The organism is Streptomyces sp. NPDC006365 (assembly GCF_042870755.1).
Classification (GTDB): domain Bacteria; phylum Actinomycetota; class Actinomycetes; order Streptomycetales; family Streptomycetaceae; genus Streptomyces; species Streptomyces xiangluensis.
The window spans coordinates 364,574-478,944 of sequence record NZ_JBIAHS010000005.1 but is presented as its reverse complement, the minus strand read 5'-3'; the positions used below and the strand labels follow the sequence as shown (position 1 = coordinate 478,944).

The following is a 114,371-nucleotide window of genomic DNA, read 5'->3' as shown; positions in this document are numbered from 1 at the left end:
AGCGCCTCGGGGCGCGGTGCGGTGAGCGCGTGCAGCGTGCCGTCGCCGCGGCCCCTCTGGAGCAGGCCGAGCAACGTACCGCTGGGCGCTATGACCGGATCGAACATGGGAAACAGCCTCACATCAAGCGTCGGCGCAACCGGGGATCGTGCTTTACCTGGTCGCGTGACAACACGTCGGGACGCCCGTCGTTTCTTGCTTGCTGTAGACCATCTTCCTCTGCCTCTCGTCGGTGCCCGTAAGGGCCGCATCACGGCCCGCGCGGTGCGGCAACACCTGCCCAGCCATCGCGTCCGTGAATCACGACGTCATGATGACCCAGCGGTTCTCGCTACCGCGACCGCATTTCCGGCGGCTGGTTACCGCCTCCCCCAAAATCGTTGTTGCGCCTGGTCAGGGCGGTGCTTCAGTTCACTCCGAAAAGGCCGAGCAACTCGGTCTTGCCGAACATCCGGGCCGTGTCCACAGCGGACGGCGTGCCCGCGGAGGGGTCTGCGCCGGCGTCCAGGAGGACCCGGACCACTGCGTCCTCGCCTTTGAAAACCGCTCCGGCCAGCGGCGTCTGACCCCGGTCGTTGACGCGGTCGGCCTCGGCGCCGCGCTCCAGGAGGGCGCGCACCGCTTCCGCGTGGCCGTGATAGGCGGCGAGCATCACGAGCGAGTCGCCGCGGTCGTTGGTGAGGTTGGCCGGCACGCCCGCGTCGACATACGCGACGAGCGCCTCGGTCTCACCCCGGCGCGCCAGATCGAAGATCCTGGTCGCCAGCTCCACGACCTCGGGGTCGGGGGCTTCGCTCATCGGCCGGACCGCCTCTCGCTGCGCGAACTGGGGGACGTCAGGTCCGTACGACCACGAGTGGTGCGGCCGTACGAGTGAATCGCCAGCGTACTGGCTTGAGCGGGCACATGACCGGACCCGACCGAGGCAAAGATCACCTCGAAGCAGGCAGGCGACCGCTGATGCCGGAGTGGCCAGTGAGCAGGACCATCGGGGCGAAACGAGGGGAAATTCACCTAGTTGCGCCTTTTGTCCTACAGATACATGCTGTGAGCCTGGAAGTACTCATGGTGACTGTCCCCATCGACGTCCCAATCGACCAGGAGAACCATCATGATCCTGTCCATCTCAGGTGTCGTCCTGCTCGGCATCATCGTCTTCCTCTTCTTCCGCAAGGACGGCCTCAAGGCCTCGCACATGCTGGTGTGCGCGCTGTTCGGGTTCTACCTGGCGAGCACGGCCGTCGCCCCGAGCATCAAGGCGGGCGGCGAGAGCCTGGCCAGCCTCCTCGGCGGAATCAAGTTCTGACGCCCCTCCCCTCCGCGCGCATCGTCAGGAGACAGCAGTGGCCCGGCGCCCTCTCCCCCGCATCACCAACAACGGCAACGACCGGATCGTCCGCGGCCGGGAGCTGGCCCGGTCGGCCGCCGAGAATGCCACCGACGTTCTCCACCCGCTGATCACGATCACCCGTGGACTGCGCCGACTGGCGGCGGCAGGGCGGCACAAATGGTCCGGCACCCCCAAGGACCGGCGCGGGCCACTGCTGTTCCTGCTGGCCTCGATCGTGCTGGTCGTCGCCTTCCTGCCCTTCGGGCCGCTACTCGCCACCATCACCCTCATGGCGGCTGCCGCCTGGCACGGCCGGGATCGCACCGCGTCCCAGCCGACGGGCCCCGACGAGGCGCAGACCAAGCGCCTGGAGTCGCTCTACGAGGCGCTCGTCCCGTACTTCTCGGTCCCCGAGGACCCCGCTCCCCTGTTCACTCACGGCGGGGACTGGACCAAAGCCCTCGTCTCCTTCGCGTTCGACGGCACCGGCCGCGTCTCGCAGCTGACGATCCGCTACCCGGCGTACTTCACGGACGGCGAGGCGGCCTCCCGCGCGCGTATCGAGCAGTTGCTGCACACCAAGTCGGGCCGTGGCCGGGAGTACCGCTTCGAGTGGGACGAGGAGGGCAATCAGCTCGCCGTCACGGCCCTGTCGCCGCTCCCCGTCGACATCGCCGCCCAGCACTTCGTCACGGCTCCGGGCGAAACCGTGCTCGGCTTCACCGACCCGGCGGGCGTCCAGCGCACGCTTCCCGTCACCTCCGGTACGGACAGGCGCGACGTTCCGCCGGTCGTATGGCGTACGGGCGTGCGCTCGACCGAGCCGCATCTTCTCGCGGTCGGCGGTCCCGGGAGCGGCACGACGACCCTCCTGAGGTCGATCGCTCTGCAGACCCTCCGGCACAGTGACGTGCTGATCGTCGAGGGCGGCGGCACGGGCGAGTACGCGTGCCTCGCGGGCCGCGCCGGCGTACTGGCCGTCGAGTGCGATCTGACGGGCGCCCTGGCCGGTCTGGAGTGGGCGGCGCACGAGACGGAGCGACGCCTCATCGCCATGAACCGGGCCCGTCAGGCGGGCCAGCCCCCACCGGACGACACGCGGCGTCCGCTCTGGCTCCTTCTGGACCGCCCGACGGCGCTCGGGCAGCTGGCGGCGGCCGACGGGCGCCGGGACCCGCAGTCCCTTCTCCAGGTGCCGTTGCGGCACGGGCGCGCGGCCGGTGTGACGGTGGTGGTGGCCGAGCAGTTCGACGGCATGGAGTGCCTCAGCGACCCGGTACGTCAGCACACACGCGCGCGTGTCGCACTCGGCACGGCTTCTGCCGCACAGCTCGAAGCGGTGCTCGGGACGCGTCCGCACACCACAGCGACCGCGGACATGCCCGCCGGCCGCGGTTACGCCCGGCTGGGCACGGGTCCGGTGCACCGTCTCCAGGTTCCGGCGACCCCGGACCCGTACGACGAGGCGACGAGCGAGGCCCACCGCCAGGCGGTCCTGAGCCTTCTGCCGGAGCGCATCGCCCCGGCAGACGGGGAGCCCGCCGACGTCACGGACGTCACAGCGGAAGACCGAACGGGCCCCGGCGCGGTCGCGAAGGTCGCGGCGGAAGGCTGACCGGCCGCAGCGGAGGTCCGGATGTCCGATCGCACCGGTCCGCGCCACCAGAGACCTGAACGCACTGGGCCACGCCACGAAAGGACTGGACGCCCGGGGTCACACAATGAGACGTCCAACGCGCAGCGTCACGCCACGAAGGTGCGCGGTGTCTCCGTCGCCCCGTTCGCTCCCGTCTCCACCAGCCGGGCCGCCGCGGCCAGGCGCGCCGCGGCCTCGTCGGCCACCGCGCCGCCGACGGTGAACGGCAGCCGCACATAGCCCTCGAAGGCCCCGTCCACACCGAAGCGCGGCCCCGACGGCACCCGTACACCCACCCGCTCGCCGGCCTCGGCCACACGCGATCCCGACAGCCCTCCGGTGCGCACCCACAACGTGAGCCCGCCGTGCGGCACCTCGAACTCCCAGCTGGGCAGCTCACGGCGTACGGCGGCCACGAGCGCGTCGCGGTTCTCGCGGGCCTGGCCGCGGCGCACGTCCACGGCCTGCTCCCAGCCCGCGGTGCTCAGCAGCCAGTTCACGGCCAGCTGTTCCAGGACGGGGGTACCCAGATCGGCGTACGCGCGTGCCACGACCAGGCTGCGGATCACCTCGGGCGCCGCCCGCACCCAGCCGATCCGCATACCGGCCCAGAACGCCTTGCTGGCCGAGCCGACCGTGATGACCGTCGACCCGGCCGGGTCGAAACCGCAGACGGGGCGCGGCAGTTCGAGCCCCTCGTCCAGATGCAGCTCGCTCATGGTCTCGTCCACGACCAGCACCGTGCCGGCCGACCGCGCGGCGTCGACAAGCCGCCGCCGCTGGTCCTCGTCTGCAAGCGCGCCCGTCGGGTTGTGGAAGTCCGCGACGACGTACGCGAGCCGGGGCGCCGCGTCGCGCAGTACCTGCCGCCAGCGGTCCGTGTCCCAGCCCGTGAGCCCCTCGGCCATGGCGACCGGCACGAGACGGGCTCCCGCCTCCCGCATCAGCTGGAGGATGTTGGCGTAACTGGGCGACTCGACGGCGATGCGTTCACCGCGCCCGGCGAAGAGGTGGCAGATGGCGTCGATGGCTCCCATGGCGCCGGTGGTCACCATGATCTGCTCAGGCATCGTGGGAATGCCGCGTGCGGTGTACCGCTCGGCGAGCGTTGTGCGCAGCGCGGGCAGCCCCGCCGGATAGTCGCCGTGTGTGTGGGCGTACGGCGGCAGCTCCTCCAGGGCGCCCTGGACGGCACGGGTGAGCCAGGGCTCGGGTGCGGGCAGGGACGCGGTACCGAGGTCGATCATGGAGCCGAGGGCATCGGGCGGCAGTGGTTCGAGGCCCCGTGCGGGAAGCGGATTGCCGGCCGGTACGGCGGTCCAACTCCCCGCTCCCCGGCGGGACTCCAGGAACCCCTCGCTGCGCAGCGCCTCATAGGCGGCGGCCACAGTGGTGCGGCTGACGGACAAGGACAGGGCCAGCTCGCGCTCGGCGGGCAGCCGTGCGGCAACGGGGACGCGCCCTTCGAGCACGAGCAGCCGGATGCCGTCGGCAAGGGCGCGATAGGCGGGCGGGCGCCGCGTACCGGGACCGGCAGGGCGCTCCTGCTGGGAGTTGAGCAACCGAGCCAGCTGCGCGGCACCAACCGCCGAAGTCCACTGCGCCATGATCCTCAGTCCACCTTCCCCGAATTGGCCATGGATGGCCTGTTCTGCCAAGCCACAGGGTGTCATGGATCAGGCCACTGTCGCCATCTCCCCGCTCTTCCTGCGGTTGTTCGCCGTTTCCTCGGCAGGCGGCAGCACCGCCGTTGCCGCGGGTCAACCAAAGCGGGAGATACTGCGCGGGTGACCACGCGGATACGTCATCCCTACCTTGACCATCCCGGCCCGATCGCCTTCGCCCACCGGGGCGGGGCGGCGGACGGACTGGAGAACACCGTGGTCCAGTTCCGGCGCGCGGTCGAGGCGGGCTACCGGTACATCGAGACCGATGTACACGCCACTGCCGACGGCCGGCTCGTCGCCTTCCACGACGCGACGCTGGACCGGGTGACCGACGGAGCCGGCCGGATAGCGGACCTCCCCTGGGATCAAGTACGGCACGCGCGCGTGGCCGGTGCCGAACCGGTGCCCCTCTTCGAGGAGCTTCTGGAGACGTTCCCCGACGTCCGCTGGAACGTCGACATCAAGGCGGAGCCCGCCCTGCACCCGCTGCTCGACCTGATCGCCCGCACCAACACCTGGGACCGCGTCTGCGTCGGCTCCTTCTCCGAGGCGCGTGTGTCCCGCGCCCAGCGCCTGGCCGGGCCGCGACTGGCGACCTCGTACGGCACCCGGGGTGTCCTGGGGCTGCGCTTGCGGTCGTGGGGCGTCCCCGCGGCGCTGCGCCGCTCGGCGGTCTGCGTGCAGGTGCCCGAGTCCCAGTCGGGGGTCCAGGTGGTCGACCACCGCTTCGTACGTGCCGCACACGCGCGCGGGCTGCATGTCCACGTGTGGACCGTCAACGAGCCCGAGCGGATGCACCGTCTCCTGGACCTCGGCGTCGATGGCATCATGACCGATCACATCGAGACGCTGCGCGGAGTCCTCAAGGACCGCGGCACCTGGCTCTGACAGGCCCGGCACACCCCGCCGCGTCCGCGTACGGGGACTGTGATGGGGAAGCGAGGGCACGGGTGGGCACCGACACCGTGCGGACGGAGGCGGCCGACGACGCGGCCGGGCGGCGCCGCGAGCAACACGGCTGGTACTTCTACGACTGGGCCTGCTCCGTCTATTCGACGAGCGTCCTGACCGTGTTCCTCGGTCCCTACCTGACGTCGGTCGCCGAGTCGGCGGCGGACACGGACGGCTTTGTGCACCCCCTGGGGATTCCGGTCCGCGCGGGTTCCTTCTTCGCCTACTCCGTGTCCGCGTCCGTGATCCTGTCGATCTTCGTGATGCCGCTGGCGGGCGCGGCGGCCGACCGTACCGGGCGCAAGAAGCCGCTGCTCGCGACTGCCGCCTATGTGGGCGCAGCGGCCACCGCCGGCATGTTCTTCCTGGACGGCGACCGCTATCTCCTGGGCGGCTTCCTGCTGATCGTGGCCAATGCCTCGGTGGCCGTCTCGATGGTGCTCTACAACTCCTATCTGCCGCAGATCGCCCCGCCCGAGGAGCGCGACGCCGTCTCATCCAGGGGCTGGGCCTTCGGTTACGCCGCGGGCGCGCTGGTCCTGGTGGCGAACCTGGTGCTGTTCACCGCTCACGACAGCTTCGGACTCTCGGAGGCGACGGCGGTACGCATCTGTCTGGCCTCCGCGGGCATCTGGTGGGGCGCCTTCACGCTCGTACCCCTCAAGCGGCTGCGCGACCGCCCTGCGACGACCCCGAAGGGGACGTCCGCGCACGGCTGGCGTCAACTGGCCGCCACGGTGCGGGAAATGCGGCGCAAGCCCCGGACGCTCGCCTTTCTGCTGGCCTATCTCGTCTACAACGACGGCATCCAGACGGTCATCTCACAGGCATCCGTGTACGGCTCCGAAGAGCTGAGACTCGGCCAGTCGACCCTCATCGTGGCGGTGCTGCTCGTCCAGCTGCTGGCCGTGGCCGGCGCCCTCGGCATGGGCCGGCTCGCACGCACGTACGGCGCGAAGCGCACGATTCTCGGCTCGCTCGTGGCGTGGACAGTGACCATCGGGGCGGGTTACTTCCTGCCCGCGGGCTCGTCCGCGTGGTTCTTCGTGCTCGCCGCCGGGATCGGCCTCGTGCTCGGCGGGAGCCAGGCCCTGTCCCGCTCGCTGTTCTCGCATCTGGTGCCGCCGGGCAAGGAGGCCGAGTACTTCTCGGCGTACGAGATGAGCGACCGCGGAATGAGCTGGCTGGGACCGCTTGTGTTCGGTCTCACATACCAGCTGACCGGAAGCTATCGGGACGCGATCATCTCGCTCGTGGCCTTTTTCGTCATCGGATTTCTGCTGCTCGCGCGGGTCTCGGTACGGGAAGCGGTGCGGGATGCGGGCAACCCGGTTCCGGACCGGATCTAGAGTCTGCCCCTGGCGCCGATTTAGCACCTGGGGCCAAAGGCCGGTAGTGTACGCGTTTGGCCTGCCAGGCGTACCGTTACTGCGCGTCAAAGATGCCGAAACGGTGGGTGACATCTGCTCTCAGATGTGACAAACCGGGCAATGGTGGGTACAACAAGGGGCGGCTACGACGGCGACGCATGACCCGCAACGGGAATCTTTACCGCCGACCGGACGTTGACCGGATGACGACGACAGCGACACCTGTCCTGTGGGCGACAAGCCCGGGAGGCACGATTCATGAGTGAGCGAGCTCTTCGCGGCACGCGCCTCGTGGTGACCAGCTACGAGACGGACCGCGGCATCGACCTGGCCCCGCGCCAGGCCGTGGAGTACGCATGCGAGAAGGGTCATCGCTTTGAGATGCCCTTCTCGGTGGAGGCGGAGATCCCGCCGGAGTGGGAGTGCAAGGTCTGTGGGGCCCAGGCACTCCTGGTGGATGGCGACGGCCCCGAAGAGAAGAAGGCCAAGCCCGCGCGCACGCATTGGGACATGCTGATGGAGCGGCGCACACGCGAGGAACTCGAAGAGGTCCTCGAGGAGCGCTTGGCCGTTCTCCGATCCGGCGCCATGAACATCGCGGTACATCCGCGGGACAGCCGCAAGTCCGCGTAACCCCTCCGGGGGTTGAGCGGCATAGAGAGCGCACCCAGGACCGCGGGTGCCGTGCTTTGGTGCACGGCGCCCGCGGTTCTGTTGTGCGTTGACGGTGCCGCTGAGTGGTGGTTGCTGTCCTGGGGCTGCGCCCCGACCCCCGCATCGCCCTGGTGGACTCGTCCTCAGTCGCGCCCACTCTCGGCTTCGCTCGAGCGGGGGATCCTCACGGCGGGCTGATGGGTGTCGGCCGCGCCGCAAAGTTCAGCCAGTGAGTGGCGGGCGCGGGCCCGGCTCCCCCTCGGGTCCCCCGGCCTGGTCGTCGTGGATGACCTCGCCCGGTACGACCTTGCCGTCGGGGCGGTGCATGCGGGCCTGTTGGAAGGCGTCGCCCAGGGTGCCGGGGGTGGCTTCGCGCATCTTGCGTTCGAAGGTGCGCTCTGCGTAGCGGCTCAGGGACTTCTGGACCGGTGGGATCAGCAGGACCAGGCCGAACGCGTCGGATAGCAGGCCCGGCAGCATCAGGAGCAGGCCGCCCAGCATCATCAGACCGTTGCCCTCGCTGACCCGCTCGCCCTGCGGCAGCACCCCGCTCTGCTGCTGTTGAAGGGCCTCGCTCAGAGCCCGGAAGGCCCGGCGTCCGGCTCGCTTGATGACCACGGAACCCAGCACGAAGCCGGCCACGAGCAGCAGAAAAACGGCCCAGCCGCCCGCCGCGCCCGCCACCACGGTCAGCAGCCAGATCTCCAGGACCAGCCATGCGGCGATGCCGAGCGGCAGGTACGTACGCAGCCGAGAGCGCCGCGGCCGCGCGGGGAAGGTCGGAGTCGGAGCGCCAGTCGTCATGCGTCCAGTGTGCCTGGCCCGTGCTCAGTACGGGATAAGGGGGCGATCAACTCCGCCTGACGCCCCGAGGATCAGGGCGACTTACGTCCCAGGATCCGCCCTGCCCGCTCCCCCACACCCCACGTCGTGACCCGCCACAGTGCCTCCACGAGGATGTCGCGGCTCATCTTCGAGTCGCCGAGTTCACGCTCGACGAAGGTGATGGGAACCTCGACGACGTGGTAGCCGGCTTTGACGGCACGGCGTGCCAGGTCGACCTGGAAGCAGTAGCCCTGCGAGGCGACGTCGTCGAGACCGAGTCCTTCGAGGGTCTCCCGGCGGAACGCGCGGTAGCCGCCGGTGACATCGCGGAGCGGGACGTCGAGCAGGACGCGCGAGTACAGGCTGCCGCCGCGCGAGATGAACTCCCGGGACTTGGGCCAGTTCACGACCCGCCCGCCCGGCACCCACCGGGAGCCGAGGACCAGGTTGGCGCCCTTCAGCGCGGTGAGCAGCCGGGGCAGCTCCTCGGGCTGGTGCGAACCGTCGGCGTCCATCTCGACCAGTACGCCGTAACCGTGCTCGAGGCCCCAACGGAAGCCCGCGAGGTAGGCGGCGCCGAGGCCCTCCTTGCCCTTGCGGTGCAGCACATGGACGTGGTCGTCCTCGACGGACAGCTCGTCGGCGTGCTTGCCGGTGCCGTCGGGACTGTTGTCGTCGGCCACCAGCACGTGCGCCGCGGGCACAGCCGCCCGCACCCGGCGGACGATCGCCCTGATGTTCTCCACCTCGTTGTAGGTGGGGATGATCACCAAGGTGGTGCCGAGCGGACCGAACTGTCGCCCACCGCCGTCGTTCACAGCTTCCCCTTAAGACATCCGTGCGAGGGGCACCACCCTAGCGAGCGCCCCCTCCGGCGGAGGTGGGGGTGGCGGCCCGGGAGACCTGAGAAGGGCAAGGTACTGCGGATCGGGACCCGGCGCCCTTCGGGCCGACCTGGGACCCGCTGGCTGCGGGTCGACCTAGAGCCGTTGTCTACTGAGCGCCGGGCCCCACCCGGGTCACACCTGCCGACCGGCGGAACCTTCCCCCGCCCCCGTGGCGCGAGCGCTGGGCCTGGCTCCCAGTGGTGGTGCGCCGGTGCGGCACACCACCCCTGACACAGCGGCGCTTCGAGGGCTGCTCGGAACCTCCGCGGTCGGACGTCCGGTGGTGGACCCGGCCGAACCTACCGGCCACCCGCCGCTTGCTGTCAACAGCCGTTCGAGCTGCGGACTTTCGCTCAACCGCCTGGTCAGCGCGGAGGATACGCAGGTGGCAGGACAGAGTGCCTGGTGAGGACCGGTGCCGGGCCGCCCCGGCACATCACCCCTCCGGCCGTACAAACACGGTGCGCCCGCCCACGACGGTCCGCAGACAGACGGGAAGGGGTGTCCCGGGCGTCAGGTCGGGCAGCCCGGGCGTGCCGGAGCGGGGGTCGGTCGACCAGCGGGCGACCCGGTCGTCCGGGGCCTGGACGACCAGTTCATCGGCCTGCCACACGGCGTAGTCGGCGGGTGCGCCCGGCACCAGGACGCCCGCCTCGTCCCGGCCGATCGCCCGCCAGCCGCCCCGCGTATGGGCCGTGAAGGCGGCGCGTACGGAGATCCGGTGTTCAGGTGTGCGATGGAAGGCAGCGGCACGGACGGTGCCCCACGGGTCGAGCGGGGTGACGGGACTGTCGGAGCCGAAGGCGAGCGGCACGCCGACACGCAGCAGGGCCGCGAACGGATTGAGCGTACGGGCCCGTTCGGCGCCCAGGCGCTCGGCGTACATGCCGTCCTCGCCGCCCCACAGCGCGTCGAAGGCGGGCTGGACGGAGGCGGTGAGGCCGAGTTCGGCGAAACCCGCGATGGTCTCCGGAGTGAGCATCTCAGCGTGCTCGACGCGATGCCGCGCCGCCCGGACACGGGCCAGGCCGACCTTTTCGGCGGCGGCTCGCGCTCCCTCGACCACGGCGGTCACAGCGGCGTCCCCGATGGCGTGGAAGCCGGCCTGGAGCCCCGCCTCCGTACAGGCCACTACATGGGCGGCGACATCGGCGGCGTCCAGGTAGGAGGTACCGGTGTGGCCGACGTCCGCGTACGGCAGGTGCAGGCAGGCCGTGTGCGAGCCGAGCGCACCGTCCACGAAGAGGTCGCCCGCGGCTCCGATCGCGCCCAGCGAGCGGGCCTTCGTGACGTCCTGCTCGGCCCAGTAACCGACGACCCTCGGCCCGGCCTGCTCCGCGGCAAGCCGCAGCAGCCCGGCGAAGTCGTCCTCGGAGGAGATCTCCGGTCCCGCGCACTCGTGGACGGAGCCGATGCCGAGCGAGGCCGCGTGCGAGAGCGCGGCACGCTGGGCCTCGGTGCGCTGGGCCGGGGTGACGGCCCCCAGAGCCGCGGCGCGGACGGCGTGGTGTGCGTCCCGGGTGAGCGGCTGCCCGGCCTCGAAGCCCGCCTTCTCCCACGCCCCTGGCGTCAGATCCAGCAGGGCCGTGGTCACCACGGCGGAGTGCACGTCGATACGGCTGAGGTAGAGAGGCCGACCACCGGCGGCCTCGTCGAGTTCGTCCCGCCGGGGTGGCCGCCGCTCGGGCCAGCGGGCGGCGTCCCAACCGTGGCCGAGAAGGACCCGGTCGCCGGGGCGGGCCGCCGCGAAGTCCCGTACGCGATCGAGGGCCGCTGCCAGGGAGGGCGCGTCGGACAGATCGAGGCCGGTGAGAGCCAGCCCGGTGGCCGTGCTGTGCACATGGGCGTCGGTGAACGCCGGGGTGACCAGGGTGCCTTCGAGGTCCACCACTTCGTCGACCCCGTCCGCGAACGCGTCGGCCGCGCCCTCGGAGCCGACCCAGGCGACCTGCCCGCGTTCCACGACCATCGCGGTGGCGAACGGGTCGGCGGGGCTGTGGACTTCCCCGCCGCGCAGCAGCACGGTACGTGGGGTGGCGGTGCTCTCACTCATGGAGAACAGTTTCGCCCCTCGACGCCCGCACCCCTCGTCCGGGGCTCAGATCTTGGGCGGCCGGGCCTCGTACGGCGTGGACAGGACGACCGTCGTACGCGTCGACACGCCGGCAAGCGAGCGGAGGCGCGCGAGCAATTCCTCCAGCTCGTGGGGGGTCGATACGCGGACCTTGAGGATGTAGTTCTCGTCGCCCGCGACGCTGTGGCAGGCCTCGATCTCGGGCACGCCGGCCAGGCGTTCCGCGATGTCGTCCGGGGCGCTGGGGTCGAACGGTTTCACCGAGATGAAGGCCGTCAGCGGCAGCCCCACGGCCTCCGGGTCGACGACCGCCGCATAGCCGCGGATCACGCCGCGCTGCTCAAGGCGGCGCACCCGCTGGTGCACGGCCGACGTGGACAGACCGGTGGCCTTGCCCAGGTCGGTGTAGCTCATCCGCCCGTCCTCGACGAGCAGCTGCACGATCTGTCGGTCGAGCTCCTCCATGGCAGGAACCTACAGGGCCCTTGATCCTCACCGGTACCTCAGCGGCGCAGGTCATACCCGGTTTGTGATCTGATGGGGACGACCCGGCAAGCCGTGCGGGGACAAATGCACCGCGTCCGGCACCTGCAGGCGACATGTGACGAACGCCACAGTGTGGTCACAGGTTCCGTGATGTTCTCGTGATTACCGCCGAGACCGGACGGGAAGTGCTTGCTGTGGTCGAGGCCGCAGCGCCTTGTCGGCCCACCCGAGGGGGAGAAAATCTATGCAGAGTTTGAAGCGCCCCGGTCGTACCGCACCCAAGCGGCAGCAGCCGGTCGTCGAGCCCGCGCCGGAGGGTGTTGAACCGGGTGAGGACGAGTTCGACGCGTACGACACCTTCGAGATGTACCGGGTGATCTGCCCGGACTGCGCGCAGCCCATCGCACTCCTCGCGGACGAGGAGGTCCTGCCGGAGCACGCGCTGTGCGCCACCCCGTGGAACCCGTTCGGGCTCACGGTCTGCGCCGGAACGGGCCGCACGGCGGCCGAGGCCCGGCCCGCCGACGAGTCGATGGAGGCTCAGGAGCAGGACACCGCCCTGCTGTTGACGCTCCCTCAGGGACTCGACTGGCGCACCCAGCCCTTCTCGCACGTCGGCGGCCCCGGCTCGCGGCCCATCCGGGTGCCGGTGATGCGCCGCCGCCAGGCCGCGTAGGCGCTCCGCCGGGTTGGGCAGTTGCTGAGCTGCGGGTTCGTTGTGGCTGGTCGTTCCCCCGCTCTCGGCTTCTCCCTCACTCTCGGCTCCGCTCGAGCCGGGGGGACCCCCTGAGCGGGGGGAACTCCATCGCAGCGGAGCCGCGTCGATACAGCCCGGCGCCCCTGACGGGGCGTGGGGGACCCCCGTTCGGGCTCCGTCGTGAACTCACGGGCGAATCCCCGGTCGGTGACTTGTCCGGCCTCGACGCGTTGGCCCCGGTATGACCTCCACCTATGCAGAGACGAGCCGTCGCCGAAGGATTATCGTTCCGGCACCCGCGGAATCGACACCCCAGAGCACACAGCAGCAGCCTGAAAAGCCACAGGCCAAGACACCACAGACAAAGGCGCCACAGGCAAAGGCACCGCAGGCACAGGAACCACAAGTGGTGCGGCAGCCCCAGGATCCGCCCATCTACCGCGCCCTGATGCGCACTTGGGCCAACCGGGGCCGGACCCTGCCGGGGCGTCACGACCCCGAGTGGGTCCGGCTCGTCGCGCCCTCGGCCATGTACGGATATGGCTACGGGCGGTTGTTCACCGCGACTCGGGACCAGCGAGGTGACGGGCGATGACCATCCGCTGGATCTGATTGGTGCCCTCGACGATCTGCAGCACCTTGGCCTCGCGCATGTAGCGCTCGACGGGGAAGTCCGCTGTGTAGCCGTACCCGCCGAGCACCTGGACGGCGTCCGTGGTGACCTTCATCGCGGCGTCCGTGCACAGCAGCTTCGCCATGGCCGCCTGCTTGGAGAACGGCCGCCCCGCGTCGCGCAGCCGGGCGGCCGCGAGGTAGAGCGCCCGGCCCGCCTCGATCTGTGTCGCCATGTCCGCGAGCATGAAGCGCAGGCCCTGGAAGTCCGCGATCCGCCGCCCGAACTGCTCGCGTCCGGTGGCGTACGCGACCGCCTCGTCCAGCGCCGCCTGGGCCACACCGATCGCACAGGCCGCGATGCCGAGCCGTCCGGAGTCGAGCGCGGACAGGGCGATCGCGAAGCCCTGGCCCTCGTCGCCCAGGCGCCGGTCGTCGGAGATCCGCACCCCGTCGAAGTGCACCTGGGCGGTCGGCGAGCCCTTCATGCCCATCTTCTTCTCGGGCGCCGCCGCACTCAGCCCCTCGGCGTCACCGGGAACCAGGAACGCCGTGATGCCACGCGTCCCCTCGCCGCCGCTGCGCGCGAACACGGTGTAGAAGTCGGCGATCCCACCGTGAGTGATCCAGGCCTTGGTGCCGGTGAGAACCCAGTCCTCCCCGTCCCGTACGGCCTTCGTACGCATGCTGGCGGCATCGGATCCCGACGCCGGCTCGGAGAGGCAGTACGCCCCGAGGAGGCCGCCGCCGAGCATGGCCGGCAGATGCTCGACCTGCTGCTCCTTGGCGCCGTAATGGGCGAGGGCGTGGCAGGACAGCGAGTGCACGCTGACGCCGAGCCCGACGGTCAGCCGCGCCGCGGCGAGCTCTTCGAGGACCTGGAGGTAGACCTCGTACGGCTGGTCACCGCCGCCGTACTCGGAGTCGTACGGAAGGCCGAGCAGCCCCGACTCGGAGAGCAGTGTGAAGACGTCGCGCGGGAAGTGCCCGGCGTCCTCCTCCCCGGCCGCCTTCGGGGCGATCTCGCGCTGTGCGATGTCGCGGACGAGCGAGATCAGATCCCGGGCCTCGTCCGTGGGCAGTTGCCGGTCCACCGGCTGCGGGGCGCGGTCAGGCATGGCGACGCTCTCCTCCCTGTCGGGCACTTCGGCGGACGCCGACCTTGGTTGCGGTGGGTCCACCGGGTCTCACAGTGCCCAGCCGATGCCGTCCCTCCGGGTCGCGGAAAGAGCTGACCAGCGGCTGCGCGCTGTGAGTATGCCCGATCCGCGTCAGCGCGTCACCGGTTAACGGTCGTTAATTAGAACACATCCGGATTGGTCCGAACCATTGACTCACTGGTCTAGTCCTCCTACTGTTCCCCCAGCGTCGAACGCGTTCATGCCAAGCGGTACGTCCTGCCCGAGCACCACCCGGCAGGGCCGGCACCACTCCCCCACGCTCCCCTCCCCACGAGGAGTCCCGATGCTCAGACCGCAACGTCCCCCCGCCCGCTTCCGGATCTTCGTCTCCGCCGTGTGCTGCGCCGTCCTCGGTGCCGGACTGCTCGCCGGCGCGGGCCCCGCAACGGCATCGCAAGAGGCCAAGGCGTCAGACTCGGCAGGGAAACCGGCAACGAGAGCCGCCGCCGGCTCGAAGGTCGTCGGCTACTTCACCGAGTGGGGCACCTACCAGCGCCAGTACCTCGTCAAGAACATCGAGACGTCCGGCTCGGCGGCCAGGCTCACCCACATCAACTACGCCTTCGGCAACGTCACCGGCGGCAAGTGCGCCATGGGCGACTCCTATGCGGCAACAGAACGGACGTACACCGCCGCCGAATCCGTCGACGGCGTCGCCGACACCTGGGACCAGCCCTTGCGCGGCACCTTCAACCAGCTGCGAGAGCTCAAGAAGAAGCACCCGAACCTCAAGGTCCTCTGGTCCTTCGGGGGGTGGACCTGGTCCGGCGGCTTCACCGAGGCCGCCAGGAACCCGGCCGCCTTCGCCCAGTCCTGCTACGACCTGGTCGAGAACTCCAAGTGGGCGGACGTCTTCGACGGGATCGACATCGACTGGGAGTACCCGAACGCGTGCGGTCTGACCTGCGACACCAGCGGCAGGGATGCGTACGGGAAGCTCATGTCGGCGGTGCGCGCCAAGTTCGGCGGTTCCTCGCTGGTCACGGCGGCGATCCCGGCCGACGCCACCAGCGGAGGCAAGATCGACGCGGCGGACTACGCGGGCGCCGCGCAGTACGTCGACTGGTACAACCCGATGACGTACGACTTCTTCGGCGCCTGGGACGCGACCGGTCCGACGGCTCCGCACTCGTCACTGACCTCGTACTCCGGGATTCCGAAGGCGGAGTTCCACACCTCCGCGACCATCAACAAGCTCAAGGGGCTCGGCATCCCGGCCTCGAAGCTGCTGCTCGGCATCGGCTTCTACGGGCGCGGCTGGACCGGTGTCACCCAGGCGGCGCCCGGCGGCTCCGCCACCGGTCCGGCGGCGGGGACGTACGAGCAGGGCATCGACGACTACAAGGTGCTCAAGTCGAAGTGCCCGGCGACGGGCACGGTCGGCGGCACGGCGTATGCCAAGTGCGGCGGCGACTGGTGGAGTTACGACACCCCGTCGACCATCGCCGGGAAGATGGCCTACAAGAACCAGCAGGGCCTGGGAGGCACCTTCTTCTGGGAACTGAGCGGTGACACCTCGAACGGCGAGCTGATCAAAGCGATCAACTAGCTTGTTCCGTAGGTCACTTGGAGCGGGGGTCGGCGGACCCCCGCTCTTCGCTCATGCCTGGCGGGCGGCCTGGGGGGGCCGGGTACGAGGGGTCGAGGTCCTCGATCGCCCGCAGGGCACCGCCGAGCATCTTCACCAGCAGTTCGCGCATCACGTCGCGCGGGAGCGCCTGGTGGTCGATCCAGTCGAGGGTGGCACCCTCGACGCTGCACAGCCAGCCGAGCAGCGCCATGCGGGGCAGCGGAGCGACCTTCCGCCGGCCGTACACCCCCTCGGCGATGGTCTCGAGGATGGCTTCGCGCACACCGTCGCGGATGGCGAGGACCTCGGCGTCGAAGCCGACGCCGCCGGTGATGATCGCGCGGTACGCGGCCTGGTGCTGCTCGGCGTAGCACAGATAACTGTCGATCGTGCGGTGCACCCGTTCCTCGGGCGGCAGTTCGAGGCCGCCGGCCGCGCGGGAGATCAGGTCGGCGACCGAGTCCTCGATGATGGCCAGGTAGTAGCCGCGCTTGGACTTGAAGTAGTAATAGATCAAGCCCTTGGCGACGCGTGCCTGCTTGGCGATGTCGTCCATCGACAGGGTGTCGTAGGACGTGTCGGCGAATAACTTCCGCCCGATGGCGATGAGTTCGGCACGGCGCGCCAAGGAGCGGTCGGTGCCGCGTGCCTGTGGGCGGCCGACGTGCTGTTGACTATGGTTCAATTCCAGCCCTGGTCTTCAACTGCCTCCGAAACTTTCGGTGGCAGTATGTCAGACCCCTGCCACCGGCCCGTTCGACTCTATTCGGCAGCTGTCGTAGTCCCGCAGGCCGGCCGTCAGATCATTCCGAGCTGTGTGACGAGCATCGCGAGCACTACCACGAGGGTCCACCCGGCAAGGTGCTCAAGGATCTTCGGGCCGTCGTCCTCGGGGCCGCCGGTACGGGTCTGAAGGCGTCCGGAGGTGGCAGAGGTCGCGGTCATGGCAGCTCGCTCGCATTGGCTTCGGTCGGTGGGCTCCCCCGCATTCCGGGGTCCCGGGGGCTGTCCACCTTGCCACCCGGATCGGCTTTTGCGGGGGAGACCTTGCTCACGTCCGGAATGCCCAGGTCATCTGGCCCTCGGTCAGCGGATACCGACCGCAGCCAGGGCCTTGCGCTGGTGCGCCGTGGGATGCGCCGGGAAGTAGAGGTAACAGACCCCGCCGGTGCCGGAGGTCACGTTCCCGGAGGCGTTGTACCTCTTGGTACGGAGCCAGATGTTCTCCCAGGCGCGCCGCTGGTAGACCCGCCGCACGGCCTCGTTGCTCGGCGAGTTCGGGTCGTTGGCGATCACGTCACCGTCGGCCGTGAATCCGATGACGGTCATCAGATGGCCCGCGGTGCCGTAACCCGCTCCGGGCAGCTCGGACTCGAGGAACGACTGGGACGTGATGGCCGGGATGCCTGCCGCGATCAGCGTCTCCAGATCGGTGAGCGAACCGAGCCGCGTCACCACACCCTGGAGGTCCTTGTACGTGGCGGCGTACGCGGCGTTGAAGGGCCAGTTGCCGCAGCCCTCGTACTGGTAGTCGTAGGTGAACCGGGCGGCATGGCAGACCTGCGGATCCGCGAAGTCTGGATTGACCCAGGCCAGGTCCTCGGCCGTGGGCTTCCGCCCCCAGTACTCGATGATCATCTGCGAGGAGGTGGGGCTGCACCAGGCCTCGCCGCCGTTGTCGTACTCCGGGTACTGGCCGATGTGGGTCTCCTGCGAGTACCGCGGGACCGTCAGCTCCTTGGCGAGGCGGGGCTTCGAGGCCGGGACGGTGAATCGGTCCGGGATGTCGGAGCCCATCGCGCCCAGCCGCCACACGGTGGGCGTGATCTTCGCGCCGGGCTTGCGGTACAGGGTCAGCCGCAGCCGGTACGAGACGAGGCGCAGACCGGAGGCCGCGTCGTCGATGGCGAAGGTGTCCGTCCAGACGCTGCTCTTGCCGTCGCTCTGGTCGTCCACCGAGGTGCGCCTGATGTCCTGGTCGCCGGCCGCCCAGCGGCCCATCACGTACCAGGGGGTGTGCGTGCCGTCGGAGTACGTGCCCGTCAGCTCCACCTGGAGCCAGGTCCCCGCCGGAGTGTGCGCGTTCCAGGAGGCGATGACCTCGGTCGAGGGCACGTCGAGGCGGTGGACGGGCGAGGTCCAGCGCGCGTACTCCCAGGTGGTCGCCTTGCCGGTGTGCGGGTCCGCGTAGTCGGTGCGCCCCTCGGGGGTCCCGATCACCAGGCCCGGACGTTTCCCGGAGACGGCTCGGGTGCCCTTCGCGGTGCCGTCGCGCCAGTCGGTGTACGAGGTCCAGGCGCGGTTGTCGACCGGGCCGGACGGCGCTTTCGACGGGGCGGGCGCGGTGCGGGCTGAGGACCCGGCGGCGGCTGCCGGGCTCGCGGCCCCCACCGCTGCCGCGGCCACCGCCACGGCCAAGAGGCTTCTGCGGGAGGGCTGTTCGGCTCTGGTCATGTGCGAGTGACCCCCAGGTTTCCGGAACGGGCGAGTCCAAAGTGCGGGTGTGCGGCCCACTATGGATGGCCGTGCTGTCTGCTGCCAGCACTTCAAGGGTCGTGGCACCGATCAATATTGGTCACAACCAATGGCACAACGTTCGGGAAATACCCTGGCAATGTGCACACCTCGACAGACGTCCTCGCCTCCCGCCTCCGTCGGCTGCCGCCCTCCTGCGGCCCCGTCCGCCTTGTCGGCGTCGACGGGCACGCGGGCTCCGGAAAGACGACGTTCGCGGGACAGCTGGCCGAGGCGCTGGGCGGCGCACCCGTACTGCACCTGGACGACATCGCCACACACGAGGAGCTGTTCGCGTGGACGGGCCGGCTGCTCCGGGACGTCGTCGAGCCGCTTAGCCGCGGCGATCAGGCGCACTACCGGGCGTACGACTGGCAGGCGCGCCGCTTCGGGCCGGTCCGCGCCCTGCCGCCCGCGCCCGTGGTGCTCGTCGAGGGTGTGGGCGTGGGACGCCGCGCGTTGCGGCCGTTTCTGACGTGCCTGCTGTGGATGGAGTTGGCATCTGAGGACTCCTGGGCGCGAGGCCGGCAGCGGGACGGTTCGGAGCAGAGGGACTTCTGGGAAGGCTGGGTCGTCGCCGAGCGCCGCCACTTCGCCGATGACCCTTCTCGGCCCTTCGCCGATCTCTTGGTGCGGGGGTTTTCAGAGGGATTTGAGGTGATTCCGGGGCCTGCTGTGACCGCTGGACCGGACCAGGTTGTCACGCACCGTGACGGGCCATCTCCTGTGTGCTGAACCTGTGAAGAGGCGTGTCCGAGAACTGCCCCAAGTGCTTCAACTCGGCTTGACCGAGGGGTCGTACAGGTCTTACGTTTCCAATGTGCGGCTCTTCGGAGTCGCCGACAGACGCGAAGCCCCCGGTTGTTCCCCCGTGATCGGGGGCTTCGTTCTGTCCTCATTCCGGATTCCGGACGCCCCGCGAAATGTTTCGCTCACCCTCGGTCACCGAGCTGAGTGCGCCCCATGTGCTCCCACCTCGAAGAACCCGTCGTGCGGGCACTCTTCGGCCGGGTACCACCCCGCGGGTACGATGCCTCTCGGTGCGACTTTCGGACGGCTGCTCTCCGCACCGAACGCGCAACTCCCGTCCACAGCACAGCGGTTCGACGAAGGCTGCCGACGGGCACCTGCCCGCCCGGCACTCAACGGGGGCACGGTATGTGGGGGACGTGATGGACTTCGGCACGCAGGGCCCCGAGGCCCCGGCCGACCTCGCCTGGCTGCGAGGTGTGGACGCCTACACGATGGGGGCCTATCCGCAGGCGGAGGAGGAGTTCCGCGCGGCGGTCCGGATGGATCCGGGAATGGCCGACGGCTGGCTCGGGCTGCACGCGCTGCGCATCGACACCACCACGGCGCTGCTGCGGATGTTTCGCCACCGGGAGCGCTTCGGGGAACAGCGGGCCCGCCACCGGCGCACCCTCAACTCCTGGTACTGGCTGGGCTGGTGGGTGCAGCCCGTCCTTGAGAGCCCGCGCGATCTGCTGCTCGCGCACGCCTCGCACTGGCTCGACGGACGCCATGTCCCGGAGCTGGACCGGGCGCTCGCGGGACTGCCGCCGGTGGACGCCGACCGGCAGGTGCGGTTTCTGCACGCCTGCCGGGCTTACCTCGTCAAGGACTGGGAGCAGCTGGTCCGGCACACCGATCCACTGATCGACGATCCGATGCTGGGCATCGAGGCCGGGCTCTTCGGCGGCATGGCGCGCGTGCGCCTGGACATGTACGGGCAGGCCGAGCCACTGCTGTCGGCCGCGCTGATGCGCTGTCGCAGCGAGCAGCCGCAGCGCAAGGAGCTGCGGTACTGGCTGGCGCGGGCGCACGAGGGAACGGGACGGTCCGCGGCGGCTCTGCCCCTGTACCGGGCGGTGCACCGGGTCGACCCCGCCTTCATGGACACCTCGGCCCGGCTCGCGGCGATCGCCGAGGGCGACGGGTACGACGACGTGACGGATCTCGCGGCGATCACACTCACCGGCGTCCAGGACATGATCGACGGACCGGACGGCGTGGACGCGCTGTTCGGCCCGGAGGGCCGGGATCTCAAGCTCTCGGAGCCCGATCTGCCGCCGTCGGGCGGGCTGCCGCCGGATGCCGACACGGTTCGCGAGAAGGCCATAGTGCCGATCCGGCCTCCTCAGCTTCCGACCGGCCCCACCGACCCCGCGCTCCTCGAGGAGGCGCTCGCCGAGCTGGAGCGGATGGTCGGCCTGGAGCCGGTGAAGCGGCAGGTGAAGGCACTGTCCGCGCAGTTGAACATGGCCCGGCTGCGCGCCTGCCAGGGCCTGCCCGTGCAGCCGCCGAAGCGGCACTTCGTCTTTTCCGGGCCCTCCGGCACCGGCAAGACGACAGTGGCCCGCATTCTGGGCCGGGTCTTCTACGCGCTCGGGCTGCTCGGTGGCGATCACCTCGTGGAGGCCCAGCGCGCCGATCTGGTGGGCGAGTATCTCGGCCAGACCGCCGTGAAGGCCAACGAACTGATCGACTCCGCGATCGGCGGCGTCCTCTTCGTCGACGAGGCCTACTCGCTTTCCAACTCCGGCTATGGCAAGGGCGACGCATACGGCGACGAGGCGCTTCAGGTGCTGCTCAAGCGCGCCGAGGACAATCGGGACCATCTCGTGGTGATCCTCGCCGGCTACCCCGAGGGCATGGACCGCCTGCTCGCCGCCAACCCAGGACTTTCGTCCCGCTTCACGACCCGCGTCGACTTCCCCTCGTACCGTCCCCTCGAACTCACCTCGATCGGCGAGGTGCTGGCCGCCGAGAACGGCGACGCATGGGACGAGGAGGCGCTCGACGAGCTGCGCTCCATCAGCGGGCATGTCGTCGACCAGGGCTGGATCGACGAGCTCGGCAACGGCCGCTTCCTGCGCACTCTGTACGAGAAGAGCTGCGCCTACCGCGACCTGCGGCTCTCCGGCTACACCGGGGAGCTGACCCGCGACGACCTGTCCACGCTGCGCCTGCCGGACCTGATGCAGGCGTACGGCGAGGTCCTGTCGGGCCGGGGGCCCCAGGATCCGTCGGCGCTGTGACCTGGCGGCCTCGGGGGCAGGCCTGGGGCGCGAAATCGTGACGCTCGCACGTGCCAGTGTCACATTTCGCACCCCACCCCTTGCCGCTCAGCCGGCCAGGGCCTCCTCCGGGGCACCGCTCGGGACGGGCTCCGCCGGCGTCGTCACCTGCTGAACCTGCTGGGTCCCGGGAACGGCACGGTGTGCCGGATCGCGTACCTCGCCGACCAGGAGTTCCAGTACGTCCTCCAGAGCGACCAGGCCGAGTACGCGGCCCGAGGCGTCGGCGACCTGGGCGAGGTGCGTCGCGGCGCGGCGCATCACGGTCAGGGCGTCGTCCAGCGGGAGCTCGGAACGCAGGGTCGTCATGGGGCGCCAGATCTGCTGCGGTACGGCCCGCTCGGACTCCTCCAGGTCGAGTACGTCCTTCACGTGCAGATAGCCCATGAAGGCGCCGCTCTCCGCGCACACCGGGAAACGGGAGTAGCCGGTGCGGGCGGTGAGCGCGACGACCTGGCCCGGGGTGACCGAGGGGCCAACCGTCACCAGTGACTCACGGTCCAGGAGTACATCCGTGACCGGGCGGGAGCCCAGCTCCAGGGCATCCTCCAGTCGCTCCTGCTGCTCGGGGTCGAGGAACCCGGCCTGGCCTGCGTCCTCCACCAGGCGGTTGAGCTGCTCGCTGGTGAAGACCGCCTCGACCTCGTCCTTCGGCTCGACACGGAAGAGCTTGAGGATCACGCGGGAGCAGACGCCGAGGCCCACGGTGACCGGCTTGCACAGCCGGGCGAAGGTTACCAGGCCGGGGCTGAGCCACAGCGCGGTCTTCTCCGGCGCGGCCATCGCCAGGTTCTTGGGCAGCATCTCGCCGACGACGAGGTGGAGGAACACCACCGCGGCGAGGGCGATGACGTACCCGAGGGGGTGGATCATGCCCTCGGGCAGGTGCACCGCGTGGAAGACGGGCTCCAGGAGGCGGGCCACGGTGGGCTCGGCGACGGCGCCCAGCGTCAACGAGCAGACGGTGATGCCGAACTGGGCGGCGGCCATCATCTGCGGAAGGTTCTCCAGGCCGTACATGACCTGCCGGGCGCGTGCGGTGCCGAGCGGTTCGATCTGGCTGCGGCGTACGGACACGAGCGCGAACTCGGCACCGACGAAGAATCCGTTGGCGAGTACGAGCAGGGCGGCGAACAGGAGTTGGAGCAGACTCATCGGACGGCCTCCACCATGGCGTCCGCGGCCTTGACCAGACGTACCCGCTCGGCCCGGTAGTGCCCGACCTGCCGCACCGACAGGCGCCAGCCGGGGAGCTCGGCCTTGTCACCGGGTGCCGGAATCCGGCCGAGCAGATCGGCGACGAGGCCGGCGACGGTCTCGTACGGGCCCTCGGGCACCTGGAGGCCGATGCGCTGGAGGACATCGACGCGGCAGCTGCCGTCGGCGTCCCAGGCGGGGCGGCCGTCCTCGGACGGGGCCACGGCGAGTTCGGGCAAGTCGTGTCCGTCGTGCTCGTCGCGGACCTCGCCGACGAGTTCCTCGACGATGTCCTCCAGGGTGACGACACCGGCCGTGCCGCCGTATTCGTCGACGACGACCGCGATGGGCTGCTCGCTGCGCAGCCGCTCCAGCAGGGGCTTGACCGGCAGCGTCTCCGGGACGAGCAGCGGAACCTGCGCGATCCGGCCGACGGGCGTGCGCAGCCGTTCGTGCGCGGGCACCGCGAGGGCGTCCTTGAGGTGCACCATGCCGACGATTTCGTCGATGCGCTCCCGGTAGACGGGGAAGCGGGACAGGCCGGTGGCCCGGGTGAGGTTGACGACGTCCTCTGCGGTCGCGGAGGACTGCAGGGTGCTGACCTTCACGCGCGGTGTCATGACGTGCTGCGCGGTGAGGTCCGCCAGCGAGAGGGTACGGACGAAAAGGTCGGCGGTGTCCTGTTCCAGGGTGCCGGCCCGGGCGGAGTGCCGGGCCAGGGAGACGAGTTCGCCGGGCGTGCGGGCGGAGGCCAGCTCCGCGGCCGGCTCGACGCCGAAGACACGGACGAGCCGGTTGGCGACGGAGTTCAGGCCGGCGATCACCGGCCTGAACAAGCGGGCGAACAGGTGCTGAGGTCCCGCGACGAAGCGCGCGACCTGCATCGGCCTGGACACCGCCCAGTTCTTGGGCACGAGCTCGCCGATCACCATCTGCACGGCCGAGGCCAGCAGCATGCCGACGATCACGGAGACACCGGGTACGGCGCCCTCAGGGATGCCGATCGAGGTGAACGGGCCCCGCAGCAGCTCGGCGAGCGCCGGCTCGGCGAGCATGCCGACGACGAGGGAGGTGATGGTGATGCCGAGCTGGGTGCCGGAGAGCTGGAAGGACAGCTCCTTGAGCGACTCGACGACCCGGTGGGCCCTTCGGTCGCCCTCGGCCGCGGCCTTCTCGGCGTCGGGGCGCTCCACCGTGACGAGGCCGAACTCGGCCGCCACGAAGAAGCCGTTGGCGAGAATCAGGAGGAACGCCGCCCCGAGGAGCAGCAGGGGGATGGTCATGCCGCCGCCTCGATATGCCGGGAGGGGGCGGCGCAGGTACTACAGGACGATCCGTCCATCGCTGGAGGGAGTCACTCCTCGAGTAGCAGGAGCCCCTGACTTCCGGGGCGGAACATCAGGGGCGGAGGCGCAACGAAAACGCCTCCGGCACCAGATTAATCAAGACACCGGCGAAAGCGGCAGGGTGAATTCCTTCGATCAGCCGTGATGTTCGCCGGACCGGCCGTCGCCCGGTCCTTCGTCATGTCCGTCGGCGTCGCCGATCGCGCGGGCCTCGGCCAGCGCCCGCAGGGTACGGGCGTCCTTGATCGCCTGCTGCTTCGCGATCCCCGGCTGGATGCCGAGCGCGGGCAGGCTGGTGCCGTCGCTGAGGTTCAGGAACACCCACGGGTCGCCGGGACGCAGGTTGACCTGCAGAATCTCCGCCCAGGCAAGGTGCCGTCGGCTGGCGATGTTGACGACGGTGACGCCGGACTCGTCGGCGACGACTTTCGGCCGCGAGAGCAGGACGAGCACCCCGAAGAGCAGTGCCCCGGTGAAGACGAAGCTGAGACGCTCCCCCGGGCCGAGCTTCTCCAGCAGCATCGCCACCGTCGTGATGACCACGAAGATCGCGGAACCGGCGGTCAGCAGGACGGCACGGGTGCGTCCCGGCCTGAAGGTGACGGGCAGAGCGGGCAGATCCGACATGAGCGTGCTCCGGATCCCGGTCAGAGACGGCAGGCGTGGATGGCCGTGGTCAGGATGGCCCGGGCGCCGATGTCGTACAGGTCGTCCATGATCCGCTGGGCTTCCTTCGCCGGAACCATCGCCCGGACGGCGACCCAGCCCTCGTTGTGCAGCGGCGAGACCGTCGGCGACTCCAGACCCGGCGTGAGGGCCACAGCCTTCTCCAGCTCCTCGACGCGGCAGTCGTAGTCCATCATCACGTACGTCCGCGCCACCAGGACACCCTGAAGGCGGCGCAGGAACTGCTGCACCTTCGGCTCCTCGCCGTCCGCCCCCGTACGGCGGATGACGACGGCCTCGGACTTCATGATGGGCTCGCCGATGACCGCGAGACCCGCGTTGCGCAGCGAGGTACCGGTCTCGACGACGTCCGCGATGACCTCGGCGACGCCCAGCTCGATCGCGGTCTCGACGGCGCCGTCGAGGTGGACGACGGAGGCGTCGATGCCGTGGTCGGCGAGGTGCTTCGCGACGATGCCCTCGTACGAGGTGGCGACCGTCATGCCGTTCAGGTCGGTGACGCCGTTCGCCGTGCCGGGCTTGGTGGCGTAGCGGAACGTGGACCGGGCGAAGCCGAGCGGCAGGATCTCCTCGGCGTCGGCGCCGGAGTCGATGAGCAGGTCGCGGCCGGTGATGCCGATGTCGAGCTGTCCGGAGGAGACGTAGATCGCGATGTCACGGGGGCGGAGATAGAAGAACTCGACGTCGTTCTCCGGGTCGACGATCCTGAGTTCCTTGGACTCCCGGCGCTGCTGGTAGCCGGCCTCATGCAGCATCTCCGCCGCAGGGCCTGACAGGGAACCCTTGTTGGGGACGGCGATGCGCAGCATGAGGTCGGCTTCCTTTGTTCGTGCGTACGGTGCGGGAGTCGGGGTTGCGTCTTTACGGCGTGACGGCTCAGAGGTGGGCGTACACGTCGTCCAGGGAGATGCCGCGGGCGACCATCATCACCTGGACGTGGTAGAGCAGCTGCGAGATCTCCTCGGCGGCTGCTTCCTTGCCCTCGTACTCGGCGGCCATCCAGACCTCGGCGGCCTCTTCGACGACCTTCTTGCCGATGGCATGGACGCCCTTGCCGACCAGCTCGGCGGTGCGGGAGGTGGCGGGGTCGCCGTTGGCGGCCTTCTGCTGGAGCTCGGTGAAGAGCTCCTCGAACGTCTTCTTGGACATGGTGGCGCCCACTTTACGCGCAGCCGCCCGTTCCTCAGCGCCAGGGTTCGGATACCGAGCGCAGTGTGGCCGCGGTCGCGACGGCGGCCGTCACCGCCTCGTGTCCCTTGTCCTCGCTGGAACCCGCGATGCCCGCGCGGTCGAGGGCCTGTTCCTCGGTGTCGCAGGTCAGCACGCCGAAGCCGATGGGGACGCCGGTGTCCACGGAGACCTGGGTGAGGCCCTGCGTGACGCCTTGGCACACGTAGTCGAAGTGGGGGGTGCCACCGCGGATGACGACGCCGAGGGCGACGATCGCGTCGTAGCCGCGGCCCGCCAGGACCTTGGCGACGACCGGGAGCTCGAAGCTGCCGGGGACGCGCAGAACGGTCGGCTCGTCGATCCCCAACTCGCGCAGCGCGCGCAGTGCGCCGTCGACGAGCCCCTCCATCACCTTTTCGTGCCACTGTGCCGCGATCACCGCGACGCGCAGGTCGCCGCAGTTGCGTACGGACAGTTCAGGTGCACCCTTGCCGCTCACGTGTCTCCTCAGCGTTCTTTTCGTGCTCTTACTGGTTGCCGCAGGGGGACGCGGTGGTCGTGTCCAGCCAGGGCAGGTCGTGTCCCATCCGGTCCCGCTTGGTGCGCAGGTAGCGGAGGTTGTGCTCGCCCGCCTTCACGGGCATCGGCTCGCGGTCGGTGACCTTGAGGCCGTGGCGGACGAGCGCGTCGGTCTTGTCGGGGTTGTTGGTCATCAGCCGCAGGCTGCGTACGCCGAGATCCTCGAGGATCTGCGCGCCCGCGCCGTAGTCCCGGGCGTCGGCGGGCAGGCCCAGCTCCAGGTTGGCGTCGAGGGTGTCACGACCGCGTTCCTGGAGCTCGTAGGCGCGCAGCTTGGACAGCAGCCCGATGCCGCGCCCCTCGTGCCCGCGCAGGTAGACCACCACTCCCCTGCCCTCGGCGTGGATGCGCTCCAGGGAGGCCTCCAGCTGGGGGCCGCAGTCGCAGCGCAGCGAGTGGAAGATGTCGCCGGTGAGGCACTCGGAGTGGACGCGGACGAGGACGTCCTCGCCGTCGCCGATCTCGCCGTGGACGAGGGCGACGTGCTCGACGCCGTCGACGGTGGAGCGGTAGCCGTATGCCGTGAACTCACCGTAGGCAGTGGGCAGTTGGGTCTGGGCCTCGCGGCGGACGGTGGGCTCGGATGTGCGGCGGTAGGCGATGAGGTCCTCGATGGAGATGATCGTCAGGCCGTGCTTGCGGGCGAAGGGGACGAGTTCGGGCAGGCGCAGCATCCGGCCGTCCTCGCCGGCGATCTCGACGATGGCGCCGGCCGGGCGCAGCCCCGCGAGCCGGGCGAGGTCGACGGCGGCCTCGGTGTGGCCGTCGCGGACGAGCACGCCGCCGGGCTTGGCGCGCAGCGGGAAGATGTGGCCGGGGCGGACCAGGTCCGTCGGCTCGGCCGTACCGCTTGCCAGGAGTTGAAGCGTGGTGGCCCGGTCGGAGGCGGAGATCCCGGTGGTCACACCGTGTGCGGCGGAGGCGTCCACGGAGACGGTGAACGCGGTCTTCATCGACTCGGTGTTGTCGTCGACCATCTGGGGGAGCCGCAGCCGGTCCAGTTCGTCGCCCTCCATCGGGGCGCAGATCAGGCCGCGGCACTCGCTCATCATGAAGGCGATGATCTCGGGGGTCGCCTTCTCGGCGGCGATGACGAGGTCGCCCTCGTTCTCCCGGTCCTCGTCGTCGACGACCACGACCGGGCGGCCCGCCGCGATGTCGGCGATGGCCTGCTCGATGGGGTCGAGGGTGAGGTCCTCGAAGCCTTCGGTGCTGTACAGGATGGGTGCCGCAGTCATGCGGGGGCTCCTTCCAGGACGGGCTGCGCGCTCTGCCGCGAGCGCAGCCACCAGTCGCGCATGCCCCACAGGACGAGTGCGCCGTAGATGATGTAGACGAAGCCGGAGAAGGCGAAGCCGTTGGCGAAGTTGAGCGGCACGCCCACGAGGTCGACCAGCAGCCAGGCGAACCAGAACTCGACCATGCCGCGCGCCTGGGCGTACATGGCGACGATCGTGCCGACGAAGATGTACGCGTCCGGCCAGGGGTCCCAGGAGAGGGTCGGGTACGCGGTGAACAGTCCGCCGACCGCCAGGGTGCCGAGCGCGGCGGCGCCGACCAGGTAGGCGCGCTCGCGCCAGGTGGCGAACCGCACGGTGACGGAGCCGTCCTGCGCCTCCCGCTTGCCGCGGTTCCACTGCCAGAAGCCCCAGGCGGCGACGGCCATGACGACCACTTGCTTGCCGGCGCTTCCGGAGAGGTGGGCGGTCGCGAAGGCCGTGAGGAGGATGACGCCGGAGAGGAACTGGGCGGGCCAGGTCCACAGGGAGCGCCGCCAGCCGAGGGCGAGGGCGATCAGACCGATGGTGTTGCCCATCATGTCCGCCCACTTGATGTGCTGTCCGAAGACCGTGAAGGCCTCGGAGTTCAGCCAGTTCACCGCCCGGCCCCCTGGCTGCCGAGCAGCCGCTCGACGTACTTGGCGATGACGTCGACCTCGAGGTTGACCGGGTCGCCGGGCTGCTTGAGGCCGAGCGTGGTCAGGGCGAGGGTCGTGGGGATGAGGCTGATGGTGAAGTAGTCGGGGCCCGCGTCGACGACGGTCAGGCTGATGCCGTCGACGGTGATGGAGCCCTTCTCGACGACGTAACGCCTGAGGTCCTCGGGGAGCGAGATCTTCACGATCTCCCAGTTGTCGGACGGCTTACGCTCGATGATCTCGCCCGTGCCGTCCACATGGCCCTGCACGATGTGCCCACCGAGGCGTTCGCCGACGGCCATCGGTCGTTCGAGGTTGACGCGGGAGCCGACGGTGAGGACGCCGAGGCTGGAGCGGTTCAGGGTCTCGGCCATCACGTCGGCGGTGAACTCGTCGCCTTCGTGGTCGACGACCGTGAGACAGACGCCGTTGACGGCGATGGAGTCGCCATGGCGCGCGCCTTCGGTGACAACGGGGCCACGCAGCCGAAAGCGGGAGGCGTCGTCAAGATTCTCGACGGCCGTGACCTCGCCCAGCTCTTCGACGATTCCGGTGAACACTTCCCGGGTCCTCCTGCCTCTTCGGGCACGGACTCCGGGGCCTGTCGATGACGACAGATATGAACGGACGACGACACCGGGAACGACGCCGAATGAGACGTGTCCCTGGAACACGTCGAAACAGACGGCGGCGCGCACGAATGCCCGCCCGCCGCGCACTGCCTCCCATCCGGACTTTAACCGTCGGTCCAGGAATTTCACCTGGTCAACCGGCCGCTGGAAGCGACCGGGTCGCGGACTTTAACCGCCGGTTCGGAGTTTCACCGACCCCGGAGTGCGCTGCTTCTGGTACAGGGCCAGTGTGCCACGCCTGATCGATGCCTACGGGCCCGATGCCTGTGGGGTGGCTCACAGCGCATCTCGATGGACTTCACGGGACACTCATGACGGCCCAACTTCCGTACAGTCACGGCCCCTTGCGATTGGTCCATACCTATTGACGCACTGGTTCAGTCCTCTTAGGGTCTGCGTTCACCGATCCGCCCCCAAGAGCGACCCGGCGGCGGTGACGGAGGCCCTTGCCCCGCCGCCGGGTCTCCTGCCCGGCTACGGTCACGCTGGATGAGTGAGGAGCTGATCAGCATGACCACGATCCTGGTGACCGGCGGTACGGGTACGCTCGGCCGGCTCGTCGCCCAGCGACTGCGCGACAACGGCCACGAGGTGCGAGTGCTCAGCCGGCACTCCCAGCCGTACGCCGTCGATCTGCGCGAGGGCGGCAGCGGTCTTGACGCGGCGGTGGCGGGCGTGGACACGATCGTGCACTGCGCGACCACGACGCGCGGGGGCGACGAGCAGGCGGCGCGCCATCTGATCACGGCAGCGCGGGAGGCGGGCGTACGGCACCTCGTCTACATCTCGATCGTCGGCATCGACCGGGTGCCGTTCGGCTACTACAAAGCCAAGCTGGCTGTGGAGAAGCAGATCGAGGCGTCGGGGCTCGGCTGGACGATCCTGCGCGCGACCCAGTTCCACGACCTTGTCGCGATGCTCCTCCAGACCCTCTCCAAGCTGCCGGTCCTGTTCCTTCCGGCCGGGGCCGGCGACCAGCCCGTCGACGTGACCGAGGTCGCCGACCGTCTGGCCGGCCTCGCCACGGACGAACCCGCAGGGCGCGTCGACGACATGGGCGGTCCCGAGGTCCGCACGTTCCCGGACCTGGCACGCGCCTACCTGAAGGCGACGGGCCGCCGACGGCCGATCGTGAACGTCCCGCTGTTCGGCAAGGCGTACCGCGCCTTCCGCGCCGGCGGCCATCTGACTCCGGAACGGGCCGTGGGAAAGCGCACGTTCGAGGAGTATCTGGCGGCTCGGTTCGGGGGCGGGCGGTAGCGTCCCGTACGTTTTTCAGCGAAGCGTTACGGCGCGAACAGCTCGTCCTGCGCCCCCTCCCGCGCCATCAGCAACGCCCCCCGAAGCACCGCTCCGCCCCCCAGCGAACTGGCCCGCACCTCGGTGGGCAGAGGCGACAACCGGGTCAGCCGTTCCTGGACGCGACCTGCCAGAGCCTCGCCGCCGGCCTGCCCGATCTCCCCCGCGAGCACCACACACCCCGGGTCCAGCACGGCGATCACGGACGCGGCACCAATGGCCACACGATCGGCGAGCGCATCGAGGAAGTGGCCCGCCGCGCCGATCGCCGGCGCACCACTCGCCGCCACCCGGACCAGGGCCGCCGCATGCGGCTCCTGAGGTGGCAGGGACGCCACCACCCCGTACTGCTCGGCGAGTTCGACGATCGCCGCCGCGCCCGCGAGGGAGTGGAAGCCCCCGTCGCAGGCCGTCGCCGACGGCAGCCCCGTGGTTCCCGGGACCGGGAGGAAGCCGATCTCGCCGGTTCCGCCGGAGGCGCCCCGGCGCAGGCTGCCGTCGAGGACCACGGCGGCGCCGATGCCGTGACCGAGCCAGAGGAGGACAAAGGTGTCGCGGTCGAGGGCGGTTCCGGCGCGCTGTTCCGCCAGGGCCGCGAGGTTCGTCTCGTTCTCGACGAGGACGCGGGCCGCGAGCCGGTCGTCAAGGGCGGCGACGAGACGCCGGTGCCACTCGGGCAGGCCGGAGGAGTCACGGAGTTCGCCGGTGGCGGGGTCGATCAGGCCGGGCGCGCCGATCCCCACCGTGTGCAGCCGGTCGGCACCTGCCTCTTTGGCCGTACGCTCGACCAGCGTGACCGCCTGCTCGACGGCGGATCCGGTGCCCGTCTCGTCCCCGATCGGAACCGACGCCTCGGCCAGCACCGAGCCCAGCAGATCCGTGACGACCACGGACACGCCCTCGGTGCGTACGTCCAGCGCGGCCAGATGCGCGAGGTCGGCGACGATCCCGTACAGCCGGGCGTTCGGGCCACGGCGCTGCTCCCCCGCCTCCCCCACGACCGCGATCAGCCCGGCGGCCGTGAGGCGTTCCACCAGGTCGGCGACCGTGGGCCGGGACAGTCCGGTGAGCTGCTTCAACTGCCCTGCCGTCAAAGGGCCTTCCTGCTGCAGCAGCCGCAGGGCGAGCCGGTCGTTGATGGCCCGGGCAGTACTCGGAGATGCGGGCATGCCGGGATCCTTCCAGATTGGAGGGGCAAGGCGATCAGGGCCCAATATCCGCTATCTATCAGGTAGGGACCCTGATAGTTTACGTCGGCGGATCGGCAGAGCGGACAGGCGCGAGGGAGGGCCCAGAGACGTGAGTGAAGTGGTCTACGACAAACGCGAGTTGAGGCGCGCCCGGTATGCAGTGGCGACGGTCTTCGCCGTACACGGCGCCGTGACGGGCTCGTTCGCGACCCGCGTTCCGTGGATCCAGGACCACGCCTCGGTGAGCGCGGGCCAGCTGGGCGTGGCACTCGCGTTCCCCGCGATCGGCGCCTCCGTGGCGATGCCGCTGGCCAGCGGCATCGGTCACCGCTTCGGTGCCCGTGCGGCCCTGCGCGGACTGCTCGCGCTGTGGACGCTGGCTCTCGTGCTTCCCTCACTCGCGCCGAACCTCCTCACCTTGTGCGTGGCCCTCTTCGCGTTCGGCGCCACCGCGGGCATGTCCGACGTGGCGATGAACGCGCTGGGCGTCGAGGTGGAGACCCGTCTCGACAAGTCGATCATGTCGGGGCTGCACGGCATGTGGAGCGCGGGCGCCCTGATCGGTTCGGCGGCCGGCACACTCGCCGCCCACCTGGGCTCGGACGCCCGCCTCCATCACGCGCTGGCGGCCGTGGCGCTCACGCTGATCGGTGTGGCCGCCTGTCAGGGCGTACTGGATCTGCGGCCCACCGAGGACGAGGAGGCGCCGCCACGGTTCGCGCTTCCACCCAGGTCCGCGCTGCTCATCGGCGCGGTCGGGTTCTGCGCGGTGTTCGCGGAGGGGGCGAGCCTGGACTGGTCGGCGGTCTATCTGCGGGACGTACTCGACAGTTCGGCCGGGGTGGCGGCGGCGTCCACGACCGGCTTCACGCTCACCATGGCGATCGCGCGCCTTGTGGGCGACAGGGTGATCGACCGCTTCGGCCCGGTCCGCACCGTACGCGTCGGCGGCGTCCTCGCGACCCTCGGCGGGCTGCTCGTCGTGGTGGCCCCGAACGCGGTGGTCGCGATGAGCGGCTTCGCGCTGCTCGGCCTCGGCATCGCCGTCGTCGTACCGCTCTGCTTCGCGGCGGCCGGGCGCAGTGGCCCCAACCCCGCCCAGGCCATCGCGGGCGTCGCCACCATCACGTACACCTCGGGCCTGATCGCCCCCTCCGCCATCGGCACGATCGCGGACGCGTCGAGCCTGGTGGTGTCCTTCGGCCTGGTGACAGCCCTGACCTTCGGGCTCGCCGCGTTCGCGGGCGTTCTGCGCGCCGGCGGTCGGCAGACCGGCGGAGCACTCGCTTCACAGGAGCCGGTTCAGCGCGCCAAGTCGTAGGCGTAGTCCGGTGCGAACGTCCCCGGTGCGGCCAGGCAGCCATCGGACTCGCCCGGCAGCTTGATCCACAGGTAGCCGTCGATCCGGGCCTCGCCGGTGTTCAGGGTCGGTGCCTGGCCCAGTTTGAGGCCCGCCGGATCGCACCACTCGCCGGGGGGCGGGGCCCCGTTGCCGTTGCGACTGGTGTCGATGACGGCGCCGAGGCTCGCGGGGCCGCCGAGTGCGTCCAAGGTCTGCCGGACGTACGCGATCTCGCCGCTCGTACCGTTGAAGTTGGCGACGTTGCTGAAGATGCCGTCCGAGCCGGCGGCCGAGGCTGCGCCGGCCTGGCGCAGCAGCCCGGCCATGGTCGAGGCGGGGCGCCAGGTGGAGTGGCCCGCGTCGTAGTACACCCGGGCGTTCGGGTTCGCGGCCTTGAGGACACGGCCGGCGCGGGCCAACGAGGCGAAGCGGGCGCCCCGGTCACCTTCGGAGAGGCAGTCGGACAGGGCGATGGCGTCGGGTTCCAGGATCACGACGACCTCCCCGGAGCCGAGGCCCGCAGCGAACTTGTCGATCCACGCGTCGTACTCACCGAGGTTGCCTGCCCCGCCCTGGGAGGGCCCGCCGCAGTCGCGCTGCGGAATCGCGTACGGCACCACGACCGGGACTCTCCCTTGGGCCGCGGCGGCGGACGTGACCGCACGGACCCGCGAGGTGATGGTGTCCGGAGCGAACTCGGCGAACCACACTGCCTGCGGACGGTCCGCTATCCGGGACTCTATGACCGCGCGGCGCGGGTCGTTGCGGTTCGCGGCGACCCACTCGAGCACATTGGAATCGGGGTAGCGGTACAGATTCGTGGACACCTCGACGGACTTCGGCTGCTTCGCCTCGGGCTTCGGGGCCTTCGACGGCTTGGGGCTCGGCTTGGCCGACGACTTGGACGGCGAGGGAGACGGCGCAGCGGACGTCTTCGTGGGCGAGGAGGTCGGAACGGCCGGACCGGGCTCCAGGAACGGGGAGTTGGTCACCTCCGGGCGGGCCTCGTCGCTGCCGCCTCGGTCGTCGAGTGCGGACATCATCCCCGTCGCGGTGCCGACCGCCACGACTGCGGAGGCCACCGACACCATGGCGCCACGCCGGGCGGCGCGCCTGCGCTCGGCCTTGCGTTCGGCAAGGCGCCGGGCACGTTTGCCTGACACTCGGTGCTCCCCATCTTCCCGATCGAGCACGTTCCCCCGTTCTGGGGAACGTTCGGCCCGTCGGACCTTTAGCCACCCTAAGGGTGGGACGCTGCATCCATGGTCCAGTTGGAACATTTCGCGACACCCGTGGACAAGGTCGTATCTCATCTGCGCACGCTGAGCGCGACTTGGCCCGAGCGGGACGGTGTCGCGGTCTTCAACCGCGTCTACCTCACCGTCACGGAGGAGGTCGACCGGCACGTGGACGCCGGCCGATTCCCCGACGCTCAGGCGGCAATCACGCTGGATGTACGGTTCGCCGAGCGCTATCTCGCTGCCGTCGGGGCGGTGGCCGAAGAGCGCCGTCCGCCTGCCTGCTGGCGTCCGCTGTTCCAGTTCCGCCGCCATCCCGGCGTACGCCCCTTGCAGTTCGCCCTCGCGGGCATCAATGCGCACATCGGACACGATCTTGCGCTCGCCGTGGTAGACGCCTGTCGTACGCTCGACTGCGAACCCGTCCACCTGGAGGACGAGTTCGACCACGTGGGCGACATCCTCAGTACGCTGGAGGAGCGCATCCGCGAAGATCTGATGCCGGGCCCGGACGTCCTCCAGATCGCCGATCCGCTCACCCATCTGATCGGCTCGTGGAGTCTGGAGCAGGCGCGGGACGGAGCGTGGTCGGCGGCTCGCGCCCTGTGGGCCCTGCGCGCACTGCCCGACCTCGCCGACGAGTTCGCCCGCCGCCTCGACGCGGCCGTCGGTCTGGCGAGCCGGATGCTACTCACTCCCCTGCCGGATTGATCCCGGCCACACCGGCTCGGCATCGCCGAATCGGGGTACGCGGGCGTTAGGTTGACCGTTGAACTGCCTTAGGCGAACCGACGCGAAGGAGCGTACGCATGGCCACCAGGTTGGGTCTCTGTCTTCCTCAGGCGCCGCAGTACGACATGGGACGGGACGTGCCCGATGTGGCGCGCACCGCCGAGCAGATCGGCTACGAGAGCTTGTGGGTGTACGAGCGCGCCCTGTTCCCGGAGCCCGCGACGCAGGGCCTGTACGGCGTCCCGGGCCTGCCCTGGCCCGAGCACTACCGCAGCGTCCCCGACGCGCTGGTCACACTGACGCTGGCGGTCACGGCCACCGAGCGGGTCCGGCTCGGCACGGGTGTCCTGGTCGCCCCGCTGCACGGCCCGTTCCAACTGGCCAAGACGCTCGGCACGCTGGACGCGGCCAGTGGCGGCCGGGTGGTGGCGGGCTTCGGCACGGGCTGGTCGCTGGACGAGTACGCGGCGACGGGCGTCGCGCCGTTCGAGGAGCGCGGCAAGGTCCTGGACGAGGTCCTCGATGTGTGCCAGGCCGTGTGGGGCCCGGACCCCGTGTCGTATGAGGGCAGCCTCACCAAGATCGCGTCTGCCGTGGTCGGGCCCAAGCCCGCCCGGCCGATTCCGGTCCTGCTGCCCGCCAACTCCAAGAAGGCGCTGACCCGGCTCATCGACCGCGCCGACGGCTGGATGCCGATCGCCATGGGGGCCGAGCAACTCGCCACACAGTGGCGGCAGGTGCAGGACATGGCGGCCGAGCGCGGCCGGACGAAGCCGATCGAGACCGCAGTGCGGGTCAACGGCGTGCAGTACACGGCGAAAGCGTATGACGGCGCCGACCGCGCCCCGTTCCAGGGCAACGTCGAGCAGATCGTGACGGACCTCAAGGCCCACACCGAGCTCGGCCTCGACGAGTTCTTCCTCGACCTCCAGGCCTCGACGCGGGACGCCCAGGAGCTCAAGGACGTGGCCGCCGAGGTGTACACGGCGGCTCGGGCGGCCGGGATCTGACGTTCCCGCGTTTCTCGTGAGGCGGCCGGCCCGCCTGGCCTCAGTCCTCGGGCAGTTCCACCGGCGCTATCTCGTCGTAGACGTCGCCGGGCCCGGGGTTGGCCGGGTCGGTCGCCCCGCCGAAGTGGTGCATGACGCCCCAGACCGCGTTCAGCGCGGTCTGGACGGCGCCCTCGGCCCAGCCCGCCGTCCAGGAGATGTCGTCGCCCGCGAGGAAGATGCCTCGCTTGTCCGCGGGGAGCCGGTCCTGCATGAAGTGCGTGAACAGACGCCGCTGGTAGCGGTAGTGGCCGGGCAGGTTGGCCTTGAACGCGCCCATGAAATGAGGCTCGTTCTCCCAGGACACGGTCACCGGGCTGCCGATGATGTGCTTCCGGATGTCGACCTTCGGATAGATCTCGCCGAGCGACTTCAGCATCACCTCCATCCGCTCGTTCGCGGACAGCGGCAGCCACTTCAGGCTGTCGTCGCACCAGGTGTAGGACAAGCAGATGACGGCGGGGCGGTCCGGGCCGTTGTCGAGGAGGTAAGTACCGCGCGTCATACGGTCGGTGAGGGTCATCGACATCGCGTCACGCCCGGTTGCGTTTCCGCTGTCGTCGACGGCCTTGTCGAGCCAGAAGGGCCGGTCGACGGGCACGAAGAGCTTGCTCGACTCCATGTAATGAGTCCGCTCGATGGCCGTCCAGTGGTCGATCGGGAAGAGCGAGTCGTCGCAGTCGACCTTGGAGAGCAGCATCCACGACTGCGCGGTGAAGATCGCCGCCTGGTACGTACGGATCTCGCCGTGCGGGTCCGTCACGGTGATCCGGTTGCCGGCGGTGCGGTTCAGGCGCGTCACGGCGGGCTTCGGGATCCCGTCGTGCAACTTCGCGAGCGAGGTCCCCTGCGGCCAGTGCACGATCTTCTGCGGCTCGTGTTCCCAGAGCCGGAGCGGGAGTTGGCGGCTGCCGCCGACGATGCCCCGGTGGTGGTCGTCGGCCTCGGTGTAGACGACGCGCAGGATCTCGAGGATCGAGTTGGGGAAGTCGGTGTCCCAGCCGCCCGTGCCGAAGCCGACCTGGCCGAAGATCTCGCGGTGTCGAAAGGATCTGAAGGCCTCCGAGTCGCAGAGGAAACCGTAGAACGTCTGGTCGTCGAGCTTCTCGACCAGCCTGGCCCAGATCTCGCGGATGCGCGGGACGTCGCGCTCCCGCATGGCCTGGTTCATGTCGGAGAAGTCGGCGCCCTCTTCGAGGCAGGCGTTCCAGGCCGCCGCGACCTGGCGGTAGACCTCGGGCAGGTCGTCGATGGTCCGGGCGTAGTGGGACTCGCCCTTGAGGTCGACGACCGTCGAAGGCGTCACTTCGGCAAGGGGGTTGGGGAACGGCCGGGTCTCGAGGCCCACCAGGTCGATGTAGTGCTGGAGCGCCGTGGAGGACGGCGGGAAGCGCATCGCGCCCAGCTCGGCGGTGAGGGAGGGATCGCACCCGTCGAAGCCCACCGTCCGCAGCCGGCCGCCGATCTCGTCGGCCTCGTACACGACGGGCTTCAGGCCCATCTTCATCAGCTCGTACGCCGCCACGATGCCGGACAGGCCGCCGCCGATGACCGCGATCTCGGTGCCGTGTGCGGTCGCGGGGATCTGGCCGAGCCCCGCGGGGTGCGTGAGGAAGTCGTCGTACGCGTACGGGAAGTCCGGGCCGAACATGGTGATCGGCGGCTGCTGCTTGTCTGCGTGCTCGATGGCGTTGGGCACGGTGGACGTCATGGGGTGCGGACTCCTTGCGCGAAAGCTGCGGGGTGAGGCTGGAGGAGGTCAGACGAGGGACCTGTAGAGGCCGGGGCGGCGGTCCTTCAGGTACGGGTTCGCCTCCCGGGACGCAGCGAGGAAGGCGGGGTCGATGTCGGCGAGGACGAGTTCCTCGTCGCGACCGGCGCGGGCGCGCGCGACCCCGTCGGGCCCGGCCAGCGTGGAGAGCCCGACGAACTCGAACTCGCCTTCCGCGCCGACCCGGTTGACGTACGCGACGTACATCTGGTTCTCGAAAGCACGCACCGGTACGACGCACTCGGCGACGAACTGGAACGGGTGCATCTGGGCCGTGGGGACCACGAGCAGGTCGGTGCCGGCCAGGGCGTGGGCGCGGACGTTCTCCGGGAACTCCACGTCGTAGCAGATCATCAGCCCGATGCGGAGGCCGCCGAATTCAGCCTGGACGACCGGCTCGTCGCCCGGTGTGAAGTGGTCGTGCTCGAAGCAGCCGAAGAGATGGGTTTTGCGGTAGTTCGCAAGTCGGCTGCCGTCGGTGGCGATCAGCTGGGCGGAGTTGTAGACGGTCTCGCCGTCTCTCTCCGGATATCCGTACGCGACCGCGAGTCCGTGCCGCCCGGCGATCTCCACGACCGCGTCGGCCCAGTCCCCGTCGGCGGGCTCGGCAAGGCGGCGCACGTCGGCTCCGATCGCGTACCCGGTCAGGAACATCTCCGGTGCCACCAGCAGCCCGGCGCCCGCGGCGGCGGCACGCCCCGCGGCCTCGTCGAGAACCTTGAGGTTCGCGGCGACGGAGCCGGGGCGTCCGGAGCTCTGGAGCAGGGCGGTGCGCATGGGTGTTCCTCACCGGGGGCGGAGGGGGTTCGGGGGCCAGATCGACGGTACGGGCGGCGGCTTCGGGCGGACAAGGTGGTGTCGTTGCGCGTTTGAGGGCGGATCGTTGCGTACTTCGGGGGCGGCGCGGCGATTCGTTGCGCACAGGTGGTTTCACGGTCGGACCTTGGCGGTCGAGGCTCTGGCCAGCAGGACCAGCGCTGTCAGCAGGTACGGCACGGCGAGCATCGCGAACACCGTGCTGTGCGCGGCCTGCGCGCCGATGACCGCGTACACGCCGAACACGGCGACCGTCGCCAGCTCGGTGCCCAGGCTCGCGACGGAGGTGAGGGTGGCCCGGCGGACGTCGTCGATGCGGTGCTGGAGCCGGACCTCGGCGAGCACCTCGGCCAGGTGGAAACCGCCGAAGGCGACGGCGACGAGGGCGATACCGGCAGGTGTACGCGTCAGCGCACCGACGGCGAGGGCGAGCGCGGCGCCCGCGATCACCGCCGCGAGCCCGGTCGTCCCGAGGCGTTCGGCCGCTCCGGCGAGCAGGCTGCCTGCCGCGACCACTGCCCAGACCAGCAAGAGCAGGTAGGGCACCGTCTGGTCGGCCACGCCGGTGTCGCGGATCAGGAGCGGCGAGTACTCGTCGAGCGCGCCCCACACTGCGGCGACGGCCGGCACGAGCAACAGGGCGCCGCGCACGGAACGGTCCCGGTGTGCTTCGGCGAGCCCGGTGCGCAGGGTCGTCGCCCAACCGTCGTCCCCGGTCTCCGGCGGCACCCGGTGCTCCGGGAACCGGGTCGCCGACGCCGCGGTCAGCAGGCAGGCCAGGACGCTGACCGCACCGACGGCCGGGTAGCCGCCCAACGCGAGCACCGGTCCGGCCAGCCCCATCGACGCCATCGTGGCCAGCAGTCGCGCCGCCCGGGATCGGCCCATGACGCGGGCGTAGCGGTCGGCGGCGCCGAGCCGGTCCAGCTCCTCATAGACCAGCGCCTCCAGCGCGCCGGAGCCGAGCGCTCCGCCCGCGCCCCACAGGACGAAGCCGAGCGCGAAGGCCGCGTACGACGGGACGAGCACCCACAGGGCGAAGCCGGCGGCGGTGAGCAGCGGGCCGACCCACAGAAGAGTCCGCCGCGAGAAGGCGTCCGCCCAGGCACCGGAGGGGACCTCCAGCAGTACGCCGGTGAGCGACCACAGGGCGAAGAGAGAGGAGATCTGCCACAGGGACATCCCCGTGTCGGCGAACAGCAGGGCGTACACCGGGTAGAGCAGGACGAGGTCGTCGAGGAACGCGTAGCCGTACAGCGTGGCGGTGAGCCGCCGTGCACCGGTGGTCTCGGGCACACGCGCAGGTGAGATTGTCATGAGGCCTTCCCGCAGGGACGAATCGGACGCCGGAGGTACAGCGCCCGAGGCGGCCCTCGGGAGGCACGGCTGGTGGATCAATGTCGCCAGGTCATGGCACCGATGTTAGACGCGCCGGCGCCACCGGCCCAGGGAATAACGGTGGCCCGAGTCAGCCAGGCGCCCCCGAGGAAAACCTCCGCAACAACGGCGACAACACCAACACGGACTTCGTCCGCTCCACGAACGGCTCCCCGGCAATCCGCTCCAGTACCCGCTCGAAGTGCCGCATGTCGGAGGCGAAGACCTGAACGACCGCGTCCGCCTCACCGGTGACGGTGGACGCGGCCACGATCTCCTGATAGCGCTCGAGACCACGCCGAATGGTCTCGGGCGAAGTGTTGCTTCGGCAGTAGATCTCGACAAACCCCTCGGTCTCCCAGCCGAGCGCGGCAGGATCCACCCGAACCGTGAAGCCGGTGATGGCTCCGATGGCCCGCAACCGGTCCACGCGCCGCTTCACGGCGGGCGCGGACAGGCCGACCTCCTGCCCGATGTCCGCGTAGGAGCGGCGGGCGTCCTCGGCGAGGGCGTGGACGATACGTTCGTCGAGTTCGTTCAGCACGTAAGCGCTCCGCTTGAGATGCGGTTCGAATCCGCGGGTTCGTTGTGGCTGGTCGCGCAGTTCCCCGCGCCCCTCAAGAGGCCTGCGGCCTCCTTGAGGGGCGCGGCGGCATCGCCCGGCCGCGTCAGTCCCAGCTGGCATGCAGTGGCATGCCCTCCGCGTAGCCGGCGGCGCTCTGGATGCCGACGACCGCCTTCTCGGCGAACTCCTCGAGGGAGTTCGCGCCGGCGTAGGTGCAGGAAGAGCGGACGCCCGCGATGATCGCGTCGATGAGGTCCTCGACGCCGGGGCGGTCCGGGTCGAGGTACATGCGGGAGGTGGAGATGCCCTCCTGGAACAGGCCCTTGCGGGCCCGGTCGTACGCCGACTCCTCGCTGGTGCGGTTCCGGACGGCGCGGGCCGAGGCCATGCCGTACGACTCCTTGTACAGGCGGTCGTCGGCGTCCTGGTGCAGGTCGCCCGGCGACTCGTACGTGCCGGCGAACCAGGAGCCGATCATCACGTTCGACGCACCGGCCGCGAGTGCCATCGCCACGTCGCGCGGGTGCCGGATGCCGCCGTCGGCCCACACATGCTTGCCGTACTTCTTCGCCTCGGCGGCGCACTCGAGGACGGCCGAGAACTGTGGCCGGCCGACCCCGGTCATCATGCGCGTGGTGCACATGGCGCCGGGGCCCACGCCCACCTTGACGATGTCCGCGCCCGCCTCGATCAGGTCCCGCACACCGGCCGCGGCGACGACGTTGCCCGCGACGATCGGGACCTGCGGGTCGAGGGCGCGCACCAGTTTGATCGCGGTGAGCATCGACTCCTGGTGGCCGTGCGCCGTGTCGATGACGAGCGTGTCCACGCCGGCGTCGAGCAGCTGCTTGGCCTTGCCCGCGACGTCGCCGTTGATCCCGAGGGCGGCGGCGATGCGCAGACTGCCGTTGGCATCGGTGGCCGGTGTGTAGAGGGCCGCGCGCAGGGCGCCCTTGCGGGTGAGGATTCCGGCGAGGCGGCCGTCCTGGTGGACGGCGGGCGCGTAACGGCGGTTGGCGGTGTCGAGCGTGTTGAAGGCCTCACGCGGCTCGATGTCCGCGTCGAGCAGCAGCAGGTCGCGGGACATGACCTCGGCCAGCTGTGTGAAGCGGTCGACTCCGCGCAGGTCGGCGTCGGTGACCACGCCGACGGGCTTGCCGTCCTCGTCCACGACGACACCCGCGTTGTGCGCCCGCTTGGGCAGCAGCGCCAGCGCGTCGGCGACGGTCTGGTGGGGCGCGAGGACGATCGGGGTGTCGAGCACCAGATGACGGCCCTTGACCCAGGAGATGACCTCGGTGACGACGTCGATCGGGATGTCCTGGGGAATGACGACGATCCCGCCGCGGCGGGCCACGGTCTCGGCCATCCGGCGGCCCGCGATCGCCGTCATATTGGCGACCACCAGCGGAATCGTGGTGCCGGTGCCGTCCGGCGACGCCAGGTCGACGTCCTGCCGCGAGCCGACCGCGGAACGGTTCGGCACCATGAAGACATCGTCGTACGTCAGGTCGTAGGGAACCGGAGATGACTCTACGTAGCGACCGGTGCTGGCCTCGAGGAAACGCATAGACCCACAGTTTCACGCGAATTGGCGCAGGTCTCTCCCATGAAGACACAGCAAGAGACCCCCGCGATCAGGCAATCCTCCAGGGAGGTACGGGGCTCCCGTGTCGGGCAGGGACCTGCCTTACAACAAGACGTTACCGCGGTGGCATGAGCCGGCGTTCGAGTGCCAGTTCCGTGGTGGTCAGCGGAACTTCCGGGCACAGCCGCTCGGGGTGGCCGAGCGGTGGGGGCCGCAGGGGCGAGAGCTCTCGCGACGGTGGCGGTGCCGATACGCCGACCCACATCCAGCCGGCGGCGACCAGGGACGCGTAGCAGCCCCGCAGGAACCGCGTCACGACCCTCATGACCGCAGGGGGAGTCGGCTCCCGGTGCGCGCCGACCGGAAGGAGCGCCCCGCGGTGCGCCGCCGGAGCCGACCCGCCGCAGTCGGCAGGTCTTCACCGTCGGCGGACGTGGGCCCCGACCCGGCACCGGAGCTGCGAGGCGACCGCTGAGATCGACGACATCCATCGCTCCGAACGAGCATCGGGCCACCAGAACAGATCGAAACGACTCGGACAGGCATCTGTCGACCTGCCATGGGTGGCCGAGCGCACAGGAGCGCGGCTCGGCACCGTGACCGCTCAGTGCTTCTGGCCGGTCCCTCCCAGCACGAGCAGCACGGAGAGCCCGGCCGGCCGGTCCGCGGCCTCGGCGAACACGTCCTGCGCGATCTCCCACTCGTCCGGCCGCGCCTTGGCGTACGTACGCCAGCCCGTGACGACGATCAGCAGGCCGCGCTCGGCGGCGTCCGCGGGCCACACGGAGCGGTCGGTGAGGCTGTCGGCCAGCGCGTCCCAATTGCGGCCGAACCAGTCGGGCAGCTCCAGGGCGCGTACGCAGCGCTCCATGAAGCCCGCCTTGTCCGCGACCCCTGAGAGGTCCAGCGTGACCACGAGGCGGTCCGCCGCGTCGTCCGTCATCTCGGTACCGCCCTGCCTCGAAAGACCCATAGGACTCGTAAGAACAAGAGAGCGCGGTCCGTCAGCGGTCGAGCCGCCGACGGACCGCTGACGGGTCAGGGCCCGTCGGGGTCGGCCCTGTCCAGGGCCGGACGCGGCGCGGGCCCCGTCGTCATCAGAGAGTCCGCGGCCGATGTGTCGGTCACCAGGCTGGTGACCAGGCCGGAGCGGAGCACCGCGTCGATGGCGGCGGCCTTGCGCTGCCCGCCCGCGATCGCGACGACTTCGGGGATGCGCCGCAGCCGGTCGGCCTCGACCGTGATGCAGCGCTCCCCCAGATCCCGGCCCACGCGACGGCCCTGGGCGTCGAAGAGGTGCGCGGACATCTCGGCGGCGACACCGAGCGAGGCGTAGTGCGAGCGCTCCTCGTCGGTGAGCATGTCGTGCACCGTGGAGATGCCCGCCTCCCAGGAACCGATCGACACACAGGCGACCGTCACCTTGTCGAAGTACTCGAAAGCGCGGGCGATCCCCGTCTGGTTACGCAGCGCGGCGGCGGTGGCCACGTCCGGCAGCAGCATCGGGGCGTAGATGGGGTGGGCGTCGCCACCCGAGACCTGGGCGGCCCGGCGCACGGCCTCGACCGAGCCGCGCTCGGCCGTCCCGGCGTCGTACACGCCCGTCAGCTGCACCACCGTGCACGGCGGCAGCCGGTCGAGGGCCGCCGCCATGTGGATGGTGGACCGGCCCCATGCGAGGCCGAGCACATCCCCCTCGGTGACCAGCTCGCCGAGCAGATCGGCGGCCACTTCTCCGAGGTTCTCCGGGTCGGGCGACTCCTCCGCGTCGGCCGGGGACTCCACCACGACTGCGTGCCTGAGGCCGTAGCGGGCGCGAAGCGCGTCCGAGCGCTCCGCGTCCAGTTCGGCCGGGACACGGATCTCGATCCTCACCAGATCCCGTTCGAGGGCGGTCTCCAGGACCCGGGCCACCTTGAAGCGGCTGACACCGAACTCCTCGGCGATCTGGATCTTGGATTTGCCCTCGAGGTAGAAGCGGCGGGCCATGGCCGCCGCCTGCACGAGCTCAGCGGGCCCCATCCGCATGGCTGACCGGCCCGCCGACATACCCGACACGGCGATCTCCTCACTGCTGTTCACACTCTGGATTCGCCGTCATCCTTGCAGATCCGGCGTCCTTGATCAGCCCTGATGGGCGGCGTTCACGTTCCCTTGGCCTGGCAGTGGCTCAGTGGCCGCACGCCCAGGCCGCATGGGCCATCACCGCCTCCGCCTGGCTGCGCAATGCACGTACCGCCTCTGCCGGGTCCGACGCGCCGTACACCGCCGAACCAGCCACGAAGACGTCGGCTCCGGCCTCGGCGCAGCGCTCGATGGTCTCGGCCGAGACTCCGCCGTCGACCTGGAGCCAGAGCTCGAGACCGTGCTTGGAGATCAACTCGCGAGTCCGGCGGATCTTGGGGAGCATGATGTCGAGGAACGACTGGCCTCCGAAGCCCGGTTCCACGGTCATGATCAGCAGCATGTCGAGTTCGGTGAGGAGATCCTCGTACGGCTCGATCGGCGTCGCGGGCTTGAGGGCCATGGAGGCACGGGCGCCCTTGGCCCGGATCTCGCGGGCGAGCCGCACCGGAGCGGCGGCCGCCTCCACATGGAAGGTGACGGAACCGGCACCCGCTTCTACGTACTGAGGCGCCCAGCGATCGGCGTCCTCGATCATCAGATGGCAGTCCAGCGGCGTGTCCGTAGCACGCGCCAAGGACTCTACGACCGGCACACCGAGCGTGAGGTTCGGGACGAAATGGTTGTCCATCACATCCACATGGAGCCAGTCGGCCCCCTCGACCGCCTTTGCCTCCTCGGCGAGGCGGGCGAAGTCGGCGGACAGGATGCTGGGGTTGATCTGCACGGCCATGCTCTAAGCGTGCCATGCCCACCTGGGGTTGTTCCCCTCGGTCCGGATCTAGTCCCTTCTGCGCATGCGACATCCCATGACGGCGTGCCATTCTGGGCCGCCCACAGGCTCCACGTACGGCTACGGGGGTGGCCATGACGGACGTACGAGACCGGCAGAAGCGAGGCATCGCGCACCTGGTCTGCGGACGGCGGGCCAAGTGGCTGATAGTGGCGCTGTGGCTGGTGGTGATGCTGCTCGCGGCGCCGTTCGCGCAGAAGCTCACCGACGCCCAGGACAATGACGCGGCGTCCTGGCTGCCCGGCTCCGCGGAGTCGACCCAGGTCCTGGAGTCCTCCGAGGACTTCAGGCCGGAGCAGATCCCCGCGGTCGTCGTATACGCCCGCGAAAGCGGCCTCACGGCACAGGACCGGGCACAGATCTCCGAGGACGTACGCCAGCTCAAGGAGCTGCGCGACCACGGCATCCGCGGGGCGGAGACCCGAGGCCCGACTCTCGACCGGGACGCCGATCCGCGGGCGGCCCAGGTCTTCGTGCCGATCACGATGGACGAGAAGGGCTGGGAGCGGATCGCGCCGGCGGTCGACTCGATCCGTGCGGACGTCGGCGAGGGCGGCGACGGGCTTGCCGTGCACATCACGGGCCCGGGCGGTACGTCCGCGGACTTCTCCGAGGCCTTCGAGGGCATCGACTCGACGCTGCTGTTCTCGGCGATGGCCGTCGTCATCGTGATGCTGCTGCTCACCTACCGCAGCCCGACGCTGATCCTCGTCCCGCTGTTCGGGGTGGTCGTCGCGCTGTTCACCGCGCAGGCGCTGATCTACCTCCTCGCCGAGCACGCGGGCCTCACTGTGAACGGCCAGAGCGCGGGCATTCTCACGGTCCTGGTGTTCGGCGCCGGGACGGACTACGCCCTGCTCCTGGTCGCCCGCTACCGCGAGGAACTGCGCCGCCACGAGGACCGCCACGAGGCCATGGCGCTGGCTCTGCACCGGGCGGGTCCTGCGGTGATCGCGTCCGGCGCCACGGTCGTCCTGAGCATGCTGGTGCTGCTCGCCGCCGAGATGAACTCGACGCGTGGCCTCGGCCCGGTCGCCGCCATCGGCGTCGCGGTGGCGCTGCTCGCGATGCTGACCCTGTTCCCCGCCCTGCTCGTGATCTTCGGCCGCTGGATCTTCTGGCCGGTGATCCCGCACTTCGGCGCGCCCGACCCGACCGAACGCGGCGTCTGGGCCCGCATGGGCCGGCGTATCGCTCGCCGCCCCCGCATGATCTGGGGCGTCACGGCAGCGGCCCTCGCGCTGCTGTCGCTCGGCCTGATCCAGATGCGTGCGGAGGGGCTCAGCAACGCCGACGCCTTCACCGACAAACCCGACTCGATCGTCGGCCAGGAGGTGTCCGCACGCTACTTCCCCGCGGGCAGCGGCGATCCGCTGGTCGTCATCAGCAACCAGGCGCAGGCCCAGGAAGTCGGCCAGGCCGTCGCGGGCACCTCCGGCGTCGTACCGGAGTCCCTCGGCCTGCCACCGGGCACAAAGCCGCAGTTCGAGGGCAAGGTCCTCTTCGAAGCCACGATGACCGCGCCCGCGGACAGCGAGGCCGCGAAGGAGACGGTGGAGCGGGTACGGGACGCCGTCCACGCGGTGCCCGACGCCGACGCTCAGGTGGGCGGTGGTACGGCGGCTCTGCTGGACATGGACAGGGCGACGACCCACGACAACATCCTGATCATCCCGCTGGTGCTCGTGGTCGTGCTGCTGATCCTCGGTGCGCTGCTGCGCGCCCTGATCGCGCCGCTCCTGCTGATCGGCACGGTGGTGCTCTCGTTCGCCGCCGCGCTGGGGATCAGTGCGCTCGCTTTCCGTTACCTCTTCGACTACGCGGGCGAGTCGACGGACTTCCCGCTCTTCGTCTTCGTGTTCCTGGTGGCGCTGGGCATCGACTACAACATCTTCCTGACCACGCGCATCCGCGAGGAGGCGGCCCGGCAGGGCACCCGCCCCGGCGTGGTGACGGGCCTGGCCGCGACCGGAGCCGTCATCACCTCGGCGGGCCTGGTCCTGGCCGGCACCTTCGCCGCCCTCGGCACCCTCCCCATGGTGGCCTTCGCGGAGATCGGCTTCGCCGTGGCCCTCGGCGTACTCCTCGACACGTTCATCGTCCGCTCGGTCCTGGTCACGTCCCTGTTCCTGGACGTGGGCCCGAAGGTGTGGTGGCCCCACCGGCTGGCCCGGGAGGACAGCGGGGCCCCGCCGCCGACGACGCTCAGCGGCACCCCGGAACCAGCGTCGCGGCCGGGCGGACCATCGGAGTAGAACCTATGGCTTGACCGCGATACGGCCCTCGTCCATACGGAGCAGGAGGAGCCGGGCGCCGGTCTTCTCCAGGAATTCGTCCACCGCGGCTTTCGACCCCTGCCACCAGCCGTAGTCGTCGATGAGGAGAACACCGCCGCTGGACAGCCGTGGGTAAAGGTGCTCCAGTTCATGACGCGTCGACGCATACCAGTCGGTGTCGAGCCGAAGGATCGAGATCTGCTCGGGCGCCGCGGCGGGAATGGTGTCCTCCACAAGCCCCTGCACGAAATGGACGCGATCCGCGGGGTACGGAATCCTTTCGAATCCCTCCTTGACGTCTTCCAACGTGGCGACGGCCCAGATCGGGCGGCTCCTGTCCTGTCTGGCGAGCAGATCCGCGGCGGATTCCCCGTCCCGGCGCAGATCCTTGTCGGTCGGTGCCGGCATGCCCTCGAACGTATCGAAGAGGTACAGGTGCCGCCCGGTGTCGTGCAGGCCGAGCAGAGTGCGGGCAGCCGCCTGCATACTGCCGCCCCGCCACACTCCGCACTCGACGATGTCACCGGCGATGTTGTGCCGACTGACGTAACGGGCTGCCAGAATCAGCGCATTGAGCCGTTCGGGCGAAGTCATCGTGTAGGGGGAAACGGCCCGAATGACTTCCTTGGCGTCGTCGTCGTAGTCGGCGGGGAATTTGCGGCCGGGAGCCGGTTCCGGGCTTTGCTGAGGCCTTTGTGGGGGCCTTTGCTGGACGCTCTTCGGGGATCTCTCCCGGGCCAACGCAGGTCTCGAGCGACGGAGTTCGTAGCCGCTGAGCCGCCTCAAGGTGTCATTGACATTCCTACGCCACGTCATAAAGGCAACGTACGTCCCGAACCAGAAACCGGCAGCTTCACCGGCGCCACGTACCCACAAACAGCCTTACGTCAGCCCGTCCGGCGGATCAGCGCCAGATACATCGCGTCCGTCCCGTGCAGATGCGGCCACAGCTGTACGTCGGGCCCGTCCCCCAACGCCGGTACACCGGGCAACTGCGGCCGGGCGTCGAGCAGTTCGGCGGAGCCGTCGTACTGCTTGAGGACGTCGCCGACGACCGCGCGGGTCTCGGCGAGGTGCGGTGAGCAGGTGACGTAGGCGACGACCCCACCGACCCGTACCGACTCGAGCGCCGTGCGCAGCAGCCCGCGCTGGAGCGGTGCGAAATCGTCCAGGTCGTCGGGACGGCGCCTCCAGCGGGCCTCGGGGCGGCGGCGCAGCGCGCCGAGTCCCGTGCACGGTACGTCCATCAGGACCCGGTCGAACGAGCCCGGCCGCCACGGCGGACGCGTACCGTCGGCGGCGATCACCTGGTACGGCCCCGGGTTCCCGGCGAGCGCCCTGGCCACGAGCCCGGCCCGGTGCGGCTGCTTCTCGGCGGCGAGCAGCACGGCCCCGCGCTCGGCGGCGAGTCCGGCGAGCAGCGCCGCCTTGCCGCCCGGTCCCGCACAGCCGTCGAGCCAGGCCTCGTCGCGCCCGTCGAGGGGCGCGTTGGCGAGGGCGAGCGCCACCAGCTGGCTGCCCTCGTCCTGGACGCCGGCCCGGCCCTCGCGCACGGCTGCGATGGCGCCCGGTTCGCCGCCCTCGGAGAGCCGCACGGCGTACGGCGACCAGCGCCCGGGCAACGCGGCCTCGTCATCGAGTGCGTCGCGAAGTTCCCCGGCCGTGGCGCGTCCGGGCCGGGCGACGAGGGTCACCTCGGGCCGCTCGTTGTCGGCCGCGAGGAGGTCCTCGATCCCGGCGCGCCCGCCCCCGAGCGAGTCCCACAGCGCCGAGACGACCCATCGGGGGTGCGAGTGCACGACAGCGAGGTGCTCCTCGGGGTCCTCGTCGTACGGCGGCGCCACCCGCTCCAGCCACCCGTCGAGATCGTCCTGCGCGACCTTCCGGAGAACGGCGTTGACGAACTTGGCCCGACCGTCACCGAGCACGACCCGGGCGAGCTCGACGGAGGCGGACACGGCGGCATGGCTGGGAATCCGCGTACCGAGCAATTGATGGACACCAAGGCTCAGCACATCGAGCACGGGAGGGTCGACCTCACGCAACGGCCTGTCCACACATGCCGCGATGACTGCGTCGTACGTCCCCTGCCGGCGCAGCGTCCCGTACACCAACTCCGTTGCCAGCGCCGCGTCCCGACCGTCGAAGTCCCCCTTCTCCCGCGCTTTCCGCAGCAGCGGGGGCAACACCAGGTTCGCGTACGCGTCCCGCTCGTCCACGGCCCGCAAGGCCTCGAAGGCGAGCATCCGCACGGGGTCCTTCTTCGGGCGACGATGAGGCTTCCCCTGCGGGCGACGACGACGGTCCTGCTCGTTCACGTAAAAGGTGCTCCGGATCTTGGAAGGGCTACTCGTCCAGCGTACGTCGACCTCTGCCGGACCCCTACTGAACCCCTACCGGCCCCCGACCCGCTCTCCAGAGGCGATCCGTACCCCGCGTGCCCAGTCCGCCGCGCGCATCGGCTTCTTGCCCTGGGCCTGGACCCACAGGAGTTCGACGGCGTGCGAGCCGGTACCGACATACACGTTGTTCTTGGCGACGGACAGCTCGCCCGGGGCGAGGTCCGTGCGCTCGGGCACGAGCGCGACCTGGATGAGCTTGAGCCGCTCGCCGCGGAAAACGGTCCAGGCACCGGGTGCCGGGGTGCAGCCCCGTACCACCCGGTCGACGCGCAGCGCGGGCGCGGACCAGTGGATCTCCGCATCCTCGACAGTGATCTTCGGGGCGATGGTGACGCCCTCCACCGGCTGCGGTACGGCCTTGAGCGTGCCGTCCGCGATCCCGTCCATCGTCGCGACGAGCAGCCCGGCGCCCGCGAAGGCGAGCCGCGTCAGCAGATCCCCGCTGGTGTCGGTGGGCCGTACCTCTTCGGTGACGGTCCCGTACACGGGCCCGGAGTCGAGTCCCTCCTCGATCAGGAACGTGGACGCACCCGTGATCTCGTCCCCCGCCATCACCGCATGCTGCACGGGCGCCGCCCCCCGCCAGGCGGGCAACAACGAGAAGTGCAGATTGACCCAGCCATGGGCAGGAATGTCGAGCGCGACCCGCGGCAGCAGCGCCCCGTACGCGACGACCGGGCAGCAATCGGGCCCGATCTCCCGCAGCCGCTCCAGGAACTCCGGCTCCCGCGGCTTCCCGGGCTTCAGCACCTCGATCCCGGCTTCCTCGGCCCGCTCGGCGACCGGGCTGGCAACCAGCCTCCGCCCCCGCCCGGCCGGCGCGTCGGGCCGGGTGACAACGGCGACCACGTCATGCCGCTCAGAAGCGATCAGTGCATCCAGAGCGGGAACGGCAACCTCGGGTGTACCGGCGAAGACGAGCTTCATGGGCTGGTTCGGGCCTCTCGGGCGAGGGTGGAAAGCGGGCAACACACAAGTCTATGGCGGCGAAACGCGAAGGATCCCACGCCGACGACGGGAAGCGGCAGATCCCACGACCGCGACGGGAAAGCCGCAGATCCCACGACCACGGCGGGAAAGCCGCCGGCGGCGAGCACCACCACAGGAGACGCCGACCTCTCTCCCCACTGGAAAGGAGCGGTGCCCGGGTGGGACACAGAACCCGGCGAAGCCGAAGGCGAGCCGAACAGCGCACCCCCACCCCCCAGGGAGCGCACGAACACACGCACACGCCCCCACCCGTGACCAGCGGAGCGCCAACGCGTTGGGTCAAGAAAGAGTTGACCAAAACGGGCGGCACCAGCGGCCCGATCCTTTTCAACGCCGGTTCGAGAGGCTTGTTCATGGCCGACCACGCAACCCACGACGCCCAGGCTCGGGCCAGCCTGCACTTGCTGGTGCGGGACATCGAGCGGGTCCGCCGGCAGGTGGACGCACTGCGCACGCTCACCGCCCAGTTGGGCAACGTCTACCGCCCGCGCCGCTCCGGCCCGTCCACAGGCTTCGTCGTCTACGGACGCGCCCCCGCCCCGACCGTCCGCCTCGCCCAAGAGCTGCGGGACAGTGTCGAGACCCTGGTCACCGCCGCCGTGGACTTCGATCGCTCACTGGGTTTCTCGTGGGACGCGGTGGGCTCCGCACTCGGAGTCACCAAACAGGCGGTCCACCGCCGTTACGGCGCACGCCGCGCCGTCGCCCAGGCCGCCGCCGAGGCCGAGCGCGCCACGGAGCCGTCGAGCTCCCGCGCGGTGCCCGGGGGTGTCGGCCTGCCCACGGTCCCGGCGGCGCGCTCCATGCCCCTGCCCACCCAGCCGACCGCCGGGAGCCCCACCCTCCGCGAGGAGGCGAGGCCAAGCGCCTTCCCTGGCCCACGAAATGGCTGACCCCCGGCGGCTGATAGCCGGTTGACGCCCCTCCGTCTGCCTCCCGACGACCATCGGGAGGCAGACGCGCGTCGGAAGGAGGAGCGCGTCAGCAGGCGGAGGCGCGTCGGCACCTGAACCGGCACCGGCTCCCTCGCCGACCGCTCACCCCCTCACCCCCTCACCCAATGTCGGGCGGATCAATCCGAACCCGTACGACCTCACTCCCCCCTTGAGCCATCCGCGCCGCCTGCGCGAACTTCAGCGCAGAAGCCAGCGGGGCCCCACTCCCCGGCGGCACCCGGATCAACGCCCGCTCCCAGCGCTCCCCGACCGGCGGCGCCCCCGTACGCCGAGGCCGCCCCGCTTCCGTGACGGGCAACGGCACCGGCCCCAACACCTCGGCGTCGCCGGGCAGTTCGACGGCGGCAAGAAACCCGACGAGAGCCTCCGGCGTTCCGGACACGGCAGCCATCCGCGACACGGGCGGGAACCCCAGCTCGGCCCGCTCGCCCAGCTCACGAACCGCATGCCCGACGGGATCCCAGCGCACCAACGCCTGCACGGGCCGCAGCGTCGGCTCGGCGACGACCACAACCTTCCCGCCGGCTCCCTGCGCTCGTACCAGCGAAGCCGCCCCGATCCACCGCCGCAGGGCGTCCTCGCCCGCCCGCAGATCGGGCCGCCCCAGCATCGCCCAGCCGTCGAGCAGCAACGCAGCCGCATACCCTCCGTCAGCTACGGGCTCCGCTCCTGGCGTGCTCACCACGAGCGCGGGAGCCCCCGGCACCGTGTCCAGCACCTGCTCGCGCCCCGAGGTCCGCACGGGCACGGCGGGAAACGCGCGCCCCAGCTCCTCGGCGGTCCGCCGCGCCCCCACGACCTGCGCCCGCAGCCGGAACCCACCGCATTCGGGGCAGTGCCAGGCCTCCTCGTCCCGCCCGCACCAGCCACAGCGCAGGACCCCGCCGTCCTGTCCCTCCAAGGGGCCCGCGCAGTGGCGGCACCGCGCGGGCGCCCGGCACTGCGCACATGCCATCCTGGGTACGTAGCCACGCCGGGGCACCTGCACCAGCACGGGACCGTGCCGCAGTCCCTCCCGGACGACCTGCCAGGCGAGCGTGGGCAGCCGCGCAGCCCGGGCCGCCTCGTCCCGCGCGAGGTCCCCGTCACTCACGGTCCGTACGAGGGGAGCCGCCGCCCGCACCTGCTCGCGATCGGCGACGAGCGGCGCCGCCCACCCGCTCTCGACGAGCTGCGCGGCCTCGACGGTGCAGCTCCAACTCCCCAGCAGAAAGGCGCACTCCTCATGGGCGGCCCGCAGTAGCAGCACTTCCCGAGCGTGCGGCTGCGGCGCGTGCGGCTCGCTGTGACTGTCGTCCCCGTCGTCCCAGATGGCGACGAGCCCCAGATCCCGTACGGGCGCGAACATGGCGGCCCGGGTCCCCACCACAGCCCGTACGGACCCTCGCCGCACCGCGAGCCACTGCCGGTACCGCTTCTCGGGCCCGGCCTCGGCCGTCAGCACCGCATGCCGCCCCTCCCCCAACAGCGAGGTCAGGGCGGCGTCGACCCGGGCAACAGCCCGCCCGTCCGGTACGACGACCAGTGCGCCACGCCCCGAAGCGAGCGTCGCCCCGACGGCCCGCGCGAGCTCGTCTGCCCACTCGGGCCCCGGCAGCGCGTTCCACACGGCTCGCGGTGCCCCGCCCGTCGCGAGCGATCGTACGAAGGCGTCACCTCGCCCGTACCGCCCCCATGACCCGGCGTCAGGTATCTCGGGCACCGGCAGCGGCGCCGGGGACGGCCGGCTCTCCGCCCGCGCGTTCCGGGGCGGCACGGCCAGTTGCAGCACATCGGCCACACTCCCCGCATACCGATCGGCCACGGCCCGCGCGAGCCCCAGCAACTCCTCACTGAGCACGGGCTCGGGCGAGACGACCTGGGCCAGCGCGGCAAGGGGCCCCGAGTAGTCGGACTCGGCAAGCCGCTCCACCAGAAACCCGTCGATCAGCCCCCCACCCTCACGCCGCCCTTCCCGCACGCGATGCCGCCCGGCCCCGAACCGCACCCGCACCCGCACCCCGGGCTGCGCATCGGCATCAAGCTCTTCGGGCACGGCGTAGTCGAAGTACCGGTCAAGGTGCAGCACACCCTTGTCGACCAAGACCCGAGCCACCGGCCGTTCCTTGGCCAACGCGGCTCCTCGCCACGTCCGAGGCTTCGCCCGCGGCCCCTTCGCCGACCGCACACTCTCCCGAATAAGCGCAAGCTGCTCGGGGGGCACACCTCCCGCTCCCTCGCCCTGCCCATTCGCGCTGCTCACACCAGCATTGGTACCAGACACCACCGACAACGCCCACCGCGAACCGGCCTGACGCACCGAGGCCCGGCGCCCCTTGGGGACGCCGGGCCTCGGAATGAGCCGGAACTGCAACAGGGACCGAGAACTACAGCCCAGCCGCGCTACGCAGCGCCTCCACCCGGTCCGTCTTCTCCCACGTGAAGTCGTCCAGCGCACGCCCGAAGTGACCGTACGCCGCGGTCTGGGCGTAGATCGGGCGCAGCAGGTCGAGGTCGCGGATGATCGCGGCGGGGCGGAGGTCGAAGACCTCGGTGATGGCCTTTTCGATCTTGTCCGTGTCGATCTTGGCGGTGCCGAAGGTCTCGACGAAGAGGCCGACGGGCTCGGCCTTGCCGATGGCGTAGGCGACCTGGACCTCGCAGCGGGTGGCCAGGCCGGCCGCCACGACGTTCTTGGCGACCCACCGCATCGCGTACGCCGCCGAGCGGTCCACCTTGGACGGGTCCTTGCCGGAGAAGGCGCCGCCGCCGTGGCGGGCCATGCCGCCGTACGTGTCGATGATGATCTTGCGGCCGGTCAGGCCGGCGTCACCCATCGGGCCGCCGATCTCGAAGCGGCCGGTGGGGTTCACCAACAGGCGGTAGCCCTCGGTGTCCAGCTTGATGCCGTCGTCCAGGAGAGCCTTGAGCTCGGGCTCGACCACGAACTCGCGGATGTCGGGCGCGAGGAGCGAGTCCAGGTCGATGTCCTGGGCGTGCTGCGAGGAGACGACCACCGTGTCGAGGCGGACGGCCTTGTCGCCGTCGTACTCGATGGTGACCTGGGTCTTGCCGTCGGGGCGCAGGTAGGGGATCGTCCCGTTCTTGCGGACCTCGGAGAGTCGCTTCGACAGGCGGTGCGCCAGGTGGATCGGCAGGGGCATCAACTCGGGCGTCTCGTCGGTCGCGTAACCGAACATCAGGCCCTGGTCGCCCGCACCCTGCTTGTCCAGCTCGTCCTCGTCGCCCTCGACACGCTTCTCATACGCGGTGTCGACGCCCTGCGCGATGTCCGGGGACTGGGCGCCGATCGACACCGACACGCCGCAGGAGGCGCCGTCGAAGCCCTTCTTCGAGGAGTCGTAACCGATCTCGAGGATCTTGTCGCGCACCAGCTGCGCGATCGGCGCATACGCCTTGGTCGTGACCTCGCCCGCCACGTGTACGAGGCCGGTCGTGATCAGCGTTTCGACGGCGACCCGGGACTTCGGGTCCTCGCGCAGAAGCGCGTCGAGAATGGTGTCGCTGATCTGGTCAGCGATCTTGTCGGGGTGACCCTCGGTCACAGACTCCGAGGTGAACAGACGACGGGACACAACGCTCCCTGGGGTTGCAGCGGCTGCTGGCTGATCATTGGTGGACACATCGGGGGCTGCGCCCGCTGTCGTCCGGGGGTCAGTTTATCGGTCACGCTCGACTACGGGTCCACCCCGTCTCGCGACTCGGAAGACCTGTGACCTGCGGCACGGGCATTCTGCCCAACGACGCTCTGTCTCCGCCAGCTTTCCCAGCACGAATTCGCCGGTTTTTGAAGCCGGCAAAGACTGCTCCGACGGAACGAAGCAGGCATCACTCCAGGCGTCGCGCCACGAGATCCCACACCGTCTCGGCCAGGACTTCCTTGGGCCCGTACGGCACGGGGGTCTCACTGCCGTCGGCGCCGAGTACGACCGCTTCGTTCTCCTCGGAGCCGAAGGTCTTGCGCTCCCCCACCTCGTTCACGACGAGGAGATCGCATCCTTTGCGCTCCAGCTTCGTCCGCCCGTTGGCGAGGACGTCGTCCGTCTCGGCGGCGAAGCCGACGATCACCTGACCGGGGCGGGCGCGCTCGGTGGATATCTCGGCGAGGATGTCGGGATTACGCACCAGGGTGATCGGATCCGGGCCCTGGTCGTCCTTCTTCTTGATCTTTCCGGCCGCGTACACGGCCGGACGGAAGTCCGCGACCGCGGCCGCCATCACCACCGCGTCGGCGTCCGCGGCGGCCTTCAGCACCGCCTCGCGCAACTGGACGGCCGTGCCGACCGACACCACGTCCACGCCCGCCGGGTCCGGCATCCCGGTGTTCGCGGCGATCAGAGTGACCCGGGCACCCCGGGCCGCAGCGGTGCGCGCGAGAGCGTACCCCTGCTTGCCGGAGGAGCGGTTTCCGAGGAAGCGCACCGGGTCGAGCGGCTCGCGTGTACCGCCGGCGCTGACCACGACATGGCGGCCCGCCAGATCGGGGGCGACAGCCCCGCGCGCCAGCACCCGGCGGCAGGTCTCGAAGATCTCGCCGGGCTCCGGCAGCCGGCCCTTGCCCGTGTCGACGCCCGTCAGACGGCCCACGGCGGGCTCGATGACGACGGCACCGCGGCGGCGCAGCGTCGCGACGTTCTCCTGGGTGGCCGGGTGCTCCCACATCTCGGTGTGCATGGCCGGGGCGAAGACCACCGGGCAGCGGGCGGTGAGCAGGGTGTTGGTCAGCAGGTCGTCGGCCAGGCCGTGCGCCGCCTTCGCCAGCATGTCCGCGGTGGCGGGGGCCACGACCACCAGGTCGGCCTCCTGGCCGATGCGGACGTGCGGGACTTCGTGCACATCGGACCAGACCTCGGTCGAGACGGAGTGGCCGGAGAGCGCGGACCAGGTGGCGGCGCCGACGAAGTGGAGCGCCGACTCGGTCGGCACGACCCGTACGTCGTGCCCCGACTCGGTCAGCCGGCGGAGCAGCTCGCACGCCTTGTACGCGGCGATGCCGCCGCTGACTCCCAGCACGACCTTCGGCTTGTCCACGGTCTCTCCCCGGCTCGGCTCACCTGCGCCTGCAAACGTGTACGTACTCATGACACACCACAGGCCCGACAGCCGGGCTGCCGGGCCTGTGGAAAAGCCTGCTGCGATCTGCAGATACCACTTACTGTGCGACGCCTACCGCGTGCTGCCTACTGCGCCGGGCCCTCAACGGCCTCGGACGTCAGCAGGCCCGCGTTGATCTCGCGCAGGGCGATCGAGAGCGGCTTCTCGTGGACGTGTGTGTCCACGAGCGGACCGACGTACTCGAGGAGACCCTCGCCGAGCTGCGAGTAGTACGCGTTGATCTGACGGGCCCGCTTGGCCGCGTAGATCACGAGGCTGTACTTCGAGTCGGTGGCCTCGAGGAGCTCGTCGATCGGGGGGTTGATGATGCCCTCGGGCGCGGCAATGGAAGAGGACACGCTCTACCTTCCGAAAGATGGGATGAGATCGAAAACGATCACACTACGTCCATCAAGGCTAGCAGCTCACGCGCCACGTCCTCGACGGAGGTGTTGACCAGGGTGACATCGAACTCCGACTCGGCCGCCAGCTCTACCTTCGCGGCGGCCAGTCGGCGCTCGATCACCTCGGGCGGCTCGGTGCCCCGCCCGGTGAGTCTGCGCACCAGCTCCTCCCAGGAGGGCGGAGCCAGGAACACCAGCTGGGCCTCGGGCATCGACTCGCGGACCAGACGAGCGCCCTGGAGGTCGATCTCCAGCAGGACGGGTTCGCCGGACTCCAGCCGCTCCATCACGGCGCCCCGCGGGGTGCCATAGCGGTTGCCGGCGAACTCCGCCCACTCGAGAAGCTCTCCGTTGGCGATCAGCTTGTCCATTTCCTCGTCGCTGACGAAGAAGTACTGGACGCCATGCTTCTCACCGGGACGCGGCTTACGGGTCGTCGCCGAGACCGAGAGCCAGACCTCGGGGTGTTCCTTGCGCATATGAGCGACGACCGTGCTCTTGCCGACCCCGGAGGGGCCGGAGAGCACGGTCAGCCGCGGACGTGATTCCGGGGGTACGGGGGTCGTCCCCCGGGATGTTGCAGCCATGCAGCGATTATCCAGGTTCTCAGGAGTGCCCGAGAACGTCAGGCGGCACCGCCGCCGAACTCGCGCTCAAGAGACGCGATCTGGTTGGAGCCGAGGCCACGCACGCGGCGGCTCTCGGAGATCCCGAGTCGCTCCATGATCTGCTTGGCGCGGACCTTGCCCACGCCCGGCAGGGACTCCAGGAGAGCGGAGACCTTCATCTTGCCGATGACGTCGTTCTCCTGGCCCTGCTTGATGACCTCGTGAAGGGAGGCGCCGGAGTGCTTGAGTCGATTCTTGACCTCGGCCCGCTCCCGGCGAGCCGCGGCGGCCTTTTCGAGCGCGGCTGCGCGCTGTTCAGGGGTAAGGGGCGGAAGAGCCACGCCTACGTCACCTCGGATGTCGAACTGTCGGATACGGACCGGTGAGGAACCTAGTCGCCCCACACCTGGGGAGCAACGAGCAACGCTTCTTGCCCGTCCTCCCCCACTGCCTTAAAAGCGTGGGAGGTGCCCCCACTCGTCGGAGACTAGCGGCCTTGTCCGCCGGAGTCAGCGAGAACAGCGGAAAAGTCCTGGTCAGCCTCCATTGAACCCGACATTTGGCACATAACGCTCCGGATTTGAGGATGTATTCAGACGTGGGACGTCCACGAGGACCTCACCGAAGAGGCGCCAGAGACGCTAGACCGCCGCCACGGCGGCCCTGATGTCCTCCGCGAACCGGCCCGCGGACGCGCGTAGTGCACCGGCATCGGGTCCGTGACGCAGAACACCCCGGCTGACGTTCGGAACCACACGACGCACCGCCGCCCCGAAGACGCCCGGAAGATCGGCGGGGGTCGCTCCCTGGGCGCCGATGCCGGGCGCGAGGAGCGGCCCGTTCATGTCGAGGTCGTACGAGGAGAGGTCGCCCAGCGTGGCGCCCACGACCGCGCCGAAGGAGCCCATGGGGGCCTCCCCCGCGTTCTCCTCGGCGAGGTGCGCGAGCATGGTGGCGCCGACGTTCCTGCGGGCCGCGTCGTCGGGCCGTACCGCGTGCTGCACCTCGCCGCCCTCCGGGTTGGAGGTGAGCGCGAGCACGAACAGCCCGGCACCGCTCCCGCGCGCGAGCTCGACGGCAGGCTTCAGCGATCCGTAGCCGAGATACGGGGAAACGGTCAGCGCGTCCGAGAAAAGCGGCGAACCCTTCTCCAGGAAGGCGGAGGCGTACGCGGCCATGGTCGAGCCGATGTCGCCACGCTTGGCGTCCATGACGACGAGCGCCCCGGCGGCCCGTGCCTCCTCCACCGACTTCTCCAGTACGGCGATACCGCGCGACCCGAAGCGCTCGAAGAACGCGCTCTGCGGCTTCAGTACGGCGACCCGGTCGGCCAGCGCCTCCACGACGGTGCGGCTGAAGCGCTCCAGGCCCGCGATGTCGTCGTTCAGGCCCCAGTCGCTGAGCAGCGAGGCATGCGGGTCGATGCCGACGCACAGCGGACCGCGCTCGTCCATGGCGCGGCGAAGGCGCGTACCGAAGGGTTCCAGGTTCACGCGGGTTCCTTCACGTCGGCGCCGACCGCGTCGGCAAGGGTGGCGTACGGACTGGTGCGCAGGCGTGCCGCGAGCCCCTTGTGGATCGCGCGGCTCCAGAAGGGGCCCTCGTAGATGAAGGCGCTGTAGCCCTGAACCAGGGTGGCGCCGGCCAGGATGCGCTGCCAGGCGTCCTCGGCGTTCTCGATGCCGCCGACGCCCACAAGCGTGATGTCGTCGCCCACGCGCGCGTAGAGGCGACGCAGCACCTCCAGGGAGCGCGATTTCAGTGGCGCACCGGAGAGGCCACCGGTCTCCTTCACGAGGGAGGGCTCGGATGCCAAACCGAGCCCGTCGCGCGCGATGGTCGTGTTCGTGGCGATGATCCCGTCCAGGCCGAGCTCCACGGCGAGGTCGGCGACGGCGTCGATGTCCTCGTCGGCGAGATCGGGGGCGATCTTCACCAGCAGCGGGACGCGGCGCTCGGTCACGGCCTGGTCGGCGGCCTCGCGGACGGCGCTGAGCAGCGGCCGCAGATGGTCCACCGCCTGCAGATTCCGCAGGCCCGGCGTGTTCGGCGAGGAAACGTTGACCACCAAGTAGTCGGCGTACGGGGCAAGCCGCTGCGTCGACTTCACATAGTCGCCGACCGCCTCACCCTCAGGTACGACCTTGGTCTTGCCGATGTTGACGCCCACGACGGTCCTGAAGACCGCCTCGCGGCCCGCCAGGCGCTCCGCCACGGCCGCAGAGCCCTCGTTGTTGAACCCCATGCGGTTGATCAGCGCCCGGTCCGGGACGAGCCGGAACAGCCGCTTACGGGGGTTGCCGGGCTGCGGCTCCCCCGTGACCGTGCCGATCTCGACGTGGTCGAAGCCGAGCATCGACATCCCGTCGACCGCGATCGCGTTCTTGTCGAAACCGGCCGCGAGCCCGAACGGCCCGTGCATCCGCAGCCCGAAGGCCTCGGTGCGCAGCTCCTTGTGGCGTGGGGCGAGAGCCGCCGCGATGAACGTACGCAGCACAGGGAGGCGGGCGGCGAGGCGGATCCAGGCGACGGCCAGGTGATGGGCCCGCTCCGGGTCCATCCGTTTGAAGAGCAAACTGAAGAACAGTCGGTACATGGCGTCAGTCCCGGCCCGCCGTGAGGTGCTCCGCGTGTTCCTGGAGCGAGCGGACGCCCACGTCCCCGTGGTTGAGCGCGTCGATGCCCTGGACGGCGGCGGCGAGCGCCTGCACCGTCGTCAGGCAGGGCACGGAGCGGGCCACGGCGGCCGTACGGATGTCGTAGCCGTCGAGCCGGCCACCGGTGCCGTACGGCGTGTTGACGATCAGATCGACCTCGCCCTCATGGATGAGCTGGACGATCGTCCGCTCGCCGTTCGGGCCGGTGCCTTCGCTCTGCTTGCGGACGACGGTGGCGTTGATGCCGTTGCGCTTGAGCACCTCGGCCGTGCCGGACGTGGCGAGCAACTCGAAGCCGTGAGCGACCAGTTCACGCGCCGGGAAGATCATCGAGCGCTTGTCGCGGTTCGCCACGGAGATGAAGGCGCGGCCCTTGGTCGGCAGCGGACCGTACGCGCCCGCCTGCGACTTGGCGTACGCCGTGCCGAACACCGAGTCGATGCCCATGACTTCACCGGTCGAGCGCATCTCCGGGCCGAGGATGGTGTCGACGCCGCGCCCGTGGATGTCCCGGAAGCGCGACCACGGCATGACGGCCTCCTTGACGGAGATCGGCGCGTCCAGCGGCAGTGTGCCGCCGTCGCCGCTCGCCGGGAGCAGTCCCTCGGCACGCAGTTCGGCGATGGTCGCGCCCAGCGAGATCCGGGCGGCAGCCTTCGCGAGCGGCACCGCGGTCGCCTTGGAGGTGAAGGGGACGGTGCGCGAGGCACGCGGGTTGGCTTCGAGGACGTACAGGATGTCCCCCGCCATCGCGAACTGGATGTTGATCAGTCCGCGGACGCCAACCCCCTTTGCGATGGCCTCGGTCGAGGCCCGCAGCCGCTTGATGTCGAAGCCGCCCAGCGTGATCGGCGGCAGCGCGCACGCCGAGTCGCCGGAGTGGATCCCGGCTTCCTCGATGTGCTCCATGACGCCGCCGAGGTACAGCTCGTGGCCGTCGTAGAGCGCGTCCACGTCGATCTCGATCGCGTCATCGAGGAAACGGTCGACGAGGACCGGGCGCGACGGGGAGATCTCGGTCGACTCGGCGATGTACACCTCCAGTCGCGTCTCGTCGTACACGATCTCCATGCCCCGCCCGCCGAGCACGTACGAGGGCCGTACGAGGACGGGGTAACCGATCTCGTCCGCGATGGCCTTGGCGCCCGCGAAGGTCGTCGCGGTGCCGTGCTTGGGAGCCGGCAGCCCCGCTTGGGCGAGCACCTGGCCGAAGGCGCCGCGGTCCTCGGCGGCGTGGATCGCCTCGGGCGGCGTGCCCACCACCGGGACGCCGTTGTCCTTCAGCGCCTGCGACAGACCCAGCGGGGTCTGGCCGCCGAGCTGCACGACGACGCCCGCGATCGGCCCGGCCAGCGTCTCCGCGTGGACGATTTCCAGCACGTCTTCCAGGGTGAGCGGCTCGAAGTACAGCCGGTCGGAGGTGTCGTAGTCCGTGGAGACGGTCTCCGGGTTGCAGTTGACCATCACGGTCTCGTACCCGGCGTCGCTCAGCGCGAAGGACGCGTGGACGCAGGAGTAGTCGAACTCGATGCCCTGGCCGATGCGGTTCGGGCCGGAGCCCAGGATGATCACCGCGGGCTTCTCGCGGGGGGCGACCTCGCTCTCCTCGTCGTACGAGGAGTAGAAGTACGGCGTCTTCGCCGCGAACTCGGCGGCGCAGGTGTCGACCGTCTTGTAGACCGGGCGCACGCCCAGCGCGTGGCGGACCTCGCGGACGACGTCCTCGCGCAGGCCACGGATCTCGGCGATCTGGGCGTCGGAGAAGCCGTGGCGCTTGGCTTCCGCCAGCAGCGACGGGTCCAGCTTGTCGGCGGCGGCCAGCTCGTCCGCGAGCTCCTTGATGAGGAACAGCTGGTCGACGAACCACGGGTCGATCTTCGTCGCCTCGAAGACCTCCTCCTGGGTCGCGCCCGCGCGGATGGCCTGCATGACACAGTTGATCCGCCCGTCGGTCGGCCGGATCGCCTCCTCCAGGAGGGCCGCTTTGTCCCCGGGCTCGCCGACGAACGTGAACTGCGAGCCCTTCTTCTCCAGCGACCGCAACGCCTTCTGCAGCGCCTCGGTGAAGTTGCGGCCGATGGCCATGGCCTCGCCGACCGACTTCATGGTCGTCGTCAGCGTCGAGTCGGCCTGCGGGAACTTCTCGAAGGCGAAGCGCGGCGCCTTCACGACGACGTAGTCGAGCGTCGGCTCGAAGGACGCCGGTGTCTTCTCGGTGATGTCGTTCGGGATCTCGTCCAGGGTGTAGCCGACGGCGAGCTTCGCGGCGATCTTGGCGATCGGGAAGCCGGTCGCCTTGGAAGCGAGGGCGGACGACCTGGACACGCGAGGGTTCATCTCGATGACGATGACCCGGCCGTCCTCGGGGTTCACCGCGAACTGGATGTTGCAGCCGCCGGTGTCGACGCCGACCTCGCGGATGACCGCGATGCCGATGTCGCGCAGGATCTGGTACTCGCGGTCGGTGAGCGTCATCGCCGGGGCGACGGTGATCGAGTCGCCGGTGTGCACGCCCATGGGGTCGAAGTTCTCGATGGAGCAGACGACCACGACGTTGTCGTGCTTGTCGCGCATCAGCTCCAGCTCGTACTCCTTCCAACCGAGGATCGACTCCTCCAGGAGTACCTCGGTGGTCGGAGAGAGAGTGAGCCCCTGGCCGGCGATGCGGCGCAGCTCGTCCTCGTTGTGCGCGAAGCCGGAACCGGCGCCACCCATGGTGAAGGAGGGCCGGACGACGACGGGGTAGCCGCCGAGCGTCTCCACACCCTTGAGGACGTCGTCCATGGAGTGGCAGATCACCGAACGGGCGGACTCGCCGTGCCCGATCTTCTCCTTCACCGCGTCCACGACCTCCTTGAAGAGATCGCGGTCCTCGCCCTTGTTGATCGCCTCGACGTTGGCGCCGATCAGCTCGACGCCGTACTCGTCGAGCGTCCCGGCCTCGTGCAGCGAGATGGCCGTGTTGAGGGCCGTCTGGCCACCCAGCGTGGGCAGCAGGGCGTCCGGCCGCTCCTTGGCGATGATCTTCTCGACGAACTCCGGGGTGATCGGCTCGACATACGTCGCGTCGGCGATCTCCGGGTCGGTCATGATCGTCGCGGGGTTGGAGTTGACGAGGATGACCCTGAGGCCCTCGGCCTTGAGGACGCGGCAGGCCTGGGTGCCGGAGTAGTCGAACTCGGCGGCCTGGCCGATGACGATCGGGCCGGAGCCGATGACCAGGACGGACTGGATATCGGTGCGCTTAGGCACGCTGGGCTCCCTTTTCTGCCATGAGCTCTACGAAGCGGTCGAACAGGTAGGCCGCGTCGTGCGGGCCCGCCGCCGCCTCGGGGTGGTACTGGACGCTGAACGCCGGCTGGTCGAGCAGCTGGAGCCCTTCGACGACCTGGTCGTTCAGGCAGACGTGCGAGACCTCGGCGCGCCCGTAGGGGGTGTCGCTGACGCGGTCGAGCGGCGCGTCGACGGCGAAACCGTGGTTGTGCGCGGTGACCTCGACCTTGCCGGTCGTACGGTCCTGGACGGGCTGGTTGATGCCTCGGTGGCCGTACTTCAGTTTGTACGTGCCGAAGCCGAGCGCGCGGCCCAGGATCTGGTTGCCGAAGCAGATGCCGAAGAGCGGGGTCTTCCGCTCGAGGACGGCGCGCATCACCGAGACCGGGTGGTCGGCCTTCTCCGGGTCGCCGGGACCGTTGGAGAAGAAGACGCCGTCCGGGCCGACCGCGTAGATGTCCTCGGCGGTCGCGGTGGCGGGCAGCACATGCACCTCTATGCCGCGCTCGGCCATGCGGTGCGGGGTCATGCCCTTGATGCCGAGGTCCACGGCGGCGACGGTGAACTTCTTCTCGCCGAGGGCGGGAACGACGTATGCCTCCGTCGTGGCGACCTCCTCGAAGAGGCTGGCGCCCTTCATCTCGGGCGCCTGGCGCACCTCGGCGAGCATGGTGCCCTCGTCGGGCAGCGCGTCCCCGGAGAAGATGCCGACGCGCATGGCACCGCGCTCGCGCAGGTGGCGGGTGAGCGCCCGTGTGTCGATGCCGGAGATCCCGACCACGCCCTGCTCGGCGAGTTCCGCGTCCAGCGAGCGCCGGGAGCGCCAGTTCGAGGGCAAGCGCGCGGGGTCGCGTACTACATAGCCGGCGACCCAGATCCGCTTCGACTCGGGGTCCTCGTCGTTGACGCCGGTGTTGCCGACGTGCGGGGCGGTCATCACGACGACCTGGCGGTGGTACGAGGGGTCGGTGAGGGTCTCCTGGTAGCCGGTCATCCCGGTGGAGAAGACGGCCTCTCCGAAGGTCACCCCCACGGCCCCGTAGGCGCGGCCGCGGAAGATCCGGCCGTCCTCCAGGACGAGTACGGCGGGAGTTCTGGAAGCTCCCCGGGTGGAGGTGGTCATCGTGCGCCTTCCGTCTTGTTGCTGTCCTTGTTGATCATCTTGTTCAGGGTCTCGACCCACTCGTTGTGCTCGGCCGCGTGGTCGGAGCGGAACCCGGAGTCGAGCAGCCTGTCGCCGTGCTCCCAGGTGACGACCAGCAGGCCGCCCTCGGTGAGGACCTTGCCCGCGATGCCCTTGTCGAGCCGGGCCTCGCGCAACGCCTCAAGAGGCACGAAGAAGTCGGCCGCACCAGGGCGTACGACATCAAGGCCCGCGTCCGTCAGCGTGAGTTCGACCCGGCTGCGGGTGCCCAGACCGTGCGCCACGATGCGGTCGAGCCACTGACCGGCGGTGGTGGAGCCGTGGTAGCGGCCGCTCAATGTCAGCTTCACCGGACCGGGCTCGTCCGGGGCCTGGGGCAGCTCGGGCAGGTCGCCCTGGAGGGTGCCGCGCCACTTCCAGCCCTCGCGCATCAGCCAGTAGACGAGGGCGACGAAGAGTGCGAGGCCCACGAGCCAGCCGATGCGGGCGGCCCAGTCGGTCACTTCCGCCGACTTCTGTTCCGCGGCGTACGTCAGTTGCGTCAGTGGTGTCACGCGAGCTTCCCGTCGACGAGCGTGGCGCGGCCCCGCAGCCATGTGTGTGTGACACGGCCCGGCAGCTCACGACCCTCGTACGGAGTGTTGCGGCTGCGCGACGCGAAGCCCGTGGGGTCCACGGTCCCACGGTATTCCGGATCGACCAGCGTGAGGTTGGCGGGCTCACCTGCCGAGACGGGACGGCCGTGTCCCGTCGCCCGGCCGATCCGGGCGGGCTTGAAGGACATGCGGTCCGCGACGCCGGCCCAGTCGAGCAGCCCGCTGTCGACCATCGTCTGCTGGACGACGGACAGCGCGGTCTCCAGGCCGACCATGCCCATGGCCGCCGCGGCCCACTCGCAGTCCTTGTCCTCGTGCGGGTGCGGGGCGTGGTCGGTGGCGACGATGTCGATCGTGCCGTCGGCGAGCGCCTCGCGCAGGGCCATCACGTCGCGCTCGGTGCGCAGGGGCGGGTTGACCTTGTAGACCGGGTCGTACGAGCGGACCAGCTCATCGGTGAGGAGCAGGTGGTGCGGGGTGACCTCGGCGGTCACGTCGATGCCGCGGGACTTGGCCCAGCGCACGATCTCCACCGAGCCCGCGGTCGACAGATGGCAGATGTGCACCCGGGAGTGCACGTGCTCGGCGAGCAGCACATCGCGCGCGATGATCGACTCCTCGGCGACAGCGGGCCAGCCGCCGAGCCCCAACTCGGCCGAGACCACGCCCTCGTTCATCTGGGCGCCCTCGGTCAGCCGCGGCTCCTGCGCATGCTGGGCCACGACACCGCCGAAGGCCTTCACGTACTCCAGCGCCCGCCGCATGATCACAGCGTCGTCCACGCACTTGCCGTCGTCGGAGAAGACGGTGACGCCGGCCGCCGACTCGTGCATGGCCCCCAGTTCGGCGAGCTTCTTGCCCTCCAGGCCGACGGTGACGGCCCCGATGGGCTGCACATCGCAGTAGCCGTGCTGCTGGCCCAGCCGGTAGACCTGCTCGACCACACCGGCGGTGTCGGCGACCGGGAAGGTGTTGGCCATGGCGAACACGGCCGTGTAACCGCCGCTCGCGGCAGCCCGCGTACCGGTCAGGACGGTCTCGGAGTCCTCACGCCCGGGTTCGCGCAGGTGGGTGTGGAGGTCGACGAGGCCCGGAAGAAGCACCTTGCCTTCGGCCTCCACGACCTCGGCTCCCTCGGCGGGAAGTCCGGCACCGACCTCCCCGATGGTGTCGCCGTCGATCAGGACGTCCTGCGGCTCGCCGCCGAGCACCTTCGCACCACGAATCAAGATCTTGCTCATTGTCTTACTTCTCCTCGTCCGCAGAAATGGTGTGCGCGGAGCGCTCGTCGGAAGGGTGGTGGTGGGAGACGGGCGGGCGGCTGTGGGTGACGGCGGGCTCATTGCCGCCCAGGAGCAGGTACAGGACCGCCATGCGGATCGAGACGCCGTTGGCGACCTGCTCGATGGCGGTACAACGGTCGGAGTCGGCGACCTCGGCGGTGATCTCCATGCCGCGGACCATCGGCCCGGGGTGCATGACGATGGCGTGCTCGGGCATCCGCGCCATACGGTCGCCGTCGAGGCCGTAACGCCGCGAGTACTCGCGCTCGGTCGGGAAGAAGGCCGCGTTCATCCGCTCGCGCTGGACGCGCAGCATCATCACCGCGTCGGACTTGGGCAGCGTGCTGTCGAGGTCGTACGACACCTCGCAGGGCCAGGTCTCCACGCCGACCGGCAGCAGGGTGGGCGGGGCGACGAGGGTGACCTGGGCGCCGAGAGTGTGCAGCAGGTCGACGTTCGAGCGGGCGACCCGGCCGTGCAGGATGTCGCCGACGATCGTGATGCGCTTGCCGTCGAGGTCCTGCCCGAGCCCGGCGTCCCGTCCGACGAGGCGGCGGCGCATCGTGAAGGCGTCGAGCAGGGCCTGGGTGGGGTGCTGGTGGGTGCCGTCGCCGGCGTTGATGACGGCGGCGTCGATCCAGCCGGAGGTCGCGAGGCGGTACGGGGCTCCGGACGCGCCGTGCCGGATGACGACGGCGTCGACGCCCATCGCCTCCAGGGTCTGGGCGGTGTCCTTCAAGGACTCGCCCTTGGAGACACTGGACCCCTTGGCGGTGAAGTTGATCACATCCGCGGAGAGGCGCTTCTCGGCGGCCTCGAACGAGATCCTGGTACGGGTCGAGTCTTCGAAGAAGAGGTTGACTACGGTGCGGCCGCGCAGGGTCGGCAGCTTCTTGATCGGCCGGTCGGCGACCCGGGCCATCTCCTCGGCGGTGTCGAGGATCAGGACGGCGTCGTCGCGGGTGAGGTCGGCGGCCGAGATGAGATGACGCTGCATCTGTCAGGCTCCGTAAGGCAGTTCAGTTCGGGAGGCGAGGGCCCGGCGGGAGGTCGCAACCGGGCAGGCAGGCACGCAAGGGCGCGCTCGGGGGCTTACGCAGGGACGTACGCCGGAGTGCTACTGCTGCGCGCCCGGTGCGGGCTGCTTCGCGCCGAGCAGCACGGTGTCGCGACCGTCCTCCTCGGCGAGCTGGACCTTGACCGTCTCCCGCAACGACGTGGGGAGGTTCTTGCCGACATAGTCGGCGCGGATCGGGAGTTCTCGATGGCCCCGGTCGACGAGGACCGCGAGCTGCACGGCGCGCGGACGGCCGATGTCGTTCAGCGCGTCGAGCGCTGCGCGGATGGTGCGGCCGGAGAAGAGCACGTCGTCGACGAGGACGACCAGCCGGCCGTCGATGCCGTCGGCCGGGATGTCGGTGCGGGCCAGCGCACGCGGCGGGTGCATGCGCAGGTCGTCGCGGTACATGGTGATGTCGAGTGAGCCCACCGGGATCTTGCGGTCGGTGATCTCCTCGAGCTTGGCGGCGAGCCGCTGGGCGAGGAAGACGCCCCGGGTCGGAATGCCGAGAAGCACCACGTCGTCGGCGCCCTTGGCGCGCTCGACGATCTCGTGGGCGATGCGGGTCAACACCCGCGCGATGTCGGGGCCTTCGAGCACGGCCCGGGATTCGGACTGATGTGTGTCCATACGAGACGGACCTCCTTCTCCGCCTCACGGGACGGACCTTAAAGGACGTCGGAATTGCGCCAACAACGGTACCAGCCCGGCAACGGCCCTGATCACCCCCCTGCAGTCACTCCTGCACCACCTGACGTCACTTCTCCGGGGGTCGCACGGATGGGGCGGGCGGGACCATTCGGCTTGACGGGGAAGAGTAACGCTGCGTAACCTCACAGTGAGTCACCAGCCGCGCGGCAAAACCGCACGTCGATCAGTGTCCGGGGAGCTATATGTCCAGCGAATACGCCAAACAGCTCGGGGCCAAGCTCCGCGCGATCCGTACCCAGCAGGGCCTTTCCCTCCACGGCGTTGAGGAGAAGTCCCAGGGCCGCTGGAAGGCGGTCGTGGTCGGTTCTTACGAGCGCGGCGACCGCGCCGTGACCGTACAGCGCCTCGCCGAGCTGGCGGACTTCTACGGCGTTCCGGTACAGGAGCTGCTGCCGGGCACCACACCGGGCGGCGCCGCCGAGCCGCCGCCGAAGCTGGTCCTGGACCTGGAGCGACTGGCCCACGTCCCGGCCGAGAAGGCGGGCCCCCTGCAGCGTTACGCAGCGACGATCCAGTCCCAGCGCGGCGACTACAACGGCAAGGTGCTCTCGATCCGGCAGGACGACCTGCGCACCCTGGCCGTCATCTACGACCAGTCCCCCTCGGTCCTCACCGAGCAGCTGATCAACTGGGGCGTCCTCGACGCGGACGCGCGCCGCGCGGTCTCCCACGAGGAGGGCTGACTGGCGTCAGCCCTCTGAAGAAACGTGCCGCCGGGGTGGCCGGAACCTGAGCGTTCCGCCCACCCCGGCGGCTTTGTGTCGGCCGCCCGCGCAGAACACGTCGGAGGGCCCGCAGCCGAGGCTGCGGGCCCTCCGTGACGACCTGTGGCGCTACTCGTCGCGGCGCAGCGAAGGCTTGAGGTCCTTGAAGCGGCCCAGAAGGCCGTTCACGAAAGCCGGGGACTCGTCCGTGGAGAACTCCTTCGCGAGCTGGACCATCTCGTCGAGGACGACGGCGTCCGGAGTCTCGTCGACCCAGATCAGCTCGTACGCGCCGAGGCGCAGGATGTTGCGGTCGACCACCGGCATCCTGTCCAGCGTCCAGTCGACCGCGTACTGCGCGATGAGCTCGTCGATGCGCGGGACACGCTTGGCGTAGCCCTCCACAAGCTGCATCGTGTACTCGCTCACCGGCGGCTGCCGGGTGTCGGTCCGGGAATGCCGGATCCAGTCCGCGAGGACCGTCAGGACGTCCACGCCGCGCTGGTCGCCCTCGAAGAGGATCTGGAAGGCGCGCTTGCGGGCCGTGTTGCGGGCAGCCACGGTTAGCTGTTCACCCGGCCGAGGTAGTCGCTCGTGCGGGTGTCGACCTTGATCTTCTCGCCGGTGGTGATGAAGAGCGGCACGTTGATCTGGTGGCCGGTCTCCAGGGTGGCGGGCTTGGTGCCGCCGGTGGAGCGGTCGCCCTGGACGCCCGGTTCGGTCTCCTGGACCACCAGCTCGACGGCGGCAGGCAGCTCGACGAAGAGCACCTCGCCCTCGTGCTGCGCGACGGTCGCGGTGAAGCCCTCGATCAGGAAGTTGGCGGCGTCGCCGACGGCCTTGCGGTCGACCATCAGCTGGTCGTAGGTCTCCATGTCCATGAAGACGAAGTACTCGCCGTCCATGTACGAGAACTGCATGTCGCGCTTGTCGACAGTGGCCGTCTCGACCTTGACACCGGCGTTGAACGTCTTGTCGACGACCTTGCCGGAGAGCACGTTCTTGAGCTTGGTGCGCACGAAGGCCGGGCCCTTGCCGGGCTTGACGTGCTGGAACTCGACGACGGACCAGAGCTGGCCGCCTTCGAGCTTGAGCACCAGGCCGTTCTTGAGGTCGTTCGTGGAAGCCACGGTTGCGGAATCTCCTGGACTGACGTGGACGACCCCGGCGCAAGCGCACAGCTCGGAGGCTAGAGCGCGAGCAGCTCCTTGGTCGTGATGGTGAGTAGCTCGGGTCCGCCGTCCGCCTCAGGGCGTACGACGAGCGTGTCATCGATCCGGACACCGCCCCGGCCCGGGAGGTGGACCCCCGGTTCGACGGTGACCGGCACGCAAGCGTCCAGTTTACCCATGGCCGCGGGGGCGAGCTGAGGGTCCTCATCGATTTCGAGCCCTACACCGTGCCCGGTAAGCGGAGAAAGACCGTGCCCGTACCCCGCAGAGTCCAGCACCTGGCGGGCGGCGCGGTCCACGTCGCGGTATTCGGCGCCGGGGATGAGCGCCTCGCGGCCGACCCGTTGGGCGGCGAAGACGAGGTCGTAGAGCTCGATCTGCCAGTCGGCGGGCGAGGTGCCGATCACGAACGTACGGCCGATCTCACAGCGATAGCCGCGGTAGGTCGCCCCCAGGCACACGGAGAGGAAGTCGCCCTCCTCGACCCGTCGGTCGGTTGGACGGTGGCCGCGGCGCCCGGAGTTCGGGCCGGTGCCGACGGAGGTCGCGAAGGCCGGGCCGTCGGCGCCGTGGTCGACGAGGCGACGCTCCAGCTCCAGGGCGAGGTGGCGCTCGGTGCGGCCGACGAGGATCGATTCGAGGAGTTCGCTCAGGGCCTGGTCGGCGATCTCGGCGCCGATCCGGAGGCAGGAGATCTCCTCCTCGTCCTTGACGACGCGCAGCTGCTCGACGGCGCCGCCGAGGTCGGTGAGGCGCAGGCGGGGTGTCACGGAGCGGATGGCTCTGTGGCGGGCCACGGTGAGGTGGTGTTCCTCGACGGCGAGGGACTCGGCGCCGTGCGCCACGGCGAGATCAGCCGCGGCGACGGCCGGGTCGCCGCGGCCGTCGGCGGCTCCTGGCAGCGTCTGGATCCGCAGGGCTTCGTCGGGCCGCTCGTCGTCGGGGTGAGCGCCGAGCGGGCCCGCGCACACCATCAGGTCCGTTCCGCTGCCCAGCAGGAGAACGGCGCCGCGGGGGGCCGCGCCCGCCAGGTAGCGGACGTTGGCGGGGCGTGACACCAGCGCGGTAGCGCTGCCGCTGGCTGCACATCGCTCCCGGAGCCGTTCGCGGCGGGCCGCGTACACCTCTGACATGACCCGAGCCTACGAGGGGTGAGCGGATGGTGCCGGTTCAGATTGGGCCGGGTGGGTTCGTGGTCGGCTACCGGTCCGTCGTGGCTGGTCTTGCCCCGCGGCGGACCCGCAGCCGCGACACGACGTGTCACCCCACCGCTGGCGGGGGTCCGGGGCGCGGCCCCAGTTTCGGGAAGGGGCGGGACTGGGGAAACCCCCCGCTCACCACTGCGGCGGGCTCGCAATCGAGCGCGCCAGCACATCGTCAAGCACACGCGCCGTCGTCGGAACGTCAAGCTGAGAGTTGTCGATGATGGGAAGCCCGGACCCGTACCAACCGGCCATCCGGCCATGGATGCGGGCGACTTCCTCATCGGTAAGGCGGCGATTTCCGGAGCGCTCGGCATTGCGCTCCAGAACTATCTCCAGGCCCGGCAGGAGAACGACCGGCAGCAGGCCGGGCCCCACGTGCCGCTTCCAGCCGCCGAGGCCGACGACCGGCCGGTCCGGAAAGACGGCGTCGTCCAGGATGCAGGAGATTCCGTTGGCAAGAAAGTTGCGCGCGGCGAAGCCGCAGGTTCGGCGGGCGAGACGATACTGCGCCTCCGAGTGGTCGTTCCACCCCGACTGCGGGTCCGCGAAGCCCGAGCGCACCCATTCCCGTACGTCATCAAGGCTGATGTGCGCGGTGGGCACCCGCCGATGGCCGGCCCAGTACTTGGCGACGCTCGTCTTCCCGGCACCGGCGGGCCCGATGAGCAGCACGGCCAGCGTGGTGGACGCCAGATCGGGCGTACCCGCGGCAGGCGGCGGGCTCGGCATCGCGACGGGCCCGCCCGGCGGCAGTTGCACATGCCCCGTGGTGTCCGGCATCGGCGCGGGCGCGTGCTGGGGCGCCCCGTGATGCTGCTGGACGGGCACGTGCCCCGGAGGGTGCGGCCTGGCGGGTCCGGGCGGTCCGGCGAAACCCGGAGGCGGGTTCACGGGCGCGGGACCCGCGGGGGAACCCGAGTGCGCGCCCGGGTGTTGCGCGGCCGACGAAAAGCCGGCGGCCGGCTCGTGCCCCGGCTGGTGGGGCGGCGGCAGCGGAGACCCCACTGCGTGCTGCATCCGGTGCCACTCCGTCTCGTATCTCTTGGCGCTGGCAGCGGGACACCTGCCCCGCTCCCTACCGAACGGTACCGTCCCCGGCCGCCGTTTGGTGAACGGCCGGGGTGGGTCCGAAGTGCCCTTGGACGCAAGGCAAATCGGGTGAAGTGGCCTCCTGTGGAGCTATTCGCCCACTTCTCCGTAGGCGGCGAGCAGGACGGCCGGATCGGGGCCCTCCAGGACGGTGGGCTTGGCAAGTCCGTCGAGGACGATGAAGCGCAGCAGGTCGCCTCGGGACTTCTTGTCGACCTTCATGGTCTCCAGCAACTTGGGCCACTGGTCGTAGCGGTAGTGCAGCGGCAGGCCCACGGACTGCAGGATGGTGCGGTGCCGGTCGGCGGTCTCGTCGTCCAACCGGCCTGCCAGGCGGCCGAGTTCGGCGGCGAAGTGCATGCCGACGGCGACGGCCGCGCCGTGCCGCCACTGGTAGCGCTCGTTCTTCTCGATGGCGTGGCCCAGGGTGTGGCCGTAGTTGAGGATCTCGCGCAGCCCCGACTCCTTGAGGTCGGAGGAGACCACCTCGGCCTTGACCTTGATGGAGCGCTCGATGAGTTCGGCGGTGTGCGGACCGTCCGGTCCGCGTGCCCCTTCCGGATCGGCCTCGATCAGTTCGAGGATCCGCGGGTCGGCGATGAACCCGGCCTTGATGATTTCCGCGAGCCCGGACACGAAGTCGTTGACCGGCAGCGAGTCGAGGGCGGCCAGGTCACAGAGCACCCCGGCGGGCGGGTGGAAGGCGCCCACCAGGTTCTTGCCCTCGGCGGTGTTGATGCCGGTCTTGCCGCCGACCGCCGCGTCCACCATGGCCAGTACGGTCGTCGGGATCGCGATCCAGCGCACCCCGCGCAGCCAGCTCGCGGCCACGAACCCGGCCAGGTCGGTGGTCGAGCCGCCGCCCACTCCGACGATCACGTCGGTGCGGGTGAAGCCGGACTGCCCGAGCGCCTTCCAGCAGTACGCGGCGACTTCGGCCGTCTTGGCCTCCTCGGCGTTGGGCACCTGGATGGCCACCGCGTCGAAGCCCTGCCCGGCCAGATCGGCCCGGACCGCCTCGCCCGTCTCGGCCAGCGCCTCCGGGTGGACGACCGCCACCCGCTTCGCCCGAGGGCCGATCAACACACCCAGTTCGCCGAGGAGTTGGCGGCCCACCAGCACCTCGTACGGCTCGGTGCCGGCCGTACCGCCGACCTGGATCCGGGTGACCGTCTGGTCCTGCTCGCTCATGCCTGCTTCAACTCCAAGGCGTCGAGGACCGCTTGGGCGACCTCCTCCGGAGTGCGGTCGTCGGTGGCGACGACCGCACGGGCGACTTCGGTGTAGAGGTGGCGGCGGGCCTCCATCAGCTCGCGCCACTGGCGGCGCGGGTTGACCGCGAGCAGCGGCCGGGCCACGTTCAGCCCGGTGCGCTTGGCGGCCTCCTCGACGTCCATCGACAGGTACACCACCGGCAGCCCGTGCAGCAGCGCCCGGGTGTCGGCATCGAGGATGGCGCCGCCGCCCAGGGCGAGTACGCCCTTGTGCTCGGCCAGCGCCTGGTGCACCGCCCGCTTCTCGATCGCGCGGAAGGCCGGCTCGCCCTCCTCGACGAAGATGTCCGCGATGGTGCGCCCCTCGGCGGCCACGATGTCCTCGTCGGTGTCCCGGTGGCCGACGCCGAGCCGCTCCGCGAGCAGCGCGCCCACCGTCGACTTCCCGACGCCCATCGGCCCGACGAGTACGACCACGGGTCCTGCGCTCATCGGATCGCCAGGTTCTCGAGGTACGAGGTGACGTTGCGCCGGGTCTCCGGGACGCTGTCTCCGGCGAACTTCTCCGCCACCGCGTCCGCAAGGACCAGCGCCACCATCGCCTCCGCGACGATGCCGGCCGCCGGGACCGCGCAGACATCCGAACGCTGGTGGTGGGCCTTCGTCGCCTCACCGGTCACCACATCGATCGTGGCGAGCGCGCGCGGCACGGTCGCGATCGGCTTCATCGCGGCGCGTACGCGCAGCAGTTCACCGGTGGTCAGTCCACCCTCGGTGCCGCCCGAACGGCCCGTGGCCCGCTTGATGCCCTCGTCGGTCTGCACGATCTCGTCGTGCGCCTTCGAGCCCGGCACTCGCGCGAGGTCGAAGCCGTCGCCGACCTCGACGCCCTTGATGGCCTGGATGCCCATCAGCGCGGCCGCGAGTCGAGCGTCCAGCCGCCGGTCCCAGTGCACATGCGAGCCCAGGCCCACCGGCACTCCGTACGCCAGCACCTCGACCACACCGCCCAGGGTGTCGCCGTCCTTGTGAGCCTGGTCGATCTCCTCGACCATCGCCCTCGACGCGTCCTCGTCCAGGCACCGCACCGGGTCCGCGTCGAGCTTCTCGACGTCGGAGGGCTTGGGGTAGACGCCGTACGGAGCCTTCGCCGCGGCCAGCTCGATGACATGCGAGACGATCTCGATGCCCGCCGTCTCCTTCAGGTACGAGCGCGCCACCGCACCCAGCGCCACCCGCGCCGCCGTCTCCCGCGCGGAGGCCCGCTCAAGGACCGGCCGGGCCTCGTCGAAGCCGTACTTCTGCATGCCCGCCAGGTCCGCGTGACCAGGCCGGGGCCGGGTCAGCGGCGCGTTGCGCGCCAGCTCGGCGAGCACGGCCGGGTCCACGGGGTCGGCCGCCATGACCTGCTCCCACTTGGGCCACTCGGTGTTGCCCACCATGATCGCGACCGGCGAACCGAGCGTCAGCCCGTGCCGGACACCGCCCAGGAAGGTGACCTCGTCGCGCTCGAACTTCATCCGCGCGCCGCGCCCATAGCCGAGGCGCCGCCGTGCCAGGTGGTCCGCCACCATCTCCGTGGTGATCGGCACGCCGGCGGGAAGGCCCTCCAGCGTCGCGACAAGTGCGGGACCGTGGGACTCCCCCGCGGTCAGCCAGCGCAACCTGCTCAACGGTGCTCCTCGATACTCGCGCCCTGGTACTGCGTACTGCCTGTGCGTACGCGCGTCCTCGCGTACGGCGACGGCGTGACCGGGTGCGCGGCCCTGGCCCGCCAGTGTCGATCCTCCCATGCTCCGGGGACGCCTCCGATCCGAGTCCGGCTGGCGGACAACCGTGAGCGGCGGGATCAATGGACGCCGACGCCGGGCGCAAGCCGAGCGAGCGCCAGAAGTTGCCGCCCATAGGCCGGAAATCAGCTGCCGGAGCGCCCCGCTGTCTCGTATGTTCCTCGCGTCCCGTTCCTTGATCCTCGATCCGGATCTGATACGTGAGGACCACTCACACCACCATGAGACACGTTCTGAGAGCACTCGTCGCCCTCTGTGCCGCGCTGGGCATCTCCCTTGCATTCACGAGCCCGGCACAGGCGGCGAGCAACCCCGTGACCGTCTGCGGTTCGGGCTACTACGTCCAGTCCTCCCACAAGCTGGGCCTGTACCTCGAGACCGGGGGACCGCAGGCAATCGTTTACCTGCTCTACAACTCCTCCACCGGCTACAACTGCGCGGTCACCGTCGTCACCGGCGAGCAGATCGGCAACCCCGTGAGCGCGGGCATTCGCGTCCAGGGCGGCAGCTTGATCAAGGATTCGGGCAACTACAACTCCTACGCAGGCCCCGTGCGTGTGAAGGCCGCGGGCAAGTGCGTCCAGTACTACGGCTCGACCCGCTGGTGGAGCTCCTCGTCGCCGTACACCGCCGAGTACACGAGCCCGCTGGGCTGGTGCGGCTGACACGTCAGCCCCGCTGAGCGGCCTCCCGCATCGCGGTGAGCGGCGACCGGGAGTCGCCGGTGAACTGCCGGAACTGGAACACCGCCTGGTGGACCAGCAGGTCGAGGCCGCTCAGCATCTGTCCGCCCCGCTCCTCCCACGCCGCGGCGAGGGGCGTGGGCCAGGGCTCGTAGAGCACGTCGAACAGCGTGCCCACGCGCTCGGGCACCTGCTCGGCCAGGGCGTCCGTGCCCCCGGCGGGGGTCGTCGCGACGACCAGGGGCACCTCGAAGGCCCGGGCGGCGTCGGCCCAGTCAGCGGGCCGGACCCGGACGCCGAGCCGCTCGCCCCATTGCCGCATCTCCGCCGCGCGCCGTTCACTGCGCACATACACGGCGACCTCGCCCGTGCAGATCCGGGCCAGCGCCGCGAGCGCCGAGGACGCGGTGGCCCCGGCGCCCAGGATCGCCGCGCTCTCCACCTTCTCCACTCCCCGCTCGTGCAGCGCCGCCACCAGCCCCGGAATGTCGGTGTTGTCGCCGACCCGGCGTCCGTCCGGCCGGAATACCACGGTATTGACCGCCTCCACCGACGCGGCTGTGTCGGTGATCTCGTCGAGCAGCGGGATCACCGTCCGCTTCAGCGGCATGGTCAGCGACAGCCCGGCCCAGTCCGGTCCGAGCCCCTCGAGAAAGCCGGGCAGAGCGGCCTCGTCGATCTCGAAACGGTCGTACGACCAGTCGCTCAGCCCCAACGCCGCATAGGCGGCGCGGTGCAGGACCGGGGAGAGGGAGTGGGCGATGGGCGAACCCAGAACAGCGGCCCTACGTGCGTCAGTCATCGCTTCTCTTCGACCCTTCGCTGCCTGCCTCCGATTCTCCAATCAGGGGCAGCCGCCTCGACCATCTCTCAATCATCGCCTTCTAATCGTTCAAGTACTTCTCACGATTACGATTCTGCTCTTCGTTGGTCTCGGCGAAGAGCGTTTTGTCCTTGCTGATCGAGACGAAGTAATACCAGTTGCCCTTGGCCGGATTGAGCGCCGCTTCCAGCGCCTCGCCACCCGGGTTGCTGATCGGTCCGGGCGGCAGGCCCTTGATCTTGTAGGTGTTGTACGGGTCGTTGATTTGCCGCAACTCGTCGACAGCGCCCGTGGCGAGTTCGGACTCGCCCCTCAGGTAGTTGACCGTGGAGTCGAAGTCGAGCAGCCCGTACGTCTCGGTGTTGTCCGGCTTCAGCCGGTTGTAGACGACCCTCGCGACTTTCTCGAAGTCGCTCTTGTTGTATCCCTCGGCCTGCACCAGACTCGCCACCGTGATGACCTCCAACGGGTCCTCCAGGTTGAGTTTCTCGGCCTTCGCCTCAAGGTCGTACTCGGCGTACTTCTCCTTGGCCTGGGCGACCATCTTCTTCAGTACGTCCTCGGGCTTCATGCCCTTTGCGGCGGCGTAAGTGTGCGGGTAAAGGAAACCTTCCAGCGGATCCTTGATGTCGTCGTTGTTGTTCGCCCAGTCCGGAAGCCCGAGGCTCTGGTATTCCTTCTTGGCGACGTTCGCGGTGGTGCCCTTTTTGAGTTCAAGCCTCTTGTCGATCGCCGCGTAGACCGCGCTGTTGCGCTGCCCCGGCGCCACGATCATGTTGTTCTGGCTCTTGGGGTCGAGCATCATATTGACGGCGCTTTCGGCGGACATCTCCTTCCTGAGGAGATAGACGCCGGCCTGGATCTGCTGCCCTTCGGGATTCTGCGACTGTGCGGAGACGAACGCGTCGACGCTCTTCACCACGCCCGCCGCCTTCAGCTTCTGGCCGATCTCGTAGCCGCCCGAGCCCTTGGCGATCTCGACCATCACTGTCTGGCTGGTGCCGTCGCCCGCATAGTCCGGCGCCTCGCCGAAACGGCTCTGGTAGAACTGGTAGCCGTAATAGACGCCTCCGCCGAGACCACCGACGAGGACCAGCGAAACGACCAGGCAGGCGCAGCCATTGCGACTCTTCTTGCCAGTCTTCCCCTTGCCCTTGCCTTTTCCTTTGCCGCGCTTCCCGTCCGACGGATCGTCGTCGAAGTCGTCGTCATCGTCGCTGCCGCCCGAGAAGAAGGCGTGCTCGCCCTGATCCGGTCCCGGGTCCCAGTCGGTCGGCGGCGCGGGCTCGGGTTCGGTCCGGCGACGGCTCGGCGGCTGCGGGGGCGGGTACGCGTCGGGAGTCCCGTAGTAGTCGGACTGCTGACCGCCGTACGGGGCCTGCTGGCCTCCGTACGGATCGCCGGATTCCGATCCGTACGGGCCGTGCCCCTGGCCATGACCCTGCTGCCCGGTGTCCCAGCCCCCGTTGTGCTGCTGACCGTTCTGGCCCTGGTACTGCTGGCCGTCCTGGCCTTGGTACTGCTGGCCGTTCTGGCCCTGGTACTGCTGGCCGTTCTGGCCTTGGTACTGCTGGCCGTTGTTGTGGCCCTGGTACTGCTGACCGCCCTGACCGTAGTACTGCTGCTGACCCGGGCCGCCGTACTGCTGCTGTCCCTGGGCATAGTGCTGCTGCCCCTGGTCGTAGCCGGGCTGCTGCCCGTTGCCCCAGTCGCCGTACTGGTTCTGCTGCTGCGGCTGCTGCGAATAGTGCTGCTGCTGGCCGCCGTAGGAGGACTGGGCCGCGTGGCCGTCCTGTCCTCTCCATCCGTCGTCCCCGAACAACGGGTCCTCAGGATGCCACGGTTCGGAGCCCTGGCCCCGGCCATAATCAGTCATCGATCCCCTAGAAGCCGCGAGGCGGCGGTCGCGCGGCGCGTGTGGCCCGGCTCCCATCCGCCTCTCTGCTGTGCGGAGGCTATTCGAACGCCGCCGCATCGCGCGGAACGTTACCGTACCGCGATCAGATGACCACTTCGACGCCATCACCCGGAGCTTTACCTGACACCCGTTCGGATTCCAGTGCCTGCTGCAGGATGATGACGGCGGCAGCCTGGTCGATGACCGACCTGCCCTTCTTCGATTTCACGCCCGAGGCGCGCAGACCCTGACTGGCCGTGACTGTGGTCATCCTCTCGTCCACGAGTCTGACCGGAACCGGGGCAAGCATGCGGGCCAATTCCTGGGCGAAGGCACGGACCTTGACCGCGGCCGGGCCCTCGCCTCCCTTGAGGGATCGAGGGAGGCCGACGACGATCTCGATCGGTTCGTACTCTTCGACGAGTTGTTTCAACCGCCGCTGGGCGGCCGGGACGTCGCGGCCCGGAACGGTTTCCACCGGGGTGGCGAGGATCCCGTCGGGGTCACACGAGGCGACCCCGATCCGGGCGTCCCCGACGTCGATGGCGAGCCGACGTCCCCGGCGCATGACGCGTTCGTCTCCGCTCACTTGGCCGTCTCGGCAACAAGGCGCTCGACGGCGTCGGCGGCATCGCCGACGGCGGCCGGGTTCTGGCCACCGCCCTGGGCTACGTCCGGCTTGCCGCCACCGCCGCCGCCGAGGGTCTTGGCGGCCGTACGGACCAGGTCGCCGGCCTTGAGGCCGCGCTCGCGGGCGGCTTCGTTGGTGGCGATGACCGTCAGCGGCTTGCCGCCCATCGTCGTGAACAGGGCGACCACGGCGGCCCGGTCGCCCGGGATGCGGCCACGCACGTCGAGGACCAGCCTGCGCAGGTCGTCGGCGGTCGTACCGTCGGGGACCTGGCCGGTGACGAGGGCGACACCGCGTACGTCCTTGGCGCCCTGGGCGAGACCGGCGGCGGCCTGGAGGACCTTCTCCGCGCGGAACTTCTCGATTTCCTTCTCGGCGTCCTTCAGCTTGCCGAGCATGGTGGAGACCTTCTCGGGCAGTTCCTCGGGACGGCCCTTGATCAGCTCCTGGAGCTGGGCGACGACCGTGTGCTCGCGGGCCAGGAAGTTGTAGGCGTCCACGCCGACCAGGGCCTCGATACGGCGCACCCCCGAGCCGATCGACGACTCGCCGAGGAGCTTCACCAGGCCCAGCTGGGCGGTGTTGTGCACGTGGGTACCACCGCACAGCTCCTTGGAGAAGTCGCCGATGGTGACGACGCGCACGCGCTCGCCGTACTTCTCGCCGAACTCGGCGATGGCGCCCTGCTTCTTGGCCTCGTCGATGCTCAGGATCTCGGCGTTGACGTCGAGGTCGCGGGCGAGCACCTCGTTGATCTTCTGCTCGACGTCCGTCATCACGACCGTGGGCACGGCGGACGGGGAGCCGAAGTCGAAGCGGAAGCGGCCGGGCTGGTTCTCGGAGCCGGCCTGGGCGGCCGTCGGGCCGAGGGCGTCACGCAGCGCCTGGTGCGTGAGGTGCGTGGCCGAGTGGGCGCGGGCGATGGCCTTGCGGCGGCGTACGTCGATGACGGCCTGGGCGGAGGCGCCGACGGTGACCTCGCCGACCTGGACGACGCCCTTGTGGACGTACACGCCCGGGACCGGCTTCTGGCAGTCGCGGACCTCGATGACGGCACCGGAGTCGACCTTGATGCGGCCCGTGTCGCCGATCTGACCGCCACCCTCGGCGTAGAACGGGGTGCGGTCGAGAACGATCTCGACCTCGTCGCCCTCGGTGGCGGCGGGGGACGAGACACCGTCGACGAGGATGCCGACGACCTTCGACTCGCCCTCGGTGTGCATGTAGCCGATGAACTCGGTCTCGCCCGAGCTGTCGGCGATCTCGCGGTAGGCGCCCAGGTCGGCGTGGCCTGTCTTCTTGGCCTTGGCGTCGGCCTTGGCGCGCTCCCGCTGCTCCTTCATCAGGCGCCGGAAGCCGTCTTCGTCCACCGAAAGGCCCTGCTCGGCGGCCATTTCGAGGGTGAGGTCGATCGGGAAGCCCCAGGTGTCGTGGAGCAGGAAGGCCTTGTCGCCGGCGAGGACCGTGCCGCCGGCGGACTTGGTCTCCGTGACGGCGGTGTCGAGGATGTTCGTGCCGGCCTTCAGCGTCTTGAGGAAGGCGGCCTCCTCGGCGAGGGCGACCGTCTCGATGCGCCGACGGTCGGTGATGAGCTCCGGGTACTGCTGGCCCATCACCTCGATCACGACGTCGATCAGGTCCTGGACGACGGGACCCGTGGCGCCGAGGAGGCGCATGTTGCGGATGGCGCGGCGCATGATGCGGCGCAGCACATAGCCGCGGCCCTCGTTGCCGGGCGTGACGCCGTCGCCGATGAGCATCACGGACGTGCGGATGTGGTCGGTGACCACGCGCAGGGACACGTCGGAGTCGTGGGCGTCGCCGTAGCGGACGCCGGTCAGCTCGGTGGCCTTGTCGATGACGGCCATGGAGGTGTCGATCTCGTACATGTTCTGCACGCCCTGCAGAATCATGGCGAGCCGCTCGAAGCCGAGGCCGGTGTCGATGTTCTTGGCGGGCAGGTCACCGAGGATCGGGAAGTCCTCCTTGCCGGAGCCCTCGCCGCGCTCGTACTGCATGAAGACCAGGTTCCAGATCTCCACGTACCGCTCGTCGTTGACGGCCGGGCCGCCCTCTTCTCCGAACTCCGGACCGCGGTCGTAGTTGATCTCGGAGCACGGTCCGCACGGGCCCGGGACGCCCATGGACCAGAAGTTGGGGCCCATGCCCAGGCGCTGGATGCGCTCGGCCGGGACGCCGATGACGTCGCGCCAAATGCGCTCGGCCTCGTCGTCCTCCTTGTAGACGGTGATCCAGAGCTTCTCCGGCTCCAGCCCGTAACCACCCTTGTCCTGGGGCGAGGTGAGCAGCTCCCAGGCGTACTTGATGGCGCCTTCCTTGAAGTAGTCGCCGAAGGAGAAGTTGCCGCACATCTGGAAGAACGTGCCGTGCCGGGTTGTCTTGCCGACCTCTTCGATGTCGGGGGTGCGCACGCACTTCTGCACGCTGGTGGCGCGCGCGTAGGGCGGCTTGACCTCACCGAGGAAGTACGGCTTGAACGGCACCATGCCCGCGTTGACCAGGAGCAGAGTCGGGTCGTCCGCGATGAGCGACGCCGAAGGGACGACGGTGTGCCCGCGCTCCTCGAAGAAGCTCAGCCAGCGGCGGCGAATCTCAGCCGACTCCATCAGTGGTCCTCATTCCGGTTGTACGAGTACGTCGACCGCTCGACGTAGGTCGGGTTCTTGCTGTACTTCGGAGGGTTGCTGTTCTCCAGGGCGGCGACGCGCCGCGGGGAGGGCAGCTCGGGCTTCACGTTCAGCCCGAGGGCCTCGTCGAGTTCGGCCTCGCGCTGGGCCATGCCATCGCGGACGTCGAGCGCGAAGTCCTTGAGGCGGTGGCCCGCTTCGAGGGCCTTGCCCGCGGCCTGGTTCGCGAGACTCTCGGGCGTCAGCTGCTTGAGCTTGCGGTTGACCTTGGTGGTGGCCCAGACCCCGGCGGCTGCGCCGGCGGTGAACCAGAACGTACGGCGGAACATCGCTGCGTCAGTCCTTCTTACCCCGGTTGTTCCGGCTGTTCCGCTTCTCCCGTCGCGCGGACGAAACGGTGCGGCCCACGATCACGGTACGGCGCTCCGACTTGGCGGGCGCGTCCTCACGTCGGCCGCCGATGGCCCTGCGTACGCCGTAGCCGAAGGCCGCCACCTTGACCAGCGGGCCGCCGAAGGTGGATGCGACGGTCGTGGAGAGCGCCGACGCGTTCGACGTGACCTCCTGGACGTCGGAGGCGATGGCGTCGACCCGGTCGATCTGGGTCTGCGCGGAGCGCACCGCGGCGGAGGCGTCTGCCAGGAGCGGGACGGCCTGGTCGGTCACGTCCGCGACGAGCTTGGTGGTCGCCCTGAGCGTCTGGGCCAGCCTCGCGAGCGCCACCGCGAGGAAGGAGACCAGGATCGCCCAGAAGACGGCCACCAGGATCCCGGCCACCTCTCCACCGGACACTGCGCACCCGCTCCCTGGATTTCGTGCCTGAACATCTAAAAAGTCGTCTCCCGAGCCTATCGCGCCCAGGATGGCGCTCCGTACCGGATTTACGGCCCGGCCGTCGGCGGATGCGCGAAAGCCCGCCGCCTCGCCCGCCGGGAAGGGCGGGGAGACGGCGGGCCGACGCGCTGGTGGTGCTACGTACGCTGAAAGGTGATCAGCGGGCGTAGTACTCGACGACGAGCTGCTCGTCGCAGATCACCGGGATCTCCTTGCGGTTCGGCTCGCGGTCCAGGCGGAAGGCCAGGGCGCGGAGGTTCACCTGGAGGTAGCGGGGGGTCTCGCCGTCGGGGGCGAAGCCACCCTCGCGCGAGACCTGGAACAGCGGCTTCTCGCGGCTGCGCTCGCGGACCATCACGACGTCGTCGGGCTTGACGCGGAAGGACGGCTTGTCGACCTTGTGGCCGTTGACCTCGATGTGGCCGTGGGTGACCATCTGGCGGGCCTGGTAGATCGTGCGGGCGATGCCCGAACGCAGGACCAGCGCGTCGAGACGGCGCTCGAGCTCGATGACCAGGGCCTCACCGGTCTTGCCCTGCGTCTTGGCGGCACGCTCGTAGGCGCGGACGAGCTGGCGCTCGGACACGTCGTACTGCGCGCGCAGGCGCTGCTTCTCGAGCAGACGGACCTTGTAGTCCGAGTTCTGCTTGCGGCCGCGGCCGTGCTCGCCCGGCGGGTAGGGGCGGGCCTCGAAGTACTTGACGGCCTTCGGGGTCAGCGCGATGCCGAGGGCACGCGACTTCTTGACCTTGGGGCGGGACTGGTTCGCCATGAACCAAACACCTCGTGTTTCTGATGCGAATACGGCTTCACCAGGGTTAGGGGAGGTCGCATCCGCAGCCTGGGAAACCCTGCGGGCCCTTGACGGACCTGCCGGGCAGCCGCTCCCTGGTCTGGGCACATACGTGCAGCACGCGAGTGGCCCACCGACCGCTCCGGGAGACCGGGTGGTGGTGGGCTGCCCGCGACACCGTTCGACGGTGCGCGACGCTCCTGGATTCTCCTGCCTGTCGGCGGACAGCCGCTCGGCGAAGAGATTCCGGCTGGATGTCCCGTTCTGGTGGTGCCGACCGGAGCCGGACACGGGACTCAGCGCTGCAGAGAAGTCTACAGGGGGTTCAGGGCTGCTTCCGCCCGAGGTGCTTTCTGGTCCACTCCACCGCGTCCGCGTAGCGCGCCTCGGCGCCGTGCCGGGTCGGGGTGTAGTACTTCCGGTCCTTGAGCGCGTCCGGGGCGTACTGCTGGGGGGCGATTCCCTCGGGCAGGTCGTGCGGATATACGTACCCCTGCGCGTGCCCGAGCTTGGCCGCGCCCTTGTAGTGCCCGTCGCGCAGGTGCGGTGGCACGGGGCCCGCATGGCCTTTTCGTACGTCCTCCATGGCGGCGCCTATCGCCATCGTCGCGGCGTTCGACTTGGGGGCCAGCGCGAGAGCGATGGTGGCGTGGCTGAGGGTGAGAGCGGCCTCGGGAAAGCCGATCATGGCGACGGCCTGGGCGGCGGCGACGGCTATGGGCAGCGCGTTCGGATCGGCGAGACCGATGTCCTCGCTGGCGGAGATCATCAGTCGGCGGGCGATGAAGCGGGGGTCTTCTCCGGCCTCGATCATCCGGGCCAGGTAGTGCAGCGCGGCGTCCACGTCCGAGCCGCGGATGGACTTGATCAGGGCGCTCGCCACGTCGTAGTGCTGGTCGCCGTCGCGGTCGTACTTCACGGCGGCGCGGTCGACGGTCTCCTCCAGGGTCTGGAGGGTCACTTCCGTCTCTCCTTTGTCGAGCGCGGAGCCGGCCGCGGCCTCCAGGGCGGTCAGGGCGCGGCGGGCGTCACCGCCGGCGATCCGCAGGAGGTGCTCCTCGGTGTCCTCGGGGAGCGTGACGGCGTCCTTCAGGCCGCGCTCGTCGGTCAGCGCGCGCTTGATGAGACCGCGCAGGTCGTCGTCCGTGAGCGGTTCGAGGGTGAGGAGCAGGGAGCGGGAGAGGAGGGGGGAGATCACCGAGAAGTACGGGTTCTCGGTGGTCGCGGCGATCAGCGTCACCCAGCGGTTCTCGACGGCCGGGAGCAGGGAGTCCTGCTGGGCCTTGCTGAAGCGGTGGATCTCGTCCAGGAAGAGGACTGTCTCCTTGCCGAAGCCGCCGGTGGCACGGCGGGCGCCGTCGATGACCGTGCGGACCTCCTTGACGCCCGCGGTGATCGCGGAAAGCTCCACGAAGCGCTTGTTGGTGGCCTTGGAGACGACGTACGCGAGGGTCGTCTTGCCGGTGCCGGGCGGACCCCAGAGGATCACGGAGGAGGGTCCGGCCGGGCCCCCGCCTCCTTCGCCGACGAGCCGGCGCAGGGGTGATCCGGGCTTCAACAGGTGCTGCTGGCCCACGACTTCGTCCAGGGTGCGCGGGCGCATCCGTACCGCCAGGGGGCTGCTGGACGGGTCCTTCTCCTGGCGTTCTTCTGCTGCGGCGGTGAACAGGTCGGGCTCCACGAGGAAAACCCTATGTCACGCGACTGACAACGCCCCGGGCCGCGGTCAGCCGGTCCGTTCAACGATCCGGACATCTGGTCCAGTCAGCCGGTGCGTTCAACTGGTCCGGTCAGCTGGTCCAGAACTCCCACCAGCGGGTCAGGATCAGCATGCCGATGATCCCGATGTGCAGCACGGGCAGCACCCAGGCGAACTCGCCGAGGAAGCCCTTCAGCCAGCCGGGCGCGGGCAGGAACCCGTGCCGGACGTTGAACGCGGTGACGGTCCAGAACATGACGATCGTGGCGACCCAGGCGAGGCAGCACCACAGGCACAGGGAGTTGATGTTGTAGAGCGACTGGTACATGAGCCAGGTGCAGAAGCCGACGCCGAAGAGCGTGCCCGCGTTGAAGGTCAGCCAGTACCAGCGCGGGAACGTGGCCCGGCCCAGGAGGCTCACGCCGACGCCGATGACGATGGCGTAGGTGACCAGGCCCAGCATCGGGTTGGGGAACCCGAAGACCGAGGCCTGTTCGCTCTTCATGATGTTGCCGCAGGAGACGACCGGGTTCAGGCTGCAGCCCGGAGTAAAGTTCGGGTCCTCCAGGAGCTTGAACTTGTCGATCGTGATGACCCAGGAGGCCAGCAGCCCGGCCGCGCCCGTGATCACCAGCAGGAGGGCGAGAGCACGGCTCCCGCCCACCGTGCGTGGCGGGCCCTCGGCATGTGCCTGGTCGACTGAGACGCCTTCCCTGACTGTCGTCTTGCTCATCACGCCGTTTCCGTAGCTTGAGGGGGGTCGACGGGCACGGTCATTGTGCCGCACGCGCGCGCGTATCCACCGTTCGCTGGACATAAGGAAGTACGCACAGCAGCCCGGGAACGTTCGCTCGAGACCTCACCGCAGCCGGGCCTCCAGCTCCGCCACGATCTCGTTCACCCCGACAGCCTCCTGCTCCCCGGACTCCATGTCCTTGAGCTGAACGACACCCTCGGAGAGGTCACGCTCGCCGGCGACGATGGTGTACCGCGCCCCACTCCGGTTCGCGCTCTTCATCGCCCCCTTGAGCCCCTTCCCGCCGTACGAGAAGTCAGCCGCGACGCCGACCTTGCGCAAATCGGTGACCACCCCGAAGAGCACCCGCCGGGCCTCTTCGCCGAGCGGCACCGCGAACACGCTGGTGGACGCGGGCAGTTGGAGCTCGACGCCTTCTGCCTCCAGGGCAAGGACCGTACGGTCGACGCCCAACGCCCAGCCGACCGACGGCAGCGCGGGTCCGCCGATCATCTCGGAGAGCCCGTCGTAGCGGCCGCCGCCGCCCACCGCGGACTGCGAGCCCAGACCGTCGTGCACGAACTCGAAGGTCGTCCGCGTGTAGTAGTCCAGGCCGCGCACCAGCTTCGGATCGTCCTCGAAGGAGACCCCGGCGGCCGTGATCAGCTCGCGGACCTCCTCGTGGTACGCCTTGCACGCGTCGCAGAGGTAGTCACGCAGCAACGGCGCCCCCACGAGCTGCTTCTGCACGTCGTCGCGTTTGTCGTCGAGGACGCGCAGCGGGTTGATCTGGGCGCGGCGCAGCGTGTCCTCGTCGAGTTCGAGCCCGCGCAGGAAGTCCTGCAGCGCGGCCCGGTACACCGGACGGCACTCCTTGTCGCCCAGCGAGTTGAGCAGAATGCGGAAGTTCCGCAGGCCGAGCGAACGGTACGCCTGGTCCGCCAGGATGATCAACTCGGCGTCCAGCGCGGGGTCTTCGGCCCCGATCGCCTCCGCGCCCACCTGGGAGAAGTGGCGGTAACGGCCCTTCTGCGGGCGCTCGTAGCGGTAGTACGAGCCCGAATACCAGAGCTTGACCGGGAGGTTGCCCAGCTTGTGGAGGTTGGCCTCGAGCGCGGCGCGCAGTACGGAAGCGGTGCCCTCGGGCCGCAGTGCGAGCTTGTCGCCGCCCTTGGTCTCGAAGGCGTACATCTCCTTGGTCACGATGTCGGTGGACTCACCGACCCCGCGCGCGAAGAGTTCGACGCTCTCGAAGCCGGGCGTCTCGATGTAGCCGTAACCGGAGTTCCGCAGCGGCGCGGCGATCGCCTCGCGCACGGCGAGGAACTTCGCACTGTCCGGGGGAATCAGGTCGTACGTGCCCTTGGGGGCCTTGAAGGTGCTCACGGAAGTCTCTCGTCACATTCCTCGTCGAGGAGCGGATGCGGGATCCGCTGCCGGGCCGGCCGCCACCTGCCGCAGATACGGGTTGGTGGCGCGCTCCTGGCCGATGGTCGTCTGGGGGCCGTGACCGGACAGCACCACGGTCGAGTCGTCGAGCGGCAGGCACACGCGGGCCAGCGAGTCGAGCATCTCGGCCATGTCACCACCGGGCAGGTCGGTGCGTCCGATGGAGCCGGCGAACAGCAGGTCGCCCGAGAAGAAGATCGGCGGGATGTCCGCCGCCTCGGGCAGCCCGAAGGTCACCGACCCCTTCGTATGGCCCGGCGCGTGCGCGACGGACAGCTCCAGACCGGCCAACTCCAGCTTCGCGCCGTCGGTCAGCTCCTTGACGTCGTCCGGCTCCCCCACGGTCAGCTCGCCCATGAGCGGCATCCCGATGGAACGGCCGAGACCCATCGACGGGTCCGTCATCATGTACCGGTCCTCGGGGTGGATCCACGCCGGTACGCCGTGCGCGCCGCACACCGGGACGACCGAGGCCACGTGATCGATGTGGCCGTGCGTGAGGACGACGGCGACCGGCTTGAGCCGATGCTTCTTCAGCGTTTCCTCGACTCCCTCGGCGGCCTCGTGGCCCGGGTCGATGATCACGCACTCCTCGCCTGCGGCGGGGGCAACCAGATAACAGTTGGTGCCCCAGGCCCCGGCGGGGAACCCGGCAATGAGCACGATCGTCCTTCGGTATGTCGTACGGGGGCGGGTGGCTGTGGACCAGAGCCTACCGGCGCTGCAGGAACCACAGCGAACCCATATACGGTACGGGGCACACGCAGGCGGTCGGCTCACAAGACGCACGCGTCCCACCTGACGTACGAGACGCATGAGGAGAGAACCCGGTGGTCACCCAGGAACAGCGGCGGCGTCAGCTCGCCCGGGAGAAGTTCTTGCGGCAGCAGCAGCGGCGTACGGCCGCGCGGCGCAAGGCACGTGTCCGCAACGCCTCCATCGCGTCGGCGCTCGGTGTGATCCTGGTGCTGGTCATGGTCGCCACCATGACGGATGCCCTCAAGGGCAACGACACGAAGGACAACGCGAACGCGGAGGTGACCCCGAGCGCCTCCCCCAGCAAGGCGCCGGACCCCTGCGAGAAGCCCGCCGCGGGCAAGGTGAAGCCGCTCAGCTACAAGAAGGAGCCGGCGATGACCATCGACAAGTCGGCGGACTACACGATGAAGCTTGAGACGACCTGCGGCACGATGGACATCGAGATGCCGGCGTCGAAGGCTCCGCGTACGGTGAACTCGTTCAACTTCCTGGTGGGCAAGGGCTATCTGGACCACACCAAGTGCCATCGGCTCGTCCCCGAGGGCATCTACGTGCTCCAGTGCGGTGACCCCAAGGGTGACGGCACTGGCGGTCCCGGTTACACCATTCCGGACGAGAACCTGAAGGACGAGCGCCTGAAGGGGAACGTGTATCCGGCGGGCACGGTGGCCATGGCCAACCAGTACAACGCGCAGACGAAGGAGGGCCGCGACTCCGGTGGCAGCCAGTTCTTCCTCGTGTACCAGGACAGTCAGCTGCCGCCCGACTACACGCCGTTCGGAACGATCTCCAAGGAAGGCATGGAGGTCCTGAAGAAGATCTCGGACGCCGGCGCCCAGCCCGCGGACCCCACGACTGGCAACACCGCACCGAATGCGACGGTCGTGATCAACAAGGCGACCGTGACGAAATCCTGATCGCCAGGTGCGGAATTTCGGTCGCGCGGTATGCGGACAGCCGCCCCGCCGGTCGCCTATGTTGGCCGTGACGAAACTGTGGACGATGCCGGGGGTACAGCCACCCTACGCAGGCATCATGTGGAGGAGGCGCTGTGAGCAGCGACCCGTGGGGCCGCGTCGACGAGACGGGCACCGTGTACGTGCGTACGGCCGATGGCGAGCAGGTCGTCGGTTCCTGGCAGGCCGGCTCTCCTGACGAGGCACTGGCCTACTTCGAGCGCAAGTACGAGGGCCTGGTTGTGGAGATCGGCCTCCTCGAGCGACGAGTGAAGACCACCGACCTGTCGGCCAAGGACGCGATGGCCGCGATCGACCACATCCGCGAGCAAGTCGACGCCCATCACGCAGTCGGCGACCTGGACGCCCTTCGGGTCCGGCTGGACAAGCTCGTGGAGACGGTCGACAAGCGCCGCGAGGAGCGCAAGGCCCAGCGGGCGAAGCAGTCCGACGAGGCTCGGCACGCCAAGGAGGCGTTGGTCGCCGAGGCGGAGGAGCTGGCGCAGTCCGACCAGTGGCGCGCGGCCGGCGAGCGGCTGCGAGCCCTGGTGGACACCTGGAAGGGGCTGCCGCGGCTCGACCGCAAGTCGGACGACGAGCTGTGGCATCGCTTCTCGCATGCCCGCTCGGCGTTCTCCAAGCGCCGCAAGGCGCACTTCGCGCAGCTGGACGCGCAGCGCGAGGAGGCCCGCAAGACCAAGGAGAAGCTGGTCGCGGAGGCCGAGGCGCTGTCCGGCTCCACGGACTGGGGTCCGACGGCGGCGCGCTACCGCGAGCTGATGTCGGAGTGGAAGGCCGCGGGCCGCGCCCAGCGCGAGCACGAGGACGACCTGTGGAACCGCTTCCGCGGCGCCCAGGACATCTTCTTCGCGGCCCGCAGCTCGGTCTTCGCCGAGCGGGACGCGGAGCAGGCCGAGAACCTCAAGCTCAAGGAGGAGCTGGCCCATGAGGCCGAGAAGATCCTCCCGGTGACGGATCTGAAGGCGGCCCGCGCCGCCTTCCGCGCCATCAACGAGCGCTGGGAGGCCATCGGTCATGTGCCGCGCGACGCCCGCCCGAAGGTCGAGGGCCGGATGCACGCGGTCGAGCGGGCCATCCAGGAGTCCGAGGAAACCGAGTGGCGCCGGACGAACCCGGAGGCACGCGCGCGTGCCGAGGGTCTGACCGGTCAGCTCCAGGCCGCGGTCGACAAGCTCCAGGGCCAGATCGAAGCGGCGCGCGCCGCGGGCAACAACGCCAAGGCCGACAAGCTCCAGAAGGAGCTCGATGGCCGTCAGGCGCTGCTGGACCAGGCGCTGAAGGGTCTGCAGGAGTTCGGCGGCTGAGTCTTCCCGCAGTTTTCCCGCTACTACGCAGAAGGGGCTTCCGTACGCAACGTACGGAAGCCCCTTCTGCGTAGTAGCGGCGCAGCGGTTGTTACGGCCTGCGTGCCGACGTCACCCGATACACGTCGTACACGCCTTCCACGCCCCGTACGGCCTTCAGGACGTGCCCCAGATGCTTCGGGTCTCCCATCTCGAACGTGAAGCGGGAGGTGGCCACCCGGTCGCGGGAGGTCTGGACGGCCGCGGAGAGGATGTTGACGTGCTGGTCCGAGAGGACGCGCGTGACGTCCGAGAGGAGGCGGGAGCGGTCCAGGGCCTCGACCTGGATGGCGACCAGGAAGACCGAGGACTGGGTGGGCGCCCACTCGACATCGAGGATGCGCTCGGGCTCGCGGGACAGGGAGTCGACATTGACGCAGTCGGTGCGGTGGACCGATACGCCGCTGCCGCGCGTGACGAAGCCCATGATCGGGTCGCCGGGGACGGGCGTACAACAGCGGGCCAGCTTGACCCATACGTCGTCGACGCCCTTGACCACGACGCCCGGGTCGGCGCTGGAGCGGCGTTTGCGGCTGCGCCCGCGCGCGGGCGGCACGCTCTCGTCGATCTCCTCGGTGGCGGCCTCCTCGCCGCCGAGCGCCTGGACGAGCTTCTGCACGACGTTCTGCGCGGACACATGGCCCTCGCCGATCGCCGCGTACAGCGCGGAGATGTCGGGGTAGCGCATCTCGTGGGCGAGCGTGACCAGGGAGTCGCCGGTGAGAATGCGCTGGATCGGCAGGTTCTGCTTGCGCATCGCGCGGACGATGGCGTCCTTGCCGTGTTCGATGGCCTCGTCGCGGCGCTCCTTGGAGAACCAGGCGCGGATCTTGTTGCGGGCCCGCGGTGACTTCACGAAACCGAGCCAGTCGCGGGAGGGGCCCGCGCCGGCCGCCTTGGAGGTGAAGACCTCCACCAGGTCGCCGTTGTCCAGGGTCGATTCGAGCGGTACGAGGCGACCGTTGACCCGCGCGCCGATGGTCCGGTGGCCGACCTCCGTGTGGACCGCGTAGGCGAAGTCCACCGGGGTCGCCCCCGCGGGGAGCGCTATGACGTCGCCCTTGGGCGTGAAGACGAAGACCTCGTTGCGGGACAGGTCGAAGCGCAGGGACTCCAGGAACTCGCTGGGGTCCTCGGTCTCCTTCTGCCAGTCGAGCAGCTGGCGCAGCCACGCCATGTCGTTGACGGCGTCCTTGTCCTTGCCCAGGCCCTTCGGCGCGTCCGTGCGCACCTTGGAGGCGCCGGCGGAGGGATCCTGCTTGTACTTCCAGTGCGCGGCGATGCCGTACTCGGCGCGGCGGTGCATGTCGAACGTACGGATCTGGAGTTCGACGGGTTTGCCGTTGGGCCCGATGACCGTCGTGTGCAGCGACTGGTACATGTTGAACTTGGGCATCGCGATGTAGTCCTTGAACCGGCCGGGGACCGGGTTCCATCGCGCATGCACGGTGCCGAGGGCGGCGTAGCAGTCCCTGACGGTGTCGACCAGTACACGGATGCCCACCAGGTCGTAGATCTCCGCGAAGTCCCGGCCGCGGACGATCATCTTCTGGTAGACGCTGTAGTAGTGCTTCGGGCGCCCGGTGACGGTCGCCTTGATACGGGCGGCGCGCAGGTCGGACTGGACCTCGTCGGTCACTATGGCGAGGTACTCGTCACGCTTGGGGGCGCGCTCGGCGACGAGGCGGACGATCTCGTCGTACATCTTGGGGTAGAGGATCGCGAAGGCGAGGTCCTCGAGCTCCCATTTGATGGTGTTCATGCCCAGGCGGTGGGCGAGCGGCGCGTAGATCTCGAGGGTCTCGCGCGCCTTCTTCTCCTGCTTCTCGCGCTTGAGGTAGCGCATCGTTCGCATGTTGTGCAGGCGGTCGGCGAGCTTGATGACCAGGACGCGGGGGTCCTTGGCCATCGCGACGACCATCTTGCGTACGGTCTCGGCCTGGGCCGCCTCGCCGAACTTGACCTTGTCCAGCTTGGTGACGCCGTCGACGAGGAGAGCGACCTGGTCGCCGAAGTCGCGGCGGAGCTGCTCGAGCCCGTATTCGGTGTCCTCGACCGTGTCGTGCAGCAGGCCCGCCATCAAGGTGGCCGGGTCCATGCCGAGCTCGGCGAGGATGGTGGTGACGGCGAGCGGGTGCGTGATGTACGGGTCGCCGCTCTTGCGCTTCTGACCGCGGTGCCAGCGCTCGGCGACCTGGTAGGCCTTCTCGACCTGGCGCAGCGTGGAGGTCTCGATCTTCGGGTCGTTGCTGCGCACTATCCGCAGCAGGGGCTCCAGGACCGGGTTGTACGGGTTGGAGCGCTGGACGCCGAGGCGGGCGAGACGGGCGCGTACGCGATTGGAGGAGCCGCCGGAGCGGGCGGGCTGGCCGGGCGCGGGGCGAACCGCGGGTGCGGTCGTGGGCGTGGGTGAGGGCTTGGGCCGCTCGCGCTCGGCAGGAGCGGGCTTCGGGCGCGACTGCTCGGCCGCTGTGCCGCCGGGGACGGGCTGGGCATGCTGGACCGGCCCGCCGGTGTCGCTCCTGGCGTTCTTCGTGGGCGCGGCCGCGGTGCCCGTCGTCGAGTCGGGCTTGGCGGCTGGGGGTGCCCCCAGGTGTTCAGCCCTGGGAGTCAGTGGCTGGGCCTCGTCTGCCAAGAGGGCTCCTCGTGCGCGATCCGGGTCCCCCGGTCAGGCTCCGGAGATCCCATGGTAGCGATCCCGTGCTGCGGACTCGCCTTCGCCCGGAGAGACGGCCTTGTACAGGAGAACCGCGGGAGGCGGGCACCGGATTCCTCCGGGCCCGCCTCCGCGGTGTCCTACGAGTGTCCCAGGCCTTGCGTACGCCCTGCCTCAAGGTGCCCGGGCGTCACTCAGTCCCTCACTCAGACCGTGAGGAGCGCCTCCAACGGGGCACCCGCGAGGGCCGGTTCCAGCCGCCCCCGGCCGCCGAGGAAGCCGAGCTCCATGAGGACGGCCACTCCGGCCACCTCGGCGCCGGCCCGGCGGATCAGCTGGAGCGCGGCCTCCGCGGTGCCTCCGGTGGCGAGGACGTCGTCGACGACCATGACGCGGTCGCCCACGGCCAGGTCCTCGGCGTGCACCTCGATCTCGGCCGAGCCGTACTCCAGCTCGTACGCCTGGCTCAGCGTCGCCCCGGGGAGCTTGCCGGCCTTGCGGACGGGGATGAAGCCGAGCCCGGCGCGGACGGCTACGGGGGCGCCGAGGATGAAGCCACGGGCCTCCAGGCCCACGATCTTCGTGGCGCCGCTGCGGACGCTGATCTCGGCGAGCGCGTCGGTGAGTGCCGTGAACGCCGCCGGGTCGGCCAGGAGCGGGGTGATGTCCTTGAACATCACGCCCGGCTCCGGATAGTCGGCCACGTCCCGGATACGGCTGAGCAGCAACTCCGAGATGTCTGTGAGCTCGCTCATCGGCGCTTCCCGGAAGGTCGGCCGCGACCCCTGTTGCGGGACGACGGCTGGGAACGCTGGCCGCGCGGCGGCCCGACGACCGCGGGCGCCGCGTCTTCCGGCCCCTCGTCGTACGGTTCGTCGACGGCCGGGGCCTCCGGGGGCTCGCTCTGTGAGGCCGCCGAGGCGCGCTTGGCGAGTACGCGCTTCTTGAGCGCCTTCATCTGCGGCTCGCGCTCCTTGAGGTCGGCGACGAGCGGCGTGGCGATGAAGATCGAGGAGTACGCACCGGCCGCGAGGCCCACGAACAGCGACAGCGAGATGTCGTTGAGCATGCCCCCGCCGAGTACGCCGCCACCGATGAACAGCAGTCCGGCGACCGGGAGCAGCGCGACCACCGTGGTGTTGATGGAACGCACCAGGGTGCTGTTGATCGAACGGTTGGCGACCTCGCTGTAGGTCCAGCGGGTCTGTTTGGTGAGGTCCTTCGTCTGTTCCTTGAGACTGTCGAAGACGACGACTGTGTCGTACAGCGAATAACCGAGGATCGTCAGCAGACCGATCACGGTGCCTGGTGTGACTTCGAAGCCGACGAGGGCGTAGATGCCGACCGTGATGGTGATGTCATGGATGAGGGCGACGAACGCCGCCATGGCCATGCGCCACTCGAAGGCGATCGCCAGATAGATCACCACCAGGACCAGGAAGATTCCCAGGCCCTGCCAGGCCTTGTTGGCGATCTGGTCACCCCAGCTGGGTCCGACGAGATCGGCGCTGATCCTCTCCGCGTCGAGGTTCATGTCCTGGGCGATTTCCGACTTGATCTGGTCGGACTTGTCCGTGTCCACACCGGCGACCTGGATGCGCAGCCCGCCCGTGCCGAGACCCTGCACGATCGCGTCGTGGCCGGCTGCCTCCTCCGCGTACTCCTCCGCCTGGGAGGCCGAGACGCTGGTCTTCGGAGTGGTGAAGACGGCGCCGCCCTCGAACTCGATGCCCATGTTCAGGCCGCGTACCGCCAGGCCGACGATGGCCGTGATGGTGATCAGGATCGAGACGCCGTACCAGAGCTTGCGCTTGCCGACGAAGTCGTAGCCGACCTCACCGCGGTAGAGACGGGCGCCGAGGTTGCCGAGCTTCGACATCTCACGCCTCCTTCGGGTCGACGGGAGCGGATACGCGGCGGGAACGGCGCAGCGGTGGCTTGGCGCCGAGGCGCTTCGGGTCCAGGCCGGACCAGCTGTGGCCGCTCGCGAAGAACTTCTTGCGGGCGAGGATCGTCATCAGCGGCTTGGTGAAGAAGAAGACCACGACCACGTCCAGGACGGTGGTCAGCCCCAGCGTGAACGCGAAGCCCTGGACCTTGCCGACGGTGACGATGAAGAGCACCGCGGCGGCGAGGAACGACACGAAGTCGGAGACCAGGATGGTGCGCCGGGCGCGCGGCCAGCCCCGTTCGACGGCGGGCCGCAGCGTACGGCCCTCACGGACTTCGTCACGGATGCGTTCGAAGAACACGATGAACGAGTCCGCGGTGATACCGATCGCGACGATCGCCCCGCAGACCGCCGGCAGGTTCAGCGCGAAGCCGATGGCCGGACCGAGCAGCGACATGATCACGTATGTCATGACCGCCGAGACCAGCAGTGAGGTGATGGCGATCAGCGACAGACCGCGGTAGTAGAGCAGCAGGTAGATGATGACCAGGGCGAGGCCGATGGCGCCGGCGATCAGACCGGCCTCCAGTTGCTCGCCGCCGAGCGCGGCGTCGACCGTGGTGACGCTCGCCTCCTTGAAGGTGAGCGGGAGGGCGCCGTAGGACAGGACGTTCGCCAGGTCCTCGGCGGACTGCTGGGTGAAGCCGCCGGAGATCTGGGCGGATCCGCCGGTGATCGCCGAGTTGACCGACGGAGCCGAGACGATCTCGCCGTCGAGGACGATGGCGAACTGGTTCTGGGGCGGCGCCTGGCCGACCAGCTTGCCGGTGACATCGGCGAACTGATCCGAACCCTTGTTGTCGAACTTCATCTGGACGATCCAGCCCTCGCCGGTCGTCGTCGCGAACACGGCGCTGGCGTCCTCGACCCGCTCGCCGTTCACGGCGACCGGACCGAGCGCGTACTTGTACTGGGACTCCGGGTCGCAGGCGACGATGGTTTCGGAGTCCTTGGCCTGGCTGGCCTTCTCACTTGCCGCCGCACGGCCCTTCGCGGTGGAACAGTCAAGCGCGTCCAGCTGCTTCTGCACGTCGGCGGCAGCGGCCTCGCCGGAGGGGTCGGCAGGCGGGGAAGCATTGCCGCTGGGCGTCGTGGAGGGGCTCGGGGAGGCCTTCTTCGCGTCATCCTTGGCGGCGAGGCCCTCCGTCACCGCGCGGCCCTGGGTGGTGGCAGTGGCAGAGGGAGTCGACGAGGGAGACTTCCCGGAGGCAGAAGGTGACGCGGAGTTCCCGGAAGGGCTGGGTGACGGGGAAGCGCCGGGGTCCGTCGCACCACCCGTCGGCGCCCCGGTCAGAACCGGGCGGAAGTAGAGCTTGGCGGTGGTGCCGACCTGCTCCCGGGCCTGCGCCGAGTTCGTGCCCTTGGGGATGTTGACGATGATGTTCTTGTCGCCCTGGGTCTGGACCTCCGCCTCGGAGACGCCCAGGCCGTTGACGCGACGCTCCATGATGCCGACCGCGGTCTTCATGTTGGTCGGGTTGATCGCGTTCTTCTGACCGGGCTCGTTCTGCGCCTCAAGCGTGATGCTCGTGCCGCCGGCGAGGTCGATGCCGAGGCGCGGCGTCGTGTGCCCGGAGGCGAACATGCCACCGGTGAGCGCCACGATCGCGATCAGCATCAGGGCCAGAGTGCGACCCGGCCTCCCCTGGGCGCTCTGCTTTCGGCCCTTCTTAGGTGCTGCCACCTTCTCGTTCTCCCTCGTTGTCCGCCCGGCGACGGGGCACCTGCGCGGACGGCCGATAAATGGTGTCGAGATTCCCCGCGAAACAACATGACCCGGGGACCGCGGTGCGCGAACGGCGCACTCCGCGGTCCCCGGTCATGACTACTTCGCGTCGGACTCGCCGTCGGACTTCTTCAGCTCTGCGTCATCGGCCTTCTTCGGCTCCTCGTCGGCGGTCTCGTCGGCCGCCTCCTTCTTGCCGAGGTCGATGGGCTGGTCGTCGGAAGAGTCGGCGGGCTCGTCGGTCTCGGTGAGGGAGGAGGCATCGTCCGGGACGACGGCTTCGTCGGTCTTCAGGTCGTGCTCGACGCCGTGGACGATGCGGTTGTACTCGTCGTCGCTGAGGACGGCACCGATGGCGTTCTTGGCGAAGAGCAGGTCGACTCCCGGGCCTGCGTCAACGAGGACCGTGTCGTCGTTGACCTCCTTCACCGTCGCGTACATGCCGCCGATCGTGCGGACGCCGGAGCCTGGCTGCATTTCGTTGCGCATCTGCGCAGCGGCTTGCTGCTTCTTCTTGGCCGACCGGGTCATCAGGAACATGGCCCCGATGAGCACGATGAACGGGAGGAGGGTCACGAGACTCACGGGTCGGAACTTCCTTCATTCGACCGCGATGCTGTGCGGCCTGATGGATGGGGGTATATGTGCGCCGCCGACAAAGGCGGCATCGGCGGAGTCTAAGCGAGTCCGCACTCAAGGAACAACGCCCAGCATTGCACCGTGGTTCCTGGTCCGGCGAGTCTGCGCCCCCTCACGCCCCGAACAGGTCCTGTTGTCCGTTTCCACCAGCGGAAGGCCCGGGCCGGCTGAGGCCGAAATGCGCCCATGCGGCCGGTGTGGCGACGCGGCCGCGGGGGGTGCGGGCCAGCAGTCCCTCGCGTACGAGGAAGGGCTCGGCGACCTCTTCGACCGTTTCGCGCTCCTCCCCCACGGCCACGGCGAGCGTGGACAGGCCGACCGGTCCGCCGGCGAAGAGCTTGAGCAGGGCTTCGAGGACGGCGCGGTCGAGGCGGTCGAGACCTCGGTCGTCCACCTCGTACACGGCGAGGGCCGCCGCGGCGATGTCCCGGGTGATGACGCCGTCGGCCTTGACCTGGGCGTAGTCGCGCACGCGGCGCAGCAGGCGGTTGGCGATACGGGGCGTCCCCCGGGAACGGCCGGCGATCTCGGCGGCTCCCTCGGCACCGATCTCGACGTCGAGCAGGTGCGCGGAACGGTGGATGACGCGCTCCAGTTCGGCGGGCTCGTAGAACTCCATGTGCGCGGTGAAGCCGAAGCGGTCGCGCAGCGGGGGCGGCAGCAGTCCCGCGCGCGTGGTCGCGCCGACCAGGGTGAAGGGCGGCAGTTCGAGCGGGATGGCGGTGGCTCCGGGGCCCTTGCCGACGATGACGTCGACGCGGAAGTCCTCCATCGCCATGTAGAGCATCTCCTCGGCGGGCCGCGACATGCGGTGGATCTCGTCGAGGAAGAGGACCTCGCCCTCCTGGAGGGAGGACAGGATCGCGGCCAGGTCCCCCGCGTGCTGGATGGCGGGGCCGCTGGTGATGCGGATCGGGGCCTCCATCTCGGCCGCGATGATCATCGAGAGGGTGGTCTTCCCGAGGCCGGGAGCCCCGGAGAGCAGTACGTGGTCGGCCGTGGCGCCACGCGCGCGTGCCGCGCGCAGGACGAGGTCGAGCTGCTCGCGGACCTTCTCCTGGCCGATGAACTCGTCCAGGTCCTTGGGGCGCAGTGCCGCCTCGACGGCCTGGTCCTCGCGGTCGGCGGACGCGCCGACGAGCCGCTCGGCGGCGCTCTCGTCGGTCGGGTCGTCCCAGTTCACTGAAGTTCACCTCGCAGGGGCATGCCGGGGACGTCGTCCGGCCGGGGGTCCGGCCCGCGGCGGAGCCGCTGTGGGGCACGGTGCCCTCCGGGAAGATGCAGCATTACGTGTGCCTCGGTCTCGTCGTTCGTACGGGCGTGCGTGCCTCTTCGGGGAACTCGCCTGCTAGCGCGCCCTGTTGAGGCTCTGCAGGGCGGCCTTCAGCAACTGGCCCACCTGGGGAGCCCCTTCGGACGCCTCCGCCTGCGGCGCGACGGCCGAGACCGCCTCGTCGGCCTCCCTTGTCGGGTACCCGAGTCCGATGAGCGCGGCGTGCAACTGCTCGCGCCAGCCGGTGGACACGGCCGTGCCAATGGCCGGGCCGCCCGTGCCGAGAGGCTCGCCGAGACGGCCCTTGAGCTCCAGGAGGAGTTTTTGGGCGCCCTTCTTGCCGATGCCCGGCACAGCGATGAGCGCTTTCTCGTCACCGGTGGAGATCGCGCGGCGCAGGTCGTCCGGGCTGTGCACGGCGAGCATCGCCTGGGCCAGCCGCGGGCCGACACCGCTCGCGGTCTGCAGCAGCTCGAAGGTCTGCCGTTCGTCGTCGTCCACGAAGCCGTACAGGGTCAGCGATTCCTCCCGTACCACGAGGGACGTGGCGAGTTTCGCCTGCTTGCCCATACGGAGCCCGGAGAGCGTGCCCGGAGTGCACTGGACGGAGATACCGATACCGCCCACTTCGACCACCGCGGAGTCGGGGGCGAGGGCGGCGACCGGGCCGCTGACGAAGGCGATCATCGGGGGGCCTTTCGGGCAAGTGACTGGGCCTGCTGCCGGGCCTGTTGGGCCCGGGCCTGGGCCTCTCGGGCCTGAGCCTGGGCCTGGGCCTGTTGCAGACGGTTGGTGGCCGGGGCGCGCCAGATGTGGCAGATGGCGAGCGCGAGGGCATCGGCGGCATCGGCGGGCTTCGGGGGTGCGTCTAGGCGCAGCAGGCGGGTGACCATGGCGCCGACTTGGGCCTTGTCGGCCCGGCCGCTGCCGGTCACGGCCGCCTTGACCTCGCTGGGGGTGTGCAGGGCTACGGGCAGTCCGCGACGGGACGCGCAGAGCATGGCGACAGCGCTGGCCTGGGCGGTGCCCATGACCGTCCGTACGTTGTGCTGGCTGAACACCCGCTCCACGGCGACGTATTCGGGCCGGTGCTCGTCGATCCACTGCTCGATGCCCTGCTCGATGGCGACGAGGCGGTGGCCGACATCGGCGTCCGAGGGCGTCCGTACGACCCCGACGCCGAGCATCGTCAAAGGGCGCCCGGCGACGCCCTCGACAACACCGACGCCGCATCGGGTCAGCCCCGGGTCCACACCCAGTACACGCATCCAGCCCCCTCTTTCGCTCACCTGTTTGTGCAGGCTATCGGCTCGTACTGACAACGCGCGGACGGGCCGTCAGGGTGGGGCGTGCGAAGCACTCCTTGGGGGGTGGTGGTCGGGCCGACGGGTTGGAGTGTCCCGTCGGCCCGTCCGAACGCCGATATGAGTCCGCGTCAGGCGGAGGCCTTCTCCATGACCTCGTCGCTGACGTCGAAGTTGGCGAAGACGTTCTGCACGTCGTCGCTGTCCTCCAGGGCGTCGATCAGCTTGAAGATTTTCTTGGCGCCCTCCTCGTCCAGCTCGACCTGCATGGTCGGGACGAAGTTGGCCTCTGCCGAGTCGTAGTCGATTCCGGCGTCCTGGAGGGCGGTGCGGACCGCGACCAGGTCGGTGGCCTCGCTGAGCACCTCGAAGGACTCGCCCAGGTCGTTGACCTCCTCGGCGCCCGCCTCGAGTACGGCACCCAGGACGTCGTCCTCGGACAGCTCGCCCTTGGGGACGATGACGACACCCTTGCGGTTGAAGAGGTACGAGACCGATCCCGGGTCGGCCATCGAGCCGCCGTTACGGGTCATGGCGACGCGTACGTCGGAGGCGGCGCGGTTGCGGTTGTCGGTGAGGCACTCGATGAGCACCGCGACACCGTTCGGACCGTAGCCCTCGTACATGATGGTCTCGTAGTCGGCGCCACCGGCCTCGAGACCACCACCGCGCTTGATCGCGGAATCGATGTTCTTGTTCGGGACCGACGACTTCTTCGCCTTCTGCACGGCGTCGTACAGCGTCGGATTGCCGTCCAGGTCCACGCCGCCCATGCGCGCCGCGACCTCGATGTTCTTGATCAGCTTCGCGAAGAGCTTGCCGCGCTTGGCGTCGATCACGGCCTTCTTGTGCTTCGTCGTGGCCCATTTAGAGTGGCCGGACATCTGCCTGTCTCCTTCGCGTAACCCATCTCTGTCCGAACGGCAGAGATCCTACAAGGACTCCGCTGTACGGTCCGCGCGCACCATGTCGACAAACAGACCGTGCACGCGGTGATCGCCGGTCAGTTCCGGGTGGAACGACGTGGCGAGCGCGTTGCCCTGGCGTACGGCGACGATGTGGCCGTCGTGCTCGGCGAGCACCTCGGCCTCGGCTCCGACGGACTCGACCCAGGGGGCGCGGATGAAAACGCCCTCTACAGGATCGCCTTCAACGCCCTTCACGTCGACGGCCGCCTCGAAGGATTCGTTCTGTCGTCCGAAGGCGTTGCGGCGCACGATCATGTCGATGCCGCCGATGGTCTCCTGGCCCGACCGCGGGTCGAGGATCTTGTCGGCGAGCATGATCATGCCGGCGCAGGTGCCGTAGACGGGCAATCCGGCCCGCACGCGCGCCCGGAGGGGCTCCATCACTCCGAAGAGGACGGCCAGCTTGGAGATGGTGGTGGACTCGCCGCCGGGAATGATCAGGCCGTCGACCTCGGCGAGTTCCTCGGGGCGCCGCACCGCCCTGGCCTCGGCATCGGCCGCGGACAGGGCGATGAGGTGCTCCCGTACGTCGCCCTGAAGGGCCAGGACGCCTATGACGGGTGCCTCAGTCATGGGTGCTTACCAGCCGCGGTTCGCGTAGCGCTCGGCCTCGGGGAGGGTGTCGCAGTTGATGCCGACCATGGCCTCGCCCAGGTTGCGGGAGGCGTCCGCGATGATCTTGGGGTCGTCGTAGAAGGTGGTGGCCTTCACGATGGCGGCGGCGCGCTTGGCGGGGTCGCCCGACTTGAAGATGCCGGAGCCCACGAAGACGCCTTCGGCGCCGAGCTGGCGCATCAGGGCGGCGTCGGCGGGGGTGGCGACGCCACCGGCCGAGAACAGCACCACCGGGAGCTTGCCGAGTGCGGCGACCTCCTTGACGAGTTCGTACGGGGCGCGGAGGTCCTTGGCGGCGGCGTACAGCTCGTTGTTGTCGTAGCCCTTGAGGCGGGCGATCTCGTTCTTGATCTGGCGCAGGTGACGTACGGCCTCGACGACGTTGCCCGTGCCGGCCTCGCCCTTGGAGCGGATCATGGCCGCGCCCTCGGCTATGCGGCGCAGGGCCTCGCCGAGGTTGGTGGCGCCGCAGACGAACGGCGTGGTGAAGGCCCACTTGTCGGAGTGGTTGACCTCGTCGGCCGGGGTGAGGACCTCGGACTCGTCGATGTAGTCGACGCCGAGGGACTGCAGGACCTGGGCCTCCACGAAGTGGCCGATCCGCGACTTGGCCATCACCGGGATGGACACGGCCTCGATGATGCCCTCGATCATGTCCGGGTCGGACATGCGGGCCACGCCGCCGTCCTTGCGGATGTCCGCCGGGACCCGCTCCAGGGCCATGACGGCGACGGCGCCCGCGTCCTCGGCGATCTTCGCCTGCTCCGGCGTGACGACGTCCATGATCACACCGCCCTTGAGCTGCTCGGCCATACCGCGCTTCACGCGCGCGGTGCCGGTTTCGGGGGCCTGGGCGGAGTTGGAGAGCGTGCTCGACACGGGTTGACCTCACTCGCTGAAAGAGGGTTTCTGCAAACACCGAGGAAACGCGAGGGGACCAGGCCACTGCAAGGGCCAATGGGGAGCCCGTGGCATGATTTCGCCCTCACCGCCCCTACCCGTCCCCTCCCGGAGCTCTGCCCCGGGCCCCGCTGAGGGCTGCGCCCCGGACCCTCATCGGCCTGACGGCCTCGTCCTCAAACGCGGGCGGGCTGAGAAGCAGCCCCCTCGGGACGGGTAGGGGCGGCGGGGCGAAACCCAGGTGCCCGGCCCTCGCCTAGGCCGAGCGATCGGCCAAGGCCGCCGGAGGCTCGTCGTCCATCTCGAAGGCCAGCGGGAACGGTGCGTGGCCGGCCAGCCGGAACCAGCGGACCTTGCGGTGGCGGCGCAGGGCGCGGGCGGCGCGTACGGCGTCGTTGTGGAAGCGGCGGGCCATCGGCACCCGGCGTACCGCCTGGGCGAGCTCCTCGGCGGCCTCCTCGCCGCCGGGGGCCTCGCGTACCGCCTCGACCTGCTGTGCCTCCCCGAAGACGGCCCGCAGGGCCTGGCTGAGGTCGCTCTCGGCGACTTCCCGCTGCTCCTCCTCGGCCTGCCGGGCCGCGTGCGCCGCTTCGTAGAGCACGATCGAGGCGGCCGGATCGAGCACTCCGGCGGTGGCCAGTTCCTGTGCGACCGACGCACGCCGCAGGAGTTGTGCGTCGAGAGCGGCGCGCGCGGCATCGATCCGGGCGTGCAGCCGGTCGAGTCGGCCCGCGGTCCAGCTCAAGTAGAGTCCGATCGCCACAAGGGCGACCGCGATCCAGATCAGGGTGGAGGTCACGGGCGCACAGGCTACCGGTGCGGGACCAGGCCTCCTGCGCGGCCCGGGGCCGCACCCGGATCAATGGGATCAGCCGAGTGCGTCACCCGTCCCGACCACTGCGAAGCGCATGGTGATCGTGTCCTCCGGCACGGCCTCCACCAGGCAGACCGGCCTCTCCCCCGATCCATCCGCGCCACCGCGTACAGCCGGATGCGCTCCTGAGGCGTGTGAGCGGGAAACGTCGCCCATCCCTGACGGGCCGGCTGCGCGCCGATCTCGGCGGCGAACACCGACCGGGCCCACACAGCTCCTCCTCGTCCGTCAGAGGCGTCGTGGCGCCCTCCTGGGGCACTTCCCGCACGTTGCGCAGTCCCGCACCAGACGCCCCTCTCAGTCCCGCGCCAGCCCGAACCGCGCCCGCAACCCGCTGCGTTCGTCGGCGGCGACCGCGGCGGCTCCGTCCGTGACCGTCTCGTACACGGAGAGGATGTCCGCCCCGACCGTCGACCAGTCGAAGCGCCGGACATGCGTGCTGCCCCGCTTACGCAACTCCGCGCGGCGCCCGGAGTCGGCAAGCAGCCGTACCGCGGAGGCCGCCAGCGCGTCCGCGTCCTCGTTGGCGAACAGTTCGCCCGCCGCGCCCTGGTCGAGGACCTGCGCGAAGGCGTCGAGGTCGGAGGCGAGGACGGGCGCGCCCGCCGACATGGCCTCGACGAGGATGATCCCGAAGCTCTCCCCGCCGGTGTTGGGGGCGACGTACAGGTCGACGCTGCGGAGGAACCGCGCTTTGTCCTGGTCGCTGATCATGCCGAGGAACTCGACGCGTCCGCGCAGTTCCTTGGGGAGCGACTCGACGGCCTCCTTCTCGTCACCGCGGCCGGCCACCAGGAGACGCGTCCCCGGCCGTTCGGCGAGGATCTTCGGGAGGGCCTTCATGAGGACGGGCAGACCCTTGCGGGGCTCGTCGATGCGGCCGATGAAGCCGATCGTCTCCCCCTGCCACTCGGCCTTGGGCTCGGCCTTCGTGAAGAAGCCGACGTCCACGCCGTTCGGGATGACGACCGCGTCGCCGCCCAGGTGCTCGACGAGCGTGCGCCGCGCGTACTCGCTCACGGCGATCCGTGCGCTGATCTTCTCCAGGGCCGCCTGGAGGATCGAGTACGCGGCGACCATCGCACGGGAGCGCGGGTTGGACGTGTGGAAGGTCGCGACGATGGGGCCCTGTGCGGCCCAGCAGGCCAGCAGGCCGAGCGACGGCGAGGCCGGCTCATGGATGTGGATCACGTCGAACGTGCCGTCGTGCAGCCAGCGCCTGACCCTCGCTGCCGACAGGAAGCCGAAGTTGAGCCGGGCCACCGACCCGTTGTACGGCACCGGAACCGCGCGGCCGGCCGACACGACGTACGGCGGCAGGGGGGTCTCGTCGTCCGCCGGGGCGAGGACGGACACCTCATGCCCCAGACGGATGAGGTGCTCGGCGAGATCGCGGATATGGAACTGGACGCCGCCCGGCACGTCCCAGGAATACGGGCAGACGATGCCGATCCTCACGGGCGCTCCCCGTCGGACGGCTCGGGGCGGGGTTCCAGGTCAGCGAGCCACAAGCGCTGCAGCATGTGCCAGTCCTCCGGATGGTCGGCGATACCCGTGGCGAAGGCGTCGGCCAGCGCCTGCGTCATGACAGACGTCTTCTCGGCCCGGGTACCTGTCTCGGGGACATCAACCGGAGGATGCACACGGCCCCGCATCATGCGCGAGTCGTCGTACCAGAGCGTCACCGGCAGCAGCAGGGCGCCGGTCTGCTGGGCGAGCAGCGCCGGGCCCGCGGGCATCCGGGTCGTCTCTCCGAAGAACTTCACCTCGACGCCGGAGGCGGACAGGTCACGGTCCGCGACCAGGCAGACCAGGCCGCCGTCGCGCAGTCGGCGGGCCAGCGTGCCGAACACGGACGCGTCGTGCGCGAGCACCTCCATGCCGAGGCCCTCGCGATAGGCGACGAAACGGTCGTACAGCGTCTCCGGCTTGAGCCGCTCGGCGACCGTGGTGAACGGGGTCTCCAGCTTGGTGGTGACCCAGGCGCCGGCGAGGTCCCAGTTGCCCAGGTGCGGCAGCGCGAGGATGACGCCCTTGCCGGATGCGAGCCCGTCGGTCAGGTAGTGCAGGTCCTGAGGGACGAAGCCGCTCGCGATGCGCTCCCTGCTCCAGGCGGGCAGCCGGAAGGACTCCATCCAGTAGCGCAGATACGAGCGCATGCCCGCCCTGGAGAGCTCGGCGAGCCGCTGGGGGGTCGCGTCGGGCACCACGCGCGCGTAGTTGGATTCCAGACGGCGTATGCCCTTGCCGCGCCGCTTCCAGGCGATGTCGGCGATGGTCCTGCCGAGCCGTACGGCCACGGGCTCGGGGAGCTTCTTGACAGTGCTCCAGCCCAGGGCGTACGCACCGTCCGTCAGCCGTTCACGCACACCGCTCACGATGTGGCCTCGCTGCTCTGTGAGCTGCTCTGTGAGCTGGTCTTTGAGCTGTTCTGCGAGCGGGCGCTGTCCGGGCCCTGTTCCTGGCCGCTGTCCTGGCCGTCCGGCCGGTCGCCTTCCTGGCCGGTCGCGGCATCCGCCTCCGCGGACTCCCTGCGCACCGTGACGACCCGCTGGATCAGCGTGACGACGCTGCCGACGGCGACGATCCACAGGGCGATGGGCAGCAGCACATGGATACCGGGTACCCCGAACGTCTCGAAGCCCGCAAGACCGGCCGCGACCAGCGAGATCACCAGGCGCTCGGCCCGCTCGACGAGGCCGTTGACCGCGACGGGCAGGCCGATCGATTCGCCACGGGCCTTGGTGTACGAGACCACCTGGCCGCTGGCAAGGCAGAAGATCGAGACGGCGCACAGGATGTTGTCGTCGCCACTGCCCGCGTACCAGAGCGCGAAGCCGCCGAAGATCGCGCTGTCGGCGACCCGGTCGAGGGTCGAGTCCAGGAAGGCGCCCCAGCGGCTGGAGCGGCCCATCTGGCGGGCCATGTTGCCGTCGACGAGGTCCGAGAAGACGAACAGCGTGATGACGATCGTGCCCCAGAAGAACTCGCCCCTGGGGAAGAAGACCAGTGCGCCCGCGACCACTCCCGCCGTGCCCAGGAGCGTGACCGTGTCGGGGCTGACGCCGCGGCGGATCAGAAACGCGGCGAACGGTGTGAGAACACGCGTGAAGAAAGCACGCGCGTACTTGTTCAGCATGGCCTTCCCGAGGGTCGGTGTGGCCGCGCGGCCCCTGCTGGCCACCGGCTGGCCCATCGTAGTCACGCGCGCGCGTGGGCGGCGGGCGGGACCCTGAGCGCACGATCCCGTCCTTTGTATGGACGTGCCGTGACGTGAGTGGAAAGCTCGAAAGGACCGCGGGCGTCACCGGAGCCGCCAACCGCACGCGGCACGCGGGTCCGCATGTCCGCGCCCACACATGACCTCACCGTGCACGGGAGGCAAGGCCATGGGCGACAAGGCGAACGCACACCCCGGAGCCGCCGGCAGGGCTACGGCGGCCGACCACCCCGCGTCCGTACGGAATGTGGTGCTGGTCGGCCACTCCGGATCGGGCAAGACGACTCTGGTGGAAGCTCTCGCGCTGACAGCGGGAGCGGTGAACAGGGCGGGCCGCGTGGAGGACGGCGGCACCGTCTCCGACTACGACGAGATCGAGCACCGGCAGCAACGGTCGGTACAGCTCTCCCTGGTGCCCGTCGAATGGGGCGGGTACAAGATCAATGTTCTGGACACTCCCGGATACGCCGACTTCGTCGGGGAGTTGAGGGCCGGTCTGCGAGCGGCGGACGCGGCCCTTTTCGTCGTCTCGGCCTCGGACGGGGTGGACGGCTCGACCCGCATGGTGTGGGAGGAGTGCGCGGCGGTCGGTATGCCGCGGGCCATCGTGATCACCCACCTCGAAGCGGCCAGAGCCGATTTCGACGAGATGACGCGGACCTGTGCGGAGGCCTTCGGTGCCGACGACCCGGACGCCGTACTGCCCCTGTATCTGCCGCTCCACGGAGCGCCGAGCCCCGACGGGCACGCGCCCGTGACGGGCCTGATCGGGCTGCTGTCGCAGAAGCTGTTCGACTACTCCTCCGGAGAGCGCAAGGAGTCCGAACCGGGTCCCGACCAGCTGCCGCTCATCGAGGAGGCCCGCAACCGGCTGATCGAGGGCATCATCTCCGAGAGCGAGGACGAGACCCTCATGGACCGCTATCTCGGCGGCGAGGAGATCGACCTGAAGACGCTGGTGGAGGACCTGGAGCGTGCTGTGGCGCGCGCGGTCTTCTTCCCGGTGGTGGCTGCCGCGCCGGCGGCGGACGGCGCCCGTCAGGGCCTGGGCACGGTCGAGCTGCTGGAGCTCATCACCGGCGGCTTCCCGACCCCACTGGAGCCCGAGGCACCCACGGTCACCACTCCGGACGGCAAACCGCGCGAGATCAAGGCCTGCGACCCGGAGGGGCCGCTGGTGGCCGAGGTCGTGAAGACGGCGAGCGACCCCTATGTGGGCCGGATCTCCCTCGTCCGCGTCTTCTCGGGCACGCTGCGGCCCGACCAGACGGTGCACGTCTCCGGGCACGGGCTGGCCGATCGCGGGCACGAGGACCACGACGTCGACGAGCGCATCGGCGCCCTGTCCGCACCGTTCGGCAAGCAGCAGCGCATCCTCACGCACGCCATCGCGGGCGATATGGCGTGCGTGGCCAAGCTGAACCGCGCGGAGACCGGTGACACGCTCTCGGCCAGGGAGGACCCGCTGCTCATGGAGCCGTGGGAGATGCCCGACCCGCTGCTGCCGCTGGCCATCCACGCGCACAGCAAGGCGGACGAGGACAAGCTCTCGCAAGGCCTGAGCCGGCTGGTCGCCGAGGACCCCACGATGCGCCTGGAACAGAACCAGGACACCCACCAGGTGGTCCTGTGGTGCCTCGGCGAGGCCCACGCCGACGTGGCCCTGGAGCGGCTGCGCAGCCGGTACGGCGTCCAGGTCGATGTCGTACCGCACAAGGTCTCCCTACGGGAGACGTTCGCGGCCAAGTCGGCCGGTCGCGGCCGGCATGTGAAGCAGTCCGGCGGGCACGGGCAGTACGCGATCTGCGAGATCGAGGTCGAGCCGCTGCCCGGCGGCTCCGGCATCGAGTTCGTCGACAAGGTCGTCGGGGGCGCCGTGCCGAGGCAGTTCATCCCGTCCGTCGAGAAGGGCGTGCGCGCCCAGGCCGCCAAGGGTGTGGCCGCGGGCTATCCGCTCATCGACGTACGGGTGACGCTGCTCGACGGCAAGGCGCACTCGGTGGACTCCTCGGACGCCGCGTTCCAGACCGCCGGCGCGCTCGCCCTGCGCGAGGCCGCCGCCGACGCGAAGATCCATCTCCTGGAGCCGGTCGCCGAAGTGACGGTCCTGGTCGGCGACGACTTCGTGGGCGCCGTGATGAGCGATCTGTCGGGGCGGCGCGGTCGGGTCGTCGGCACCGAGCAGGCGGGCGGCGGGCGGACGCTGATACGGGCCGAGGTCCCCGAGATCGAGATCGACCGGTACGCGGTCGATCTGCGCTCCCTCTCGCACGGCACCGCACGGTTCAGCCGACGTTACGCGCGGCATGAGCCGATGCCTGCGCACCTGGCCGAGAAGATCCGCGAACAGGCCCAGGACTCCCCCTAGTTGATCTCCCGTAGGGTCGGCGGACAGCTTGGGCTGTCCGCCGACGATTGTCGGTCCCGGCGGCTACTCTGAGAACCTGATCAAGGCGACGACCTGATCAACAGGTGTGCGGAGTACGGAAGTCGGGAAAAGCCGCAGGAGCGGAGCAAGGCGGCGATGGGGGCGGTCAGTGGCGGACGACGGATTCGATTTCAGGCCCGGGGCGCAGATTCCGCTCCAGGGTGCCGCGGGACAGACGGCGGCGACGTTCGCCCTGGCCTCGGCGGCGTACCGCGACGACCCCGTCGAGAAGATCCTCGAAGCCAACAGCGAGTGGCACAAGTCGACCGTCAAGCCGGGCCTCAAGTGGGCGACGATCTGCAAGCCGAACCTGGGTGAGGCCTTCGCCCGCGCCGTGCAGCTGAGGATGCTGGGCGGTGCGCGCAAGCCGCTCATCCAGTCGTTCGGCACGGAGCCGCAGGTCGTCGTCGAGCACTGCCTGGCGGCGAACCGCATCCGCAAGGAGCGGGACAGCTGGCTCACCGCCGTGATGGTGCTGACCGGGCTGATCTTCCTGCCCGGTCTGCTGGTCTGGCTGCTGGTCTTCCAGATCCGCCGGACGATCGACAAGACCACCAACAAGCGTGCCTCGGCCCTCGCCACGGCCCTTCTGATCGGTGTGGCCGCCCTCGCCGTGATCTTCCTGATCCGGATGCCGTTCACCGGCTTCTGGGCCTGGTATGCGCGCGCGGCGGTCGTCGCACCCGTCCTCGGCTGGTTCTGGGCGAGGCAGATCTGCGAGCGTACGGCGAAGGACATGCGCGAGCGCTGGGCCAGTATGCTGGCCGGCGGCGGCGTAGGCGCCAAGATCCCCGAGGCGGTGCCAGGCAGTCCCGGTGAGACCGCGGCCGAGCGGCTGCGCCAGGGGCTGGCCCGGCTCACCGCCGAGCAGCAGTCCAACTCCGTGTTCTACGCGGGCCCCAAGGGCATACTCGGCATGGGTACGCGCTGGGGCAGCTGGCATCTCGCCGAGGATCTGATGCCGGCGGACGCCGACAAGGAGATCCACCCCTTCCGCAGCTGGGACGTCATACGCTCGATCCACGATCAGCTGCGCATGCTGGAGCGCGGGCCGCTCAACACCGGTGGCTTCCCGAAGCCTTCGATACGGCACTGGGTGGTCACGCCGATCGGTGAGAACGCCGCGGAGGTGTCCCGGCCGGGGGGTACGGACGTGGACGCGTACCAGATCAAGAACCACGCCATCCAGGACATCTGCAACAAGCAGCAGTTCGGCAGCGGTGACCGGCACTACCTCGGGGTCCAGTGGACGCTCTGGGACGGCCAGTTGATCATCACGATGCTGATCACGGTGACCGTGCTGCACGAGACCTTGCGGATCGAGGTCACCGGCCATGCCCTGGGCCCTGTGCACTCCCTGTTCACCTCGAAGCCCGCGGCCAAGACGAAGGAAGTCGCCAAGACGGTCAAGTTCTGGGAGACGACGGAGCGGAAGCTGCCGCTGGTCGAGACGGACGAGGTGGTACGGCTCGCGGTGCGCGCCCCCTTCACCTGGTATCCGCCGATCCTCGACTGGCTGGGCGGCAAGCTGGTCCTCCCGGAGCCCTTCGGCCTGCGCCATGCCTGGGCCGACAAGCCCTGGCGCCACCGCTTCATGGCAGACGACGCCCTGCGCGCCGCGACACCCGTGCTCCGCGTGGTCCACGCCGCGGCCATCCGCGTCCTCGACGAGAACGGCGTGAACACCGAAAAATTCGGCACCCGCTCAGCGTTCCTGAGCACCCAGGTCCAGGACGCGGCCCCCAGCAAGGCAGACGTCTACGACGCGTAGGCCTCCGGCGGTTCAGCGGGGGTGGGGTGCCCGGAGGCAAGGATGCCCCTGTGGCGGCCGGTGGCAGCACCGCGCCCTTCAGGGGCGCGGGGAACTGCGACCAGCCACGACGACGGACCCGCGGCGTCGCACCGCGTTCCCAGCGGAGCGCTCAGGCCGCCGTAGGCCACGCCTCCGCGAGCATCTTGCGGGTGTCCGCGAGAAGTTGAGGCAGGATCCTGGTGTGCCCGACGACCGGCATGAAGTTCGTGTCGCCGCCCCACCGAGGCACGACATGCTGGTGAAGGTGCGCGGCGATCCCCGCGCCCGCGACACCACCCTGGTTCATGCCGATATTGAACCCATGCGCCCCCGACGCGGAGCGCAACGCAGCCATCGCCTGTTTCGTCAGCTCGGCGAGCTCCGCGGTCTCCTCAGCGGTCAGCTCGGTGTAGTCCGCGACGTGCCGGTACGGCACGACCATCAGGTGGCCGCCGTTGTACGGGTACAGGTTGAGCACCGCGTAGACCTGCTCACCCCGCTTGATGACGAGCCCGTCCTCGTCGGACTTGGCCGGGATCGAGCAGAACGGGCAGCCGTCGTCGGCACCAGGGCCGCTGGGCTTGTTCTCCCCCTGGATGTACGCCATCCGATGGGGCGTCCACAAGCGCTGGAACGCGTCCTGCGTCCCCACCCCGATCTGCTGCTCCGGCTCACTCGTCATGTGGTGCAGCATATGGCTTCACACACCATGCACGGCAAAGGCCCCCGGGGAAAACCCGGGGGCCAAAGCGCCGCTATGGCAGGGCCACGATCACACCTGGACCCGGCGCTCCACCACGTCCACGAGCTTCGCCAGGGCCTCGTCCCGGGGAATGCCGTTCTCCTGTGAGCCGTCGCGATAGCGGAACGACACCGTCCCCGCGTTCATGTCGTCGTCGCCGACGATGATCATGAACGGAACCTTCAGCTTCTGCTGCGTACGGATCTTCTTCTGCATCCGGTCGGACGAGGCGTCCACCTCGACCCGCAGCCCCTTCTGCTTCGCTTCGGCAGCGAACTTCTCCAGGTACTCGACGTGCGCGTCGCCCACCGGGATACCGACCGCCTGCACGGGAGCCAGCCACGCCGGGAACGCACCCGCGTAGTGCTCGAGCAGTACCGCGAAGAACCGCTCGATCGACCCGAACAGCGCGCGGTGGATCATGACCGGACGCTGCTTGGAACCGTCGGGCGAGGTGTACTCCAGCTCGAAGCGCTCCGGCAGGTTGAAGTCGAGCTGGATCGTCGACATCTGCCAGGTGCGGCCGATCGCGTCCTTGGCCTGGACGGAGATCTTCGGCCCGTAGAAGGCGGCGCCGCCCGGGTCCGGGACCAGCGGCAGGCCCTGCTTCTCGGCGACCTGGGCCAGCGTCTCGGTCGCCTCCTCCCACGCCGCGTCCGAGCCGACGAACTTCTCCGGATCCTTGGTCGACAGCTCCAGGTAGAAGTCGGTCAGACCGTAGTCCCGCAGCAGATCGAGAACGAAGGTGAGCAGCTTGTCGAGCTCCTCGGACATCTGCTCGCGCGTGCAGTAGATGTGCGCGTCGTCCTGGGTGAAGCCGCGGGCCCGGGTCAAGCCGTGCACCACACCGGACTTCTCGTAGCGATAGACCGTACCGAACTCGAAGAGCCTCAAGGGCAGTTCACGATACGACCGCCCACGCGCGTCGAAGATCAGGTTGTGCATCGGGCAGTTCATGGGCTTGAGGTAGTAGTCCACGCCCTCGTCGAGCTGCATGGGCGGGTACATACCGTCCGCGTACCAGTCCAGGTGCCCCGAGGTCTCGAAGAGCTTCCCCTTCGTCGCGTGCGGGGTGTAGACGAACTCGTAGCCCGCCTCCTCGTGGCGGCGCCGCGAGTAGTCCTCCATCACCCGACGGATGATGCCGCCCTTGGGGTGGAAGACGGCGAGGCCGGAGCCGATCTGCTCGGGGATCGAGAAGAGGTCCAGCTCGGAGCCCAGCTTGCGGTGGTCGCGCTTCTCGGCCTCGGCGAGGAACTCGAGGTGCGCCTTCAGCTCGTCCTTGGACGGCCAGGCAGTGCCGTAGATGCGCTGGAGCATGGGGTTCTTCTCGCTGCCGCGCCAGTACGCGGCGGCGTTGCGCATCAGCTTGAACGCCGGGATGTTCCGGGTGGTCGGCAGGTGCGGACCCCGGCAGAGGTCCTTCCAGCACAGGTCACCGGTCTTGGCGTCGATGTTGTCGTAGATGGTCAGCTCGCCGGCACCCACCTCGACGTCCGCGCCGTCGTCAGAGGAAGCCGAGCCCTTCAGCCCGATGAGCTCCAGCTTGTACGGCTCGGAGGCCAGCTCCTCACGCGCGGCCCCGTCGGTCACCACACGCCGCGAGAAGCGCTGGCCGCGCTTCTGGATCTCCTGCATCTTCTTCTCGATGGCCTTGAGATCCTCGGGCGTGAACGGCTTCTCCACGTCGAAGTCGTAGTAGAAGCCGTCCTTGACCGGCGGGCCGATGCCCAGTTTGGCCTCGGGGAAGAGCTCCTGCACGGCCTGGGCCATGACGTGCGCGGTGGAGTGGCGCAGGATGTTCAGACCGTCCTCGGAGGAGATCTCGACGCCCTCGACGGTCTCGCCGTCCTTCACCTCGTACGCGAGGTCCTTCAGTTCGCCGGCCACGCGTGCGGCGATGATGATGCGCTCTCCGGCGAACAGATCTGCGGCCGTAGTGCCCGTCGTCACCACGCGCTCTTCCCGCTCGGAATCGCGTTGGATGATCACACGGACGTCTGACACCGGTCTCTCCTGACTGCAAGGGGCGCGCGGATCTTTGATTACGCGCGCAATAGACAAGGGCGATCGTACCGAGCCCGGGGCACCCCTTGCGAAACGGTCAGGTCTGCCCCGCCGTACGCCGCCTCAGTCCCCGCCGTACGCCGCCTCAGTCCCCGCCGTACGCCTCCTCGAAGAATGCCGTGATCTCCGCCGTCTCCTGCAGCGACTTCATCAGCCGGTCCCGCTCCGCCTCGTCCACCTGCACGGGCACGACCCCGGACGCCCCGGTCAGCCGCCGGAAGCCGCCCCGGCTCTCCAGCCTCCCCTGCACCCGCACCGGCAGCCCCACCAGATGGGCATGGCCCGCGATCCGGTACGCCTCCTCGTCGAGCGTCATCCGTACGTGTGGGACCTCGGCGCCCGCGATGACCCGAAGCCGTACGGCGCCGTCAC

General features: G+C 69.7%; 105 protein-coding genes and 1 riboswitch (2 of these 106 running past the window's edge). Of the genes, 21 read left to right on the top strand and 84 right to left on the bottom strand.

What is annotated here, in order from left to right:
* Nucleotides 1-107 carry the 5' portion of a HEAT repeat domain-containing protein gene (locus tag ACFYO0_RS18240; protein WP_388676483.1) on the bottom strand. The gene continues 1,312 nt to the left of window position 1, outside the view, so only the first 107 of its 1,419 coding nucleotides appear in the window; it begins with the start codon at nt 105-107; its stop codon lies beyond the left edge, outside the window.
* A 299-nt stretch (nt 108-406) separates the two neighbouring features.
* Complete coding sequence (locus ACFYO0_RS18235; RefSeq protein ID WP_388676480.1) at nt 407-799, bottom strand: ankyrin repeat domain-containing protein; 393 nt, start codon at nt 797-799, stop codon at nt 407-409.
* A gap of 312 nt (nt 800-1,111) precedes the next feature.
* Between ACFYO0_RS18235 and ACFYO0_RS18230 the strand changes: the two genes are divergently transcribed.
* Nucleotides 1,112-1,306, top strand: coding sequence for a hypothetical protein (locus tag ACFYO0_RS18230; protein ID WP_344388177.1), 195 nt, complete (start codon nt 1,112-1,114; stop codon nt 1,304-1,306).
* Nucleotides 1,307-1,343: 37 nt separating this feature from the next.
* Nucleotides 1,344-2,945: a hypothetical protein gene (locus ACFYO0_RS18225; protein WP_388676477.1), complete on the top strand. Its 1,602-nt coding sequence runs from the start codon at nt 1,344-1,346 to the stop codon at nt 2,943-2,945.
* 128 nt (nt 2,946-3,073) lie between these two features.
* Here ACFYO0_RS18225 and ACFYO0_RS18220 read toward each other — a convergent pair whose 3' ends face one another.
* Complete coding sequence (locus ACFYO0_RS18220) at nt 3,074-4,573, bottom strand: PLP-dependent aminotransferase family protein (protein ID WP_388676474.1); 1,500 nt, start codon at nt 4,571-4,573, stop codon at nt 3,074-3,076.
* 180 nt (nt 4,574-4,753) lie between these two features.
* Between ACFYO0_RS18220 and ACFYO0_RS18215 the strand changes: the two genes are divergently transcribed.
* The 3 genes from ACFYO0_RS18215 to ACFYO0_RS18205 all read left to right on the top strand — a co-directional run bounded on the left by ACFYO0_RS18215 (nt 4,754) and on the right by ACFYO0_RS18205 (nt 7,587).
* On the top strand, nt 4,754-5,521 hold the full coding sequence (locus tag ACFYO0_RS18215; protein WP_388676471.1) for a glycerophosphodiester phosphodiesterase: 768 nt from the start codon (nt 4,754-4,756) through the stop codon (nt 5,519-5,521).
* 62 nt (nt 5,522-5,583) lie between these two features.
* Entirely contained in the window at nt 5,584-6,933 is a 1,350-nt protein-coding gene (locus ACFYO0_RS18210) for an MFS transporter (RefSeq protein WP_388676469.1), read from the top strand.
* Nucleotides 6,934-7,212: 279 nt separating this feature from the next.
* Nucleotides 7,213-7,587 carry an RNA polymerase-binding protein RbpA gene (locus tag ACFYO0_RS18205; protein ID WP_003977404.1) on the top strand — a complete coding sequence of 125 codons (375 nt, stop codon included), beginning with the start codon at nt 7,213-7,215 and terminating at the stop codon, nt 7,585-7,587.
* Between the two features lie 243 nt (nt 7,588-7,830).
* On the opposite strand, the gene fxsA is transcribed toward ACFYO0_RS18205, so the two are convergent.
* From fxsA to ACFYO0_RS18185, 4 genes are all read right to left on the bottom strand, one after another.
* Nucleotides 7,831-8,412, bottom strand: coding sequence for an FxsA family membrane protein (fxsA, locus tag ACFYO0_RS18200; protein ID WP_388676466.1), 582 nt, complete (start codon nt 8,410-8,412; stop codon nt 7,831-7,833).
* 71 nt (nt 8,413-8,483) lie between these two features.
* Nucleotides 8,484-9,251, bottom strand: coding sequence for a polyprenol monophosphomannose synthase (locus ACFYO0_RS18195; protein ID WP_388676463.1), 768 nt, complete (start codon nt 9,249-9,251; stop codon nt 8,484-8,486).
* Nucleotides 9,252-9,756: 505 nt separating this feature from the next.
* A complete protein-coding gene (locus ACFYO0_RS18190; RefSeq protein WP_388676460.1) occupies nt 9,757-11,373 on the bottom strand; it encodes an amidohydrolase in 1,617 nt (538 codons plus the stop codon).
* A gap of 45 nt (nt 11,374-11,418) precedes the next feature.
* Nucleotides 11,419-11,859 carry an Lrp/AsnC family transcriptional regulator gene (locus ACFYO0_RS18185; protein WP_030343745.1) on the bottom strand — a complete coding sequence of 147 codons (441 nt, stop codon included), beginning with the start codon at nt 11,857-11,859 and terminating at the stop codon, nt 11,419-11,421.
* A gap of 265 nt (nt 11,860-12,124) precedes the next feature.
* Between ACFYO0_RS18185 and ACFYO0_RS18180 the strand changes: the two genes are divergently transcribed.
* Nucleotides 12,125-12,556, top strand: coding sequence for a hypothetical protein (locus tag ACFYO0_RS18180; protein WP_388676457.1), 432 nt, complete (start codon nt 12,125-12,127; stop codon nt 12,554-12,556).
* A 578-nt stretch (nt 12,557-13,134) separates the two neighbouring features.
* On the opposite strand, the gene ACFYO0_RS18175 is transcribed toward ACFYO0_RS18180, so the two are convergent.
* Complete coding sequence (locus ACFYO0_RS18175) at nt 13,135-14,307, bottom strand: acyl-CoA dehydrogenase family protein (RefSeq protein ID WP_388676455.1); 1,173 nt, start codon at nt 14,305-14,307, stop codon at nt 13,135-13,137.
* 346 nt (nt 14,308-14,653) lie between these two features.
* Here ACFYO0_RS18175 and ACFYO0_RS18170 point away from each other — a divergent pair, with 346 nt between their 5' ends.
* Entirely contained in the window at nt 14,654-15,919 is a 1,266-nt protein-coding gene (locus ACFYO0_RS18170) for a glycoside hydrolase family 18 protein (RefSeq protein WP_388676452.1), read from the top strand.
* Between the two features lie 13 nt (nt 15,920-15,932).
* On the opposite strand, the gene ACFYO0_RS18165 is transcribed toward ACFYO0_RS18170, so the two are convergent.
* From ACFYO0_RS18165 to ACFYO0_RS18155, 3 genes are all read right to left on the bottom strand, one after another.
* Nucleotides 15,933-16,625, bottom strand: a complete 693-nt coding sequence (locus ACFYO0_RS18165; protein ID WP_388676449.1) for a TetR/AcrR family transcriptional regulator — start codon at nt 16,623-16,625, stop codon at nt 15,933-15,935.
* A 113-nt stretch (nt 16,626-16,738) separates the two neighbouring features.
* Entirely contained in the window at nt 16,739-16,885 is a 147-nt protein-coding gene (locus ACFYO0_RS18160) for an SCO1431 family membrane protein (RefSeq protein WP_388676447.1), read from the bottom strand.
* 141 nt (nt 16,886-17,026) lie between these two features.
* Nucleotides 17,027-18,394 carry a peptidase C39 family protein gene (locus ACFYO0_RS18155; protein ID WP_388676444.1) on the bottom strand — a complete coding sequence of 456 codons (1,368 nt, stop codon included), beginning with the start codon at nt 18,392-18,394 and terminating at the stop codon, nt 17,027-17,029.
* Nucleotides 18,395-18,556: 162 nt separating this feature from the next.
* Here ACFYO0_RS18155 and ACFYO0_RS18150 point away from each other — a divergent pair, with 162 nt between their 5' ends.
* Together ACFYO0_RS18150 and ACFYO0_RS18145 are read left to right on the top strand one after the other, a co-directional pair.
* Complete coding sequence (locus ACFYO0_RS18150) at nt 18,557-19,189, top strand: uridine kinase (RefSeq protein ID WP_388676441.1); 633 nt, start codon at nt 18,557-18,559, stop codon at nt 19,187-19,189.
* 437 nt (nt 19,190-19,626) lie between these two features.
* Nucleotides 19,627-21,492 (top strand): AAA family ATPase, encoded by a 1,866-nt coding sequence (locus ACFYO0_RS18145; protein ID WP_388676438.1) that lies wholly within the window; start codon nt 19,627-19,629, stop codon nt 21,490-21,492.
* Between the two features lie 87 nt (nt 21,493-21,579).
* On the opposite strand, the gene ACFYO0_RS18140 is transcribed toward ACFYO0_RS18145, so the two are convergent.
* The 9 genes from ACFYO0_RS18140 to ACFYO0_RS18100 form a co-directional block, all read right to left on the bottom strand.
* A complete protein-coding gene (locus ACFYO0_RS18140) occupies nt 21,580-22,686 on the bottom strand; it encodes a hemolysin family protein (RefSeq protein WP_388676435.1) in 1,107 nt (368 codons plus the stop codon).
* Nucleotides 22,683-24,011 carry a hemolysin family protein gene (locus ACFYO0_RS18135; protein WP_388676432.1) on the bottom strand — a complete coding sequence of 443 codons (1,329 nt, stop codon included), beginning with the start codon at nt 24,009-24,011 and terminating at the stop codon, nt 22,683-22,685. Before ACFYO0_RS18135 ends, ACFYO0_RS18140 begins: the two co-directional genes overlap by 4 nt.
* A gap of 198 nt (nt 24,012-24,209) precedes the next feature.
* Nucleotides 24,210-24,701 (bottom strand): PH domain-containing protein, encoded by a 492-nt coding sequence (locus ACFYO0_RS18130; RefSeq protein WP_388676429.1) that lies wholly within the window; start codon nt 24,699-24,701, stop codon nt 24,210-24,212.
* A gap of 20 nt (nt 24,702-24,721) precedes the next feature.
* Nucleotides 24,722-25,570, bottom strand: coding sequence for an ATP phosphoribosyltransferase (gene hisG / locus ACFYO0_RS18125; RefSeq protein WP_388676427.1), 849 nt, complete (start codon nt 25,568-25,570; stop codon nt 24,722-24,724).
* A gap of 67 nt (nt 25,571-25,637) precedes the next feature.
* A complete protein-coding gene (locus ACFYO0_RS18120; protein WP_020128904.1) occupies nt 25,638-25,910 on the bottom strand; it encodes a phosphoribosyl-ATP diphosphatase in 273 nt (90 codons plus the stop codon).
* 34 nt (nt 25,911-25,944) lie between these two features.
* Nucleotides 25,945-26,430, bottom strand: coding sequence for a 6,7-dimethyl-8-ribityllumazine synthase (gene ribH / locus ACFYO0_RS18115; RefSeq protein WP_386355165.1), 486 nt, complete (start codon nt 26,428-26,430; stop codon nt 25,945-25,947).
* A gap of 28 nt (nt 26,431-26,458) precedes the next feature.
* On the bottom strand, nt 26,459-27,748 hold the full coding sequence (locus ACFYO0_RS18110; RefSeq protein WP_388676423.1) for a bifunctional 3,4-dihydroxy-2-butanone-4-phosphate synthase/GTP cyclohydrolase II: 1,290 nt from the start codon (nt 27,746-27,748) through the stop codon (nt 26,459-26,461).
* Nucleotides 27,745-28,389, bottom strand: a complete 645-nt coding sequence (locus ACFYO0_RS18105) for a nicotinamide riboside transporter PnuC (RefSeq protein ID WP_388676420.1) — start codon at nt 28,387-28,389, stop codon at nt 27,745-27,747. Before ACFYO0_RS18105 ends, ACFYO0_RS18110 begins: the two co-directional genes overlap by 4 nt.
* Nucleotides 28,386-28,988: a riboflavin synthase gene (locus ACFYO0_RS18100; protein WP_344388146.1), complete on the bottom strand. Its 603-nt coding sequence runs from the start codon at nt 28,986-28,988 to the stop codon at nt 28,386-28,388. The genes ACFYO0_RS18105 and ACFYO0_RS18100 overlap by 4 nt, the downstream gene beginning before the upstream one ends.
* A 151-nt stretch (nt 28,989-29,139) precedes the next feature.
* A riboswitch (FMN riboswitch) is annotated at nt 29,140-29,270 on the bottom strand.
* A 300-nt stretch (nt 29,271-29,570) separates the two neighbouring features.
* Here ACFYO0_RS18100 and ACFYO0_RS18095 point away from each other — a divergent pair.
* Complete coding sequence (locus tag ACFYO0_RS18095; RefSeq protein WP_388676603.1) at nt 29,571-30,320, top strand: SDR family oxidoreductase; 750 nt, start codon at nt 29,571-29,573, stop codon at nt 30,318-30,320.
* Between the two features lie 26 nt (nt 30,321-30,346).
* Here ACFYO0_RS18095 and ACFYO0_RS18090 read toward each other — a convergent pair whose 3' ends face one another.
* Nucleotides 30,347-31,528: an ROK family transcriptional regulator gene (locus ACFYO0_RS18090; protein WP_388676417.1), complete on the bottom strand. Its 1,182-nt coding sequence runs from the start codon at nt 31,526-31,528 to the stop codon at nt 30,347-30,349.
* A gap of 130 nt (nt 31,529-31,658) precedes the next feature.
* Between ACFYO0_RS18090 and ACFYO0_RS18085 the strand changes: the two genes are divergently transcribed.
* Nucleotides 31,659-32,870: an MFS transporter gene (locus ACFYO0_RS18085; protein WP_388676415.1), complete on the top strand. Its 1,212-nt coding sequence runs from the start codon at nt 31,659-31,661 to the stop codon at nt 32,868-32,870.
* Here ACFYO0_RS18085 and ACFYO0_RS18080 read toward each other — a convergent pair.
* On the bottom strand, nt 32,852-33,982 hold the full coding sequence (locus ACFYO0_RS18080) for a glycoside hydrolase family 6 protein (protein ID WP_388676600.1): 1,131 nt from the start codon (nt 33,980-33,982) through the stop codon (nt 32,852-32,854). The two genes, ACFYO0_RS18085 and ACFYO0_RS18080, sit on opposite strands and share 19 nt — an antisense overlap.
* 171 nt (nt 33,983-34,153) lie before the next feature.
* On the opposite strand from ACFYO0_RS18080, the gene ACFYO0_RS18075 reads away from it, so the two are divergent.
* A complete protein-coding gene (locus ACFYO0_RS18075) occupies nt 34,154-34,840 on the top strand; it encodes a DUF5995 family protein (RefSeq protein WP_388676413.1) in 687 nt (228 codons plus the stop codon).
* A 98-nt stretch (nt 34,841-34,938) separates the two neighbouring features.
* Nucleotides 34,939-35,871, top strand: coding sequence for an LLM class F420-dependent oxidoreductase (locus ACFYO0_RS18070; RefSeq protein WP_388676410.1), 933 nt, complete (start codon nt 34,939-34,941; stop codon nt 35,869-35,871).
* Nucleotides 35,872-35,911: 40 nt separating this feature from the next.
* On the opposite strand, the gene ACFYO0_RS18065 is transcribed toward ACFYO0_RS18070, so the two are convergent.
* The 9 genes from ACFYO0_RS18065 to rpe form a co-directional block, all read right to left on the bottom strand.
* On the bottom strand, nt 35,912-37,621 hold the full coding sequence (locus ACFYO0_RS18065; protein WP_388676407.1) for a flavin monoamine oxidase family protein: 1,710 nt from the start codon (nt 37,619-37,621) through the stop codon (nt 35,912-35,914).
* A 48-nt stretch (nt 37,622-37,669) separates the two neighbouring features.
* Nucleotides 37,670-38,458 carry a carbon-nitrogen hydrolase family protein gene (locus ACFYO0_RS18060; RefSeq protein ID WP_388676404.1) on the bottom strand — a complete coding sequence of 263 codons (789 nt, stop codon included), beginning with the start codon at nt 38,456-38,458 and terminating at the stop codon, nt 37,670-37,672.
* 153 nt (nt 38,459-38,611) lie between these two features.
* A complete protein-coding gene (locus ACFYO0_RS18055) occupies nt 38,612-39,814 on the bottom strand; it encodes an MFS transporter (protein WP_388676401.1) in 1,203 nt (400 codons plus the stop codon).
* A 151-nt stretch (nt 39,815-39,965) separates the two neighbouring features.
* Complete coding sequence (locus ACFYO0_RS18050; RefSeq protein WP_388676399.1) at nt 39,966-40,418, bottom strand: Lrp/AsnC family transcriptional regulator; 453 nt, start codon at nt 40,416-40,418, stop codon at nt 39,966-39,968.
* A 124-nt stretch (nt 40,419-40,542) separates the two neighbouring features.
* Nucleotides 40,543-42,009: a GuaB1 family IMP dehydrogenase-related protein gene (locus tag ACFYO0_RS18045; protein ID WP_388676396.1), complete on the bottom strand. Its 1,467-nt coding sequence runs from the start codon at nt 42,007-42,009 to the stop codon at nt 40,543-40,545.
* A 133-nt stretch (nt 42,010-42,142) separates the two neighbouring features.
* Nucleotides 42,143-42,352: a DUF6059 family protein gene (locus tag ACFYO0_RS18040; RefSeq protein ID WP_388676394.1), complete on the bottom strand. Its 210-nt coding sequence runs from the start codon at nt 42,350-42,352 to the stop codon at nt 42,143-42,145.
* A gap of 279 nt (nt 42,353-42,631) precedes the next feature.
* Nucleotides 42,632-42,970: a barstar family protein gene (locus tag ACFYO0_RS18035; RefSeq protein ID WP_388676391.1), complete on the bottom strand. Its 339-nt coding sequence runs from the start codon at nt 42,968-42,970 to the stop codon at nt 42,632-42,634.
* 95 nt (nt 42,971-43,065) lie between these two features.
* Nucleotides 43,066-44,109 (bottom strand): sugar-binding transcriptional regulator, encoded by a 1,044-nt coding sequence (locus ACFYO0_RS18030; RefSeq protein ID WP_388676389.1) that lies wholly within the window; start codon nt 44,107-44,109, stop codon nt 43,066-43,068.
* A gap of 88 nt (nt 44,110-44,197) precedes the next feature.
* Nucleotides 44,198-44,884, bottom strand: a complete 687-nt coding sequence (gene rpe, locus ACFYO0_RS18025; protein ID WP_388676386.1) for a ribulose-phosphate 3-epimerase — start codon at nt 44,882-44,884, stop codon at nt 44,198-44,200.
* A gap of 134 nt (nt 44,885-45,018) precedes the next feature.
* Here rpe and ACFYO0_RS18020 point away from each other — a divergent pair, with 134 nt between their 5' ends.
* Entirely contained in the window at nt 45,019-47,199 is a 2,181-nt protein-coding gene (locus ACFYO0_RS18020) for an MMPL family transporter (RefSeq protein WP_388676383.1), read from the top strand.
* A gap of 3 nt (nt 47,200-47,202) precedes the next feature.
* Here ACFYO0_RS18020 and ACFYO0_RS18015 read toward each other — a convergent pair whose 3' ends face one another.
* From ACFYO0_RS18015 to fmt, 3 genes are all read right to left on the bottom strand, one after another.
* A complete protein-coding gene (locus ACFYO0_RS18015; protein ID WP_388676381.1) occupies nt 47,203-48,036 on the bottom strand; it encodes a TylF/MycF/NovP-related O-methyltransferase in 834 nt (277 codons plus the stop codon).
* A gap of 71 nt (nt 48,037-48,107) precedes the next feature.
* A complete protein-coding gene (locus ACFYO0_RS18010) occupies nt 48,108-49,538 on the bottom strand; it encodes an RsmB/NOP family class I SAM-dependent RNA methyltransferase (protein WP_388676378.1) in 1,431 nt (476 codons plus the stop codon).
* A gap of 75 nt (nt 49,539-49,613) precedes the next feature.
* Nucleotides 49,614-50,549, bottom strand: coding sequence for a methionyl-tRNA formyltransferase (gene fmt, locus ACFYO0_RS18005; protein ID WP_388676375.1), 936 nt, complete (start codon nt 50,547-50,549; stop codon nt 49,614-49,616).
* A 416-nt stretch (nt 50,550-50,965) separates the two neighbouring features.
* Between fmt and ACFYO0_RS18000 the strand changes: the two genes are divergently transcribed.
* Nucleotides 50,966-51,505 carry a hypothetical protein gene (locus ACFYO0_RS18000; RefSeq protein WP_388676372.1) on the top strand — a complete coding sequence of 180 codons (540 nt, stop codon included), beginning with the start codon at nt 50,966-50,968 and terminating at the stop codon, nt 51,503-51,505.
* A 160-nt stretch (nt 51,506-51,665) separates the two neighbouring features.
* Here the strand turns inward: ACFYO0_RS18000 and ACFYO0_RS17995 are convergent, their stop codons facing one another.
* From ACFYO0_RS17995 to pyrR, 14 genes are all read right to left on the bottom strand, one after another.
* Nucleotides 51,666-53,810 carry a primosomal protein N' gene (locus ACFYO0_RS17995; protein WP_388676369.1) on the bottom strand — a complete coding sequence of 715 codons (2,145 nt, stop codon included), beginning with the start codon at nt 53,808-53,810 and terminating at the stop codon, nt 51,666-51,668.
* A gap of 124 nt (nt 53,811-53,934) precedes the next feature.
* Complete coding sequence (gene metK / locus ACFYO0_RS17990) at nt 53,935-55,143, bottom strand: methionine adenosyltransferase (RefSeq protein ID WP_388676366.1); 1,209 nt, start codon at nt 55,141-55,143, stop codon at nt 53,935-53,937.
* A 253-nt stretch (nt 55,144-55,396) separates the two neighbouring features.
* Nucleotides 55,397-56,599: a bifunctional phosphopantothenoylcysteine decarboxylase/phosphopantothenate--cysteine ligase CoaBC gene (coaBC, locus tag ACFYO0_RS17985; RefSeq protein WP_388676363.1), complete on the bottom strand. Its 1,203-nt coding sequence runs from the start codon at nt 56,597-56,599 to the stop codon at nt 55,397-55,399.
* 149 nt (nt 56,600-56,748) lie between these two features.
* Nucleotides 56,749-57,021, bottom strand: coding sequence for a DNA-directed RNA polymerase subunit omega (rpoZ, locus tag ACFYO0_RS17980; protein WP_033321800.1), 273 nt, complete (start codon nt 57,019-57,021; stop codon nt 56,749-56,751).
* A gap of 38 nt (nt 57,022-57,059) precedes the next feature.
* The gene (gene gmk, locus ACFYO0_RS17975) at nt 57,060-57,653 is read right to left on the bottom strand and encodes a guanylate kinase (protein ID WP_386346872.1); all 594 of its coding nucleotides are present in this window, start codon (nt 57,651-57,653) and stop codon (nt 57,060-57,062) included.
* Nucleotides 57,654-57,691: 38 nt separating this feature from the next.
* Nucleotides 57,692-58,015, bottom strand: coding sequence for an integration host factor (locus ACFYO0_RS17970; protein WP_005319887.1), 324 nt, complete (start codon nt 58,013-58,015; stop codon nt 57,692-57,694).
* A 300-nt stretch (nt 58,016-58,315) separates the two neighbouring features.
* Nucleotides 58,316-59,167, bottom strand: a complete 852-nt coding sequence (gene pyrF, locus ACFYO0_RS17965; RefSeq protein ID WP_388676360.1) for an orotidine-5'-phosphate decarboxylase — start codon at nt 59,165-59,167, stop codon at nt 58,316-58,318.
* Nucleotides 59,164-60,270 carry a quinone-dependent dihydroorotate dehydrogenase gene (locus tag ACFYO0_RS17960; protein WP_388676357.1) on the bottom strand — a complete coding sequence of 369 codons (1,107 nt, stop codon included), beginning with the start codon at nt 60,268-60,270 and terminating at the stop codon, nt 59,164-59,166. The genes pyrF and ACFYO0_RS17960 overlap by 4 nt, the downstream gene beginning before the upstream one ends.
* A 4-nt stretch (nt 60,271-60,274) precedes the next feature.
* A complete protein-coding gene (gene carB, locus ACFYO0_RS17955) occupies nt 60,275-63,583 on the bottom strand; it encodes a carbamoyl-phosphate synthase large subunit (RefSeq protein WP_388676354.1) in 3,309 nt (1,102 codons plus the stop codon).
* Nucleotides 63,576-64,727, bottom strand: a complete 1,152-nt coding sequence (gene carA, locus ACFYO0_RS17950; RefSeq protein WP_388676351.1) for a glutamine-hydrolyzing carbamoyl-phosphate synthase small subunit — start codon at nt 64,725-64,727, stop codon at nt 63,576-63,578. The genes carB and carA overlap by 8 nt, the downstream gene beginning before the upstream one ends.
* The gene (locus tag ACFYO0_RS17945; protein ID WP_388676349.1) at nt 64,724-65,302 is read right to left on the bottom strand and encodes a hypothetical protein; all 579 of its coding nucleotides are present in this window, start codon (nt 65,300-65,302) and stop codon (nt 64,724-64,726) included. The genes carA and ACFYO0_RS17945 overlap by 4 nt, the downstream gene beginning before the upstream one ends.
* On the bottom strand, nt 65,299-66,585 hold the full coding sequence (locus ACFYO0_RS17940) for a dihydroorotase (protein WP_388676346.1): 1,287 nt from the start codon (nt 66,583-66,585) through the stop codon (nt 65,299-65,301). The genes ACFYO0_RS17945 and ACFYO0_RS17940 overlap by 4 nt, the downstream gene beginning before the upstream one ends.
* Nucleotides 66,586-66,589: 4 nt before the next feature.
* Nucleotides 66,590-67,624, bottom strand: coding sequence for an aspartate carbamoyltransferase catalytic subunit (locus tag ACFYO0_RS17935; RefSeq protein ID WP_388676343.1), 1,035 nt, complete (start codon nt 67,622-67,624; stop codon nt 66,590-66,592).
* A gap of 120 nt (nt 67,625-67,744) precedes the next feature.
* Nucleotides 67,745-68,317 carry a bifunctional pyr operon transcriptional regulator/uracil phosphoribosyltransferase PyrR gene (gene pyrR, locus ACFYO0_RS17930; RefSeq protein ID WP_388676341.1) on the bottom strand — a complete coding sequence of 191 codons (573 nt, stop codon included), beginning with the start codon at nt 68,315-68,317 and terminating at the stop codon, nt 67,745-67,747.
* A gap of 263 nt (nt 68,318-68,580) precedes the next feature.
* On the opposite strand from pyrR, the gene bldD reads away from it, so the two are divergent.
* Nucleotides 68,581-69,081, top strand: a complete 501-nt coding sequence (bldD, locus tag ACFYO0_RS17925; protein WP_033321790.1) for a transcriptional regulator BldD — start codon at nt 68,581-68,583, stop codon at nt 69,079-69,081.
* 150 nt (nt 69,082-69,231) lie between these two features.
* Here the strand turns inward: bldD and nusB are convergent, their stop codons facing one another.
* From nusB to aroC, 7 genes are all read right to left on the bottom strand, one after another.
* The gene (gene nusB, locus ACFYO0_RS17920; protein WP_344388093.1) at nt 69,232-69,663 is read right to left on the bottom strand and encodes a transcription antitermination factor NusB; all 432 of its coding nucleotides are present in this window, start codon (nt 69,661-69,663) and stop codon (nt 69,232-69,234) included.
* A gap of 2 nt (nt 69,664-69,665) precedes the next feature.
* Complete coding sequence (gene efp / locus ACFYO0_RS17915; RefSeq protein ID WP_149510572.1) at nt 69,666-70,232, bottom strand: elongation factor P; 567 nt, start codon at nt 70,230-70,232, stop codon at nt 69,666-69,668.
* 59 nt (nt 70,233-70,291) lie between these two features.
* Nucleotides 70,292-71,407 carry a M24 family metallopeptidase gene (locus ACFYO0_RS17910; protein ID WP_388676337.1) on the bottom strand — a complete coding sequence of 372 codons (1,116 nt, stop codon included), beginning with the start codon at nt 71,405-71,407 and terminating at the stop codon, nt 70,292-70,294.
* Nucleotides 71,408-71,608: 201 nt separating this feature from the next.
* Nucleotides 71,609-72,496, bottom strand: coding sequence for a Pro-rich N-terminal domain-containing protein (locus ACFYO0_RS17905; RefSeq protein WP_388676334.1), 888 nt, complete (start codon nt 72,494-72,496; stop codon nt 71,609-71,611).
* A 162-nt stretch (nt 72,497-72,658) separates the two neighbouring features.
* Nucleotides 72,659-73,759 (bottom strand): 3-dehydroquinate synthase, encoded by a 1,101-nt coding sequence (aroB, locus tag ACFYO0_RS17900; protein WP_388676332.1) that lies wholly within the window; start codon nt 73,757-73,759, stop codon nt 72,659-72,661.
* Nucleotides 73,756-74,274, bottom strand: a complete 519-nt coding sequence (locus ACFYO0_RS17895) for a shikimate kinase (RefSeq protein WP_344388086.1) — start codon at nt 74,272-74,274, stop codon at nt 73,756-73,758. The genes aroB and ACFYO0_RS17895 overlap by 4 nt, the downstream gene beginning before the upstream one ends.
* On the bottom strand, nt 74,271-75,455 hold the full coding sequence (aroC, locus tag ACFYO0_RS17890; RefSeq protein WP_388676329.1) for a chorismate synthase: 1,185 nt from the start codon (nt 75,453-75,455) through the stop codon (nt 74,271-74,273). The genes ACFYO0_RS17895 and aroC overlap by 4 nt, the downstream gene beginning before the upstream one ends.
* A 338-nt stretch (nt 75,456-75,793) precedes the next feature.
* On the opposite strand from aroC, the gene ACFYO0_RS17885 reads away from it, so the two are divergent.
* Nucleotides 75,794-76,237: an acetyltransferase gene (locus ACFYO0_RS17885; RefSeq protein WP_388676326.1), complete on the top strand. Its 444-nt coding sequence runs from the start codon at nt 75,794-75,796 to the stop codon at nt 76,235-76,237.
* 4 nt (nt 76,238-76,241) lie between these two features.
* Here the strand turns inward: ACFYO0_RS17885 and ACFYO0_RS17880 are convergent, their stop codons facing one another.
* The 11 genes from ACFYO0_RS17880 to ACFYO0_RS17830 all read right to left on the bottom strand — a co-directional run bounded on the left by ACFYO0_RS17880 (nt 76,242) and on the right by ACFYO0_RS17830 (nt 88,428).
* Nucleotides 76,242-77,057, bottom strand: a complete 816-nt coding sequence (locus ACFYO0_RS17880) for a shikimate dehydrogenase (RefSeq protein WP_388676324.1) — start codon at nt 77,055-77,057, stop codon at nt 76,242-76,244.
* 82 nt (nt 77,058-77,139) lie between these two features.
* A complete protein-coding gene (gene mltG / locus ACFYO0_RS17875) occupies nt 77,140-78,954 on the bottom strand; it encodes an endolytic transglycosylase MltG (RefSeq protein ID WP_388676321.1) in 1,815 nt (604 codons plus the stop codon).
* A gap of 124 nt (nt 78,955-79,078) precedes the next feature.
* Nucleotides 79,079-79,543, bottom strand: a complete 465-nt coding sequence (gene ruvX / locus ACFYO0_RS17870) for a Holliday junction resolvase RuvX (protein WP_388676319.1) — start codon at nt 79,541-79,543, stop codon at nt 79,079-79,081.
* Nucleotides 79,544-79,560: 17 nt separating this feature from the next.
* Nucleotides 79,561-82,233, bottom strand: coding sequence for an alanine--tRNA ligase (alaS, locus tag ACFYO0_RS17865; RefSeq protein ID WP_388676317.1), 2,673 nt, complete (start codon nt 82,231-82,233; stop codon nt 79,561-79,563).
* A complete protein-coding gene (locus ACFYO0_RS17860; protein WP_388676315.1) occupies nt 82,233-82,583 on the bottom strand; it encodes a DUF6167 family protein in 351 nt (116 codons plus the stop codon). Before ACFYO0_RS17860 ends, alaS begins: the two co-directional genes overlap by 1 nt.
* A gap of 7 nt (nt 82,584-82,590) precedes the next feature.
* Complete coding sequence (locus ACFYO0_RS17855) at nt 82,591-83,046, bottom strand: DUF948 domain-containing protein (protein ID WP_386346909.1); 456 nt, start codon at nt 83,044-83,046, stop codon at nt 82,591-82,593.
* A gap of 199 nt (nt 83,047-83,245) precedes the next feature.
* Entirely contained in the window at nt 83,246-83,860 is a 615-nt protein-coding gene (gene rpsD / locus ACFYO0_RS17850; RefSeq protein WP_388676312.1) for a 30S ribosomal protein S4, read from the bottom strand.
* A gap of 346 nt (nt 83,861-84,206) precedes the next feature.
* Nucleotides 84,207-85,562 carry a replication-associated recombination protein A gene (locus ACFYO0_RS17845; protein ID WP_388676309.1) on the bottom strand — a complete coding sequence of 452 codons (1,356 nt, stop codon included), beginning with the start codon at nt 85,560-85,562 and terminating at the stop codon, nt 84,207-84,209.
* A gap of 109 nt (nt 85,563-85,671) precedes the next feature.
* Nucleotides 85,672-86,313 carry a vitamin K epoxide reductase family protein gene (locus ACFYO0_RS17840; RefSeq protein ID WP_388676307.1) on the bottom strand — a complete coding sequence of 214 codons (642 nt, stop codon included), beginning with the start codon at nt 86,311-86,313 and terminating at the stop codon, nt 85,672-85,674.
* Nucleotides 86,314-86,439: 126 nt separating this feature from the next.
* On the bottom strand, nt 86,440-87,702 hold the full coding sequence (gene hisS / locus ACFYO0_RS17835; protein ID WP_388676304.1) for a histidine--tRNA ligase: 1,263 nt from the start codon (nt 87,700-87,702) through the stop codon (nt 86,440-86,442).
* 12 nt (nt 87,703-87,714) lie between these two features.
* Nucleotides 87,715-88,428, bottom strand: a complete 714-nt coding sequence (locus tag ACFYO0_RS17830) for an MBL fold metallo-hydrolase (protein ID WP_386346917.1) — start codon at nt 88,426-88,428, stop codon at nt 87,715-87,717.
* A gap of 167 nt (nt 88,429-88,595) precedes the next feature.
* Here ACFYO0_RS17830 and ACFYO0_RS17825 point away from each other — a divergent pair, with 167 nt between their 5' ends.
* Entirely contained in the window at nt 88,596-89,441 is an 846-nt protein-coding gene (locus ACFYO0_RS17825) for a peptidylprolyl isomerase (protein WP_388676301.1), read from the top strand.
* 134 nt (nt 89,442-89,575) lie between these two features.
* Nucleotides 89,576-90,805: a DUF349 domain-containing protein gene (locus ACFYO0_RS17820; protein ID WP_388676298.1), complete on the top strand. Its 1,230-nt coding sequence runs from the start codon at nt 89,576-89,578 to the stop codon at nt 90,803-90,805.
* 91 nt (nt 90,806-90,896) lie between these two features.
* On the opposite strand, the gene ACFYO0_RS17815 is transcribed toward ACFYO0_RS17820, so the two are convergent.
* The 15 genes from ACFYO0_RS17815 to pgsA all read right to left on the bottom strand — a co-directional run bounded on the left by ACFYO0_RS17815 (nt 90,897) and on the right by pgsA (nt 106,946).
* A complete protein-coding gene (locus ACFYO0_RS17815) occupies nt 90,897-93,479 on the bottom strand; it encodes a RelA/SpoT family protein (RefSeq protein WP_388676295.1) in 2,583 nt (860 codons plus the stop codon).
* A gap of 227 nt (nt 93,480-93,706) precedes the next feature.
* Nucleotides 93,707-94,255, bottom strand: coding sequence for an adenine phosphoribosyltransferase (locus ACFYO0_RS17810; protein ID WP_344388062.1), 549 nt, complete (start codon nt 94,253-94,255; stop codon nt 93,707-93,709).
* Nucleotides 94,252-95,379, bottom strand: coding sequence for a protein translocase subunit SecF (secF, locus tag ACFYO0_RS17805; RefSeq protein ID WP_388676292.1), 1,128 nt, complete (start codon nt 95,377-95,379; stop codon nt 94,252-94,254). Before secF ends, ACFYO0_RS17810 begins: the two co-directional genes overlap by 4 nt.
* A gap of 1 nt (nt 95,380) precedes the next feature.
* Nucleotides 95,381-97,135 carry a protein translocase subunit SecD gene (secD, locus tag ACFYO0_RS17800; RefSeq protein WP_388676289.1) on the bottom strand — a complete coding sequence of 585 codons (1,755 nt, stop codon included), beginning with the start codon at nt 97,133-97,135 and terminating at the stop codon, nt 95,381-95,383.
* A gap of 141 nt (nt 97,136-97,276) precedes the next feature.
* Nucleotides 97,277-97,762, bottom strand: coding sequence for a preprotein translocase subunit YajC (gene yajC / locus ACFYO0_RS17795; RefSeq protein WP_388676285.1), 486 nt, complete (start codon nt 97,760-97,762; stop codon nt 97,277-97,279).
* Nucleotides 97,763-97,928: 166 nt separating this feature from the next.
* Nucleotides 97,929-98,999 carry a Holliday junction branch migration DNA helicase RuvB gene (gene ruvB / locus ACFYO0_RS17790; RefSeq protein ID WP_388676283.1) on the bottom strand — a complete coding sequence of 357 codons (1,071 nt, stop codon included), beginning with the start codon at nt 98,997-98,999 and terminating at the stop codon, nt 97,929-97,931.
* A 165-nt stretch (nt 99,000-99,164) separates the two neighbouring features.
* Entirely contained in the window at nt 99,165-99,776 is a 612-nt protein-coding gene (ruvA, locus tag ACFYO0_RS17785) for a Holliday junction branch migration protein RuvA (protein WP_388676280.1), read from the bottom strand.
* A complete protein-coding gene (gene ruvC / locus ACFYO0_RS17780; protein WP_388676278.1) occupies nt 99,773-100,357 on the bottom strand; it encodes a crossover junction endodeoxyribonuclease RuvC in 585 nt (194 codons plus the stop codon). The genes ruvA and ruvC overlap by 4 nt, the downstream gene beginning before the upstream one ends.
* 167 nt (nt 100,358-100,524) lie before the next feature.
* A complete protein-coding gene (locus tag ACFYO0_RS17775; protein WP_033324912.1) occupies nt 100,525-101,277 on the bottom strand; it encodes a YebC/PmpR family DNA-binding transcriptional regulator in 753 nt (250 codons plus the stop codon).
* 48 nt (nt 101,278-101,325) lie between these two features.
* Nucleotides 101,326-101,934, bottom strand: a complete 609-nt coding sequence (pdxT, locus tag ACFYO0_RS17770) for a pyridoxal 5'-phosphate synthase glutaminase subunit PdxT (protein WP_388676275.1) — start codon at nt 101,932-101,934, stop codon at nt 101,326-101,328.
* A gap of 6 nt (nt 101,935-101,940) precedes the next feature.
* Nucleotides 101,941-102,855, bottom strand: coding sequence for a pyridoxal 5'-phosphate synthase lyase subunit PdxS (pdxS, locus tag ACFYO0_RS17765; protein WP_344388052.1), 915 nt, complete (start codon nt 102,853-102,855; stop codon nt 101,941-101,943).
* Nucleotides 102,856-103,132: 277 nt separating this feature from the next.
* Nucleotides 103,133-103,675, bottom strand: coding sequence for a hypothetical protein (locus ACFYO0_RS17760; RefSeq protein ID WP_388676272.1), 543 nt, complete (start codon nt 103,673-103,675; stop codon nt 103,133-103,135).
* A gap of 372 nt (nt 103,676-104,047) precedes the next feature.
* Nucleotides 104,048-105,208, bottom strand: a complete 1,161-nt coding sequence (locus ACFYO0_RS17755) for a glycosyltransferase family 4 protein (protein ID WP_388676269.1) — start codon at nt 105,206-105,208, stop codon at nt 104,048-104,050.
* Complete coding sequence (locus tag ACFYO0_RS17750; RefSeq protein ID WP_388676266.1) at nt 105,205-106,128, bottom strand: phosphatidylinositol mannoside acyltransferase; 924 nt, start codon at nt 106,126-106,128, stop codon at nt 105,205-105,207. The genes ACFYO0_RS17755 and ACFYO0_RS17750 overlap by 4 nt, the downstream gene beginning before the upstream one ends.
* Nucleotides 106,125-106,946, bottom strand: a complete 822-nt coding sequence (gene pgsA / locus ACFYO0_RS17745; protein WP_388676597.1) for a phosphatidylinositol phosphate synthase — start codon at nt 106,944-106,946, stop codon at nt 106,125-106,127. Before pgsA ends, ACFYO0_RS17750 begins: the two co-directional genes overlap by 4 nt.
* Before the next feature lie 193 nt (nt 106,947-107,139).
* Between pgsA and ACFYO0_RS17740 the strand changes: the two genes are divergently transcribed.
* Together ACFYO0_RS17740 and ACFYO0_RS17735 are read left to right on the top strand one after the other, a co-directional pair.
* Nucleotides 107,140-109,338: an elongation factor G-like protein EF-G2 gene (locus ACFYO0_RS17740; protein WP_388676263.1), complete on the top strand. Its 2,199-nt coding sequence runs from the start codon at nt 107,140-107,142 to the stop codon at nt 109,336-109,338.
* A 169-nt stretch (nt 109,339-109,507) separates the two neighbouring features.
* Nucleotides 109,508-111,169: a hypothetical protein gene (locus ACFYO0_RS17735; RefSeq protein WP_388676260.1), complete on the top strand. Its 1,662-nt coding sequence runs from the start codon at nt 109,508-109,510 to the stop codon at nt 111,167-111,169.
* 151 nt (nt 111,170-111,320) lie between these two features.
* On the opposite strand, the gene ACFYO0_RS17730 is transcribed toward ACFYO0_RS17735, so the two are convergent.
* The 3 genes from ACFYO0_RS17730 to ACFYO0_RS17720 form a co-directional block, all read right to left on the bottom strand.
* The gene (locus tag ACFYO0_RS17730) at nt 111,321-111,884 is read right to left on the bottom strand and encodes an HIT family protein (protein WP_386346952.1); all 564 of its coding nucleotides are present in this window, start codon (nt 111,882-111,884) and stop codon (nt 111,321-111,323) included.
* Between the two features lie 78 nt (nt 111,885-111,962).
* Nucleotides 111,963-113,939, bottom strand: coding sequence for a threonine--tRNA ligase (thrS, locus tag ACFYO0_RS17725; protein ID WP_388676257.1), 1,977 nt, complete (start codon nt 113,937-113,939; stop codon nt 111,963-111,965).
* A 145-nt stretch (nt 113,940-114,084) separates the two neighbouring features.
* Nucleotides 114,085-114,371: the 3' end of a hypothetical protein gene (locus tag ACFYO0_RS17720; RefSeq protein ID WP_388676254.1), read on the bottom strand. Its footprint extends 946 nt past the window's final position; the window shows 287 of its 1,233 coding nt (coding positions 947-1,233); its start codon lies off the right edge, out of view; it ends in the stop codon at nt 114,085-114,087.

What these genes read in the sequence shown, in the direction of transcription:
- ACFYO0_RS17905 (WP_388676334.1), bottom strand. Translation starts at nt 72,496, where the DNA reads ATGCAGCACGCAGTGGGGTCTCCGCTGCCGCCGCCCCACCAGCCGGGG.
- ACFYO0_RS18140 (WP_388676435.1), bottom strand. Translation starts at nt 22,686, where the DNA reads ATGAGTCTGCTCCAACTCCTGTTCGCCGCCCTGCTCGTACTCGCCAAC.
- ACFYO0_RS17775 (WP_033324912.1), bottom strand. Translation starts at nt 101,277, where the DNA reads ATGTCCGGCCACTCTAAATGGGCCACGACGAAGCACAAGAAGGCCGTG.
- ACFYO0_RS18220 (WP_388676474.1), bottom strand. Translation starts at nt 4,573, where the DNA reads ATGGCGCAGTGGACTTCGGCGGTTGGTGCCGCGCAGCTGGCTCGGTTG.
- pdxT (WP_388676275.1), bottom strand. Translation starts at nt 101,934, where the DNA reads ATGACTGAGGCACCCGTCATAGGCGTCCTGGCCCTTCAGGGCGACGTA.
- ACFYO0_RS18110 (WP_388676423.1), bottom strand. Translation starts at nt 27,748, where the DNA reads ATGACTGCGGCACCCATCCTGTACAGCACCGAAGGCTTCGAGGACCTC.
- pyrR (WP_388676341.1), bottom strand. Translation starts at nt 68,317, where the DNA reads ATGGACACACATCAGTCCGAATCCCGGGCCGTGCTCGAAGGCCCCGAC.
- ACFYO0_RS18180 (WP_388676457.1), top strand. Translation starts at nt 12,125, where the DNA reads ATGCAGAGTTTGAAGCGCCCCGGTCGTACCGCACCCAAGCGGCAGCAG.
- ACFYO0_RS18075 (WP_388676413.1), top strand. Translation starts at nt 34,154, where the DNA reads ATGGTCCAGTTGGAACATTTCGCGACACCCGTGGACAAGGTCGTATCT.
- ACFYO0_RS18120 (WP_020128904.1), bottom strand. Translation starts at nt 25,910, where the DNA reads ATGTCCAAGAAGACGTTCGAGGAGCTCTTCACCGAGCTCCAGCAGAAG.
- ACFYO0_RS18190 (WP_388676460.1), bottom strand. Translation starts at nt 11,373, where the DNA reads ATGAGTGAGAGCACCGCCACCCCACGTACCGTGCTGCTGCGCGGCGGG.
- bldD (WP_033321790.1), top strand. Translation starts at nt 68,581, where the DNA reads ATGTCCAGCGAATACGCCAAACAGCTCGGGGCCAAGCTCCGCGCGATC.
- rpe (WP_388676386.1), bottom strand. Translation starts at nt 44,884, where the DNA reads ATGGCCGTGCAGATCAACCCCAGCATCCTGTCCGCCGACTTCGCCCGC.
- rpsD (WP_388676312.1), bottom strand. Translation starts at nt 83,860, where the DNA reads ATGGCGAACCAGTCCCGCCCCAAGGTCAAGAAGTCGCGTGCCCTCGGC.
- ACFYO0_RS18160 (WP_388676447.1), bottom strand. Translation starts at nt 16,885, where the DNA reads ATGACCGCGACCTCTGCCACCTCCGGACGCCTTCAGACCCGTACCGGC.
- ACFYO0_RS18065 (WP_388676407.1), bottom strand. Translation starts at nt 37,621, where the DNA reads ATGACGTCCACCGTGCCCAACGCCATCGAGCACGCAGACAAGCAGCAG.
- ACFYO0_RS18175 (WP_388676455.1), bottom strand. Translation starts at nt 14,307, where the DNA reads ATGCCTGACCGCGCCCCGCAGCCGGTGGACCGGCAACTGCCCACGGAC.
- ACFYO0_RS18040 (WP_388676394.1), bottom strand. Translation starts at nt 42,352, where the DNA reads ATGAGGGTCGTGACGCGGTTCCTGCGGGGCTGCTACGCGTCCCTGGTC.
- ACFYO0_RS17880 (WP_388676324.1), bottom strand. Translation starts at nt 77,057, where the DNA reads ATGACTGACGCACGTAGGGCCGCTGTTCTGGGTTCGCCCATCGCCCAC.
- ruvA (WP_388676280.1), bottom strand. Translation starts at nt 99,776, where the DNA reads ATGATCGCCTTCGTCAGCGGCCCGGTCGCCGCCCTCGCCCCCGACTCC.
- ACFYO0_RS18095 (WP_388676603.1), top strand. Translation starts at nt 29,571, where the DNA reads ATGACCACGATCCTGGTGACCGGCGGTACGGGTACGCTCGGCCGGCTC.
- ACFYO0_RS18020 (WP_388676383.1), top strand. Translation starts at nt 45,019, where the DNA reads ATGACGGACGTACGAGACCGGCAGAAGCGAGGCATCGCGCACCTGGTC.
- ACFYO0_RS17960 (WP_388676357.1), bottom strand. Translation starts at nt 60,270, where the DNA reads ATGTACCGACTGTTCTTCAGTTTGCTCTTCAAACGGATGGACCCGGAG.
- ACFYO0_RS18070 (WP_388676410.1), top strand. Translation starts at nt 34,939, where the DNA reads ATGGCCACCAGGTTGGGTCTCTGTCTTCCTCAGGCGCCGCAGTACGAC.
- ACFYO0_RS18130 (WP_388676429.1), bottom strand. Translation starts at nt 24,701, where the DNA reads ATGTCGGATCTGCCCGCTCTGCCCGTCACCTTCAGGCCGGGACGCACC.
- alaS (WP_388676317.1), bottom strand. Translation starts at nt 82,233, where the DNA reads ATGGAGTCGGCTGAGATTCGCCGCCGCTGGCTGAGCTTCTTCGAGGAG.
- ACFYO0_RS17885 (WP_388676326.1), top strand. Translation starts at nt 75,794, where the DNA reads ATGAGACACGTTCTGAGAGCACTCGTCGCCCTCTGTGCCGCGCTGGGC.
- ACFYO0_RS18155 (WP_388676444.1), bottom strand. Translation starts at nt 18,394, where the DNA reads ATGACCAGAGCCGAACAGCCCTCCCGCAGAAGCCTCTTGGCCGTGGCG.
- aroB (WP_388676332.1), bottom strand. Translation starts at nt 73,759, where the DNA reads ATGAGCGAGCAGGACCAGACGGTCACCCGGATCCAGGTCGGCGGTACG.
- ACFYO0_RS17935 (WP_388676343.1), bottom strand. Translation starts at nt 67,624, where the DNA reads ATGCAGCGTCATCTCATCTCGGCCGCCGACCTCACCCGCGACGACGCC.
- ACFYO0_RS18170 (WP_388676452.1), top strand. Translation starts at nt 14,654, where the DNA reads ATGCTCAGACCGCAACGTCCCCCCGCCCGCTTCCGGATCTTCGTCTCC.
- ACFYO0_RS18035 (WP_388676391.1), bottom strand. Translation starts at nt 42,970, where the DNA reads ATGACGGACGACGCGGCGGACCGCCTCGTGGTCACGCTGGACCTCTCA.
- ACFYO0_RS18145 (WP_388676438.1), top strand. Translation starts at nt 19,627, where the DNA reads ATGGACTTCGGCACGCAGGGCCCCGAGGCCCCGGCCGACCTCGCCTGG.
- ACFYO0_RS17940 (WP_388676346.1), bottom strand. Translation starts at nt 66,585, where the DNA reads ATGAGCAAGATCTTGATTCGTGGTGCGAAGGTGCTCGGCGGCGAGCCG.
- mltG (WP_388676321.1), bottom strand. Translation starts at nt 78,954, where the DNA reads ATGACTGATTATGGCCGGGGCCAGGGCTCCGAACCGTGGCATCCTGAG.
- ACFYO0_RS17730 (WP_386346952.1), bottom strand. Translation starts at nt 111,884, where the DNA reads ATGCTGCACCACATGACGAGTGAGCCGGAGCAGCAGATCGGGGTGGGG.
- ACFYO0_RS18045 (WP_388676396.1), bottom strand. Translation starts at nt 42,009, where the DNA reads ATGCGTTTCCTCGAGGCCAGCACCGGTCGCTACGTAGAGTCATCTCCG.
- pgsA (WP_388676597.1), bottom strand. Translation starts at nt 106,946, where the DNA reads ATGGGCCAGCCGGTGGCCAGCAGGGGCCGCGCGGCCACACCGACCCTC.
- ACFYO0_RS18000 (WP_388676372.1), top strand. Translation starts at nt 50,966, where the DNA reads ATGGCCGACCACGCAACCCACGACGCCCAGGCTCGGGCCAGCCTGCAC.
- ruvC (WP_388676278.1), bottom strand. Translation starts at nt 100,357, where the DNA reads ATGCGTGTACTGGGTGTGGACCCGGGGCTGACCCGATGCGGCGTCGGT.
- ACFYO0_RS17895 (WP_344388086.1), bottom strand. Translation starts at nt 74,274, where the DNA reads ATGAGCGCAGGACCCGTGGTCGTACTCGTCGGGCCGATGGGCGTCGGG.
- ACFYO0_RS17860 (WP_388676315.1), bottom strand. Translation starts at nt 82,583, where the DNA reads ATGTTCCGCCGTACGTTCTGGTTCACCGCCGGCGCAGCCGCCGGGGTC.
- ACFYO0_RS17910 (WP_388676337.1), bottom strand. Translation starts at nt 71,407, where the DNA reads ATGTCAGAGGTGTACGCGGCCCGCCGCGAACGGCTCCGGGAGCGATGT.
- hisG (WP_388676427.1), bottom strand. Translation starts at nt 25,570, where the DNA reads ATGCTGCGCATCGCCGTCCCCAACAAGGGTTCCCTGTCAGGCCCTGCG.
- ACFYO0_RS17810 (WP_344388062.1), bottom strand. Translation starts at nt 94,255, where the DNA reads ATGAGCGAGCTCACAGACATCTCGGAGTTGCTGCTCAGCCGTATCCGG.
- ACFYO0_RS17840 (WP_388676307.1), bottom strand. Translation starts at nt 86,313, where the DNA reads ATGAGCAAGACGACAGTCAGGGAAGGCGTCTCAGTCGACCAGGCACAT.
- ACFYO0_RS18015 (WP_388676381.1), bottom strand. Translation starts at nt 48,036, where the DNA reads ATGACGTGGCGTAGGAATGTCAATGACACCTTGAGGCGGCTCAGCGGC.
- ACFYO0_RS18135 (WP_388676432.1), bottom strand. Translation starts at nt 24,011, where the DNA reads ATGACCATCCCCCTGCTGCTCCTCGGGGCGGCGTTCCTCCTGATTCTC.
- ACFYO0_RS18080 (WP_388676600.1), bottom strand. Translation starts at nt 33,982, where the DNA reads ATGGTGTCGGTGGCCTCCGCAGTCGTGGCGGTCGGCACCGCGACGGGG.
- ACFYO0_RS18230 (WP_344388177.1), top strand. Translation starts at nt 1,112, where the DNA reads ATGATCCTGTCCATCTCAGGTGTCGTCCTGCTCGGCATCATCGTCTTC.
- ACFYO0_RS18185 (WP_030343745.1), bottom strand. Translation starts at nt 11,859, where the DNA reads ATGGAGGAGCTCGACCGACAGATCGTGCAGCTGCTCGTCGAGGACGGG.
- fmt (WP_388676375.1), bottom strand. Translation starts at nt 50,549, where the DNA reads ATGAAGCTCGTCTTCGCCGGTACACCCGAGGTTGCCGTTCCCGCTCTG.
- ruvX (WP_388676319.1), bottom strand. Translation starts at nt 79,543, where the DNA reads ATGCGCCGGGGACGTCGGCTCGCCATCGACGTCGGGGACGCCCGGATC.
- ACFYO0_RS18055 (WP_388676401.1), bottom strand. Translation starts at nt 39,814, where the DNA reads ATGACAATCTCACCTGCGCGTGTGCCCGAGACCACCGGTGCACGGCGG.
- ACFYO0_RS18205 (WP_003977404.1), top strand. Translation starts at nt 7,213, where the DNA reads ATGAGTGAGCGAGCTCTTCGCGGCACGCGCCTCGTGGTGACCAGCTAC.
- carA (WP_388676351.1), bottom strand. Translation starts at nt 64,727, where the DNA reads ATGACCACCTCCACCCGGGGAGCTTCCAGAACTCCCGCCGTACTCGTC.
- ACFYO0_RS18060 (WP_388676404.1), bottom strand. Translation starts at nt 38,458, where the DNA reads ATGCGCACCGCCCTGCTCCAGAGCTCCGGACGCCCCGGCTCCGTCGCC.
- ACFYO0_RS18090 (WP_388676417.1), bottom strand. Translation starts at nt 31,528, where the DNA reads ATGCCCGCATCTCCGAGTACTGCCCGGGCCATCAACGACCGGCTCGCC.
- fxsA (WP_388676466.1), bottom strand. Translation starts at nt 8,412, where the DNA reads ATGACGACTGGCGCTCCGACTCCGACCTTCCCCGCGCGGCCGCGGCGC.
- secF (WP_388676292.1), bottom strand. Translation starts at nt 95,379, where the DNA reads ATGTCGAAGCTCGGCAACCTCGGCGCCCGTCTCTACCGCGGTGAGGTC.
- ACFYO0_RS17740 (WP_388676263.1), top strand. Translation starts at nt 107,140, where the DNA reads ATGGGCGACAAGGCGAACGCACACCCCGGAGCCGCCGGCAGGGCTACG.
- ACFYO0_RS18235 (WP_388676480.1), bottom strand. Translation starts at nt 799, where the DNA reads ATGAGCGAAGCCCCCGACCCCGAGGTCGTGGAGCTGGCGACCAGGATC.
- gmk (WP_386346872.1), bottom strand. Translation starts at nt 57,653, where the DNA reads ATGGCTGCAACATCCCGGGGGACGACCCCCGTACCCCCGGAATCACGT.